106 protein-coding genes are annotated in these 115343 nt (G+C 63.2%); 59 read left to right on the top strand and 47 right to left on the bottom strand.

Annotated features, from left to right (window positions below):
- Positions 1-178: 178 nt before the first annotated feature.
- Both JAB6_RS12510 and JAB6_RS12505 read left to right on the top strand, forming a co-directional pair.
- Positions 179-1516 (top strand): dicarboxylate/amino acid:cation symporter, encoded by a 1338-nt coding sequence (locus JAB6_RS12510; RefSeq protein WP_235194238.1) that lies wholly within the window; start codon positions 179-181, stop codon positions 1514-1516.
- Positions 1517-1752: 236 nt separating this feature from the next.
- Positions 1753-2163, top strand: a complete 411-nt coding sequence (locus JAB6_RS12505; protein WP_070303099.1) for a DoxX family protein — start codon at positions 1753-1755, stop codon at positions 2161-2163.
- A gap of 52 nt (positions 2164-2215) precedes the next feature.
- Here the strand turns inward: JAB6_RS12505 and JAB6_RS12500 are convergent, their stop codons facing one another.
- A complete protein-coding gene (locus JAB6_RS12500) occupies positions 2216-2866 on the bottom strand; it encodes a CoA transferase subunit B (RefSeq protein ID WP_034752390.1) in 651 nt (216 codons plus the stop codon).
- 20 nt (positions 2867-2886) lie between these two features.
- Complete coding sequence (locus tag JAB6_RS12495; protein ID WP_070303098.1) at positions 2887-3588, bottom strand: CoA transferase subunit A; 702 nt, start codon at positions 3586-3588, stop codon at positions 2887-2889.
- A gap of 147 nt (positions 3589-3735) precedes the next feature.
- Here JAB6_RS12495 and JAB6_RS12490 point away from each other — a divergent pair, with 147 nt between their 5' ends.
- Positions 3736-4302: a PAS and helix-turn-helix domain-containing protein gene (locus tag JAB6_RS12490; protein ID WP_034752350.1), complete on the top strand. Its 567-nt coding sequence runs from the start codon at positions 3736-3738 to the stop codon at positions 4300-4302.
- Here JAB6_RS12490 and JAB6_RS12485 read toward each other — a convergent pair.
- Positions 4299-5075, bottom strand: coding sequence for an SDR family oxidoreductase (locus JAB6_RS12485; protein ID WP_034752351.1), 777 nt, complete (start codon positions 5073-5075; stop codon positions 4299-4301). The two genes, JAB6_RS12490 and JAB6_RS12485, sit on opposite strands and share 4 nt — an antisense overlap.
- A gap of 264 nt (positions 5076-5339) precedes the next feature.
- On the opposite strand from JAB6_RS12485, the gene JAB6_RS12480 reads away from it, so the two are divergent.
- Positions 5340-7016, top strand: coding sequence for an electron transfer flavoprotein-ubiquinone oxidoreductase (locus tag JAB6_RS12480; RefSeq protein ID WP_175444538.1), 1677 nt, complete (start codon positions 5340-5342; stop codon positions 7014-7016).
- Positions 7017-7069: 53 nt separating this feature from the next.
- On the opposite strand, the gene JAB6_RS12475 is transcribed toward JAB6_RS12480, so the two are convergent.
- On the bottom strand, positions 7070-7732 hold the full coding sequence (locus JAB6_RS12475) for an acetyltransferase (RefSeq protein WP_070303097.1): 663 nt from the start codon (positions 7730-7732) through the stop codon (positions 7070-7072).
- Positions 7733-8006: 274 nt separating this feature from the next.
- Between JAB6_RS12475 and JAB6_RS12470 the strand changes: the two genes are divergently transcribed.
- The 7 genes from JAB6_RS12470 to JAB6_RS12440 all read left to right on the top strand — a co-directional run bounded on the left by JAB6_RS12470 (position 8007) and on the right by JAB6_RS12440 (position 17445).
- Positions 8007-11216 (top strand): tetratricopeptide repeat protein, encoded by a 3210-nt coding sequence (locus JAB6_RS12470; RefSeq protein WP_175444537.1) that lies wholly within the window; start codon positions 8007-8009, stop codon positions 11214-11216.
- On the top strand, positions 11216-12367 hold the full coding sequence (locus JAB6_RS12465) for a DegT/DnrJ/EryC1/StrS aminotransferase family protein (protein ID WP_175444536.1): 1152 nt from the start codon (positions 11216-11218) through the stop codon (positions 12365-12367). Before JAB6_RS12470 ends, JAB6_RS12465 begins: the two co-directional genes overlap by 1 nt.
- Entirely contained in the window at positions 12367-13095 is a 729-nt protein-coding gene (locus JAB6_RS12460; RefSeq protein WP_070303094.1) for an acetyltransferase, read from the top strand. Before JAB6_RS12465 ends, JAB6_RS12460 begins: the two co-directional genes overlap by 1 nt.
- Before the next feature lie 141 nt (positions 13096-13236).
- Positions 13237-14112: a flagellin gene (locus JAB6_RS12455; RefSeq protein WP_070303093.1), complete on the top strand. Its 876-nt coding sequence runs from the start codon at positions 13237-13239 to the stop codon at positions 14110-14112.
- 242 nt (positions 14113-14354) lie between these two features.
- Positions 14355-15230 carry a flagellin gene (locus JAB6_RS12450; RefSeq protein WP_070303092.1) on the top strand — a complete coding sequence of 292 codons (876 nt, stop codon included), beginning with the start codon at positions 14355-14357 and terminating at the stop codon, positions 15228-15230.
- 181 nt (positions 15231-15411) lie between these two features.
- On the top strand, positions 15412-16287 hold the full coding sequence (locus tag JAB6_RS12445) for a flagellin (protein ID WP_034757885.1): 876 nt from the start codon (positions 15412-15414) through the stop codon (positions 16285-16287).
- Positions 16288-16344: 57 nt separating this feature from the next.
- Complete coding sequence (locus tag JAB6_RS12440) at positions 16345-17445, top strand: hypothetical protein (RefSeq protein WP_070303091.1); 1101 nt, start codon at positions 16345-16347, stop codon at positions 17443-17445.
- A gap of 41 nt (positions 17446-17486) precedes the next feature.
- On the opposite strand, the gene JAB6_RS12435 is transcribed toward JAB6_RS12440, so the two are convergent.
- From JAB6_RS12435 to JAB6_RS12405, 7 genes are read right to left on the bottom strand one after another with little or no spacing between them, the layout of a single operon-like run.
- A complete protein-coding gene (locus JAB6_RS12435; protein ID WP_034757882.1) occupies positions 17487-19574 on the bottom strand; it encodes a flagellar biosynthesis protein FlhA in 2088 nt (695 codons plus the stop codon).
- Positions 19571-20710 carry a flagellar biosynthesis protein FlhB gene (locus tag JAB6_RS12430; RefSeq protein ID WP_034757880.1) on the bottom strand — a complete coding sequence of 380 codons (1140 nt, stop codon included), beginning with the start codon at positions 20708-20710 and terminating at the stop codon, positions 19571-19573. The genes JAB6_RS12435 and JAB6_RS12430 overlap by 4 nt, the downstream gene beginning before the upstream one ends.
- The gene (locus JAB6_RS12425) at positions 20700-21500 is read right to left on the bottom strand and encodes a flagellar biosynthetic protein FliR (protein WP_034757878.1); all 801 of its coding nucleotides are present in this window, start codon (positions 21498-21500) and stop codon (positions 20700-20702) included. The genes JAB6_RS12430 and JAB6_RS12425 overlap by 11 nt, the downstream gene beginning before the upstream one ends.
- 9 nt (positions 21501-21509) lie before the next feature.
- Positions 21510-21782 (bottom strand): flagellar biosynthetic protein FliQ, encoded by a 273-nt coding sequence (locus tag JAB6_RS12420; protein ID WP_034757874.1) that lies wholly within the window; start codon positions 21780-21782, stop codon positions 21510-21512.
- Positions 21783-21785: 3 nt separating this feature from the next.
- On the bottom strand, positions 21786-22556 hold the full coding sequence (fliP, locus tag JAB6_RS12415) for a flagellar type III secretion system pore protein FliP (protein ID WP_070303090.1): 771 nt from the start codon (positions 22554-22556) through the stop codon (positions 21786-21788).
- Positions 22553-22918, bottom strand: a complete 366-nt coding sequence (locus JAB6_RS12410; protein WP_034757866.1) for a FliM/FliN family flagellar motor switch protein — start codon at positions 22916-22918, stop codon at positions 22553-22555. Before JAB6_RS12410 ends, fliP begins: the two co-directional genes overlap by 4 nt.
- A gap of 1 nt (position 22919) precedes the next feature.
- Complete coding sequence (locus JAB6_RS12405; protein ID WP_070303089.1) at positions 22920-23798, bottom strand: FliM/FliN family flagellar motor switch protein; 879 nt, start codon at positions 23796-23798, stop codon at positions 22920-22922.
- Positions 23799-24350: 552 nt separating this feature from the next.
- Here JAB6_RS12405 and JAB6_RS12400 point away from each other — a divergent pair.
- The 17 genes from JAB6_RS12400 (at position 24351) to JAB6_RS12320 (ending at position 38047) form a co-directional block, all read left to right on the top strand.
- The gene (locus JAB6_RS12400) at positions 24351-24689 is read left to right on the top strand and encodes a flagellar hook-basal body complex protein FliE (protein WP_034757853.1); all 339 of its coding nucleotides are present in this window, start codon (positions 24351-24353) and stop codon (positions 24687-24689) included.
- A 60-nt stretch (positions 24690-24749) separates the two neighbouring features.
- Positions 24750-26483: a flagellar basal-body MS-ring/collar protein FliF gene (gene fliF, locus JAB6_RS12395; protein ID WP_139143372.1), complete on the top strand. Its 1734-nt coding sequence runs from the start codon at positions 24750-24752 to the stop codon at positions 26481-26483.
- A complete protein-coding gene (locus JAB6_RS12390) occupies positions 26461-27501 on the top strand; it encodes a flagellar motor switch protein FliG (RefSeq protein ID WP_034757846.1) in 1041 nt (346 codons plus the stop codon). Before fliF ends, JAB6_RS12390 begins: the two co-directional genes overlap by 23 nt.
- Entirely contained in the window at positions 27498-28187 is a 690-nt protein-coding gene (fliH, locus tag JAB6_RS12385; RefSeq protein WP_034757841.1) for a flagellar assembly protein FliH, read from the top strand. Before JAB6_RS12390 ends, fliH begins: the two co-directional genes overlap by 4 nt.
- Positions 28184-29494, top strand: coding sequence for a flagellar protein export ATPase FliI (gene fliI, locus JAB6_RS12380; protein ID WP_034757837.1), 1311 nt, complete (start codon positions 28184-28186; stop codon positions 29492-29494). The genes fliH and fliI overlap by 4 nt, the downstream gene beginning before the upstream one ends.
- Positions 29495-29502: 8 nt before the next feature.
- Positions 29503-29940: a flagellar export protein FliJ gene (locus JAB6_RS12375; protein ID WP_051991901.1), complete on the top strand. Its 438-nt coding sequence runs from the start codon at positions 29503-29505 to the stop codon at positions 29938-29940.
- An 88-nt stretch (positions 29941-30028) separates the two neighbouring features.
- The gene (gene fliD, locus JAB6_RS12370) at positions 30029-31441 is read left to right on the top strand and encodes a flagellar filament capping protein FliD (protein ID WP_034757833.1); all 1413 of its coding nucleotides are present in this window, start codon (positions 30029-30031) and stop codon (positions 31439-31441) included.
- 51 nt (positions 31442-31492) lie between these two features.
- On the top strand, positions 31493-31882 hold the full coding sequence (gene fliS / locus JAB6_RS12365; protein WP_034757830.1) for a flagellar export chaperone FliS: 390 nt from the start codon (positions 31493-31495) through the stop codon (positions 31880-31882).
- 31 nt (positions 31883-31913) lie between these two features.
- The gene (locus tag JAB6_RS12360; protein ID WP_254671605.1) at positions 31914-32192 is read left to right on the top strand and encodes a hypothetical protein; all 279 of its coding nucleotides are present in this window, start codon (positions 31914-31916) and stop codon (positions 32190-32192) included.
- Positions 32189-33352, top strand: coding sequence for a flagellar hook-length control protein FliK (locus JAB6_RS12355; RefSeq protein ID WP_070303088.1), 1164 nt, complete (start codon positions 32189-32191; stop codon positions 33350-33352). The genes JAB6_RS12360 and JAB6_RS12355 overlap by 4 nt, the downstream gene beginning before the upstream one ends.
- Before the next feature lie 11 nt (positions 33353-33363).
- A complete protein-coding gene (locus JAB6_RS12350; protein ID WP_307788883.1) occupies positions 33364-33828 on the top strand; it encodes a flagellar basal body-associated FliL family protein in 465 nt (154 codons plus the stop codon).
- Between the two features lie 33 nt (positions 33829-33861).
- Positions 33862-34605 (top strand): FliA/WhiG family RNA polymerase sigma factor, encoded by a 744-nt coding sequence (locus JAB6_RS12345; RefSeq protein ID WP_046684903.1) that lies wholly within the window; start codon positions 33862-33864, stop codon positions 34603-34605.
- A gap of 56 nt (positions 34606-34661) precedes the next feature.
- Positions 34662-35576 carry a flagellar motor stator protein MotA gene (gene motA / locus JAB6_RS12340; protein WP_034757817.1) on the top strand — a complete coding sequence of 305 codons (915 nt, stop codon included), beginning with the start codon at positions 34662-34664 and terminating at the stop codon, positions 35574-35576.
- Entirely contained in the window at positions 35503-36564 is a 1062-nt protein-coding gene (locus tag JAB6_RS12335) for a flagellar motor protein MotB (RefSeq protein WP_051991897.1), read from the top strand. The genes motA and JAB6_RS12335 overlap by 74 nt, the downstream gene beginning before the upstream one ends.
- 16 nt (positions 36565-36580) lie before the next feature.
- Positions 36581-36871 (top strand): flagellar biosynthesis anti-sigma factor FlgM, encoded by a 291-nt coding sequence (gene flgM, locus JAB6_RS12330; RefSeq protein ID WP_034757812.1) that lies wholly within the window; start codon positions 36581-36583, stop codon positions 36869-36871.
- Positions 36868-37308, top strand: coding sequence for a flagellar export chaperone FlgN (flgN, locus tag JAB6_RS12325; RefSeq protein WP_083292696.1), 441 nt, complete (start codon positions 36868-36870; stop codon positions 37306-37308). The genes flgM and flgN overlap by 4 nt, the downstream gene beginning before the upstream one ends.
- A complete protein-coding gene (locus JAB6_RS12320; protein ID WP_070303087.1) occupies positions 37295-38047 on the top strand; it encodes a glycoside hydrolase family 73 protein in 753 nt (250 codons plus the stop codon). The genes flgN and JAB6_RS12320 overlap by 14 nt, the downstream gene beginning before the upstream one ends.
- Before the next feature lie 5 nt (positions 38048-38052).
- Here the strand turns inward: JAB6_RS12320 and flgA are convergent, their stop codons facing one another.
- A complete protein-coding gene (gene flgA / locus JAB6_RS12315) occupies positions 38053-38673 on the bottom strand; it encodes a flagellar basal body P-ring formation chaperone FlgA (RefSeq protein WP_254671603.1) in 621 nt (206 codons plus the stop codon).
- 281 nt (positions 38674-38954) lie between these two features.
- Here flgA and flgB point away from each other — a divergent pair, with 281 nt between their 5' ends.
- From flgB to JAB6_RS12250, 13 genes are all read left to right on the top strand, one after another.
- Complete coding sequence (flgB, locus tag JAB6_RS12310; protein ID WP_034758109.1) at positions 38955-39317, top strand: flagellar basal body rod protein FlgB; 363 nt, start codon at positions 38955-38957, stop codon at positions 39315-39317.
- Between the two features lie 8 nt (positions 39318-39325).
- Positions 39326-39742 carry a flagellar basal body rod protein FlgC gene (gene flgC, locus JAB6_RS12305; protein WP_034757795.1) on the top strand — a complete coding sequence of 139 codons (417 nt, stop codon included), beginning with the start codon at positions 39326-39328 and terminating at the stop codon, positions 39740-39742.
- A 3-nt stretch (positions 39743-39745) separates the two neighbouring features.
- Complete coding sequence (locus JAB6_RS12300) at positions 39746-40399, top strand: flagellar hook capping FlgD N-terminal domain-containing protein (RefSeq protein WP_034757790.1); 654 nt, start codon at positions 39746-39748, stop codon at positions 40397-40399.
- Between the two features lie 58 nt (positions 40400-40457).
- Entirely contained in the window at positions 40458-41636 is a 1179-nt protein-coding gene (locus tag JAB6_RS12295) for a flagellar hook protein FlgE (protein WP_070303085.1), read from the top strand.
- Between the two features lie 26 nt (positions 41637-41662).
- Positions 41663-42391: a flagellar basal body rod protein FlgF gene (locus JAB6_RS12290; RefSeq protein ID WP_034757782.1), complete on the top strand. Its 729-nt coding sequence runs from the start codon at positions 41663-41665 to the stop codon at positions 42389-42391.
- Between the two features lie 32 nt (positions 42392-42423).
- Complete coding sequence (gene flgG / locus JAB6_RS12285) at positions 42424-43212, top strand: flagellar basal-body rod protein FlgG (protein ID WP_167468652.1); 789 nt, start codon at positions 42424-42426, stop codon at positions 43210-43212.
- Entirely contained in the window at positions 43212-43886 is a 675-nt protein-coding gene (flgH, locus tag JAB6_RS12280; RefSeq protein WP_034757772.1) for a flagellar basal body L-ring protein FlgH, read from the top strand. The genes flgG and flgH overlap by 1 nt, the downstream gene beginning before the upstream one ends.
- Positions 43887-43895: 9 nt before the next feature.
- Complete coding sequence (locus JAB6_RS12275; protein ID WP_034757769.1) at positions 43896-45008, top strand: flagellar basal body P-ring protein FlgI; 1113 nt, start codon at positions 43896-43898, stop codon at positions 45006-45008.
- A complete protein-coding gene (locus JAB6_RS12270; RefSeq protein WP_034757766.1) occupies positions 45008-45400 on the top strand; it encodes a rod-binding protein in 393 nt (130 codons plus the stop codon). Before JAB6_RS12275 ends, JAB6_RS12270 begins: the two co-directional genes overlap by 1 nt.
- An 81-nt stretch (positions 45401-45481) precedes the next feature.
- On the top strand, positions 45482-46843 hold the full coding sequence (gene flgK / locus JAB6_RS12265; protein WP_070303084.1) for a flagellar hook-associated protein FlgK: 1362 nt from the start codon (positions 45482-45484) through the stop codon (positions 46841-46843).
- Between the two features lie 10 nt (positions 46844-46853).
- Positions 46854-47765: a flagellar hook-associated protein FlgL gene (gene flgL, locus JAB6_RS12260; protein ID WP_070303083.1), complete on the top strand. Its 912-nt coding sequence runs from the start codon at positions 46854-46856 to the stop codon at positions 47763-47765.
- Between the two features lie 5 nt (positions 47766-47770).
- Entirely contained in the window at positions 47771-48814 is a 1044-nt protein-coding gene (locus JAB6_RS12255) for a hypothetical protein (protein ID WP_070303082.1), read from the top strand.
- Positions 48815-48964: 150 nt separating this feature from the next.
- Entirely contained in the window at positions 48965-50065 is a 1101-nt protein-coding gene (locus JAB6_RS12250; protein ID WP_070303081.1) for a glycosyltransferase family 9 protein, read from the top strand.
- Here the strand turns inward: JAB6_RS12250 and JAB6_RS12245 are convergent.
- Entirely contained in the window at positions 50050-52224 is a 2175-nt protein-coding gene (locus tag JAB6_RS12245; RefSeq protein ID WP_368072922.1) for a putative bifunctional diguanylate cyclase/phosphodiesterase, read from the bottom strand. The two genes, JAB6_RS12250 and JAB6_RS12245, sit on opposite strands and share 16 nt — an antisense overlap.
- A gap of 108 nt (positions 52225-52332) precedes the next feature.
- Entirely contained in the window at positions 52333-52782 is a 450-nt protein-coding gene (locus JAB6_RS12240) for a hypothetical protein (RefSeq protein WP_070303079.1), read from the bottom strand.
- A 182-nt stretch (positions 52783-52964) separates the two neighbouring features.
- Between JAB6_RS12240 and JAB6_RS12235 the strand changes: the two genes are divergently transcribed.
- A complete protein-coding gene (locus JAB6_RS12235; protein ID WP_070303078.1) occupies positions 52965-53432 on the top strand; it encodes a PACE efflux transporter in 468 nt (155 codons plus the stop codon).
- Here JAB6_RS12235 and JAB6_RS12230 read toward each other — a convergent pair.
- Complete coding sequence (locus JAB6_RS12230; protein ID WP_070303077.1) at positions 53408-54289, bottom strand: LysR family transcriptional regulator; 882 nt, start codon at positions 54287-54289, stop codon at positions 53408-53410. The genes JAB6_RS12235 and JAB6_RS12230 overlap by 25 nt on opposite strands.
- A gap of 82 nt (positions 54290-54371) precedes the next feature.
- On the opposite strand from JAB6_RS12230, the gene JAB6_RS12225 reads away from it, so the two are divergent.
- Entirely contained in the window at positions 54372-54575 is a 204-nt protein-coding gene (locus tag JAB6_RS12225) for a DUF3460 family protein (protein WP_070303076.1), read from the top strand.
- Between the two features lie 132 nt (positions 54576-54707).
- Here JAB6_RS12225 and JAB6_RS12220 read toward each other — a convergent pair whose 3' ends face one another.
- Complete coding sequence (locus JAB6_RS12220) at positions 54708-55424, bottom strand: DUF882 domain-containing protein (protein WP_034757736.1); 717 nt, start codon at positions 55422-55424, stop codon at positions 54708-54710.
- 132 nt (positions 55425-55556) lie between these two features.
- Positions 55557-56393 (bottom strand): EAL domain-containing protein, encoded by an 837-nt coding sequence (locus JAB6_RS12215; RefSeq protein WP_070303075.1) that lies wholly within the window; start codon positions 56391-56393, stop codon positions 55557-55559.
- A gap of 233 nt (positions 56394-56626) precedes the next feature.
- Between JAB6_RS12215 and JAB6_RS12210 the strand changes: the two genes are divergently transcribed.
- Positions 56627-57439 (top strand): class II glutamine amidotransferase, encoded by an 813-nt coding sequence (locus JAB6_RS12210; RefSeq protein ID WP_083292694.1) that lies wholly within the window; start codon positions 56627-56629, stop codon positions 57437-57439.
- A gap of 65 nt (positions 57440-57504) precedes the next feature.
- Here the strand turns inward: JAB6_RS12210 and JAB6_RS12205 are convergent, their stop codons facing one another.
- Positions 57505-58035, bottom strand: a complete 531-nt coding sequence (locus tag JAB6_RS12205) for a GNAT family N-acetyltransferase (RefSeq protein ID WP_034757728.1) — start codon at positions 58033-58035, stop codon at positions 57505-57507.
- A gap of 300 nt (positions 58036-58335) precedes the next feature.
- Between JAB6_RS12205 and JAB6_RS12200 the strand changes: the two genes are divergently transcribed.
- A complete protein-coding gene (locus JAB6_RS12200) occupies positions 58336-59391 on the top strand; it encodes a sulfate ABC transporter substrate-binding protein (protein WP_139143371.1) in 1056 nt (351 codons plus the stop codon).
- Positions 59392-59434: 43 nt separating this feature from the next.
- On the opposite strand, the gene JAB6_RS12195 is transcribed toward JAB6_RS12200, so the two are convergent.
- The gene (locus JAB6_RS12195; protein ID WP_139143370.1) at positions 59435-60580 is read right to left on the bottom strand and encodes a LuxR family transcriptional regulator; all 1146 of its coding nucleotides are present in this window, start codon (positions 60578-60580) and stop codon (positions 59435-59437) included.
- A 140-nt stretch (positions 60581-60720) separates the two neighbouring features.
- Between JAB6_RS12195 and JAB6_RS12190 the strand changes: the two genes are divergently transcribed.
- Both JAB6_RS12190 and JAB6_RS12185 read left to right on the top strand, forming a co-directional pair.
- Positions 60721-61785, top strand: a complete 1065-nt coding sequence (locus JAB6_RS12190) for a hypothetical protein (protein ID WP_070303073.1) — start codon at positions 60721-60723, stop codon at positions 61783-61785.
- Between the two features lie 113 nt (positions 61786-61898).
- A complete protein-coding gene (locus JAB6_RS12185) occupies positions 61899-62117 on the top strand; it encodes a molybdopterin-binding protein (RefSeq protein WP_034757699.1) in 219 nt (72 codons plus the stop codon).
- A 30-nt stretch (positions 62118-62147) separates the two neighbouring features.
- On the opposite strand, the gene JAB6_RS12180 is transcribed toward JAB6_RS12185, so the two are convergent.
- Both JAB6_RS12180 and JAB6_RS12175 read right to left on the bottom strand, forming a co-directional pair.
- On the bottom strand, positions 62148-62897 hold the full coding sequence (locus tag JAB6_RS12180) for a LytTR family DNA-binding domain-containing protein (RefSeq protein WP_034757697.1): 750 nt from the start codon (positions 62895-62897) through the stop codon (positions 62148-62150).
- A complete protein-coding gene (locus JAB6_RS12175; protein ID WP_070303072.1) occupies positions 62894-64153 on the bottom strand; it encodes a sensor histidine kinase in 1260 nt (419 codons plus the stop codon). The genes JAB6_RS12180 and JAB6_RS12175 overlap by 4 nt, the downstream gene beginning before the upstream one ends.
- 416 nt (positions 64154-64569) lie before the next feature.
- Here JAB6_RS12175 and JAB6_RS12170 point away from each other — a divergent pair, with 416 nt between their 5' ends.
- A complete protein-coding gene (locus JAB6_RS12170) occupies positions 64570-65448 on the top strand; it encodes a serine hydrolase (RefSeq protein ID WP_034758101.1) in 879 nt (292 codons plus the stop codon).
- 46 nt (positions 65449-65494) lie between these two features.
- On the opposite strand, the gene JAB6_RS12165 is transcribed toward JAB6_RS12170, so the two are convergent.
- Complete coding sequence (locus tag JAB6_RS12165) at positions 65495-66427, bottom strand: DMT family transporter (protein ID WP_070303071.1); 933 nt, start codon at positions 66425-66427, stop codon at positions 65495-65497.
- Positions 66428-66536: 109 nt separating this feature from the next.
- Here JAB6_RS12165 and JAB6_RS12160 point away from each other — a divergent pair, with 109 nt between their 5' ends.
- On the top strand, positions 66537-67436 hold the full coding sequence (locus tag JAB6_RS12160) for a LysR family transcriptional regulator (RefSeq protein ID WP_034757691.1): 900 nt from the start codon (positions 66537-66539) through the stop codon (positions 67434-67436).
- A 7-nt stretch (positions 67437-67443) separates the two neighbouring features.
- Here the strand turns inward: JAB6_RS12160 and JAB6_RS12155 are convergent, their stop codons facing one another.
- The 16 genes from JAB6_RS12155 to JAB6_RS12080 form a co-directional block, all read right to left on the bottom strand.
- Complete coding sequence (locus tag JAB6_RS12155; protein WP_083292692.1) at positions 67444-69363, bottom strand: methyl-accepting chemotaxis protein; 1920 nt, start codon at positions 69361-69363, stop codon at positions 67444-67446.
- Between the two features lie 150 nt (positions 69364-69513).
- Positions 69514-71487 carry an exodeoxyribonuclease V subunit alpha gene (gene recD, locus JAB6_RS12150; protein WP_070303070.1) on the bottom strand — a complete coding sequence of 658 codons (1974 nt, stop codon included), beginning with the start codon at positions 71485-71487 and terminating at the stop codon, positions 69514-69516.
- Positions 71477-75136 (bottom strand): exodeoxyribonuclease V subunit beta, encoded by a 3660-nt coding sequence (gene recB / locus JAB6_RS12145; protein ID WP_070303069.1) that lies wholly within the window; start codon positions 75134-75136, stop codon positions 71477-71479. Before recB ends, recD begins: the two co-directional genes overlap by 11 nt.
- Entirely contained in the window at positions 75133-78552 is a 3420-nt protein-coding gene (gene recC / locus JAB6_RS12140) for an exodeoxyribonuclease V subunit gamma (RefSeq protein ID WP_070303068.1), read from the bottom strand. Before recC ends, recB begins: the two co-directional genes overlap by 4 nt.
- Positions 78553-78627: 75 nt before the next feature.
- The gene (locus tag JAB6_RS12135) at positions 78628-81675 is read right to left on the bottom strand and encodes a CHASE domain-containing protein (RefSeq protein ID WP_070303067.1); all 3048 of its coding nucleotides are present in this window, start codon (positions 81673-81675) and stop codon (positions 78628-78630) included.
- A 142-nt stretch (positions 81676-81817) separates the two neighbouring features.
- Positions 81818-82597, bottom strand: a complete 780-nt coding sequence (gene cobA, locus JAB6_RS12130) for a uroporphyrinogen-III C-methyltransferase (protein ID WP_070303066.1) — start codon at positions 82595-82597, stop codon at positions 81818-81820.
- 14 nt (positions 82598-82611) lie between these two features.
- Entirely contained in the window at positions 82612-83790 is a 1179-nt protein-coding gene (locus tag JAB6_RS12125) for a CmpA/NrtA family ABC transporter substrate-binding protein (RefSeq protein WP_070303065.1), read from the bottom strand.
- Between the two features lie 157 nt (positions 83791-83947).
- The gene (locus JAB6_RS12120; protein WP_070303064.1) at positions 83948-84586 is read right to left on the bottom strand and encodes an ANTAR domain-containing response regulator; all 639 of its coding nucleotides are present in this window, start codon (positions 84584-84586) and stop codon (positions 83948-83950) included.
- Between the two features lie 74 nt (positions 84587-84660).
- On the bottom strand, positions 84661-86160 hold the full coding sequence (locus tag JAB6_RS12115; protein ID WP_070303063.1) for a CoA-acylating methylmalonate-semialdehyde dehydrogenase: 1500 nt from the start codon (positions 86158-86160) through the stop codon (positions 84661-84663).
- Positions 86161-86174: 14 nt separating this feature from the next.
- Complete coding sequence (gene iolB, locus JAB6_RS12110) at positions 86175-86972, bottom strand: 5-deoxy-glucuronate isomerase (protein ID WP_070303062.1); 798 nt, start codon at positions 86970-86972, stop codon at positions 86175-86177.
- On the bottom strand, positions 86969-87889 hold the full coding sequence (gene iolE, locus JAB6_RS12105) for a myo-inosose-2 dehydratase (protein ID WP_070303061.1): 921 nt from the start codon (positions 87887-87889) through the stop codon (positions 86969-86971). Before iolE ends, iolB begins: the two co-directional genes overlap by 4 nt.
- The gene (gene iolD, locus JAB6_RS12100) at positions 87886-89712 is read right to left on the bottom strand and encodes a 3D-(3,5/4)-trihydroxycyclohexane-1,2-dione acylhydrolase (decyclizing) (protein ID WP_070303060.1); all 1827 of its coding nucleotides are present in this window, start codon (positions 89710-89712) and stop codon (positions 87886-87888) included. Before iolD ends, iolE begins: the two co-directional genes overlap by 4 nt.
- Complete coding sequence (iolC, locus tag JAB6_RS12095) at positions 89709-91655, bottom strand: 5-dehydro-2-deoxygluconokinase (protein WP_070303059.1); 1947 nt, start codon at positions 91653-91655, stop codon at positions 89709-89711. Before iolC ends, iolD begins: the two co-directional genes overlap by 4 nt.
- Positions 91656-91663: 8 nt before the next feature.
- On the bottom strand, positions 91664-92449 hold the full coding sequence (locus JAB6_RS12090; RefSeq protein WP_070303058.1) for an ATP-binding cassette domain-containing protein: 786 nt from the start codon (positions 92447-92449) through the stop codon (positions 91664-91666).
- 3 nt (positions 92450-92452) lie between these two features.
- Complete coding sequence (locus tag JAB6_RS12085; RefSeq protein WP_051991939.1) at positions 92453-93586, bottom strand: ABC transporter permease; 1134 nt, start codon at positions 93584-93586, stop codon at positions 92453-92455.
- Between the two features lie 174 nt (positions 93587-93760).
- Complete coding sequence (locus tag JAB6_RS12080; RefSeq protein WP_223279159.1) at positions 93761-94783, bottom strand: sugar ABC transporter substrate-binding protein; 1023 nt, start codon at positions 94781-94783, stop codon at positions 93761-93763.
- A gap of 275 nt (positions 94784-95058) precedes the next feature.
- Here JAB6_RS12080 and JAB6_RS12075 point away from each other — a divergent pair, with 275 nt between their 5' ends.
- The 3 genes from JAB6_RS12075 to JAB6_RS12065 are packed head-to-tail and all read left to right on the top strand — an operon-like array spanning position 95059 to position 97954.
- Entirely contained in the window at positions 95059-95925 is an 867-nt protein-coding gene (locus tag JAB6_RS12075; RefSeq protein WP_034757651.1) for a MurR/RpiR family transcriptional regulator, read from the top strand.
- Positions 95918-96904 (top strand): inositol 2-dehydrogenase, encoded by a 987-nt coding sequence (gene iolG / locus JAB6_RS12070; RefSeq protein ID WP_083292691.1) that lies wholly within the window; start codon positions 95918-95920, stop codon positions 96902-96904. The genes JAB6_RS12075 and iolG overlap by 8 nt, the downstream gene beginning before the upstream one ends.
- Positions 96905-96931: 27 nt before the next feature.
- Positions 96932-97954 carry a Gfo/Idh/MocA family oxidoreductase gene (locus JAB6_RS12065; RefSeq protein WP_070303056.1) on the top strand — a complete coding sequence of 341 codons (1023 nt, stop codon included), beginning with the start codon at positions 96932-96934 and terminating at the stop codon, positions 97952-97954.
- Positions 97955-97969: 15 nt separating this feature from the next.
- Here the strand turns inward: JAB6_RS12065 and JAB6_RS12060 are convergent, their stop codons facing one another.
- Positions 97970-98305 carry a DNA-binding protein gene (locus JAB6_RS12060; protein WP_070303055.1) on the bottom strand — a complete coding sequence of 112 codons (336 nt, stop codon included), beginning with the start codon at positions 98303-98305 and terminating at the stop codon, positions 97970-97972.
- Positions 98274-98648, bottom strand: a complete 375-nt coding sequence (locus tag JAB6_RS12055; RefSeq protein WP_070303122.1) for a type II toxin-antitoxin system RelE/ParE family toxin — start codon at positions 98646-98648, stop codon at positions 98274-98276. The genes JAB6_RS12060 and JAB6_RS12055 overlap by 32 nt, the downstream gene beginning before the upstream one ends.
- A 252-nt stretch (positions 98649-98900) precedes the next feature.
- Between JAB6_RS12055 and JAB6_RS12050 the strand changes: the two genes are divergently transcribed.
- Complete coding sequence (locus tag JAB6_RS12050; RefSeq protein ID WP_070303121.1) at positions 98901-100121, top strand: hypothetical protein; 1221 nt, start codon at positions 98901-98903, stop codon at positions 100119-100121.
- 12 nt (positions 100122-100133) lie between these two features.
- On the opposite strand, the gene JAB6_RS12045 is transcribed toward JAB6_RS12050, so the two are convergent.
- The 3 genes from JAB6_RS12045 to JAB6_RS12035 are packed head-to-tail and all read right to left on the bottom strand — an operon-like array spanning position 100134 to position 103606.
- The gene (locus JAB6_RS12045; RefSeq protein WP_034757631.1) at positions 100134-101597 is read right to left on the bottom strand and encodes an ATP-binding protein; all 1464 of its coding nucleotides are present in this window, start codon (positions 101595-101597) and stop codon (positions 100134-100136) included.
- Positions 101590-102303 (bottom strand): response regulator, encoded by a 714-nt coding sequence (locus tag JAB6_RS12040; RefSeq protein ID WP_034757625.1) that lies wholly within the window; start codon positions 102301-102303, stop codon positions 101590-101592. The genes JAB6_RS12045 and JAB6_RS12040 overlap by 8 nt, the downstream gene beginning before the upstream one ends.
- Entirely contained in the window at positions 102278-103606 is a 1329-nt protein-coding gene (locus tag JAB6_RS12035) for an ABC transporter substrate-binding protein (RefSeq protein WP_070303054.1), read from the bottom strand. Before JAB6_RS12035 ends, JAB6_RS12040 begins: the two co-directional genes overlap by 26 nt.
- Positions 103607-103960: 354 nt before the next feature.
- Here JAB6_RS12035 and JAB6_RS12030 point away from each other — a divergent pair, with 354 nt between their 5' ends.
- The 6 genes from JAB6_RS12030 (at position 103961) to JAB6_RS12005 (ending at position 110699) form a co-directional block, all read left to right on the top strand.
- The gene (locus tag JAB6_RS12030; protein WP_070303053.1) at positions 103961-105223 is read left to right on the top strand and encodes an ABC transporter substrate-binding protein; all 1263 of its coding nucleotides are present in this window, start codon (positions 103961-103963) and stop codon (positions 105221-105223) included.
- A gap of 114 nt (positions 105224-105337) precedes the next feature.
- Positions 105338-106252, top strand: a complete 915-nt coding sequence (locus tag JAB6_RS12025; RefSeq protein WP_034758088.1) for a carbohydrate ABC transporter permease — start codon at positions 105338-105340, stop codon at positions 106250-106252.
- A gap of 8 nt (positions 106253-106260) precedes the next feature.
- On the top strand, positions 106261-107100 hold the full coding sequence (locus tag JAB6_RS12020) for a carbohydrate ABC transporter permease (RefSeq protein ID WP_046684851.1): 840 nt from the start codon (positions 106261-106263) through the stop codon (positions 107098-107100).
- A 10-nt stretch (positions 107101-107110) separates the two neighbouring features.
- Positions 107111-108244, top strand: a complete 1134-nt coding sequence (locus JAB6_RS12015; RefSeq protein WP_070303052.1) for an ABC transporter ATP-binding protein — start codon at positions 107111-107113, stop codon at positions 108242-108244.
- A 91-nt stretch (positions 108245-108335) separates the two neighbouring features.
- A complete protein-coding gene (locus tag JAB6_RS12010) occupies positions 108336-109571 on the top strand; it encodes a carbohydrate porin (protein WP_070303051.1) in 1236 nt (411 codons plus the stop codon).
- A 99-nt stretch (positions 109572-109670) separates the two neighbouring features.
- Positions 109671-110699, top strand: coding sequence for a ParB/Srx family N-terminal domain-containing protein (locus JAB6_RS12005; RefSeq protein WP_139143369.1), 1029 nt, complete (start codon positions 109671-109673; stop codon positions 110697-110699).
- 69 nt (positions 110700-110768) lie between these two features.
- Here the strand turns inward: JAB6_RS12005 and JAB6_RS12000 are convergent, their stop codons facing one another.
- The 4 genes from JAB6_RS12000 to JAB6_RS11985 all read right to left on the bottom strand — a co-directional run bounded on the left by JAB6_RS12000 (position 110769) and on the right by JAB6_RS11985 (position 115010).
- A complete protein-coding gene (locus JAB6_RS12000) occupies positions 110769-111878 on the bottom strand; it encodes an ABC transporter ATP-binding protein (protein WP_070303050.1) in 1110 nt (369 codons plus the stop codon).
- Positions 111879-111887: 9 nt separating this feature from the next.
- Positions 111888-112763 (bottom strand): carbohydrate ABC transporter permease, encoded by an 876-nt coding sequence (locus JAB6_RS11995; RefSeq protein ID WP_034757607.1) that lies wholly within the window; start codon positions 112761-112763, stop codon positions 111888-111890.
- Positions 112760-113644 (bottom strand): carbohydrate ABC transporter permease, encoded by an 885-nt coding sequence (locus JAB6_RS11990; protein ID WP_010397323.1) that lies wholly within the window; start codon positions 113642-113644, stop codon positions 112760-112762. The genes JAB6_RS11995 and JAB6_RS11990 overlap by 4 nt, the downstream gene beginning before the upstream one ends.
- A 112-nt stretch (positions 113645-113756) precedes the next feature.
- Positions 113757-115010 (bottom strand): ABC transporter substrate-binding protein, encoded by a 1254-nt coding sequence (locus tag JAB6_RS11985; RefSeq protein ID WP_034757604.1) that lies wholly within the window; start codon positions 115008-115010, stop codon positions 113757-113759.
- Between the last annotated feature and the right edge of the window lie 333 nt (positions 115011-115343).

Below are 115343 nucleotides of genomic sequence, written 5' to 3'. Positions count from 1 at the left end.
CGGTTGCCTCGCGCGCGACGCTACGGCAGTGTAGCGCAGCGCGGGCAATGCTCCAAGCGCGCGGCTGAAATGCTGCGCCGCAGCACACTACTGGCACGCTCGCCATGGCGCAATACCCGATATAGCGAAAATGCATATCTGCGGTTATCCACAATTGAGCCGGCCTGGCAATGCGCGGATGATCGCAGCATCAACCCGCAAGAGGAGACCACTCGTGAAAAAACCATTCTATAAAATCCTGTACGTACAGGTGCTGTTCGCCATCGTGGCCGGCGTGCTGCTGGGGGTGTTCTACCCCTCGAACGCCGTCGACATGAAACCGCTGGGTGACGGCTTTATCAAACTGATCAAGATGATCATCGCCCCGGTGATCTTCTGTACCGTGGTCTCCGGCATCGCCGGCATGCAGGACGTCAAGAAAATCGGCCGAGTGGGCGGCAAGGCGCTGCTGTACTTTGAAGTGGTCTCCACCTTCGCGCTGGCCATCGGCTTGCTGGTTGCTAACATCCTCAAACCGGGCGCCGGCTTCAACGCCGATCCGGCCCACCTCGACGCCAAGTCGATCGCGCAATACACGCATGCCGAAGGCATGTCGACCATCGACTTCGTGATGAACATCATCCCGAAGACCTTCGTCGACGCTTTCGCCAAGGGCGACATCCTGCAAGTGCTGCTGATCGCCATCCTGTTCGGCTTTTCGCTGTCCCTGCTGGGCGAGCGCGGCCGTCCGGTCACCAAGCTGATCGACGAACTGTCGCATGCCATCTTCGGCATGGTCAACATCATCATGAAAGTCGCTCCCATCGGCGCGTTCGGTGCGATGGCCTTTACCATCGGTAAATACGGCCTGGCTTCGCTGATTCCGCTGGCTAAACTGATGGGCTCGTTCTACCTGACCTGCTTCCTGTTCGTCTTCGTCGTGCTGGGCCTGATCGCCAAGTACACGGGCTTCTCGATCGGCCGCTTCCTGCTGTACATCAAGGAAGAACTGCTGATCGTGCTCGGTACCAGCTCGTCGGAATCGGCCCTGCCGGCCCTGATGAAAAAACTTGAGCGCCTGGGCTGCTCCAAGCCAGTCGTCGGCCTGGTCGTGCCTACCGGCTACTCGTTCAACCTGGACGGCACCAATATCTACATGACCATGGCCGCCCTGTTCGTGGCGCAAGCGACCAACACGGAACTGACCATCTGGCAGGAACTGACCATCCTGGGCGTGGCGATGCTGACCTCGAAAGGCGCATCCGGCATCACAGGCGCCGGCTTCATCACCCTGGCCGCGACCCTGGCCGTGGTGCCGACGATCCCTGTGGCCGGCATGGCGCTGATCCTGGGCATCGACCGCTTCATGAGCGAATGCCGCGCGCTGACGAATTTCGTCGGCAACGGCGTGGCCACCATCGTCGTGTCGAAATGGGAAAAAGAACTGGACATGGACAAGCTGCATAGCGAGCTGGCCCACCCCACCCACCCGACGGACGACGCGTATGTCGCCCCGGCCGTAAATATCGTCAAGTAAGCCGTACTACTCACCATTGAAAGCCCCGCAGAGCGATCTGCGGGGCTTTTTTCATTGCGCGTGGGATTCTCGCATCATCAACATACAGTAAATCATGCATCAATATTTATTACGATGATCAATGAATGAAAAACTATTACAGTACTGTCACCTGTTCGCCGTCAAGCTCCCGCATAATGACATTGCGTTAATGCAAGCCTGACACCGAACCATCCTCACTTTTGAATGGAGCACGCATGTCCCTCTCGCCCGCCTTTTACGCCACCTGGAGCCCACGCCTGCTGGGCGTGCTGCGCATCATCCTCGGCTTTCTCTTCCTGCAACACGGCACGGCCAAGCTGTTCGGCGCGCCGCACGTGGCCATGTTCGACGGCTTGCAACTGTTTTCCGTGATGGGCGCGGCCGGCGTCATCGAGCTGGTCGGCGGCACCTTGCTGCTGGTGGGCCTGTTCACGCGCCCCGTCGCCTTCATCCTGTCGGGCCAGATGGCGGCCGCCTATTTCATGGCGCACGCGCCGGCCGGTTTCCTGCCGATCCTGAACGGCGGCGAAATGGCCGTGATGTATTGCTTCACTTTCCTGTACTTCGCGGCAGCGGGCGCTGGCGCCTACAGCCTGGACGCATTGCGCGGCAAGGCAAGCGCATAAAAAAGGGCGGACATCGCTGTCCGCCCTGCTTCGATACGACGCTACGCCTGGCTTACACGGCGGAGACGTCCAGTTCCGCGCCCGTGGCCGCCTGCACCTGCTCCTTGGTCACGCCCGGCGCCAGTTCCACCAGCTTCAGACCGTTTTCCGTCACGTCGATCACGCCCAGGTCGCTGATGATGACGTCGACCACGCCCACGCCCGTCAGCGGCAAGTCGCACTGTTTCAGCAGCTTGTGCGACGTCGTGCCATCCTTGGCCGTGGCCACGTGTTCCATCAGCACGACAACGCGCTTGACGCCGGCGACGAGGTCCATCGCGCCGCCCATGCCCTTGACCATCTTGCCTGGGATCATCCAGTTCGCCAGGTCGCCCTTTTCCGACACTTGCATGGCGCCCAGGATGGCCAGGTTGATCTTGCCGCCGCGGATCATGCCAAACGAATCAGCCGAGCTGAAGTAGGCGGCGCCTGGCAAGGCCGTCACCGTCTGCTTGCCGGCGTTGATCAGGTCGGCATCGACTTCGGCTTCCGTGGGAAACGGACCGATGCCCAATAACCCGTTTTCCGACTGCAGGAATACTTCGATGTTGTCCGGCACATAGTTGGCGACCAGGGTCGGCAAGCCGATGCCCAGGTTCACATAAAAGCCATCCTGCAATTCCTTTGCCGCGCGCGCGGCCATTTCATCACGTGTCCAAGCCATAGTAATCTCCGTATTCTGTTTTATGCTTCGGTGCGCACGGTGCGCTGCTCGATGCGTTTTTCCGGGTTCGCGTTGACCACGATGCGGTGCACGAAGATGCTCGGCGTGTGGACCTGGTCCGGGTCGATCTCGCCCACTTCGACCAGTTTTTCCACTTCGACGATGGTGATCTTGCCGGCCATAGCCACGTTCGGGTTGAAATTGCGCGCCGTCTTGCGGTAGACCAAATTGCCGGCGCGGTCGGCCATGTAGGCTTTGACCAGCGCCACGTCGGCCACGAGGCTGCGTTCCATCACGTATTGCTCGCCGTCGAATTCGCGGAGCTCCTTGCCGTCGGCAACGATGGTGCCCACGCCCGTCTTGGTAAAGAAGGCCGGGATGCCGGCGCCGCCGGCGCGCAGTTTTTCGGCCAGGGTGCCTTGCGGCGTGAATTCCAGTTCCAGTTCGCCGGCCAGGTACTGGCGCGCGAATTCCTTGTTTTCACCCACGTAGGAGGCGATCATTTTCTTGATCTGGCGCGTGGTCAACAGCTGGCCCAGGCCGAAGCCGTCCACGCCCGCGTTATTCGAAATGGCGGTCAGGCCCGTCACGCCCGAATCGCGCAAGGCGCCGATCAGGGCTTCGGGAATGCCGCACAGGCCGAAGCCGCCGACGGCGATGGTCTGGCCATCTTGGACGATACCGGCCAGCGCCGAGGCGGCGTCAGGATAAACTTTATTCATGGGTGTCCCTCTATCTTTTGTTAAGCTTTGGTCTTGAGTCCATGACTCAGGCAGCGACTCAGCATAAAATACGCGAGTGGAAAGTACAATACCGTAGAACTACCGGCGCCGTGCCGGCAATCCCCCTGTGAGAGTGATACGTATCAGATGAACGCCGCGTCAGCCATCGACTATGAAAGCATCTTCCTGCACGCGCCCGTGGGCATGTGCATGTCGGAAAACCGTATCATGCGTAGCTGCAACGAAGCGCTGGCGGCCATGTTCGGCTATGCGCGCGCCCAACTGGACGACCAGTCGTTCGAAGTACTCTACCCCACGCACGACGAATTCCTGCGCACCGGTGACCGCATCATTCCCATCATGAACGCCAGGGGACGCTATTCGGACGAGCGCATCATGCGCCGCAGTAATGGAGAATTGTTCTGGTGCCACGTCACGGGCCACGCCATGCTGCCGCAGGAACCGCTGGGGCCGGGCATCTGGACGTTCGAGGATGTCAGCGAGAAACGTCCCGTGACGGCGGAACTGACCCCGCGCGAGCGCGAAATCGCCGCCCTGCTGGTGGAAGGCAAGACCAGCAAGGTCATCGCCCGCCAGATCGACCTCAGCCCCCGCACGGTGGAAATGCACCGCGCCAAGCTGATGCGCAAGTTCGCCGCGTCGACGTCGTCCGAGCTCGTGCACAAGCTGGTGGGACTGCAGCTGCAGCGCTAGAAGGTACTCATGCCACCGTCAGCGGAAATGATGGCGCCGTTGATGAAATGCGAATCCTCGCCCGCCAGCAACAGCAGCAGGCCGTCGAGGTCTTCCGGCTTGCCCGGACGTTTATTCGGCAGCATTTCGATCAGCTTCTTGCCCTGCTCGGTGGCAAAGTAATCTTCATTGATTTCCGTGGAAATGTAGCCGGGGCAGATGGCGTTCGTGTTGATGCCGTATTTGCCCCACTCCACGGCCATGGCGCGCGTCATGTGCACCATGCCCGCCTTGCTCATGCAATACACGCCGATCTGCGGCAACACCTGCAAGCCCGCCATCGAAGCGATATTGATGATGCGGTGCTGTTTCTTCGGGTCGCCCTTGGCGCGCGCGATCATGCGCTTGGCCGTTTGCTGGGCCACGAAGAACGAACCGCGCAGATTGGTGTCCATCACGAACGAGTAATCTTCGGGCGTGACGTCGACCAGGCGTTGCGTGGTAGAGACACCGGAATTATTGACGAGGATATCGATGGGACCCGCTTCCGTTTCCGCATGCGCGATGGCCGACTTGATGCTGGCGAAGTCGGTCACGTCGAGCGACACCACGTGCGCGGCGCCGCCATCGGCTTCGATTTCGGCGCGCAATTCCTTCAGGCGTTCGGTGCGGCGCGACGCCAGCACGACCTGTGCGCCGGCCTGGGCCAGCACTTTCGCAAAGCGCGCGCCGAGGCCGCTCGATGCGCCGGTAATCAGGGCAATCTTGCCCTCGAAATTGACTTCTATGCCCACGAGCTACTCCTGTTTTATTTTAGACAACACTTTACGCCGTGCCTATGGCAATCGGGCAAATTCCCCCGCAGCGCACTCGAGCAAAAGTAAACGCCATCATTACACAAAATGGCCGGATTTAGATTGCGGCGAGGGGCAATGTCACGCAAAATGGCGCCAAAGTTGCAATCCTCGCCAAAAACAAGCACACTCGTGCTTAAATTTCCCCGATGATGCTTTATTCCCTATCCTTGCTACCTAATTGAGTGACTGACAATCGAGACCATGACACAGCCTAATAACTTAGTTGAACAGTACGGACCGCGCGAAACCATGGAGTATGACGTGGTGATCGTCGGCGGTGGCCCCGCAGGCTTGGCCGCGGCGATCCGCCTGAAGCAGCTGGCCGCTGAAAAGAGCCAGGAAGTGTCCGTCTGCGTGCTGGAAAAAGGCGGCGAACTGGGCGCGCATATCCTGTCGGGCGCCATCATGGACCCGAAAGCGCTGACCGAACTGATACCGAACTGGAAAGAACTGGGCGCGCCCCTGAACACGGAAGTGACGGAAGACCGCATCCTGTTCCTGACCGAAACGAAAGCGTATAAAACGCCAGGCTTCGCCGTGCCGGCCTGCTTTGAAAACCACGGCAACTACATCGTCTCGCTGGGCAATGTGGTGCGCTGGATGGGCCAGCAGGCGGAAAACCTGGGCGTGGAAATCTTCCCCGGCTTCCCTGCCGCGGAAATCCTCTACAACGACGACGGCTCCGTCAAAGGCGTGGCGACCGGCAACATGGGCGTCAAGCGCGATGGCGAACCGGGTCCCGACTTCCAGCTGGGCATGGAATTGCACGCCAAGTACACCTTGTTCGCCGAAGGCGCGCGCGGCCACCTGGGCAAGCAATTGATGGCCAAGTATGACTTGAACGCTGGCAAGGATCCCCAGTCGTACGGCATCGGCATCAAGGAATTGTGGGAAATCGATCCGGCCCAGCACAAGCCTGGTCTGGTGATCCACTCGAGCGGCTGGCCGCTGGACACGAAAACCTATGGCGGCTCCTTCCTGTACCACCTGGAAAACAACCAGGTGATGGTGGGCTACGTGGTCGGACTGAACTACGAAAACCCGTATTTGTCGCCGTACGAGGAATTCCAGCGCTACAAGACGCATCCGGAAATCCGCAAGTTCTTCGAAGGCGGCAAGCGTATTTCCTACGGCGCGCGGGCGATCGCGGCCGGCGGCCTGCAATCGTTGCCGAAACTGGTGTTTGCCGGCGGCGCGCTGATCGGCTGCGATGCGGGCTTTTTGAACATGAGCCGCATCAAGGGCAGCCACGCGGCCATCAAGAGCGGCATGCTGGCGGCGGACGCGGCCTTTGGCGCGCTGGGCGAACAGCGCCAGCACGATGAACTGACGAGCTACCCTGTCGCCTTTGAAAAATCCTGGCTGCATGAAGAGCTGCATGTGGCGCGCAACGTCAAGCCATGGCTGTCGAAAGGTTTGTACCTGGGCAGCCTGATGACGGGCATCGACCAGCTGATCTTCCGCGGCAAGGCGCCGTGGACCCTGCACCACTCGCATGGCGACCACGAATGCCTGAAACCGGCGGCCCAGTCGAAAAAGATCGTGTATCCGAAACCCGATGGCAAGCTGACCTTCGACAAGATGTCGTCCGTGTTCATCTCGAACACGAACCACGCGGAAGACCAGCCTATCCACCTGACGTTGAAAAACGCCAGCGTGCCCGTCGACGTCAACCTGGCCACGTACGCGGGACCGGAAGCCCGTTACTGTCCCGCCGGCGTGTACGAGTTCGTGAAGAACGACGACGGCGCCGAACGCCTGCAGATCAATGCGCAGAACTGCGTACACTGTAAAACCTGCGACATCAAGGACCCGACGCAGAACATCGTGTGGGTGACACCGGAAGGCGGCGGCGGGCCGAACTATCCGAATATGTAAGCCGGTCGCCCGGCATGCAGCGGCAGCGCTACCGCGCTGCGGCTGCCGCGAGCTTACAGATACTTGTCGCCAGCCAGGCGGCTGCGTATCGTTTTTGCCGGTGCGCCATAGCTGACGCACAAATCGGCCACGGGCCGCGTCACCACGGCACCGGCGCCGACCACGCAGTGACTGCCTATGCGCATGCGCTGCAGCAGCAAGGCGCCCATGCCCAGGGCGCTGCACGTGCCGATGAAGCAACTGCCGCCTGTCGCAGCGGCAGGCGCCAGGCTGGAAAACGCCTCCATCACGGAATCGTGATCAAGCGAGGCGCGCGTGTTGACGATACAGCCATGCCCGACGTCGCAGCCGGGATTGATCACCGCCCCTGCCATCACCACGCTGCCCGCACCGATGTGCACGGTCCTGGCGACACAGGCCTGCGGATGCACGGCGCTGACGAATGGCAGTTGCGGGCACAATGCCGCCACGCGGGCCGTCACGCTTGCCCGCACGAAGTTGTCGCCGATGGCCACCAGTAATCCTGCCACGGCCAGCTGCTCCACCAGGACCGGTAGATCGGACTCGGCGCCCAGGACGCGATAGCCCGAGGTTTCCTCACCGATCGTCCGGAACGCATCGATCAAGCCGGCGATATGAAAGACCCCCTGGCGTTCGACCACGTCAATGACGACCTTCGCATGGCCCGACGAGCCAATGATTAAAATGTTTTGCATATCCCAGCTGAAAAGTGAACGATATCGGACAGCGACCGCCCGGCAAGGAAGGCGCCAATTCACGGGCATCATACCAGCAGCCCGGCACAAGGCATGCCGCCCATCCGCCTGCAAGGTTTTTAAAACAGCCACTTTTCCCCGCGCTTTGACCAGCCAGCAACACCAAGTTTGCATTGCGACAGCATTCCTGGATAAATTCCACCTGGAAAGTTTCTCAGAAGCACTTTCACCAGTTACAATTCCCTCTGCTAACTATTTCACCTTCCGCCCGCCCATGAACGCAAACGCCCTTCCCGCAGTGCCCCTCGACGCCGAATTGCAGCAGGCAATCACCGAACATCAGGCTGGCCGTTATGCCGAGGCGGAAGAGCTTTACCTGGCGATTTTGCAGGCGCAGCCGTATCACGCCATCGCCAACCACAATATGGGCTTATTGGCAGGACAGGTCGGGCAATACGAGGCCGGCTTGCCGTATCTGCACAAGGCGCTGTCGGTCAACCCCGACGAAGGCCAGTTCTGGCTGTCGTATGCGGATGGTTTGCTCAAGGCCGGCGAACGCGAACAGGCGCTGGAGATCGTCACGTCGGCCATCGCGCGCGGTCTCGACAACGAGCAGTCGCAAGGCTTGCGCAGCCGCATCGAAACGGCGATCGCCGGCACGCCGACAGCGCAGGAAACGCAGCACGTCATTGCGCTGTATCAAGCCGGCCACCATGCCGAACTGGAGGCGGCCAGCCACGCCCTGACGCAGCGCTATCCCGACTCCGATTTTGCCTGGAGCGTGCTGGGCACCGCCCTGCAATTGCAGGGCAAGGATGCGTTCGAGGCCCTGCAAAAAACCACGCAATTGGCACCCAACGATGCCGAAGCGCATGGCAACCTGGGCACCGCATGGCAGGAACGGGGCATGTACGACCAGGCGATCGACAGCTATGCCCGGGCGCTGGAACTGAATCCGGACTTTGTCGAAGCGCATGGCAACCTGGCGGCGGCCCTGCAGGCGCAAGGCAAGCTGGAGCAGGCTGAACAGGCATACCGGCAAGCGCTGGCACTGCGTCCCGATTACGCCAAGGGCCACTTCAATCTCGGCAATACACTGCAAGCGATGCAGCGCAGCGCCGAAGCCATCGCCTGCTATCAAAGCGCGCTGGCCCTGCTACCGGGCGACGCCGACATCTATCTGAATCTGGGCAACGCCCAGCAAGACCTGCAGCAATGGCAAGCGGCCATCGTCAGCTACCGGGCCGTACTGCAATTGGCGCCCCAGACCACGGCGGCGCATGCCAATCTGGCCGCGGCGCTGCATGGAGCCCAAGACTACGCGGGCGCCGTGACCAGCTACCGCCGCGCCATCGCACTGCATCCCGACGACGCCAAACTGCACAACAACCTGGGACGCGCCCTCCAGTCGCTGGAGCAGCCGGAGGAAGCGATCGCCGCGTACGAGCAGGCGATCGCGCTCGATAGCGATTTCACCCAGGCGCTGAGCAATCTGGGATTGCTTCAATGCAAACAGAAGAATTACACGGCGGCCATCGAGTACTGCGCAAGAGTGCTGCGCCTGCAGCCGGACGACGCGCAAGCCTGCGGCCAGCTCGCCATTGCCTACGGCGCCGCCGAAGACCATGACAATGCCTTGAAGTATTTCAAGCTTGCCATCGACCTGGCTCCCGGCAACGCCGCGAACCACAGGCAGCTGGCCGATTACTACAGCACCATCAAGCGCTATCCGCTCGCGGTGGAGGCATACCGCCGCACCCTGGAACTCGATTCCGACGATAGCGAAACGCACAACCACATGGGCGTCGCCCTGCAAGAACTGGAGCAATACGACGCAGCCACCGCCGCCTATGAGTGCGCGCTCGAACTGGAACCGAAAAACATCTCGGCGCTGTGCAACCTGGGCTCGACGCAGCAGGCGCAGAAGCAACTGGAACACGCAAAACAGACTTATCTGGCAGCACTCGCTATCGATCCAGCATTCGAGCGCGCCCACTTCGCACTCGGCAATTGCTACGTGCTCATGAACGAGCAGCTGCTCGCGCTCGAGTGCTACCACAAGACACTGGAAATCAATCCCGACTATCGCGACGCCTACGTCAATATCAGCGCCACTTTCAGCAATATCGGCAGGATAGAAGAAGCGATTGAAACCTGCCGCAAGGGCCTGGCCGTCTGCCCGCTGTGGGAAACCCTGTTCAGCAACTACCTGTTCCTGTTGTCGCATAGCACCGAGATCGATCCCCAGGCGCTCTTTGCCGAGCATCAGCGCTTCAGCGACACCTTTGAAACGCATATCGCCAAAGGACGCGGGGAGCACAGCAACAGCCGCGACCCGCTGCGCACCTTGAAAGTCGGCTTCGTGTCGGGCGACCTGCACAACCATCCGGTGCCGCACTTTCTCATTCCGATACTGGAAAATATCGCCGATGACGCCCAGTTGTCGCTGTATGCCTACCACAACAATCCGTGCAATGACGACATCACGGAGCGCCTGCGGGAAGTCATTCCCCACTGGCGCCAGGTGGAACACCTGTCCGATCCTGACCTGGGCCAGCTGATCCGCGACGATGGCATCGACATCCTGATCGATTTGTCCGGCCACACGGGCAAGAACCGGCTGCTCATGTTTGCCGCCAAGCCGGCCCCTGTCCAGGCCAGCTGGATCGGCTACCCGCTCACGACGGGACTGCAATCGATCGATTACTATCTGGGTGATCAGCACTTCACGCCACCGGACGAATTAGGCGACCAATTCTCCGAGAAACTGCTGCTGCTGCCCGCCTGCGTGCCCTTCCTGCCGTCCAAGCTGGCGCCCAGCGTCCAGCCCGCGCCCGTATTGACCAATGGCCACATCACGTTTGGCAGTTTCAACCGTACCAATAAAATCAATCGCCAGGTCATCGCGCGCTGGGCCAGGGTGCTGCGCGCCGTCCCCGATTCCAAGATGATCGTGGCGGCCATGCCGAAATCGGAAGCGCCGCCGCAACTGGCGGCCTGGTTCGCGGAGGAAGGCATTGCGCCGGAGCGCCTGACCTTCGAAGGACGCACGGGCATGGCCCAATTCATGGCCATCCATCACCGCATCGATATCTGCCTCGACGCCTTCCCGTATTGCGGCAGCACGACAACGCTGCATGCGCTGTGGATGGGCGTGCCCACCCTCACGACAGCAGGCCCGACCATGCCTAGCCGCGCCGGCAACATGATCATGCGCCAGGTCGAACTCGATGACTTTATTGCCACCGACGAAGATGATCTCGTGCGCAAGAGCGTGGCCATGGCGGCCAACCCCATGCTGCTGGGCGCCTACCGCTTCAGCATGCGGCACCGCCTGGAACGCTCGGTCCTGGGCAAACCCAAGCTGATTACGGAAGGCCTGGAAAATGGCTTGCGCATCATCTGGCAACGCTGGTGCGAGGGCTTGCCGCCCATCTCGTTCGAAGCACCCGTGGCCGTACCCAACCCGCCGATCGGATTATGATGAGCGCTCAAAAAAACAAACCCGTGTATGTCACCCAGCCCCTGCTGCCGCCGCTGGAGGATTTCCTGCCGTATCTGGAAACGATCTGGAACAACAAGATCCTGACCAATGGCGGCCCGTTCCACCAGCAACTGGAACAGGCGCTGTGCGACTACCTGGGCGTCAAGCACATCTGCCTGTTCGCCAATGGCACCTTGGCATTGATGACGGCCTTGCAGGCGCTGCGCATCAACGGCGAAGTCATCACGACGCCGTATTCGTTTGTCGCCACCGCTCATTCGCTGCTGTGGAATAACATCAAGCCCGTCTTTGCCGACATCGAGCCGCACAGCCTGAACCTCGACCCGAGCAAAATCGAGGCGGCCATCACGCCGCAGACCACCGCCATCATGCCCGTGCATTGCTACGGCCGGCCATGCGATATCGAAGCCATCGAGAAAATTGCCGACAACTACAACCTGAAGGTGATCTACGATGCCGCGCATGCGTTTGGCGTGCGCCACCGGGGCGGCAGCGTGCTCAATCACGGCGACCTTTCCGTAATCAGCTTTCATGCCACCAAGATCTTCAACACCTTCGAAGGCGGCGCCATCGTCTGCCCCGACGCCAAGACCAAGCAACGGATCGACCACCTGAAAAACTTCGGCTTCGTCGATGAGGTCACGGTCGTTGCCGCCGGCATCAATGGCAAGATGAGCGAAATCAATGCCGCCTTCGGCTTGCTGCAGCTCAAGGGCATCGACGGCGCGCGCCAGAAACGCAAGGCGATCGATGCGCATTACCGCCAGCAACTGGCTGGCATCGATGGCATCACCTGCGTGCAGCAAGGCGATGCCGAGGCCGCCAACAACGCGTATTTCCCCATCCTGGTCGGCCCCGATTATCCGCTGTCGCGCGACGCCCTGTTCCAGCGCCTGCGCGACCAGGAAATCTATGCGCGCCGCTATTTTTACCCGCTCATCAGCGACTTCCCCATGTACCGCGGCATGCCGTCCGCCGCGCACGCGAACCTGCCCGTGGCGCGGCTCGCCTCATCGCAAGTGATCTGCCTGCCCATCTATCCGGATCTGGAGATGGCGACCGTGGACGCCATTATCGCCATGATCGCCGCGCCCGCACTGCAACAAGAAGTGATACGGAACATCGCCTGATGCAAATTTCCACCGAAACCAATTTTTCCGGCGTAGCGGAGAACCATGCCTGGTCGGGCCAATTCACGGTGCTGGGCTACGCGGATGGCGCCATCAGCACCCTGCCCCATCAATTTTTCCGCAACTGGCTGGACCAGGAACCGGAGAACGGCCACTTTTATATTGGGCGCGGCTCCTGTTTCGGCGTCGGTTCGCTGGTGAAATATGACAGCGGACAGCAAAGCCTGTGCGTCGGACGCTATGTAGCCGGTGGCTCGCGCCTGAGTTTCATCCTCAATGGCCAGCATGAAATGCGCACGGTCTCGACCTTCATGCTGTCGATCCTTGGCGGCGGATTGAAAAATACGCCGCCGCCACAGTATGCCGACACGGTGATCAAGAACGATGTGTGGATCGGCGACGAAGTGATGGTGCTGGGCGGCAGCGTGATCGAAAACGGCTGCGTCATCGGCGCGCGCTCGCTGCTGCCGCCGAATTTCCGCTCGGAACCTTATGGCATCTATGTGGGCTCGCCGGCGCGCCTGATCCGCTACCGCTTCACGGAAAAAGTCCGTGCCGCGCTGCTGGAACTGGCCTGGTGGGAAATGCCACTGGAATGGGTACGCAACAATAACGCCATGTTCATGGAAGACCTGTGCGCCGACGAAGCGAAGGCCTTGCTGGTCATCGATATCCTGAAAAGCAGCCGCCGGCAATGGGAAGCGGAACACGGCGGCGCGGTGGATTGAACTTGCGCAGCTTGCCATTCAGGCAAGTAAAAAATTATTTCCGCACGGCATTTAATAAAGTGGAAGCGATGGTCGTCTTGTACTGGTAGGAGCAGATAAACCGTCGCTCCTCACCATAACCACCCAATTAGGAATGACACCATGCTGAGTCTTCACACCAACGCTGCTTCCCTGTCGGCACAAAATTCGATCTCGAATACCCAATCCAAACTGTCGACTTCGATGACGCGCCTGAGCACCGGCTTCCGCATCAACTCGGCAATGGATGACGCTGCCGGCCTGCAAATCGCCACCCGCCTGAAAGCACAAACCAGCGGCATGACCGTTGCGATGAACAACACGCAAAACAGCACCTCGCTGCTGCAAACGGCCGAAGGCGCGTTCGCTGAAGTCACCAACATGCTGGTGCGCATGAAAGACCTGGCAACCCAGGCTTCCGATGCCTCGTCGACCGCAGCCGACAAGACCGCCATGCAAGCTGAATACAATGCATTGGGTCAAGAGCTGTACAACGTGATGACCAACACCACGTTCGGCGGCACCAAGCTGCTGGGCAAAGGTAGCGCTGCTGCCGACGGCACGCTGTCGACGTCGATGACGTTCCAGATCGGTGCAAGCTCGACCGAAAAAATGACTTTCGACGTATCGGGCAACCTGTCGACCTTGAACACTGCCCTGAGCGGCCTGAGCGCGAACTTCTCGAGCGGCGCATCGACCGGCGCGACGGAACTGACCGCTTCCGCCAACGCCACCATCGGCCTGCTGGCTACCGCCATCGACAGCGTCAGCACCGTGCGTTCGGCACTGGGCGCGACGGCTAACCGTCTGGACCACGTCAACACCAACTTGTCGAACATCGCCACCAACACCAAAGCCGCTACCGGCCGCATCATGGACACCGACTTCGCTACCGAAAGCTCGAACATGACGTCGTCGCAAATGCTGCTGCAAGCTGGCACCGCGATGCTGAAACAAAGCAACAGCATGTCCTCGATGGTCATGTCCCTGCTGCAATAATATCGGCCTGCCGCTTGCGGCCAGCTCATCGAAGCCAGACTCCGGTCTGGCTTTTTTTTCGCCTGCGGCTGGCACAAGCATGTCGCAACACCAGCAAAACAGGCCGGCGAAGCAACAAATACCATTTATTTTAAAAAATTTCCTTAAAGCATTTAATTAAGGTGGCGGCACGGTCGTCTTGTACTGATAGGAGCAGATAAACCGTCGCTCCTCACCGTAACCACCCAATTAGGAATGACACCATGCTGAGCCTTCACACCAACGCTGCTTCCCTGTCGGCACAAAATTCGATCTCGAATACCCAATCCAAACTGTCGACTTCGATGACGCGCCTGAGCACCGGCTTCCGTATCAACTCGGCAATGGATGACGCTGCCGGTCTGCAAATCGCCACCCGCCTGAAAGCACAAACCAGCGGCATGACCGTTGCGATGAACAACACGCAAAACAGCACCTCGCTGCTGCAAACGGCTGAAGGCGCTTTCGCTGAAGTCACCAACATGCTGGTGCGCATGAAAGACTTGGCAACCCAGGCTTCCGATGCTTCGTCGACCGGCGCCGACAAGACCGCCATGCAAGCTGAATACAATGCACTGGGTCAAGAGCTGTACAACGTGATGACCAACACCACGTTCGGCGGCACCAAGCTGCTGGGCGACGGCGCAGCTGCCGCCTCCGGCACGCTGTCGACGTCGATGACGTTCCAGATCGGTGCAAGCTCGACGGAAAAAATGAGCTTTGACGTTTCCGGCAACCTGACCGCGCTGAACGCAGCCCTGACCGGCCTGAGCAAAAACTTCTCGTCGGCAGCATCGACGGGCGCAACGGAACTGACCGCCACCGCCAACGCCACCATCGGCCTGCTGGCTACCGCCATCGACAGCGTCAGCACCGTGCGTTCGGCACTGGGCGCGACGGCTAACCGTCTGGACCACGTCAACACCAACTTGTCGAACATCGCCACCAACACCAAAGCCGCTACCGGCCGCATCATGGACACCGACTTCGCTACCGAAAGCTCGAACATGACGTCGTCGCAAATGCTGCTGCAAGCTGGTACCGCGATGCTGAAACAAAGCAACAGCATGTCCTCGATGGTCATGTCCCTGCTGCAATAATATCGACTTGGCCGCTTGCGGCCAGTTCATCGAAGCCAGACTCCGGTCTGGCTTTTTTTTCGTCTGCGGTTCCTGGTCTTTCCGGCATATTGAACTAAATTGCCATCACGTTTAACGATGTTGCCGGCATAGTCGCCTATACAAGGTAGAACACCGAACAATCGTCCACTGGAGCCGCCGCGTGCTGAGCATTCATACCAATACTGCCGCACTGTCAGCCCAGCGGGCCATGGGCTGGGCACAGCAAATGCTGTCGACGTCGATGACGCGCCTCTCCACGGGCTTTCGCATCAACTCGGCCATGGACGACGCGGCCGGCTTGCAGATCGCTACCCGGCTGAGCGCCCAGACCAGCGGCATGGCGGTGGCCATGCGCAACACGCAAAACAGTACTTCCCTGCTGCAGACGGCCGAAGGCGCGTTTGGCGAAGTGACCAGCATGCTCGTGCGCATGAAGGACCTGGCCACCCAGGCAGCTGACGCCTCGTCGAACCAGAAGGACCGCGAGGCCATGCAGGGCGAATACGATGCGCTGGGGGCCGAGCTGTACAACGTGATGACGAATACCCGCTACGGCGGCACTTTATTGCTGGGCAACGGCAGCGCCGGCATGGGTACCCTGTCGCAAGCCCTGACGTTCCAGATCGGCGCCACCGGCAGCGAAACCATGCAGTTCAGCGTGGCGGGCGACATGGGCGCGCTCAACGCGGCACTACAGGCGATCTCCGTCAATTTCGCGCCAGGCGCCACCGCCGGCAGCGAATTTGCCAGCAACAGCAGCGCCAATGGCATGATCGACATGCTGGCGGCGGCCGTCGACAAGGTCGGCAGCGTGCGCTCGGCGCTGGGTGCCACCGCGAACCGGCTCGGACACATCTACAATAACCTGTCCAACATGGTCACCAACACCAAAGCCGCCATCGGCCGCATCATGGATGTCGACTACGCGGCCGAAAGCGCCAACATGACCTCGGCGCAAATGCTGCTGCAAGCAAGCACGGCCATGCTCAAGCAAAGCCAGAGCATGAGCAAGCTGATCCTTTCTTTACTACAATAATTACCGGTAGGACGCGATGGCGGATCGGATGAATATGTATCAGCAGGAAGCAATGGCATGGCGATAGACCGCATTGCATCGGGCAATCCAGTGCCCCTGATTACCCAGCGCTTCGACGTCAGCCCCGCTACGCCGATGGTGCCGGGCGTGGTCCAGCCGCTGGTGCCGATCGGCCCCTATATGGCGCCCGCGCCCGACGCCGGCACCCTGCCCGCCCAGCTGCAGCAGAAGGGACAGGACAGCCTGGCATCCCTCATCAAGCCCAATGCCGATGGTACGGGCGGCGCCCTGCCGCGCGACAGCAGCGCCATGCAGGTCAACCAGCTGTTCTTCACGCGCCAGCTGATATGGCAGCCGCCCGACGCGGCGCAGCTGGCCGCGTCGTGGCGCGTGATGGTGCGCACGTATGGCGAACAATATGCGGCTCTGCAAGAACAGGCGCGCGGCCAGCATGTGCCGGGCAGCCTGTTCATGGCCGAGCAGCAGCCGGCCCTGCTGCGCGAAGGCGCACGTCCGCCGTTGACGGTCGACAGCGAAGCGTGGCGCTTTGCCGTGTATGGCTGGGGCGGCCAGCGCCTGCTGCTGCGCGTGCTGGCCAGCGACGAAGACGAAGATGCAACACCGAGGCGGCGCGGCAAGGTGGCGCTGCGCGTCGAACTGATCATCATCGGCATCGGCCGGGTCGTGATCCAGATGGAACCGTCCGGCGACGGCGTGCTGCTGGAACTGGCCGCCGACGAGGAAGCCGCGCTGCGCCATTTGCGCCTGGCCCTGCCCGAAATCGCCGACGCCGTACGGCGCGCGGGCCTGCGCCTGGTGCTCTGCCGCCTGAACCGCCAGTTGCATGCGCAGCGCGTACACGGCAACTACCCGATGCAGGCGGGGGCCGCCTCGCTGTCGCTGCCCCTGTTCCGCGCCATGGCCGAAGTGGCCCTGCTGCTGACGCAGCCGGAAGCGGAAGTGGCGGCCGATCCCGATGCGCCCCAAGCCCCCGCCGCCGAAGCCGAGGAGGAGCCCGTCATCGTCTCGAAGGAAGTGGCGGCGCCGTTCGGTTACGACTATGGCGACGAGGAAGACACGGCGCCAGGCGCCACCGTGCTGCTGCTGGCCGACGGCCAGGAGCACGAGCTGATGCCGCCCATCGACGAGCAGGATTGACGCGGCATAAAAAAACGGCGCCCGTAGCGCCGTTTTTCATTTTACCCCACCGTGCCGATGATGCTCACTTCGCGGTTTTCCGGGATCTCGTTATACGACAGCACGTGCAGGCCAGGCGCGAACAGGCGCGCATAGCGGGCCAGCAGCGGACGGATCTGCGGCAGCACCAGCAGCAGCGGCGGCGTGGCCTGCTGCTTCATCTGCTCGCGCGCCACCGGCATGTTCACTTGCAGCTGCGACAGCAGATGCGGGTCGATCGGATAGTTGTCCAAAGTCACCTTGCCCGACTGGCGCGCCTGGTTCAGGGAACCAAGCAGCATGTTTTCCAGTTCGCCGCCCAGGTTAAACGCCTGCATTTCCATCTTCTGGCCGAACAGGCCGCTGACGATCTGGCGCCGCAGCGCACAGCGCACTTCGGCCGCCAGCAGAATCGGATCCTTGGTCGTTTCCGAACTGTCGAGCAAGGTGGTGGCGATGGGCACGATATCCTTCAGTGACACATTTTCCGCCAGCAAGACGCGGAACACGCGCAGCAGCTGCGTATGCGTCAGCGCCTTGTCCAGCGCGCCAGCGAGCTTGGGCGACAGGGCCGTCAGGCGCTCCATCATGTTCGACACGTCTTCGTGGCGGAACAGTTCCGGCAAGTATTCGCGCACCATCTTCGACAAGTGCGTGGCGATCACGCTGGGCGCCTCGATGACCTGGTAGCCGAGGCCCAGCGCATGTGCTTTTTCGCCCGGTTCGATCCACGTGACGGGCATGCCGTAGGCCGGTTCGATGCCGGGAATGCCGTCGAGCTGGCCATACACGTTCGGCGACGGGATCGCCATCAGGCGGTCGGCCTGCACTTCCGCCTGCGCCACCACGGTGCCCGACAGCACGATCGCGTACTGCGACGGCTTCAGGGCCAGATCGTCGCGCACACCGATATTCGGCAGCAGCAAACCCATCGATTCGGACAGGCTCTGGCGCACACCCTTGACGCGCTTGTTCAACGGTTCACCCTGGGTCTTATCCACCATGCCGACCAGCTTGTAGCCGAGCATCACCATCAGCGGCTGCACGGCCGGCAATTGCTGCCATTCCAGTTCAGCCGGCTTGTCATCGCGCAAGGCCGCCTCGATGGCCGCCATGCCGGCCGCATCGGGCCCCTTCACGCGCTTGGTCAGGCGCCAGGCAACAAAAGCCAGCACGCCGGCAAAGGTCATGAACATGAACCACGGCATGCCCGGAATCAGGGCCAGCGCCACCATCATGCCGGCCGCGCTGTAGATCACCGTTGGCGAGGTCAGCACCTGGCCTGCCACTTGCTGTTCGAAGTCGCCCGAATCGCTGATACGGGTTACGAGGATGGCGGCCGCGGCCGACAGCAGCAGCGCCGGGATCTGCGCCACCAGGCCATCACCGATGGTCAGCAGCGCGTACTGGCGGAAGGCGTCGCCGAACGACAGGTCGTGCATCAGCGAGCCGATGGCCACGCCGCCGACCATGTTGATGATCAAGATCAAAATACTGGCGACGGCATCGCCACGCACGAACTTCGACGCGCCGTCCATGGCGCCATAGAAATCCGCTTCGGCGGCCACGTCCTTGCGGCGGATCTGGGCTTTTTCCTGATTGATCAGGCCGGCGTTCAGGTCGGCGTCGATCGCCATCTGCTTGCCCGGCAAGGCATCGAGCGTAAAGCGCGCCGACACTTCCGAGATGCGCTCGGCGCCCTTGGTGACGACGGCGAAGTTGATGATCATCAAGATCACGAAGACGACGATACCGACGACGAAGTTACCGCCGATCACCACGTTACCAAACGCCTCGATCACCTTACCGGCCGCATCCGCGCCCGTATGGCCGTGCAGCAACACCACGCGCGTCGACGCCACGTTCAGGGTCAGCCTGAGCATGGTGGTGGCCAGGATCACCGTCGGGAAGACGGAGAAATCGAGCGGCCGCTTGGCCGACACGCTGACGAGGATGACGATCAGTGCCAGCACGATATTGAAAGTGAACAAGATATCGAGCAGCACGGGCGGCAGCGGCAAGATGATCATCGCCAGGATCACCAGCAGGAACAGCGGCGTGGCGAACTTGTGGCGGCGCATTTCGGCAACCAACCGGTTCAGGAAATTCATGAAGGTACTACCTCGCTCAAATGAGATGGCACGACCACCTCGGTGGGAAATGGGGGCTGGGCGGCGCGCTGCCCAGTACGGAATGCTTTCAGCTGCAGTATGTAGTTGAGCACCTGCGACACGGCCTGGTACAGCTGCACGGGAATCTGCTGCTGTACCTGGCTGGTGTTGTAGATGGCGCGCGCCAGCGGCGGCAACTCCAGCGTTTCGATATTGTGTTCCTTCGCCACTTGCCGGATATACAGCGCCATCTCGTCGACGCCCTTGGCAACGACGAACGGCGCCTCGGCGCGGTCCTGGTCATACTTCAATGCGACGGCGTAATGCTCGGGATTGACGATCACCACGTCGGCGTCGGGCACGGTCTTGCGCACGCTGCGCCGGCCGATCTGCTGCTGCAGCTGGCGGATGCGCTGGCGCACTTCGGGCCGCCCCTCGCTGCTTTTATGTTCTTCCTTGACGTCCTGCTTGCTCATGCGCTGGTTGCGGGCAAAGAAAAACGCCTGCGCCGGCACGTCGATGATGGCAAACAGCACGAAGACGGAAATGAGCGCCATCAGGCCGTCGAGCATCAGCGCCGAGCCATCGAGCATGGCCTGCTGCAGGGGCCGGTGTTGCAAATCCACGTACTGCGTCAGGCTGGAGCGGCTCACGTGCACGAGTACCATGCCCAGCACGGCGGCCTTGGCGATCGACAAGCCGAATTCAAAGCCGTGCTTGGGCGACACGAGGCGGCCCAGATTCTTGGCCGGACTCAGGCGCTCCATCTTCGGCGCCCAGTTCTTCGTGCTGATGACCCAGCCGCCAGGGATCAAGGAACCGAGTACAACAAACAAAGGCACGCAGAACAGCGGCACAATCATCTTGATCAGCAAGCCCACCGACGTGGTAAACGCCATCGACATGGCATTTTCCAGCGCGCCCTTGCTGTCGAGCGGCATGAAGGACATGGCGAACAGTTCGCGAAAGCTGACCAGATAACCGGGCAGCAGGTAAATGAAGACCTTCATGCTGATCAGGATGCCCAGCGCCGTCGACAGGTCGCGCGAACGCACCACCTGCCCTTCCTGGCGCGATTTCTTCAGCTTCTGTGCTGAAGCCTTTTCTGTTTTGTCGCCCGTGCTGCTATCCGCCATGGGCCACCCGCATTTGTTCCTGGATCATGTCGAGCACGCGGTTCGTCATGGCGACATAGTGCTCCGGGATAAAGCGCACGATCTGTATCAGCATCAGCAGGCCGAACATGGTGATCATGGAAAAACCCAGCGAAAACAGGTTCAGCGACGGCGCCACCCGGTTCAGGAAGCCAAAGCCCAGCTGCACCACCATGGTGGAAAAGACGATGGGCAAGGCCAGCAGCATGGCGGCGGCGAAGATCCACGCCACGTTATACGCCACCGTCTGCAGCAGCAGCGGCCCGTAGCCCTGTCCCACGGGCCAGGCCGTGAAGCTGGCGCCGATCACGCCCGTCAGCACGAGGTGGCCGTCGATGGCGAAAAACACGATCATGCACATGATGGTGAGCAAACCCGTGATCACGTCCGACGAGGTGCCGTTGAGCGGGTCATTCATGACGGCCATGGAAAAGCCCACCTGGCTCGACACGAGGTAGCCGAGCACCGACATGACGGACATGGCGAAGTGGAAAGCCAGGCCAAGGACGAAGCCGATGATGGCCTGCTCCAGGGTGGCGACGAGGGCGTGCAGGGAAAACGGATCGATCTTCAGCAATTCCTGCGACACGCCAGACGCCTGCATCACGGGCAGCATCAGGATCGCCAGCACCAGCGACAGCAGCACCCGCACAGGAACGGGCACCATCGCGTCGCCGATCACGGGCGAGGCGCTGAGCATGGCCAGGATGCGGCAGAACGGCCACCACACGGCCAGCAGAAACGGCAGCACCTGATTGAAAATCTGATCCATGGCGCGGTGCTATCCGACCAGGGTGGCGGCGCGCTGAAAAATGGACACGCAATAATCCATCAGGTAACCGGCCATCCAGCGTCCGGCCAGGATCAGGGCCAGCAGGGTGACCAGCAGGCGCGGCAGGAAACTCATGGTCTGTTCATTGATCGATGTGGCCGCCTGCACCAGCGCGACCAGCAAGCCCATGAGCAAACCCGGCACGACCAGGATCACCACCAGCAGCATGACGACATGCAATGCTTCGATGATCAGGTCGACGGCGACTTCAGGGGTAAACATCGGTCAATAGCCCTGTATGCTGGTAACTAAGGTGTTGACGGTCAGGGTCCAGCCGTCGACGAGCACGAACAGCAGCAGCTTGAACGGCAGCGAGATGACGAGCGGCGAGAGCATCATCATGCCCATGGCCATCAGCACGGACGCCACCACCAAGTCGATGATGAGGAAGGGGATGAACAGCATGCAGCCGATCTGGAACGCCGTCTTCAGTTCGGACAATACAAACGCGGCCAGCTTGACCGTGAAACTATGGTCCTGCGGACGCATGCTCGACGGTTCGCCGGCCAGGTGCGCGATCTGCGCCAGCGCGGCCTTGCTCGTCTGCGCCAGCATGAAGCGCGAAATGGGCACTTCGGCAATTTTCAAGGCTTCCTGCATGCCGATCTGGTCGCGGTCGTACGGCACGAACGCTTCCTTCCACACCTGGTCGCCGATGGGACGCATGACCAGCAAGGTGAGAATCAGGGCGATGCCGGTGACGATACGGTTGGGCAAGCCCTGCTGCAGGCCGAGGGCCTGGCGCAGCAGCGACAGCACGATGACGAAGCGGGTAAAGCTGGTCATCATCATGACCATCACGGGCAGCAGCCCGAGCAGGGTCATGACGACGAGGATCTGCATCTTCACCGACAGGTCGGTCTTCGCGCCCGGCACCACGCCGGCGAGCAGGTCCTGCGCGCCGGCCGCGCCGCAGCACAGCATCAGAACAGGGACAGCCAGCGCGGCAGCCAGCGCGCCGCGGCGCCGGCTCAAGCCGGGTACCGCCAGCTTCATGCTGTCATCAGGTCGAGATTGAGGCCGTCGAGGTCGATGACTTTCAGGCCATAGTTCTCGCCGGCCACCACCACTTCGGCACGGCCGATCGGTGTGCCGTTGACCTTGATCACCAGCGGTTCGCCGGCCAGCATGTCGAGTTCGATCACGCTTTCCGGGCCGATGGCCATCAACTCTTCCAGCGAGATGCGGGCCGAGCCCACTTCCAGGGTCAGAGTGACGGGAATCTTGCGCATCATTTGCGGAATGTCGCGGCGCGCGCGGGTGCTGGCCACGTCGGAGACGTCGCCCTGGTCGATGATCATGTCATCGCCCAGGTCTTCCAGCAGGGTTTCGCTCTGGTTGGTATCGGTGATATTCATATTATTCGACATCTTCAAATGAGGTTAAACAGAGCTTGCCCTTGTGTTCGGAAACAGCCGCTGTAAATAAACGGGAGTCGTCAAGCATGACGTCGGTACGGCTCAGGCTGACTGGAATCACGTCGCCCACGCGCAGGTCGAACAAGGCGCCCAGCTGCACCTGCTTGCTGACGAGCCGGCCTTCCAGGGTCACTTGCAGGCGCGAAGCGAGCGGGCGTACGCTGCCGCGCAAGGCTTTCTTCGCTTGCGCGCGCTCGGGCAGCAGGCCGCGCAGCACGTCGGCCATCAGGCGCTTGTCCAGCGAGAACCAGAACTGGCCGCTCTGCCCCGCTTCGACGTCGCTGAGCGCCACGGTGACGATCCAGCTGCCGCGTGCCGGGTGCACGCCGGACTGCACGGCGACCTCGGCAGTGGTGTCGATGTCGCTGCTCTTGCCCAGGGTTTGCAGGTTCTTGTGGATGCGGGTGAACAAACTGTGGACCAACTGTTGTCCCAGCACCACAGCGAGGCGCTCTTCCGTTGCCGTCACGCGCACTTGCGCCGGATCGGGCAGCGCGCCCTTGGCGCCGGCACTACCGTAGCGATAGTTCAGCACGCTCAACAGTATCTGCCGTTCGAGCGCAAAGCCCGGCTGGCCGGCCGGCGTGGAAAAACTCAGCCAGCGGTTCACGCTGTCTTCGTTCTCCACGCGCGACAAGGTCACGGCGTCGATCTGGAAATTGCCCCAGTAGCGACGGCTCATCGGCTGGCGCAGGGCCACGGCCAGGTCGTCGCGCAGCTGTGCGCCGAATACATGCAGCAAATGGACAGGACGTCCAAGCAGACAGGAATCGAGGACTTGATGGCGCACAGTTTGATCTGTCTTGGTAATGATTGTCATGTAGTGGTCATGTCGGTATTGCGGTGGCAGAACAAATTATACGGATCGCCCGAAATTAAATACAGCATCATCTTGGCCTTGCCGACAGGTCTGCAAGCAAACGATTGCGCATCGTATCGCATGCTCGATGGCTACGGTGCTGAACAATACATGAAAAAGCCAAATATTGCCATGTATCAATATTCCTTGAGGCAATCCTCTCTTTACTTTATAGTTGCCCCGAGGTAAGCTTATAGCGAGAAAATAGTGATTTGCAGTGCGCCATTCCGCTTACCTGATTCCGGTTTTTATGGCAGTTTCCAGCTCCTCTTATTGCCACCAGAAGAAACTTTTATCAGATAATCATTAGTTGTCATGGCCATGTGAATCATGTCGGCGCAGGTCTGCCGGGTTTGTTTGAATCTGCTGAGCGGATGGTGTGGCAACTGATAAAACTGATGGGCCCAATTGAAATCGGGCCGGGCAAGATGGCATTCGATGTAATGCCTGCCGGAATGGCAAACCAGTAATTTCTGATTGATACGTCACCGCATATTGAAAGTAGAGGGCAAGATGAGCAACGAACTCGCAGGTCTGATCAAGGCCGATCTGGCAGCACTGAGCAATGACGCGCGCGCCCTGGGCGCCAGCATCGCTCCCGCCGCCCAGTTCGGCGCACCGGAACAATCCGGCTTCTCGTTTGCGCAAAGCATGAAAGACGCCATCGGCAAGGTCAACGGCGACGACCGCCTGGCCGCGCAGAAAATGAGCGACGTCGACAGCGGCAAGAGCGACGACATGGTCGGCGCCATGCTGGCCAGCCAGGAAGCGAGCCTGTCCTTCTCCATGTTGATGCAAGTGCGCAACAAGGTCATGGGCGCCGTCGACGAACTCATCAAACTGCCTCTGTAATCTTCACGTCCTGATCCACGCCCAGCCTCCCAGCGAAAGTTACCCCAAGTGATTACCACCATGAAGTCCGCATTTGCGCGCTGGCGCCCTGGCGCCCAGCCCGCCATCCCGCCCGCCCTGCTGAAAAACCTGGTTCCCATCGTCGTGCTGGCCATCGGCATCACCGCCATGGTGACCATGTACGCGTGGCGCGACCAGGCCAACTACAAGCCGGTGTTTGGCGCGCGCGAAAAAGTGGCCGTAACGGACATGATGGCCACCCTGGACGCCGAGCACATCCCCTACCGCTTGCATCCGGACAGCGGCCAGGTGCTGGTGCCCGACGCCATGCTGGGCAAGGTGCGCATGCTGCTCGCCTCGAAAGGCGTGACGGCGCAGCTGCCGGCCGGCCTGGAGCTGATGGACAAGAATGACCCGCTGGGCGTGTCGCAGTTCGTGCAGGACGTGCGCTTCCGCCGCGGCCTGGAAGGCGAGCTGTCGCAAAGCATCATGACGATGGACGCGATCGCTTCGGCGCGCGTCCATCTGTCGATCGCCAAGTCGACCTCGTTCGTCGCCAGCGATGGCGACAAATCGTCGGCCTCCGTCGTCGTGGCGCTGAAACCGGGCCGTACCCTGGCGCCGGAACAGATCGCCGCCGTCATCAACATGGTGGCCGGCAGCGTCGCCAGCCTGGCGCCTACGCGCGTGAGCCTGGTCGACCAGGGCGGCAACCTGCTGTCCTCGCACGTCGACCTGACGGACGGCTTCGACGCTTCGGCCGCCGGCAATGAAGGCGCGAAACGCTTCCAGGATGAGATCCGCCGCAACGTCACGGGCTTGCTGGGTCCCGTCATCGGCGAAGACAACTTCAAGCTCAGCGTGACGGCCGCCGTGAACAACGACCGCGTCGATGAAACGCTGGAAAAATACGGCGAAGCCCCGAAAGTGACGAGCGAGGCGATGCGCGAAGAGCAGGAACGCAACCGCACCGTGGCCGGCATTCCCGGCAGCCTGTCGAACCGTCCGCCAGCGGCCGCCGTGCCGGCACCGGCCGACGCCGCCGGCGCCGCACCGGCCGATGGCGCACCGAAGCCGTCCGACGATGGCACGGCCCGCAAGAACGCCACCACGCGCCAGTACGCGTATGACCGCAGCATCACGCAGATCAAGCGCAGCCGTGGCCGCCTGGAAAAACTCAGCGTGGCCGTCGTCCTCAACAGCGCCGCCGCACCGAATCCGAAAACAGGCTGGACCCCTGCAGAACTGGGCAATATCGAAAAAATGCTGACCAGCGGCCTGGGCATCAACGCCCAGCGCGGCGACAGCCTGAGCCTGACGGCGCTGGCCTTCCCTGCCAAGCCGCCCGTGGCGCAATGGTGGGAAGAGCGCGACACCGTCGTCGATTTCAGCAGCTGGCTGCTGTACGCGCTGGGCGCCGTGCTCGGCTACTTCCTGATCCTGCGTCCGCTGCTGCGCCTGCTGACCTCGCGCCTGGCGCCGCCGCCACTGAAACAGCTCGATCCAGCCCTGGCGCTGGGCGGCAGCCCCGCCGCCGCCAGTGCCAATGGCGCAGCCGTTGCCGCCGCGCCGGCCCTGGGCGTGAACGGCAACCCGCTGGCGCTCGAAGGCGAGGCCGGCGCCGGCAACATGCCGGTCGTACCGCTGCTGGAAAACTATGACTTGCCGCCGCCAGGCTCGGCGGTCGACGTGATGGTCGACCACCTGAAAGTGCTGGCTGAAAAAGAACCCGAGCGTGTCGCCGAAGTCGTCAAACAATGGATGCAGAAAAATGGCCGAACTCAACAACAGTAATCCCTCCGACGGCGCCGAATACGAAAGCGCCAGTCTGACTCCCGTGGAACAGGCCGCCATCGTGCTGCTGAGCATCGGCGAAGAACAGGCCGCCAACGTGCTGCGCTGCCTGTCGCGTGAAGAATTGCTGGAAGTCACGCAAGTGATGTCGCGCATGAGCGGCATCAAGGTCGAATCCGTGAAAACGGCCATGCAGACCTTCTTCGACGACTACCGCCAGCAAAGCGGCGTGCACGGTGCCTCGCGCAGCTACCTGAAGCGCTCGCTGGACATGGCGCTGGGCAGCGATATCGCGAATAGCGTACTGAACAATATTTATGGCGATGCGATCCGCCCCAAAATGGCGCGCCTGCAGTGGGCCTCGCCGAAATGGCTGGCCGAATACATCGTCAACGAGCACGTGCAGATGCAAGCCGTGTTCCTGGCCTTTTTGCCACCCGCGCTGGCCGGCCAGATCCTCGACGCCCTGCCCGTCGAAGGCCGCGACCTGGTCTTGCTGAACCTGGCGCGCCTGGACGAGATCGACCGCGACCTGCTGGTCGAGCTCGACGAACTGGTGGGCCGCTGCCTGGGCACGCTCGACACGCAAAGCACCAGCGTGGAAGGCATCCGCCAGGCGGCCGAGATCCTCAACCGCATGCCGGGCAACCGCGCCGCGCTGGTCGAACTGCTGCGCGCGCACGACCCGGACGTCGTCTCGGAAATCGAACTGAGCATGTACGACTTCCTGATCCTGGCCACGCAGAGCGATGTCACGCTCACGCGCATCCTGGAAGACGTGCCGATGGAACAATGGGCGATCGCCCTCAAGGGCGCGGAACCGTCGATCCGCGACGCCGTGCTGAAAACCATGCCGCGCCGCCAGGCACAGAGCTTCGAAGACATGATGCGCCGTTCCGGCCCCGTGCCGCTGTCGCGTATCGAACAGACGCGCCAGGAAATCATGGCCACCGTCAAGGGCCTCGCCGATGCGGGCGAGATCGAAGTGCAACTGTTTGCAGAAGCGGTGATCGAATGAAACACTTCCGCTCGTATCGTTTCCCGCCGCTGTCGCAATTCATCGCCGCCGGCCAGCGTGCCTCCAACGAGGACACGGATGGCCAGTGGCAGGCGTCCGTCTCGGAAGGTTTCGAGCAGGGCCAGCGCGACGGCTACGAAGTGGGCCTGGTGCAAGGCCAGCAAGACGGCTACGACACCGGACGCAACGATGGCATGGCGCAGGGCCGCGAAGAAGGCCGCAATGAAACCCTGGTGGCGCTGGACCGCCTGGCCCGCCCTGTCGACGCCATCTTGCGCGACCTGAAAAAAGTACGCGCCGACTACCGCGAAGCGCAGCGCAAGGAAGTGGTCGACCTGGTGGCCAAGGTGGCGCGCCAGGTGATCCGCGCGGAACTGGCGCTGCAGCCTGTGCAATTGCTGGCCCTGGTCGACGAGACCCTGGCCTCGATGCCGCCCACGCGCGAGGAAATCGACGTCTTCCTCAATCCGGAAGAATTGAAACGCATCAGCGAACTCGATCCGAAGCGCGCCAAGCGCTGGAACCTGATCGCCGACGCCCGCCTCGACGCGGGCGAATGCCGCATCAAGGCGGGCGACAATGAAGTCGACGCGGGCTGCCATCAGCGCCTGTCGGCCTGCATGGAGCAAGTCAGCAGCCACCTGGCCCTGGCCGCCGAACACGCTGACCACGGCGCGCCTGCATGATCGCCGACACGCTGCGCAGCTTCGAGATCGGCGATATCCCGGTCGCGACACCGACCGGCCGCCTGGTCGGCGCTTCCGGCCTGCTGCTGGAAAGTGCCGGCTGCCGCCTGCACACGGGCCAGCGTTGTCAAATTGAAACTGTGAGCGGCGAGTGGCTCGATGCGCAAGTCGTCGGTTTCCGCGAAAAATTGTCCTACCTGATGCCGTTCAAGAAGGCGACGGGACTGACCACGGGCGCCAGGGTCCTGCCCCTGCCCGACAAGGCCAGCCTGCAGATCGGCCCGTCGTGGCTGGGCCGCATGGTCAATGGCCTCGGCGAGCCGATCGACGACCTGGGCCGCCTCGGTGGCGAACACATCCTGGAAGTGACGCCGCCGAAGGTCAATCCCCTGAAGAAACAACCGGTGGTCGAACCGCTCGACGTGGGCGTACGCGCCATCAACAGCATGCTGACCCTGGGCAAGGGCCAGCGCGTGGGCCTGATGGCCGGTTCCGGCGTGGGCAAGAGCGTGCTGCTCGGCCTGATCACGCGCCAGACGGTGGCCGATGTCGTCGTCGTCGGCCTGATCGGCGAACGGGGCCGCGAAGTGCGCGAATTCGTGGAAAAGTCGCTGGGCGCCGAAGGTCTCAAGAAGGCCGTGCTGGTGATCGCGCCGGCCGATGAATCGCCGCTGATGCGCATCATGGCAACCGAACTGTGCCATTCGATCGCCGCCCATTACCGCGACCAGGGCAAGCACGTGCTGCTGCTGGTCGATTCGCTGACGCGCTATGCGATGGCCTTGCGCGAAGTGGCGCTGGCCCTGGGCGAGCCGCCGGCCACGCGCGGCTATCCGCCGTCCGTCTTCTCGAACCTGCCGCAACTGGTGGAAAGCGCCGGCAATGGCGCCCACCCGGAAGGCAGCATGAGCGCCATCTACACGGTGCTGGCCGAAGGCGACGACCAGCAGGACCCGGTGGTCGACACGGCGCGCGCGATTCTCGACGGCCACATCGTGCTCACGCGCGAACTGGCCGAGCGAGGCCACTACCCCGCCATCGACATCGCCGCCTCGATCAGCCGCTGCATGGCGCAGGTGATCACGCCCACCCACATGCAGGCGTCGCGCGCGCTGAAAGCGTCGATGGCGCGCCATGCGCGCGTGCGCGATCTGATCCCGCTGGGCGCCTACGTGCCCGGCGCCGACCCGATCACCGACCGCGCCGTGCAGCTGCACGCGCCTATCGAAGCGTTCCTGTGCCAGGGCACCAAGGAAGAAGCGCCGATGGCGCCGTGCATCGAACAACTTGAACAGATCATGGGCTAGGAGCATACGTGAGCAACGCGCATACCATCCGCAACCTGACCACCCTGGTCGGCCTGCGCAGCACCGAAGTGGAACGCCTGCAAAGCGAAATGGCGGCGCAGACGGCCGTGCGCGAGCGCTACCAGAAAAACCTGGAGCGCCTGACGGGCCTGTACACGGATAGCGGCCCCAGCGGCGCCCTGCCCCTGGCCCTGTCCGTCAACTGCGGCAACTTCAAGCAAGCCGTCATGCAGATGGCCGACCAGCATCGTACCGACTTGCATTTGCACGAAGCCAACATGGCCGTTTCGCAACGCGCGCTGAATACGGCGTGGGCCAAGCGCGAGGTGCTGGACCAGGTGCTGACACAAAAACAAAAGCATGTTGCAAACGAGCAACAACGTGTCGATGCCAAGCGACAAGACGAACTGGCGACGCAATTCTGGTTCCGCGGACAGGTAAAATGAGTTTGTGTAAGTTTCTTTCAGGAAAACTTCACGAAACGGGAATGGGGGTCGCCTTGTACCGGTATATCCCTTTATTCAGGAGTCTGGCATGGCAAACGTAATTACTGCACCGCAATACGATCCGATCGTCACCGCAAAAAATCTGGCGACCAAGTCGGTAGCGGCGCAACAGGCCGCCCTGGCTGCGCAGACCGCGCTGGCCAGCAATACCTCCAGCGCGCTGGGTAACCTGAAATCGGCCATCTCGGCATTCCAGCTGGCGATGTCGTCCATGACGTCCAGCAAATCCGTGCTGAGCCAGTCCGCCACCTTCAGCAATACCGCGTATGGCACGGGCACGGCCGGCATCAAGGCGGCGCCGGGCAGCTACGCATTCTTTGTGGAACAACTGGCCACGGCCGGCCAGACTTCGTATGGCGGCTTGAGCAACACCATGCCTGCCAACGGCGGCGCCATGACCATCCGCATCGGCGACCCGCTGGCCGCCGTGACCGCCGACAACGCCTTCGACATCGACCTGGCCGCCGCCAACAAGGATGGCGACGCCTATTTGACGCCGCAGGAAATAGCCGCCGCCATCAATGGCAACAGCAAGAATAATGCGCGCGTCACCGCTTCCGTCATCAATATCGGTAACCAGGCGCAACTGGTGCTGACGTCGACGCTCACCGGCGCCGCGAATGCCGTCTCGATCGACACCAGCAGCGTGACGGATTCGGGGCTGCAGACAGCGCTGCAGAGCGACAAGAAAACCCTCGTCGAGCCCAAGGATGCCATCGTCTGGCTGGGCGCCCAAGGCACCGGCACCAAAATCACCCAGGCATCGAATACCTTCACCAACGTGCCCGACGTGAAAATGACGTTCACCAAGGCCATGAGCGCTGGCGAGAGCCCGGTCACCGTGACCGTCGGCACCGATAGCACGGGCACCATCGCCAATGTGCAAGCTTTCGTCGACGCCTACAACAAGCTGAAAAGCGTGATGGATGGCCTGGCCAGTCCCGGCAATCCGGAAAAGAACATCGCCGCCGGCCTCTTTGCCCACGACTCCGGCCTGAACGCCCTGCGCTCGAGCATGGGCGATGCCCTGCGCCTGAGCGTCGATGGTGTATCGCTGGTGGCGTATGGCATTACCGCCCAGCGCGACGGCACGATCAGCCTCAATACCGCCAAGCTGACGGCCAAGCTGGCGGACAATCCTGGCGGCCTGGACAAACTGTTCGGCAATAACAGCCTGTCGGCGCCAGCCGGCGTGCTCGGCGGTCTGGACAAGGTGCTGGGACAGTGGAGCAATGTCACCAAAGGCCAGATCACCCAACGCATGGCAGCGACGGACAAGTTGCAGAAAAGCCTGGCCCAGAGCAGCGAGCGCCTGACCAATCAGTACAACACGGCGTACAACCGCTTCCTGGACCAGTTTTCCCGCCTGCAGGTATTGCAAGAGCAAATGACGCGCAATTCCGACATGTTCGATGCCATGTTCGGCAACGACAAATCCTAAGGCGAGCGTGCCTGCAGCACCGCGCCACGTTAACATAGCGAGAAGATAATAATGTTGAACAATGAAGCTTACGGCAGCTACCACGCCGTCAACCTGGATTCCCAGACCGCCCGCGCCACACCGGTCGAGCTGGTACTGGTGCTGACGGACGGCCTGCTGGAAGAACTGGCGCGCGCGCGCGGGCACATCGTGGGCAAGCGCTACGAGCAAAAGGCCATCAGCCTGGACAAGTGCACGCAAATCATCAACGGTTTGTCGAGCTCGCTCGATTTCGACAATGGCGGCGAAGTGGTCGTCAACCTGGCGCGCCTGTACGACTATTGCGTGGCGCGCCTGTACACGGCCGGCATCAAGCTGGACCCTACCCTGATCGACGAAGTGACGACCTTGATGACGACCATCAAGCGCGGCTGGGTGGGCGTCCAGGCCAACAATGCCTAGGCGCGCGGCGCTGCAGCAGCTGAGCCGGCAATTGAGCGCGGCAGTCGCTCAGCCGGACTGGGATGCGATGGAAAAACTCTCGGCCAGCCTGGCGAAAAACATCCCGCTGCTGGCCGAACGTGGCGCATGGAATGCGCTGGAACAAACAGAATTGTTGCATTTGCGCAAAATTCACGCGCAAGCGGTTAAAATTTGCTCTGAGGAAAAAGAACGCCTGGGTCAACACCTGGGTGCATTACAGGCAAATAAGGAAGGTTGGGTCGCCTACGCCGCGCTCGGCGAATACGACTCGGACGGGAATCAAGCATGATCATGAACTTCAACAAGGCACCGGCCGCTCCGGCACCGGCGGCCCCTGCGGCATCCGCACCAGCACCGGCGCCAGCGCCGTCACAAGCCGCTGCCTTGCCTGGCACGCCGGGCTATGCCGCCAATGGCGCCGCCCCTTCCGCCCTGCCCCTGTTTGCGCAGGTGCTCGATGTGACGGGCGGGGAGACGGCCGACGCCGGCACGCCCGCGCCCGCCAAGGACGGCGATAGCGACAGCCAGACCGACAGCAGCCTGCCAGCCATGGCCGCGCCCGTCATCGGCCTGCCGGTGAGCATGCTGCCGCCGGCGGACGCCGCCGCGGCCGAAGCACGCGCCTACGCGCAGGCGCAAGTACAGACTCAAGCACAGGCACAAGTGCAGGCAAATGTGGCGCAAGCCAACCCTGCGCTCAACATCAGCCTGCATCCGGCGGCGATCACCTTGAACGCGCCGGCAACGGCACCAGCGCCAGGCCGCGACACGCGCGAGCCGCTGGCCGCCGCCAATCCGGCGGCGCCCGCCAAAGGCAGCGCGCCGGCACAGCCGTTCGAATCGCTGCTGCAGCAAAGCGCTCCGGCCACGGCCGTCGCCGCCCCTGCCGTTGCCGCGCGCGAAGGCGAACGTGGCGCCGCGAATGTGGCGCCAGCCACGCCCAACCTGGGCCTGGCGGGCGCGGTCGGCAATACGGCCACGGCGGCCGCGGCCGGCGACACCATCAAGCTCAACGGCCCAGCCCAGCAATGGCAGGAACCGCTGCGCGAAGCGCTGGGCGAACGCCTGCAGACGCAGATCGGCCGCAACAGCGAACACGCGACGATCCGCCTCGACCCGCCCATGCTGGGACGCATTGAAATTTCCATCCGCCACACGGCCGGCACGCTGCAGGTGAACGTCACGGCATCGAACTCGGAGGTGTTGCGCCAATTGCAAGGCATCGGCGAAAACATGCGCAGCGACCTGGCGCAGCGCCAGTACACCGACGTGGCCGTCAATATCAGCGCCACCCCGCGCAGCCCCGCCGCCCAGGCGTTTGCCGAGGGCGACGCGCGCGGCCAGCGTCAACCGGGCCGCCAGCACGATGATGCCGAGCCGGGCCGCGCCCTGTCCGACGGCAGCACTGCCGCCACCACTTACGCCATGCACGAGCGAGAGAGCGCCTGATGAATATGAAAATGAAACTGATAGCCGGCTTTGTCGGCGTGGCCGTGCTGGCCGCTGGCGCGGCTGGCGGCGCCATGTGGTATCTGGCCAAGCCGGTCGCCGGCCATGCCGATGCCGCCGAAGCGAAAGCCCCGCCGCCGCCGGCCACGGGCAAGAAGGCACGCAAGTTCCTCACGCTCGACAAAGTCATCGTGATGCTGCGCCGCGGCCCAGGCGACGGCGAAACGCATTATCTGTCGGCCGACCTGGTGATCGCCACCACCGAGGAAAAGGAAAAACTGACGAAGGACCATTTGCCGCTGATGCGTTCGATCGCCGTCAGCACCCTGTCGAGCTTTCCGCTGGACAAGGCGCAGACCATGACCGTGGAACAATATGCCGAGCAGATCAACAAGGCCTTCAACGTCAGCTACGAGCGCGAACAGATGGAAAAACCGTTCACCGAAGTCATGGTCGGCAAGCTGATCATTGAATAAGCCAACACGCCAGCCGACCTAGTGGGAGATCCCTTGGCCTATGTAGAGCAATACCAGGAAGCGTACGGCGCCGGCGAATATGCCGCCGCCAGCGCTTGCGCGGCCGTGCTCAGCGTTGCTGAAGAGCAACAACATCTGGTGGCGTACTCCCCTTTGGTCAAACGCATCGTGCGCCAGCTCAATTCGCAGGTGTCGGGCGCCATCGACCGCGACGACATGGAACAGATCGGCCTGATGGGCTTGCTCGAAGCCTTGCGCCGCTACGGCGTGCCGGACCAGTCTTTCGGCAGCTATGCCAGCCTGCGCATCCGTGGTGCCATCCTTGACGAACTGCGGCGCCAGGACTGGCGTCCGCGCGCCGTGCGCCAGGAAAGCCACCGCCTGCGCGACAGCGTGCGCGCCCTGACCCGCCGCCTGGGGCGCGAGCCGCTGGACGCGGAAATCATGGCCGCCCTGAAGCTGACGCCGGAAGCCTTCCAGGAATACCAGCTGGCGGAAAACGCCGAGCTGATCGCCAGTTTCGACGAGGTGCTGCAGGAAAGCCTGGGACAGGCCGACAGCGCACCAAGCCCGGAAGAGCAATTGATGGTGCGGCGCAGCCTGGAGCAGGCCTTGCGCGCGCTCGACGAACGCGAGCAGCGCGTGATCCAGATGTATTACGAATTCGAACTGAGCTACAAAGAAATAGCCGCCGTCCTGGACCTGAGCGACGCCCGCGTCTGCCAGCTCAACAAGACGGCGCTGGGCAAGATGAAAGCCATGCTGCAAGACGCATAAGTTTCAGCACTATCCATCAAATTGACGCAGCACAATGACGCAGAAAGGCAGTTGACATGGTAATTATCGGTATCTTAATCGTGATGGGGTGTGTATTCGGAGGCTTCGCCCTGATGGGCGGCACCGTCCACGCGATCTGGCAACCGGTCGAGCTGATCATCATCATCGGCGCCGCCGTCGGCGCCCTGGTGCTGGGCAACCCGAAGCATGTACTCGGTGAAATGCTGCACCAGATGCGCAAGATCGTCACGCACAAGAAGCAAGGCTCGGAATTCCAGCGCCAGTTGCTGCTGCTGATGTATGAACTGCTGCAAACGGCCGCCGGCGGCCTGAAGGCGCTCGACGCCCACGTCGAGGCGCCGCGCGAAAGCGCCCTGTTCCAGCGCTACCCGCTGGTGCTGGAAGAGCCGAAACTGCTGGCCTTCATCGTCGACAACTTCCGCTTGATGGCGATGGGCAAGATCAACGCGCATGAACTCGAAGGCGTGCTGGAGCAGGAACTCGAAGCCATCCACGACGAACTGCTGCAACCGTCGAAGTCCTTGCACAAGATCGCCGAAGCCATGCCCGGTTTCGGTATTCTGGCCGCCGTTCTCGGTATCGTGATGGCCATGAATTCCGTGGCCGACGGCGCCGATGCGGCGGAAATTTCCGAAAAAGTGGGTGCCGCCATGGTCGGTACCTTCATCGGTATTTTCTTCTGCTACGGCGTGCTCGATCCGATGTGCAACATGATGAAACAGCTGGTGGGCGAGGAAGGCTCGACCATGGAATGCGTGAAGGTCGTGCTGGTCACGCACGTGGCGGGCAAGCCCCCCCTGCTGGCCATCGATGCGGGCCGCCGCCTGGTGCAGCTGAACATCAAGCCGAGCTTCGCCCAGCTGGAAAGCTGGATCAATGCGCTGGAAGATGGCGGCGCCGAACAAGAGCAAGGCCAAGGCCGGGGAGGCCGCCGTGCTAAAGCCGCATGAGAAACATGAACAGGCCATCATCAAGCGTGCGGGACGCAAGCACGACGACGATGGCCATGGCGGCGCCTGGAAAGTAGCGTTCGCCGACTTTTGCCTGGCCTTGCTGTCGCTGTTCCTCGTGCTGTGGCTGATGGCCGCGCGCGAGCAGCAGGCGATGAAGGAAATCATGATGGATGCGTCGGCCAGCAGCCGCCAGGGCGAAGGCCAGGGCGTCATGCCGGAACAGAGCGGCGGTCCGCGCGGCAGCCTGATCGAGCGCTTCCCCATGCCCCGCAAGGGTTCGGGCGACACGCGCACGGAAGGCAAGCAGATGCAGGACGGCAAGGCCGGCGCCGCGCCGCAAAACCAGACCAAGGTCAGCTACCAGTCGCCGGAAGACTTGCTGTCGCTGTCGCGCGCGCTCGACAAGCTCAGCGACGAAGCGGGACTGAAGAGCAATTTGCAGTCGGTGATCACGCCGTACGGCTTGCGTGTCATGCTGCATGATACGGACAAGCAAGGCATGTTCGTGCGCGGCAGCGCCGTGCCGACCGACCGCTTCCGCAAGCTGCTGCGCCAGATGGGCCCTGTGTTTGCGCAAATGGAAAACCAGATGCTGATCGTCGGCCACACGGACTCGATGCAATACGCCAATACGGGCTATGAAGGCTTTTCGAACTGGACCCTGTCGGCCAACCGCGCCATGTCGGCGCGCGCGCAATTGTTGATCGGCAGCATGAGTCCGGACAGCGTGCTGCAAGTGGTGGGCATGGCCGACCGCGCGCCGCTGGACGTGAAAAATGCCAGCGCCGGCATCAACCGCCGCATCGAACTGTTAATATTGACGCGTGGCCAGGCAGACAGCATCGCCGCCATGTTCGGCATGGCAGGACAAAAGCCGCAAGGCGACGAATTGCAGGTGGGTGAACCGGACTCCGGTACCCTGCAGCGGCTGCGCGAAAAACTGGGCCTGCCCGCAAAGAAAGATCGGGACGAGCATGCAAATTAAGGGCAAGGGACAACGTATGAAAATCTCCTCCGGCAATACCGGTGCTGCCGTGCGCAGCAGCGCCGTCGCGCCTGCCGAGGCGATCGCCGAGAACGCGGGCGCCGCTGGCGCCATGGGTGGCTCGTCGGCCGGCGCGGAACTGCAATCGGCCGTGCTGCAACCGGCCATGGCCGCCCTGCGTGCCATGCCCGAGATCGACCATGAAAGAGTGGCCATGCTGCGCGATGCGCTGGCCAAGGGTGAATTGCCGTTCGATCCATCGAAACTGGCAGGCTTGATCCAGCGTTTCCACGGCGGTGAATCGTGACCGCGCCGCGCAAGGGCATCACGCGCCAGGAAGCCGTGCGCCGCGTGCTGCTAGGCATGACGGAGGACCGCGCCGGCTATGCGGCACTGCAAACCTTATTGGAAGAGCAATTCCAGGCCACCTTGCACCACCAGAGCGCCCGGCTGACGGCGCTGGCCGACCAGGTCATCGCCGCTGTCGAACCGCTCGATGCGCGCCGCCGCCAGCGGGTCAGCCTCGTCACTGCCCTGCTGGGCCCGCAAGGCGATATGGCGCAATTGTTTGCACTGTTGCAACAAGACGCGCGTACGACCGCCCAGCGCGACTGGGCCGCGCTCGAGCAGATGGTGCTCGAATGCAAACGCCTGAATGCCCGCAACAGCGATTTATTAACAGAGCAGTACAGCATCATGCAGCGCGTGCTGCATGGCGAGGAAGATACGTATGCGCCAGGCTGATTTCCTGACCACCCGCGCCACGACGGCGACGCCATCGACGGCGGCGACAATGGCCGTGCAGAGCAATATGCACGCTACCCCTGCCACGGTGGCCACTGGCAGTTTTGGCAGCGTGTTCAAGCAGGTGCAGGGCGAAGTGACCCGCTTCATCGAACAGGGCGGCGGCAACGCCACCAGCCTGAGCCCGCAAGGACGCGCCTACCTGGAGCAAAGCCAGCCCGTCAATGTGCTGGGCCGCATCAACCAGGGCGGCGAGATCGGCGAGACACAGCAGCAATTCCTCGCCTCGATCAAGCCATGGACGCAAGAAACGGGCGCGCGCCTGGGCGTGGCGCCGGAAATCGTCGCCGCCCACGCGGCGCTGGAATCGGGCTGGGGCCAGCGTCCGCTGCGCCAGGGCACGGGCGCGGACACGAATAATCTGTTCGGCATCAAGGCCGGCGGCAAATGGCAGGGCGACGTGGCCAGCAATGTCACCACCGAATACGAGGCGGGCAGCGGCACGGCCCTGAAGAAAACCGAGCGTTTCCGCAGCTACCCGGACCAGGCCAGCGCCTTCCGCGACTATGCGCAAGTGTTGCTCGACAACCCGCGCTACCGCGCCGCCCTGAACACGGGTGCCGACGCGGGCGCCTTCGCGCAAGGCCTGGCGCGCGGCGGCTATGCCACCGATCCCAACTACGCCGCCAAGCTGACACAGCTGGCGACACGCCTGCAGCGCACGGCCGCCGCAGACTGATCTCCTCAACGGCCGGCAATATCGGCCGGTTCCACCACGCCCGCATCGACCACCCTGGCACGTATCACCGTGCCGCTGGTGGCGTTGCGCACGCGGATCACTTCGCCCAGCGCGCCCGGATCCATCGCTTCGCCTGCCATGCTCACTTCCACCTGCTCCTTGCGCGCCACGATGCTGACCGCACTGCCCCGCTTGATCAGCACGGGCGACGCCAGTTGCCCCTGGCGCAGCACTTCGCCGGCACGCAAGCTGCGCCGGCTTGACAGGCCTATCGCGCCCGGCAAGGCAGAAATACTGTCCGGCACCATCGTCACGTCGCGCCGTGCCAACGTCACGTCGCCCGATTGCAACGGCGTATTGGCCGTGACGGGCACGCTGGTGACGGCCACCTGGGCCGTGATACTGCCGCGCGCCAGCATTTCGTAACGCCAACCGTTGCTTCCAGGACACACCGCGATAAAGCGCATGCGCTGCGCCGAGCGGCTATCCGCCGTCTCCAGCGCGACGGGCGCCGCGCACGCGGGCACGGGGCGCGTGCTTTTCACGACGGTCACCTGAAACTGCGGTTCCAGCAGTCCCGCCGTGGCCGCCTGCTGCGCCAATTGCTCACGCGCCAACTGTTCCACACGTGAAAATATATTGTCGGCTGGCAATTCTGCGCGACCTGCACTACTATATAGGCTGGCCAGGAAAAAGATGCCTGGAAGCAGTATTTGACGACATTGCGCCTTGTTCCACATCACGGAATAGTTCTCAAAGTAAATCATTGCTAACCTTAATCAAAGATACTGAAGCGGCATGACCTTACCATGCGTCAACATGACCTGGCTGGGATTTTACCTCTGCACCACCTGTTTTCTGGCCCGAACCGCAAAAAGCACGATCGAATTCAACACAAAGGATGACCATGGGGATTAATTTCAAGGATGCGCTGGGTGTGCACGCCGATGCACTCGCGCTGCGTGCCGACCGTACGCGCGTGCTGGCGGCCAACATCGCCAATGAAAACACGCCCGGCTTCCAGGCCATGGACATGGATTTCGGCAGCGCCCTGCAGCAGTTGCAGGACAACGAGGCCGGCCTGCTGTCGACCGATGACGATGCCAGCGCCCTGTACCGCGTCCCCTACCACCCCAGCCGCGACGGCAATACCGTCGAAATCGGCGTCGAACAGGCGGCGTTCTCGCAGAATGCCACCGACTTCCAGACCAGCCTCACTTTCGTCAACATGAAACTGAAGGGTCTGTCCAAGGCCATTTCCGGACAATAAGGATCAGCATGAGCTTCCAGGATATTTCCAAGATCGCCGGTTCGGCGATGGCGGCGCAAACCGTGCGCCTCAATACCATCGCCAGCAACCTGGCCAATGCCGATTCCGTTGCCGGTTCCGAAGGCGAAACCTACCGCGCGCGCAAACCCGTGTTTGCGGCCGTGATGGATGGCCCCGGCGCCAGCGGTGCCGGCGGAAGAGTACAGGTGCTCGACGTGGTGCAAAGCGACGAGCCGCTGCGCAAGGTGTACGAACCGGGCCACCCGATGGCCAATGCCGACGGCATGGTGTTCTACCCCAACGTCAACCAGGTAGCCGAGATGACCGACATGATGTCGGCCTCGCGCGCCTTTGAAACCAATGTCGAAGTTCTGGGCCGCATCAAATCGATGCAGCAATCGCTCCTCAAATTAGGTGAAGCATAATCCATGGAAACCAATCTCTTTACAAACAATACCAGTGGCAGCGGCAGCAGCAACAATGCCGTCAAGTCGCAAAGCAATGCCACCCAGGATATGTTCACCAAATTGCTGGTCGCCCAGATCAAGAACCAGGATCCCCTCGCACCGACCGACCCGAGCCAGTTCGTCAATCAATTGACGCAGCAGGCGCAGACGGAAGCGATGCAAAACCTGTCGTCGCTGACCAGCGCCAATGCCAGCGTGCTGCAATCGATGCAAGTACTGGCCCTGGGCGCGCAAGTGGGTTCCGAGGTGATGGTCAACAGTGAAACGGTGCAGCTCGACAAGAGCAAGGTCAGCGGCAGCATCGCGCTGGCCGCCAGCACCACCAAGACCACGGTGACCCTGAAAGGGCTGGACGACAAGGAATACAAGATCGAACTGGGCGCCAAGTCGGCCGGCACGGTGCCGTTCAGCATCGATCCCGTGGCATTGGGCTTGCCCGCCGGTACCTACAGCATGAAGGTCACCACCAGCGGCGCCGAAAAACCGACGGTCGACATTGCAGGCAAGCTTAACAGCGTGCGCCTGTCGTCCGGCGGCAGCATGATACTGAGCGTGTCGAACCTGGGCGAAGTCAACCCTGGCGCGATCACCGGCTTTAACGGCAAGACGGCCTGATCCGCTCGCCCCTTCGTTTCCTGCACACTAATCTCGTCCTTCACTAAAGGAAATCAACATGAGTTTCGACATCGCCCTGTCCGGTATCCAGTCCATCAACCAACAGTTGAACAGCACCAGTAACAATATCGCCAACGCCGGCACCTACGGCTTCAAGAGCAGCCGCGCCAACTTTTCGGCCATGTACGCCGGTTCGCGCGCCACGGGTACGGAAATCGGTTCGATCACGCAAAGCATGTCGCTCAATGGCGGCGTGCTGAACACGGGCCGCGCGCTCGACGCAGCCATCGACGGCCGCGGCTATTTCGTCGCACGCGATGCGCAAAACACCATGAGCTACAGCCGTGTCGGCATCTTCTCGGCCAGCAATGAAGGCAAGCTGATCGATTCGAACGGCCGCCTGGTCCAAGGCTACGCCGCCGTCAAGGGCAGCACCACCCTGGGCACCATGGGTGACATGATCATTCCGACGGGCCAGATTCCCGCCGTGGCGTCGACCAAGCTGGCGTATGCCGCCAACATGTCGTCCGAATGGACCATCAAGGCTGTGCCCTTCAACAAGACCAACGAACTGAGCTACAACAGCGCCAAGACCTCGATCGTCTACGATTCGCTGGGCGCCAAGCACTCGCTGGGCCAGTACTTCGTCAAGACGGCAACGGGCGTGGACGTGCACTACACCTTCGACAACGCCGACGTGACACCGGTGACGAGCATGACCTTCGACACGAATGGCAAGCTGGTGACCGGCACGGCCGCCGCGCCAGCGCTGCCGACGCCGGCTGGCGCCGCGGCACTGGCGATCGCCATCGACTACACGGGCACCACCCAGTACGCTGGCGAAGCGACGACCTCGACCGACCGCGCCGATGGCTATTCCTCGGGCACCTACACGGGCGTGGAACTGGCCGATGACGGCTCCGTCGTGGCGAAATACACGAACGGCCAGAAGCAAAGCATCGGCGTGATCGCCTTGGCCACCTTCCCAGACGAAGGCGCGTTGACGGCCGTCAACGATACCAGCTGGGTCGCCTCGACCACGTCCGGCACCCCCATCTATGACCGCCCGGGCGTCGGCATGGCCGGCAAACTGGTAACGAGCTCGCTGGAACAGTCGAACGTCGACATCACCTCCGAACTGGTAGGCCTGATGACGTCGCAGCGTAACTACCAGGCCAACTCGAAGGTCATCTCGACCGAGAACGCCATGCTGCAATCGCTGATGCAAGCGCTGTAATCCACGATACGCAAAGGTAAAGAGCAATGGATGCGCTGATTTATACCGCCATGAGCGGGGCCGACCGTGCCCTGCGGGCACAGCAGGTACACGCCAACAACCTGGCCAATATCGAGACGGGCGGCTTTCGCGCCAACCTGGAAGTGTCCACTGCCCAGCCGCTGCAAAACGGCTATGGCTACGACGACCGCCACATGACGCAGACGCAGTCGAGCGCCATCGGCACGCGCACGGGCGCCATCAAGGAAACCGGGCGCGAACTCGACGTGGCCGTCACGGGCCCCGGCTTTCTCGCGGTGCAATGGCAAAACGGCGAAGCCTACACGCGCGCCGGCGCCATGGACCTCGATGAAACGGGCGCGCTGACCATCAACGGCCGGCCCGTGCTGGGCGAAGGCGGACCCATCACGATTCCCGAGCACACCAGCCTGTCGATCGGCGGCGATGGCACGATTTCCATCCAGGTGCCGGGCACCGCGCAAATGCAGACCGTCGACAAGCTCAAGCTGGTCAATGCGGAATCGGGCGAGCTGACGAAGAACGAAGCGGGCCTGATCGTGGCGCGCAGCGGCGAAGACTTGCAGGCCGACCCGGCGGTACGCATCCGCGACCGCCACCTGGAAGGCAGCAACGTCTCTGCCGTCGAGGAAATGGTCGCCACCATGAGCCTGAACCGCAGTTTCGAGATGCAGATGAAAATTTTCAAGGCCAGCGACGCGATGACTGAATCCGGCAACCGCCTGCTGGGCGCCTAAGCCCAACGCCAACCAATTACCAGGAGTAAATCATGAATCCAGCAATGTGGATCAGCAAGACCGGCGTGCAGGCACAAGATGCCAAACTGCAAGCCATCGCGAATAACCTGGCCAACGTCAATACCGTTGGCTTCAAGCGCGACCGCGTCGTCTTCGAAGACCTGTTTTACCAGGTCGAGCAGCAGCCGGGCACGCAGCGCGCCGACAATACCCTCTCGCCATCGGGCGTACAGCTGGGTAACGGTACCCACATGGTGGGCACGCAAAAGGTGTTTACCACCGGCAGCCTGCAAACGACGAGCCGCGAATTCGACGTCGCCATCACCGGCAACGGCTTTTTGCAAGTGCTGCGCCCGAACGGCGAAGCGGCCTACACGCGCGCCGGCCAGCTGGGCATCAATGAAAACGGCGTGATGGTCAACGCCCAGGGCTTGCCCCTGGTGCCGCAGATCACCGTGCCGAACAATGCCACGGCGATCACCATCGGCGAAAACGGCATGGTCACGGCCACCGTGCCGGGCAATGTCGCCGGTACCGAACTGGGCCAGTTGAACCTTTCCAGCTTCGTCAACCCGACGGGCCTGCTGGCACTCGGTGAAAACCTGTTCCAGGAAACGGCATCGAGCGGCACGCCGACGGAAGGCCGTCCCGGCGAAGGCGCCCTGGGCAAGCTGAAACAGTTCGCGCTGGAAGGCTCGAACGTGCAGGTGGTCGAAGAGATGGTCGACATGATCGCTGCCCAGCGCACCTATGAAATGAACACCAAGGTGCTGTCGGCCGCCGACAATATGCTGCAATACCTGGCGCAAGCGGCACGCTGATGACAGCCGCAATGAAAGCCACGGCCGCCATGCTGCTGGTGTTGATGGCCGGTTGCGCCAGCCAGCCTATGGCGCCGCTGGCGCCCAGCTTTTCCGATACGCCGCTGCCCGTGGCGCCGCGCAGCGCTGCGCAAGGCGGCGTGAGCGGCGGCGTCTTCAATCCCGACGCGGGCTTGGCCCTGACTTCCGACAGCCGCGCCTTCCGCGTCGGCGACGTCGTCACGGTGGCGCTGCAGGAAACCACGCAGGCCAGCAAGAAGGCCGGCACCTCGTTTAACAAGGGCTCGTCCGTCGGCGTGCAGGCGGCCAACATCCTCGGCAAGACCTTCCCCAAGACGGGCATCGACCTGTCGGCCGACCGCAATTTCGCCGGCGACTCGACCAGCACGCAGCAAAACGCGCTGTCCGGCGCCATCACCGTGATCGTGCAGGAAGTGCTGCCGAACGGCTTGCTGCGCGTGCAAGGCGAGAAAACCCTGACCCTGAACCAGGGCGAGGAATTCGTGCGTCTGCGCGGCTATCTGCGCGCGGCCGATATCGATTCGAACAACCAGGTGTCATCGTTGCGCATCGCCAATGCGCAGATCGCCTATTCCGGCCAGGGCACCCTGGCCGAAGCCAACAAACCAGGCTGGCTGACGCGCTTCTTCGTCGGCCCATGGATGCCGTTTTAAGGTGAGCTCATGAAATTTCGTTCCGCCCTGCCCCTGGCAGCCATGCTCGCTGCGCTGTCCGGCTTTGCCCTGCCCGCCAGCGCCGCGCAAGTGCTGCGCAACCTGGTCAGCATCGAGGGCGTGCGCGACAACCCGCTGGTCGGCTACGGTCTCGTCGTGGGCCTGAACGGCAGCGGCGACACCACCCAGGTAAAATTTTCCAGCCAGTCCGTGGTCAACATGCTCAAGCAGTTCGGCGTGAAGATGCCGGACGGCGCCGAATCGAAAAGCAAGAACGTCGCCACCGTCATGGTCAGCGCCGTGTTTCCCCCAGGATACCGCCGTGGCCAGGCCATCGACGTCACCGTCTCGTCCCTGGGCGATGCGAAAAGCTTGCGCGGCGGCACCTTGTTGCTGACGCAATTGCGCGCGGCCGATAATGAAACGTATGCGCTGGCGCAAGGCAACGTCGTCGTCGGCGGCTTGAACGCCACCGGCAAGAGCGGCTCGTCCGTCACCGTCAACACGCCCACCTCGGGCCGCATTCCGAACGGCGCCAACATCGAGCGCGAAATCCTCAGCGATTTTTCGACCAAGCCGACCGTCACCCTGAACTTGCGCCACCCGCATTTCGAGACGGCCATCAATATCGTCGAAGCCGTCAACCGCCGCTTTGGCGCCGTCGCCACCACGCGCGACGCCACCAGCGTGGAAGTGCTGGCGCCGGAAAACCCGACCCAGCGCGTGGCCTTCATGGCCAAGCTGGAAGCGCTCTCCGTCGATGTCGGCGTCGATACGCCGAAAGTGGTGTTCAATTCGCGCACCGGCACCGTGGTCATCGCCGAAGGCTTGCGCGTAAAAGCGGCCGCCGTCACGCACGGCTCGCTGAAAGTGGTCATTTCCGAAAGCTCGGCAGTGAGCCAGCCGGCGCCGTTCGGCCGCGGCCAGACCACCGTCACGCCGCAATCGAAGGTGTCCGTCGACCAGGGCAACGGCAATATGTTCAAATGGCCGGCCGGCGCCAAGCTGCAGGCCATCATCGACGTCGTCAACAGCCTGGGCGCTTCGCCCGACGACATCATGGCAATTCTGCAAGCCCTGGACCAAGCCGGGGCCATCGAAGGCGAACTGGTGGTTATCTGATGCTTAATATCAACGACAGCAGCAGCGCCCTGCCTTCGGCGCTCGACGACAAGTCCCCTGCCGCCGCCACGCCGGCCGATCCCCGCTATGCGGCCAAGGCCACCGAGGCGGCCGTCAAGTTCGAAGCCTTCTTCATCTCGCACATGCTGCGCCAGATGCGTTCGGGCACGCGCGAGATGGCGGGCGAAGACAGCGTCTTCAAGGATCCCGTCAACAGCGACATGCTGGAAATGGCCGACAATCTGGTGGCCGACAAAATGGCCGGCCAGCGCGCCTTCGGCATCGCCGACGCCATCCTGCGCCAACTGCTGCCGGCGGCCGGCGCCCCCGTGGCAGCCAAAAGCGCCGTCAAGACCGACAATATTGCAGCGCCGCTTAATAAATCCGTCTGAAGCGTCGCCTGTACAAGGTAATATCGATTCAATGCCTGCCCACCCGCACGCGCCACACTCTTCACGAAAGAAACTTGCCCAATGAGCATCATCAGCAATGCATTGTCAGGCAGCATCGCCGCCCAGGCCGCACTCAATGCGGCCAGCCAGAACATCGCCAACCTGCAAACGGCGGGCTACACGCGCCAGGGCGTACTGTTGTCCTCGCTTGGCGCAGGCGTGGGCGTGCGCTCGGCCGGCAATGGCGTGGAAGTGTCGGCCCTGCTGCGCTTTGCCGATGCTTATAAAAGCCAGCAAATGTGGCGCGCCGCGTCCGACCAGGGCGCCCGTTCGCAGACCCAGCCTTATCTGACCCAGCTCGAGCGCGTGATGGGCGACGATGCGTCGAGCATCAGCAATGGCATCGACGGCTTTTTCGCCGCCCTCAACGCCTCGGCCGTCGACCCGACGTCGACGCCGCTGCGCCAGCAGATCGTCACCTCCGCCGACGCCATGGCGCAGCGCTTCAACAGCATCAGCACCGTCATGGGCAACCAGCTGCTGTCGTTGCAGCAGCAACGGGCAGCGATCGTGCCGCAAGCCAATACCGCGCTGGCCAATATCGCCGCGCTGAACCAGCGTATCAGCACCTCCACGGCCGCGGGCACGAATGTGTCGTCGCTGATGGATGCGCGCGACCAGCTGATCGATGGCCTGGCCGCGCAAATGGGCATCGAGGTGCTCGACCAGCCGGACGGGTCGCGCAATGTCTCGCTGAAATCGGGCCAGCCGCTGGTCATCGGCAGCATGGCAGGTACCCTAAGCAGCAATATGACGAACACGGGCGAGCAAACCCTGAGCCTCGATTTCGCCAAGTCCTCGTACAAGCTCGACCCGGTCACCATCGGCGGCCAGATGGGCGGCCTGGGCGAGTTCGAGCAAAATACCCTGAAACCGCTGCAGCAGTCGCTGCAAGACATGGCGACCCAGTTGACCAACAAGGTCAACGCGCAGCTGGCACTGGGAAAAACCATGGCTGGCACGCCGGGCGGTCCCCTGCTGGCCTACGCGAATGGCAAGCTGAGCATTACCCCCGGCTTCAACGCCAAGGACCTGGCCCTGTCGCTGACGGGCCAGGCCGGCGATAGCGGCAACTTGCAAAAATTGATCGAGATCAAGAATCAACCGATCACTGTCAGCTGGGTCGGTTCCGTCCTGATGAGCGACGCGGACACGCAGCTGGTCGGCAAGCTCGGTATCTACAGCCAGCAGAACCAGGCCCTGCTGAAGACGGCCAATACGGTGCGCTCGCAAGCGATCGACGACTGGAAATCCACCAGCGGCGTAAACAAGGACGAAGAAGCGATGAGCCTGGTCGAATTCCAGAATATGTATCAGGCAAACATGAAAGTCATTTCCGTGGCGAATAGCCTGTTTGACGCCACTTTGCAAATGATGGGTTAAGGAGAAGATCATGCGTGTCGCCAGTAGCCAGTACCAATCGCTGATCAATATTTCGCTTCAGCAAAACCAGGAACGCATCAACTTCCTGACCCAGCAGATGTCGTCGGGCCTGCGCATCCAGCTGCCATCGGACGATCCGATCGGCAACGTGCGCATTTCGCGCCTGACGCGCGAGCAAGCCATGGTCACCCAGTACCAGGACAATATCGCCACGGTAAAAGTGCGCCTGCTGAAGAACGAAAACTACCTGTCGAGCATGGTTACCGACATGGGCCAGGCGCGCGACCTGCTGGTGTGGGCCGCCGACGGCAGCAATACGCCCGGCGACTTGAACGCGATGACGCAATCGCTGACAGCCATGCGTGACAGCGTGCTGTACACGGCCAACCTGAAGGACCAGGAAGGCCGCTACATGTTTTCCGGCACCGCCACCGACCAGCCTGCGATCAAATACGACCCGGCGGCAGCCGTCGGTTCGCGCTACAGCTACGTCGGCAATACCGACACGCAGACCGTCGTGGTCGGCAATGGCGTGACGCAGGCGGCCAACGTCGACGTGAAGAACCTGGAAGTGTGGCTCAACAAGATCGACCAGGTCGTCACCACCCTCGGCACACCGGGCGTCAACCCGAACGACCCGGCCGTGCGCGCCATCGTCAACGATGGCCTCGGCGGCACCGACGATGGCATGGATTTGCTCTCCGGCAAGATCGCTATTTTCGGCGGCGCGCAAAACATCCTCACCACGCTGTCGGGCAACCTGTCGAATGTTTCGCTGTCGAACAATTCGGCCCTGCTGGACCTGAAAAAGACCGACATGGGCGCGGCGGCCATCGAACTGACCGGCTACCAGACGGCCTTGCAGGCAACATACAAGGCATACGCCAAGGTGGGCACCCTTTCCCTGTTTGATCTTCTCTGACCATCATGCAAATCGTTCAGACCTCCTCCTCTTCCGGCGTCAATGCCAAAGGCGCCGGCACAGCCCGCGTCGTCGATGACGCATCCGCCGCCATCAACGGCAGCGCCAGTGCGCGCAGCGAGGCGCCAGCGGCGAAGAGGTCGACGGCGAGCCTGCAGCGGGGCCTGAGCAACTGGGATCACCAGCTGCAGGGGGAGATTTCCAACGCGCAGCAAACACTCGACTACCTAGAACGCAGCAGCAGCCAGCTGCAAGCGCTGAAAAGCGAACTGGCAGCCAAGCTGGCCGCGCGCCAGGGTCGCGAAGGGCAAGTCGAGGCAAGAGTACGCCAGTTCAGCAATACCTGGCGCCAGCGCGCCAGCGCCTCGGGCGGCACGCTCGACGCACAGCTCGGCTATACGAGCCCGCAGGCGGCGCAGCAGAACTTCAGCATCCGCGGCCTGACCATGGCCAGCCTGCAGGAAGGCCCGCAGGAAGTGCTGGCGTTTTCCGTCGGCGGCGCGAACCAGGCCTTGCGTTCGGTCAATATCGAACCTGGCCTGAGCGCGAATGAAATCGTCTCGCGCTTCGACCGTGCCTTGATGCCATCAGGCATCGGTGTCAAGCTGGGCGAGAATGGCGAACTGGTGTTCAGCACATCGGAAGCGGCCTGGGCCAACGTGCGCGACAGCCTGTCCGTGCGCGGCAGCGGCATCCGCTACCCGACCGGCCAGATGAGCCGCGTGCGCACGGATGCGGAACCGGCCGCCATCGCCCCGGAAGAATGGAATACGGGCGACGTGGAAGCCCTGCGCGCCACCTTGCAGCAAGTGGTGCAGGCGCTGGCGCAGTTGCAGGCGGCGCGCAGCTCCGTCAGCCTGGCCCTGGCGCAAGCGACGGGACGGGTTGCCCGCGCGCAACCGGTGCAAGTGAACGTCAGCATGGATACCCTGGCGGAAAACTTCACGCAAAAGGCCAGCGAACCTGGCTATGAATCGCTGCTGGCGATCAGCTCGGCATTGGTCGGCATCAGCCGCGAGCGCGTTGTCGCCCTGCTGGGCCTGGAATAACCGCTTCCCGTGCGTGCGCCGCCCTGGCGCACGCGGCAATAAAAGGGGCATGCCCCCTAGCTCAGGACGGTGGAAATCCGTAAGATGCTGCTGTCGCTTGCCGATTCACCACTACGCCGGCGCATTTCGTCATCCACCTCCGGAGTTCCCTTGATAAAAACCGCCGCCCGGCTGATCAGCTACGCCCTGCTGGGAAAATCCGGCAAGCAGCCCCTCGACATCGCCAAGGTGCGCAAGGTGCTGATTTTGCGCAACGACAAGATCGGCGACATGATCGTCACGTCGGCCCTGCTGCGCGAGCTGAAGAAAAACTATCCGCACTGGCAGATCGACGTGGCCGCCAGCAGCGCCAACCGCGATGTCATCGCCGGCAACCCGCATGTGAATGAGATCCTCATCTGGGACAAGCAGCCGCTGCTGCGCGACTTGCGCACTACCATCGCCGACCTGCGCCGGCGCCGCTACGACGTCATCTTCAACCCCTACAACCGCTTTTCGATTCCCTTGCTGCTGCGTATCAAATGGCTCGGTGCGCGCTACCTGACGGGCTTTGCCATTCCCAAGTACGGCACCTCGACGGCGAAGCTGGGCATGTTCGACCATACGGTGCCGTGCGACCGCAGCCGCCACATCCTGCACAGCTTTTTCGCCACGTTCGAGGAGTTTGGCCTGCGCGACATCGATATGCGCTATGAACTGTTCGGCGTGGACGCGCACGCGGCACGGGTCGACGCCGCCTGCGACAGCCTGCTGCGCACGCATGAAGGCTTGTTCTGCCTCAACTTCCAGGGCAGCAATAGGCAACGCACGGTCAGCGTGGCCGATGCACAGCGCTGCTGCGCCGCCCTGGCGGCACGCTATCCGCGCCATGCGCTGCTGGTGATCGCCGCGCCGGGCACCGAGGCGCGCGCCGCCGAGATCGTGCGCGGCGCCGGCCATGCCAACGTGATGAACGCGCCGCCCACCGGCCACATCCTGGAACTGGCGGCCCTGATACGCCGCTGCGACCTGGTGCTGTCGCCCGACACGTCGGTGATCCACATCGCCTCGGCGTATGACAAGAAAATCGTCGGCTACTACATCCGCACCGACAACTACCGCTGGTTTTACCCGGCCAGCCGCCATTACCGCGTCATCCTGGCCCCAGGCCTGACCCTGGCCTCGGTCAGCGATGCCGAGACCCTGGCCGCCGTGGAAGACCTGATGGAAGGCGCCGGCCCGGCGCAGGAGACAGTTCAGGCCGCCGGCTGAGACGCCAGCAGGCGGTCCATCTGCCCCACCGGCAGCGCGCGCGAAAAGAAATACCCCTGCGCATAGTCGCAGCCGGCGGCACGCAGCAGATCGCGCTGCGACGCCGTCTCCACGCCCTCGGCCACGACTTTCAAGCCCAGGCGCTGCGCCAGGGCAATGATCGCTTCGCACAGGCCCTGCCCCGCGCCATCGCCTCCCAGTTCGCCGACCAGCGAGCGGTCGATCTTGAGAAAGTCGATATCGGCCTTCTGGATGCACGCGAGCGACACCTGGCCGCTGCCGAAATCGTCAAGCGCCAGCGCCAGGCCCATGGCGCGGAACTGGCGCAGCCGGTCAACCACCTGGCGCGCTTCGTCGAGCAGCACCGCTTCCGTTGTTTCGATGACGATGGCGCCCGGCGCCAGGCCGTGGCGCGCCAGATGCCCGCCCCAGTCCTGGTACAGCGCGGCGTCGCAGCGAAATTCCACGGCCGACTTGTTGATGCTGATCTGGAACGCGGTGCCATGCTCGTCTTGCCACTGCCGCGCCTGGCGCACAACCTGGCGAAACACCCACTCGCCGATATCGATGATCAGGCCGTTCGCCTCGGCAAAGCCGATGAAATCGGCCGGTGCCAGCAAGCCGCGCAGCGGATGGCGCCAGCGCAGCAGCGCCTCGGCCCGTTCGATGCTGCCATCGCACAGGCGGATGATGGGCTGGTAATGCACTTCGAACTGATCCTGCGCCAGCGCCAGGCGCATCTCGCGCACCGTGCTGCGGCGCAATTCGGCCGCCTGCTGCAATGCCGGTGTGAAATAACTGTAGCCATTGCGCCCCGCACTCTTGGCCGCATACATGGCCTGGTCGGCGTGCCGCAGCAAGGTGTCCGGCGACTCGGCGTCGGCCGGATACAGGGCCACGCCCACGCTGGCCGACACTTGCGCCGTGTCGCCGTCGAGCACGAACGGCAGGGCCAGCGCGGCCGTCAGTTCCTGCAGCACGCGCTCGATGCCGCCCAGCTGTCCCACGCCGGCGAGGATGACGGTGAACTCGTCGCCGCCCAGGCGCGCGACCGTATCGGTAGCGCGCACGCGTTCGCTGATGCGCCGCGCCGCCTGGCGCAGCAGCATGTCGCCCTTCTCGTGGCCGAGGCGGTCATTCACCTGCTTGAAATGGTCGAGGTCGATGAACAGCAGGGCCAGGCAAGCGCCCTCGCGTTTGGCATGGGCCGCCTCGTGCTGCAAGCGGTCGAGAAACATGTGGCGGTTCGGCAAGCCCGTCAGCTGGTCGAAATTGGCTTGCCGCCAGATGCGCTCGGACGCGGCGCGCTGCGCCGTGATGTCGCTGACCAGCGCCAGCGCCCCCAGGTAGGTGCCGCTGGAGTCGAAGATGGGATTGGTGGCCAGGGTGGCCCACAAGGTGCTGCCGTCGCGCCGCAGGAACTTGAATTCGTGGCGCTCGACGATGCCGTCCTGGCGCCGCGCGATGTTGCGCTCGAGGATGGCGCGCCCCTCCTCATCCATGAAGGCCGCCAGCGGCTGGCCCAGCATATCCTCGATCTGGCAATCGAGCATGTGCGCCATCTTCGGATTGACAAAGCTGGTCAGCGCCTGCGCATCGATTTCCCAGATGCCCTCTTCGGCGCTGTGCACGATGCGCCGGAAGCGCTCTTCGCTGCGTTCGAGCGCGGCCAGCTTGCCCTCGGCCTGCTCGAGCACCAGCCGCAGCGCCTGGCCGTTCGGATCGGCGCTGCCCAGCAGGCTGACGGGCAAGCCCGCCTCGCGCACGCCGGGACGCGGCGGGGGCAGCTGCACCTGCAGCTGGATGCGCTCGGGCTCGCTGCTATTGAGCACGCGCTCCACGAACTGTTCGTAATCGCGGCGGAACGCCTCGTGCACAAAAGAACGGAACAGCACGTGGCCGGGACGCCCGCGCGCCAGGCCGAACAGTTCGGCCGCCACCAGGTTGACCTGCAGGATCACGCCATCGAGGCCCAGCACGAAATAGGCGACGGGCGCCAGCAGGTATAAATCGTTGAAATACGCTTGTTCGCGTTCGGCCTTCATCCGTTCCGGACTGAAGACGCCATCGTCAAGCAGGGGCGCGACGTGCCGCGGCACGCCGTCGTGGCCGGGCGGGGAGGAATCCAGAGCAGGTACCGCTTGCGGTGGTGTATCCATGGCTGTCCTTGGCACGGCCGCCCTGAAAAACAGGTGGGTGCAGTAGCGAGACTAGCACGCGCCACGCGCAGTGTCGAGCCATGGATGCCGTTTCTGCAACAGGGCCGCTCAGCGGCCCATGCCCATACGGTGCCGGCGCAAGCCGAAATCATGGCCGACCACCAGCAAGGTGCTGGCCACCAGGCTCGACAGCCCCACGATCAGCTGGATCAGCTTATCGTCGGGCAAGACCCACAAGGACGAGTCCGGCGCCTCGCAGCCCGTGGCCGCGCTGATCAGCGGCGACACCCAGGCCGCGTCCGGCGTCACGTCGAGCACGACGGCGCCGTCGGCGCTCGTCTGCATATAGATATCGCCCCCTTCGGCCAGGGTAAAGCAGATACCCACGCCCGTTTCCGTGGCGCGGATATTGTCCTGCATGCTGCGGTTATGTTCCTCGATCCACACTTCCACGTCGTATGGCGTTTCCAGGTGCTCCCATGGACGGGGACGGAAACGGGGACGTTCTTCCGCGCTAGCGGGGGTATCGGGGATATTGCTGTCTGCTGCGCCTTGCATGCTCGTTGACCTTTTCTGCGGTGATGCGGCGGGACCGGTTGCCCGCCAGCCGCCATTATCCACCGTTCGCGGCGCGCATAGTATTACCCTGCTCAACCAATCAGAAAAACTGACAGCTATCGACTTTAAAGATCAACATACCTGACTTAAAATGGCTGCCATCTCTTCTTTACAGGCTTTACATGCAAGGCATCAAACGCAAAATCGTCTACGTCACCGCCTTTGAAATCATAGGCATGGCCATTTCCACGGCCTGGCTGACCCTGCTTTCGGGCGAATCGCCCACCAGCACGGGACCGCTGGCGATCATGATCACCACCATCGCAGTGATCTGGAACCTGCTCTACAACACGGCGTTCGAATACTGGGAAATCCGCCAGGTATCGCGCACGCGCACGGTCTGGCGCCGCATCCTGCATGCGATCGGCTTCCAGATCACCCTGGTCATCTACCTGATCCCGCTGATCGCCTGGTGGCTCGACATCAGCCTGTGGCAAGCGTTCGTGCTCGATTTCGCGCTGATGCTGATCATCCCGTGCTACAGCTTCATCTTCAACTATTTCTTCGACGGCTTGTTCGGCGTGCCCCTGTCGGCGCAGCAGCCGAAGGAAGAGCCGGCCGACATTCAGGCCGCTTCGCTGAGCAACTGAAGAAAGGACCGCGCCGCCATGCCCAGCGGCCGGTCCTTCATCCACACGAGGTGGATGGGCACGACGAGGCCATTGCCCGTGTTCTTGAATGCCACGCAGCGCACCCGCCCTGCCGCCAGCGAATCCTGGATGGCCGAGGCGGCAAAGTTGCCCCAGCCCAGTCCCGCTTCCACCATCGCCAGCGCCACCGGCAAACTGTCCGTGCGCCAGTAGGACAGCCCCACCACAGGGCGCGCATCGGCCAGGTCGAGTTCGCGGCTGGCCACGATGATCTGGCGCAAGTTCACCAATTCTTCGATATACAGGGGCCGGCCCGCCGCGTCGGGCGGATGCTGGGTGGAGATAATCGCCAGCAAGGCATCGCTGCCCACCAGCTGGAACTGTTCTTCGTGATTGATACGCCCGCCAGCAAAAGCCATGCAGGCGCTGATGCGGCCCCGGTGCAGCATGTCGAGCACATCGTCCTGCGGCGCCGTCAGCACTTCGATGTCGAGCAGCGGATGGCGCTGCGACAGCGCGCGCACGGCGGCCAGGAAGGGCGTATGGTCGAGCTCGGCTGCGATGCCCAGCGAAATGCGGCTTTCCAATCCCTGCGACAATTCCTGCACGTGCAGGTGCAACTGCTTCAACTGCTCGGCGATCAGGCGCGCGTGGGGAAGCAGCGCCATGGCGGCCGGCGTGGGCACGGCTTCGCGCGCGCCCCGGTCGAACAGGGCGATACCCAGTTCCGCCTCGATATTGGCCATCGCCATGCTGACAGCCGATGGCGCACGCCGCAAGGTACGCGCGGCGGCCGAGAACGAACCGCCATCGACGACGGCCAGGAACAGTTCGATGTTGTGGCTGGACAGTTTCATGGGGAATATGGAAAGTGCGGTGGAAAGTGCGGCACTTTTGCGCGCAAGGGCGGTCAAAAGGAAAAACCATGGGAGGACGCGCATGCGCCATCGACTACCGTACCGCCGCAGCGGCTATGTCTCGGACTTTACCCGCTTTATCGACGGCTATCTGCAGACGCACCCGGAAGTACTGGAAAACCAGCGGCGCGGCTGGCGCATCTGGTGGGAGCGCCCCGCCAAGCTGCGCGAACTGGAACTGATCCACGCCGACAGCGTGCCGGAGCCGCCCTACCACTACGACTAAAAACGCCTGACCAAACCTACTGCGCGGTGCGCCTTGCGGCCTGCGATGCTCGCCGTACCTTCGTACGGCTGCGCGTCTCGGCCACAAATCACTACCGCTCGCGACGGTTTTGTCAGGTGTTTAATCTTTCGTTTAACCTTTCCAGACGCGCTGGAGGCCCGTATCCGCATGGATCCAGCCGCCGCGCGGGCCATTGCGGTAATAAAAGCCCACGCCGCCCTGCTTGAAGCTGCGCACGAGCGAACCGAGCACTTCCGCGTTCAGATTCGCCACGCGGATGTCGGCGGCGCGGCCCGAGATGTGCAGCGACTGGCGCGCGGCCGGCACGCCCGCTTCGCGCAGGCGGCTGTTCGACTCGGCCGTGCGGTAGCCCGACAGGATCTCCAGCGGCTGCTCGATGCCGTAGCGGGCCACGAACGCTTGCGTGCCCCACAGGGTTTCCAGCAGTTTCGGGTCGATCGGCGCCGTCTTCTTGCCGTTCACGTCGCGCAGCAAGTGGCACAGTTCCTGGTAAGCCGAATCGATGACTTCGCCATCTTTCCAGTACAGCAGCTTGGCCTTTTCATTGCTGGCCGGGCGCACCACTTCCAGGGTGCGGGGCTTGAGCCAGAATTCCAGGTCCAGCGCCTGCGCGTCGAAGATGTCGGGCGGCGGTTCCATCTCGGTGATGGCCTGGCGCGACTGCGACGTGATCGAGCGGTCGACGCTGGCCAGTTGCGTCGGCTGGGGCGGCACGGCCGTGCGCGGTGCGCGCGGCTTGGCGCTGGCCGAAGCCGAGGCCGGAGCGGCCGTGCGCGAGGCGCAGCCGATGAGAGGAGTGGCTACCAGGCCCAGCGCGGCCAGGCCCATACCGTGATGTAGAAAATTTCTGCGCGATGCCATAGTCAGTCCAATTTAACGATGGGAATACTATAGCGTATTGTGCTGCGAAGAAAAACCCTCAATGCCTATCGTGTCACCCTCATTTTGGTATTGGGTGCCCTATGCGGCGGCCGCGCTGGCCGCCACGTGGCGGCTTGCCTGCGCCAGCGCCGTCAACGGCTTGTCCAATAAATATCCCTGGGCCACGATGGGCAAGCCCGTGATGGCGGCGACCCGCTGCAGCGCGGCCAGCGCCGGCGGCGTGTCGAGGCGCTTGAAAATGACGCGGATCTTCGCCGCATGGCACAGAGTGACGAAGCTGGCGACGGCCTGCTCGTCGCTGAGATTGCCCGCGTCGAGCTTGAACGCATGCGGGTGCAAGCGCTCCAGCATGCCGGTCGCCTCCTGCACGCTGGCCACATTGATGGCCAGGCGGAAACCGTTGCGCCGGTAATTATCGGCCACGTAATTGAGCAGCCAACCCTGGTTAGTCGTGACCGTCGGCAATTGCAGCACGATGCGCTCGATGGGCAAGCCCAGCGCGTCGAGGATGCGCTGGAAAGCGTGGCCGTGATTGCTGCTGACGGCGCTCAGCAGGCGGTCATGCACGTTCAGGTACAGGTCCGACTGCTCCGCTTCGCCCTGGCGGAAGAAATTGATCGCGTGCAGCATGCGGCACAACCGGTCCAGCTCCACGGATTCATCGTCGCTGGCCGCGTGGTCGAGCAAGCGCCACAGCGACAAGCCCTCGTCCGCCTTCGACACGCTGCGCGCCAGCCCTTCGAACGCCACCAGCTTGCCGCTGTCCAGTTCGCGCAGCGGCTGGAAGGCGCTCGTCATGGTGCAATTGAAAAAGCGCCCCAGCGCCCTGCCCTCCCCGTCGAGCCAGACGCTGGTGCCGGCCTGGGTTTGGTGCGACAGGCGGGCCAGGTAATTTTTCAGGACGGGAAATGGCATACGTGCTCCTTCATCGGGCTGCGCCAGCTGCCCTCGTGGGGGAGGACGGCGCCAAAGTGTGCAGAGTAAGGCAGCGCCAAGCAAAGGAGAACGAATGGTTTCGCCATTTGATATGCGCCCAGCACATAAGGATTGCGACGGCCAGCGCATAACGATAGTCGGAAACATTCGTTCCCGCCCCCGGCGCCCGCCTTTACTGTGGACATGTACCGATACCATCAGGAAGGGCCGCCATGTGCCAGTTACTCGCAATGAACAGCAGCAAACCGGCCGCGCTGGGATTTTCCTTTGCCGGCTTTGCCGAGCGGGGCGGACGCACGGACGAGCACCGCGACGGCTGGGGTATCGCTTATCATTCCAGTAGCGGCTGCACTTTGCTGACGGATCACCTGGCCGCCATCGATTCGCCGCTGGCGGCCCAGGTACAGCAGCATCCCATGAAGGCGAAAAACATCGTCGCGCACATCCGCAAGGCTACGCAGGGCCGCATCGCGCCGGAAAACACCCACCCGTTCGCCCGCGAACTGTGGGGCAAGACCTGGTCGTTCGCCCACAATGGCGACTTGAAAACGTGGCGCGCGCCCGCCAATGCGCACTACCGCGCCAGCGGCGACACGGACAGCGAGCAGGCGTTTTGCCACCTGCTGGCCAGCCTGCGCACGCGCTTTCCCGCTGGCGAACCCGCGCGCGCCGACTTGCGCACCGCCATCGCCGAGGTCGCCACGGACATCGCCGCGCACGGCTGCTTCAATTTCATCCTGTCGGACGGCGAGCTGCTGTTTGCCCACTGTTCCACGCATTTGCACTATGTGATACGCGAATACCCGTTTTCCGTAGCGCAACTGATCGACTGCGAGCGCAGCATCGACTTTCGCCAGCACAACCATCTGGACGACCGCATCGCCGTCATCGCCACGCATCCGCTGACGCAAAACGAGGACTGGCTGGCCTTCGCGCCCGGCGAACTGAAACTGTTTGCCGGCGGCACCTTGCTACCGGCAAACGATCGCGCGCAACCAGGCGTGTATATCCAGATCAGTTATTGAGGGGAACTATTCAAAGGAAGGAAAGGCCCGCCGCCGGATGGGCGGGCTGAAGGACAAGCTAGCCGTCAGGCCGAATTGCAGTTGCAAAAGCGCTTGCGCTTGGGATCCCCACTGGCAATGCCTGCGGGATCAATCTGTTTCCAGCAAAAAATCGTTTCCACGCCATATGGCGAACGCACATTGCCCGCCTCGACATAGCCCCGCTTGACGAAAAAGGCCTGGCTGCTGGCAGTGCTGTGCAGCTGCAGGGCCTTGATGCCCCACTCGCGCGCCTGCGCTTCCAGCTGCTCCACCAGCGCCTTGCCCGCGCCGCGGCCTTGCGCCTCGGGCAGCAGGTAGCACAGGGCCAGCTTGCCGGCGCGCGTCAGCAAGCCGACGCCGACCACGGCGCCCGCCTCGACTGCGACCAGCGAAAAATTGGTGGGCGACGCGAACCAGCACGCCACCATCTGCGGTGTTTTATTGCCCAGCCAGGCTTCCAGGATGGCCGGATCGTCCCGATGATCGAGGCTGCAGCATTCGACGATGGAGCGTCGTAATACGTTGCACGCCTCGAAAGCGTCGGTCGATGTTGCAATACGAATTTCAAGACTCATGTACGCTCACAAAATATTCCAGTTGCCGATGCAGGCGGTTTACCCCTGTATCGTGCGATTCGACTATACACCAAGCGGCGCAATCGGGTTTTTTGCCGCACGCCACAGACCGGTTTTGCCTATGGCGCCATGCCTGCAGACTAAGTGCTGGTGCGCGCCTTGCCCACGAATGTTTCCAAAAATCGATATCTGTTTTTTAGCGTAAACGGGAATCAAATCTAAGCATATTACGAAAAATTCGTTTCTTTTCCGGCCGGAATTTTAGACTATGTCTATCTATTCTCACAACAAGAGTTCAACATGACCCATTCCAACGCCGTATTGACCACCGCAGCGACGCTCACCCAACGCTCGCGCCGCTGGTTCCTGGCCAGCGCCCTGGCCGCGTCCGCTGCCGCCATGAGCCTGCCCATGGCGGCCAGCGCCGCCGAACCCGTGGTCTTGCTGAACGCCTCGTACGACGTGATGCGCGAACTGTTCAAGGATGTGAATCCCGCGTTTATTGCTGACTGGAAAGCCAAAACGGGTGAAACCATCACCATTAAGCAATCGCACGGCGGCTCGAGCAAGCAGGCGCGCTCCGTCGCCGATGGCCTGGAAGCGTCAGTCGTGACCATGAACCAGGCCAATGACATCGATATCCTCGTCGACCGCGGCCTCGTGGTGGCCGACTGGGCCAAGAAATTCCCGAACAATGCGGCGCCGTTTTATTCGACCATGGTGTACCTGGTGCGCAAAGGCAACCCGAAACGCGTCAAGGATTGGGACGACCTGGCCAAGCCCGGCATCAAGGTCATCGTGCCGAACCCGAAAACCTCGGGCAATGGCCGCTACACCTACCTGGCGGCATGGGGCTATGCCGTGAAAAAAGGCGGCAGCGAAGCGCAGGCGCGCGACCTCGTTACCAAGCTGTTCAAGAACGTACCCGTGCTGGACGGCGGCGGCCGCGGCGCCACGACCACCTTCACGCAGCGTGAAATCGGCGACGTGCTGGTGACGTTTGAAAATGAAGTACAACTGGTGCGCGCCGAATTCGGCGACAACTTCGAAGTGGTGTATCCAAGCATCTCCATCCTGGCAGAGTCCCCGGTGGCCGTCGTCGACAAGGTCGTCGACCGCCGCGGCATCCGCAAGGAAGCCACGGCCTACCTGCAATACCTGTACTCGGAACCCGGCCAGGAACTGGTCGCCAAGCACTATCTGCGCCCCCGTTCGGCAGCAGTCGCCAAGAAATACGCGGCCAGCTTCAAGCCGATCACGCTGTTCACCATCGATGACGTGTTTGGCGGCTGGAAACAAGCGCAAAAGAAACACTTTGACGATGGCGGCGAGTTCGACAAGATTTATCAGAAGTAATCTTCGCCGAACCAGCACAAAACCGGGACATGTCCCGGTTTTTTTATGGCTGCGCGCCAGCATGCCACTCTAACGCGCTGAACAGGCTGGCGATCTCGCTGCTGCGGTGCGTGCCTGTCTTGGCCAGGATGGCCTGGATCTGGCTGCGTACGGTACTGATGCACACGCCCTGGCGCTGCGCGTACTCGGCTGGCTCCATGCCGTCGGCCAAGGCCAGCGCCAGCGACCACTCCGCGCCCGTCAAGCCGCATGGCCGCTCGGCCGCGCCGGGCCAATGCCGCCGCCCGCTCCTGAACAGTGGCCGCAAGGACAGCATGGCCAGGCTGGCGCCCTCCCCGTCTGCCGGGCCGATACGCACGGGCAGCGGCAGGATGCCGATTTCCAGCGCCGGCCGGCCGTCTGCGTCACTCGCATACAAGGGAGCGGGACGGTGGCACGCCAGTCCGACGCAAGCCTGCCGTACGCGCTGCGCCAGTTGCTGTTGCAGCTGGCTCACGCGCACAGCCACCTTACCGCCATGCAAGGTGATCACGGAGGCGAGCGGCGACGTCGCGGCCAGCAAGCGCTGCGCCGCCAGGTTCATGAAAACCAGCCGCAGGCAGGCATCGGCCAGCAAGATGGCGCGCGGCAAGGCGTCGAGCGCCTCCCAGGCCAGCGCGCCATGCGCCTGGGCTTGCTGCGCCGTATCGCGCAGGCAAAAAACATTCGGCAGATGGTCAAGCACGCGCTGCAGCTGGCCGCGCGTGTTCCCGTCATACGGACCCTGGCCCGCGGCGCGGTGCGCGGACAGGATGGTGAGCGCGCCGTTGTCGCGCACGACGCCGCTGCACGAATAGCGCACGCCCGCGCGCAAATAGAAATCCTGGAAATACTCGCTGCGCGCCACGGCCTGCTCGCTGAAATAATCCTGCATCAGATGCATGCGCCCGGGCGGCCCGCGCGTGAGCACTGCATAGCCGGGATCAAGCGCGTGATAGTAGCGCCGGTAGCCGTCTTCCCAGGCGCTTTGGTCCAGCCCGGTCACATAGCCGCGCGACGGTACCGCGCCCGTTTCCGCCTTCAGGAAACAGCAAGCCACATCGCCGCCCGCCAGCCGGGCGAACGCGCGCATGGCCACGCTCCACTGCAACGGTTCCAATGCCGCCCGGTAAAAGGCGGCGATGACCGGATCGGCGCCGTCTGTATTCACGCCCCCTCCCAATAGCGCCACATCCTTCATATGAAGGATGTGCACGCGCACCAAGGCAGGCACCATGTTGTCAATGGCGGCGGCCTGCGGCGGCGGCGCCAGCCGATCAATGCAAGCATCAACGTTCAAGGAGCGACATCATGCCTACCATACCTACCAGTGTTTCCGACAGGACCGCGCCGGCTCGCCTCACCCCTACCTCCTGGCGCCTGGCCGTGAGCAGCGCCGTAATGCTGTCGCTCTCGGCGTGCGCCAATTTCAACACCATTGATCGTACTACGGCACTACCCAAGCAGGCCACTGCGATACATCTGGATGCGCCGCAACGCCTGGCATATGCCGATGCCGAAGGTGTCATTTGTGCCGAGCCCACCCCTGACGCATTGCAAGCCTATATTTCATCGCTGGGCGCATCCGTCAGCTCCGCCAACAACGCAGCTTCGGTATCGAATGCGTTGCAGGCCAATTCGCAAAGTGTCGGCCTGCATTCGCAATCGATCACCTTGATGCGCGAACATCTGTTCCGTATCTGTGCGTTTGCACAAAACAATTGGCTGTCCGACGGCGATGTCATGATGCTGATGGCACGCTCGCAAGATCTCACACTAGGTGTATTGGCCATCGAACAATTAACCGGTGCGATGATTCCGCGCAAGACAAGCAATATGCCAATGACAGATACGGAGGCCAGCAAACAATTGCAAAGCAAACTCGAACAGGCAAAACTTGACCTCAACGACAAAAAGACAACACTCACGCACTTGAGGGACCCCGCAGCTGAACCAGGCAAAAGTACCGGCGATCAGCATGACAAGGGGGCGCTCCAGGAAGATCAGACAAAGGACGGCAAGAACAGTTCCGCGCCGGCTGATGTCGTTGCCGCGCGAGCGGCTGTGGTATCCGCACAGGAAAAGGTAGCGTCACTGGAGCGGCAAGTCGAAGCGAGCAAGGTGGGGGCCAGGTTTGTGACCGTGGCAGACGAGAACGGCAATCAACTTTCTCCAGAAGCAGCCGAGCATATCTCCAGGGCCACGCAACATATCGTCGACCAGATCTTGCAGAAAAATCATTTGACTGACATGTGCATCAATATGCTCAACCGTTTCAGTCGCAACAAGGATGTGCCCAAAAAATATGAAGACATGATGGAGCGATGCGACCTGGTCCTCAAGAACGCGATAGAGCAGCTACCAGCTGCCTTCTGATGCACACCTTTCCGCATATCGATATGCGCATCGATTCGTGGTCAAAAGCGTGCGCTGGCCGTACTCTGGCCTTGTCGCGCCGCATGGCGTATTACGGGCACAAAGGAAATATCATGGCTATCTCGGAAGTGAATGTACGCAACCAGTTTCGCGGCAAGATCAAGGAAATCATCTTTGGCCCCGTGGTCTCGGAAGTGGACGTGGAAACGCCGCACGGCATCGTCACGTCGGTGATCACCTCGCGCTCGATCAAGGACCTGGACTTGAAGGTGGGCAGCGAAGTCATCGCGCTGGTCAAATCGACGGAAGTGTCGATCGCCAAGATCCAGTAAGCGCCCGGCGTTTGCCTTGCCAGCTAGTCGCTAATCGCGGAACAGATACGTAAACGTGCGGCTGACGGGCAGCTTTTCCGTGCTGCCGCGCACCAGCACCTGCATGCGCTCGGCATCGATGCGTTCAGCCGCCTCGATGGCTTTCACGTTGACCATGGTGCCGCGGTGGATTTGCCAGAACTGTTCCGGATCGAGGCCGCCCAGCAAATCCTTCAATGGCGTGCGCACCAGCGCTTCCGAACCGGCCAGCACGACGCGCGTGTACTTGGTGTCGGCCTGGAAGAACAGCACGTCGTCGATGTCGATCAGGCGGATCTGCTTGCCCACGCTGGCCTTGATCCATTTCAACTTGTCGCGCGGCGGCGCCGGCAAGGCCGCACGCAGCGACTGCAGTAAATTGGCCATGTCGGCAGGCTGGGCGCCGAGCTTGTCGCGCAGCCGGGCCAACGCCCGCTGCAAGCGCTCGGCCTGCACGGGTTTGAGCAGGTAGTCGACGGCGCCCGCGTCGAACGCGTCGACGGCGTACTGGTCGTAGGCCGTGACGAACACCACGTGGGCGCGCTTGCCGATGCGCTCGGCCACTTCCAGGCCCGACAGGCCCGGCATGCGGATGTCGAGAAAGACCACGTCCGGCTCATGCTCGAGGAAACCGTCCCAGGCATCGTTGCCGTTTTCCGCCACCAGCACGACGTGCGCTTCGGGCCAGGCTTGCGCCAGCAGCATTTGCAGGCGCTCGCGCATCAGGGGTTCGTCTTCGGCGATCAGGATGGTGGGATTCATGCGGCAGGGTCTTTCAGGCTCGATGCAATTTTGATGGGCAGCAATATTTCAGCGGTCGCGCCGCCCTCCTCGCCGTCGTGCAGGCTCAGGCTGGCGGACGGATCGGACAGCAATAGCCGGCTGCGCACGTTTTCCAGGCCCAGTCCGCCGCCCTGTGCGCTGTCGGCGCCGCTGGCAGGCAAACCCATGCCCGTATCCTGCACGCGCAGGCGCAGCATGCCGTCCACCCGCAGCGCCGACAGGCGGATCTCGCCGCCGCGCAACGACGGTTCAATACCGTGTTTGATGGCGTTTTCCGCCAGGGTCAGCAAGATCATGCTGGGTATCGTCGCGTGCGCAAACTCGGCCGGCAAGTCCAGCGCATAGCGCAGGCGCGAGCCCATGCGTGCCTGCATCACGCGCAAATACGCAGCCACCATGTCGAACTCGCTTTGCAAGGGCACTTGCTCGCTGCGCATCTCCGCCAGGCTGGCGCGCAGGAAGGCGATCAGGTCGGCCGTCAATGCCGCGGCCTTGCCGGCGCCTTGCGCGCCCTGCTCGGCCAGCTGCTGCACGGCGCCCAGGGTATTGAACAGGAAATGCGGCTCGATCTGCGCGCGCAGCAGGCGCAGCTGCGACTCGCTCAGTTCGCGCGCCAGACGGTCGCGCTCGGCATCCTGCTGCAGTTGCAGGGTCAGCGCTTCGTACTGCCGGTTGCGCCAGGTGGTCACGATCGCCAGCGGCACCATGTAAAACAGGCAAGCCACGAGCAAGGCCGTGCCGCCCACGCGCAGCAAACGCTCGAAGGCCATGTCCATGGAACCGGTATCGCTGAGGCCGGCCATCAGCACGCCAACGGCCACGCCGGCCACGCAGGTCGACACGATCAGCAAGAGTTTCTTGAGCTTGTTGCGCACGGAACTGCGGTAATTGAACCAGACGCCCACCAGGCCCCACGCCAGCGCAAACCCCAGGCCGTTGCTGAAGACCAGGGCCTTGAGCAATTCGAACTTGGCTGGCAGCAGCAAGTGCAGTGCGACGCCGATGGCGCTGAACAACAGCATCAGCTTGAAAGCGGCGATGTAAAAACCGGCGCCGCGGTACTTGAGCAGGAAATCGTGCAACTGCTGGCGCTCGATCGGCGTCAGCTTGACCAGCTTCATGGCGATGTAGCGGCGCATCCGTCCCTGGACCTGCTCCGCCATCTCTGGGTGTTTCAGCACCAGCAGCGATTCCTCATCGACACTGCGGTACCAGTCCGTATATTTTTTTAACACGATGCGTTCTCCGTGGTCTGTGATTCAGGCATGAACGCAGTCTACGGCGCCCCTGTTGCAGGGCATAGCGCGGGGCGACGAAGCACGAAGCGGCAGGCATCAACGACGAAGCGTGCGGCGCCTGCCTGGCCCTCGTCATCAATATTGCTCAAATCATACGAAGTTTCCAAGGTGAAATCAATAATTGCGTAACAATTTTCACTACGGCAAGAATAGCCGTTTTTATTTGCCAAATTGGCCGCAACGCCGCCTGTTACGGGCCTGTACCGTAGACATCGCTTGATCTTTAATGGTATTGTCTAAGCTTGGCAAATATTGCCTCCGAGATACACGCCGCGTCCCCGCGCGACCCCGTTCCGGATTTGCGCGCAGCGCCCACGATGGCGCCCCAAAACTGCTTTTCCACATACAATCCCATGCTCAAAAAAATGTTCGCCGCGGTGCTGATGACGCTTTCGACAGCGGCCATCGCCGTGCCCTTCGGTTCCCAGTCGATACTGGTGGTCGAAGACGGTACAGGCAAAGTCTTGCTTGAAAAAAACTCCAACGTGGTGGTGCCCATCGCCTCGCTGACCAAACTCATGACAGCCATGGTCGTGCTCGACTCCAAGGCGAACATGGAGGAAGAGATCAGCATCGACCGCGAGGACGTCGATACACTGAAGCACAGCACCTCGCGTGTGCCCGTGGGCGCCACCCTGAGCCGCCACGACGTGCTGCAACTGGCGCTGATGTCGTCCGACAACCGCGCCGCCGCCTCGCTGGCGCGCACCTTCCCCGGCGGCCCGACGGCGTTTGCCGTGGCCGTCAACGCCAAGATCAAGGCCCTGGGCATGCGCCAGACCGTGATCGAAGAACCGACGGGCTTGTCGCCGAACAACCAGTCGACGGCGGCCGACCTCGTCAAGATGGCCGTGGCCGCCTCGCGCTACCCGGAAATCAGCCGCATCACCACGGATTCGAAGGACGTCATCCAGATCAAGGGCCGCGACGTGGAATACCACAACACGAACCGCCTGGTGGGCGCCAAGGGCTGGGATATCGGCCTATCGAAAACGGGCTACACGAATGAAGCGGGCCGCTGCCTGATCATGCGCATCAAGTCGGCCGGCAAGTTCGCCACGATGATCCTGCTCAACGCGCGCGCCAATTCCGTGCGCGCCATGGACGCCGTCAACATCCGCCGCATGCTGGCGGCCGAGAACGGCATCGAAGAGCCGAAGGTGATGCGTGCCTCGGTCAGCCGGCATAAAAAAGCGCCGGCGAAGCCGTCGAAGCGCCGCCGCGCCCGTTAAGCACGGCTGAATGCTGGGGTCAGACCCGACGGGTCTGACCCCAGAACTATTTCGCTTGCCGGTTGGTCATGATGACGCCGGCAATCGTTACCGCCCCGCCCACCAGCATCGAGGCAAGCACCGGCTCGCCCAGCAACACCGCCGCCAGCACGATGCCGAACACGGGCACGAGGTTGTTGAACACGGCCGTGCGCGACGGCCCCAGCGCTTTGACGCCCTCGTAATACCAGACAAAGCCGATCACCGTGCCGAACACGCCCAGGTAGCCAATGGCGGCCCACACTTGCCAGCCGAAGCTGTGCCATGGCACGCTCGGAAATTCCACGGCCGCCCCCACCAGCAAAAAGGCCAGGCCCCACATCGATGCATACGTGGTGGCGGCGATCGGCGACAAGCCCTTCAGCGCGACCCGGCCGATCAGGGTATAGGCGGCCCAGCTGGAAATGCCGCAAAACATGAACACTTCGCCCATGCCGATGCCGCCGCCCGTGCCGTGCAGCACGCCGGCAAGGTCGCCGCGCGTGATGACGATCGCCGTGCCGCAGAACGCCAGCATGATGCCCAGCCACTTGAACGATCCGAGCCGTTCGCGGAACAGCATGGCCGAGGCCAGCGCCGTGACGATGGGGTTCAGCGCGACAAATAAAGCCGTGCGCCCCGCCGGCATGCGCGACAGCGCGGCCAGGAAGCACAGGTTGTACAGAAAGATGCCCGTCAGGCCCAGGGCCGCCGTCGTCATCAGCTGCTTGCGGTCCAGGCGCGGCAAGCCCCCTTCCAGTTTCCAGGCCAGCACAAGCAGCAGCAGCACGGCCACGCCGAAACGTCCGCTGGCGGCCGTCATGGGTGGCATCTGCTGCGCCAGCACGCGCCCCGCGATAAAGGTACCGCCCCAGAACAGGGCGACGAAAATCAGTTTCAGGTAGACGAGCGGCGATTGCACGGAAGGCAAGGCGGCGGAAGGTATGGCGGTAGTGCGCATGGAAAGTCCTATGATGTCGCTTGTGCAGCGGATGCTGCAGATATATATTAATACTAATATCAACTCATGAAATAATGAGCGAATACTCATACATCAAAGAAACCACACCATGACCTTCACGCAACTGGAAATTTTTACCTTGGTGGCTGAACTGCACGGCTTTTCCGCCGCCGCCGCACAGCTAGGCATCAGCCAGTCGGCCGTCTCGCATGCCTTGAAGGCGCTGGAAAAGGAGATGGGCGTGGACCTGATCGTGCGCCACCAGGCCTCGGCCGAGCTGACCGACGTGGGCCGCCAGCTGCTGGTGCGCGCGCGCGAAATCCTCGGGCTATCCGAAGCCATGCGCCAGGAAGCGGCCGACGTGCTGGGCCAGCGCCAGGGCAGCCTGCGCATCGGCTCATTCGGCCCGACGTCGTCCTTGAATCTGCTGCCGGCCATCACGGCGCAATTCCGCCTGCGCTATCCGGGCATCGACCTGCGCATCGACGAAGGCGCCGACCATGAAGTGGTGCAGTGGATACGCGAGCGGCGGGTCGACGTGGGCTTCGTCGTGCTGCCCGACGAACGTTTCGATACGGCGCCGCTGGTGGAAGACCAGATGATGGCGCTGGTGCCGCGCAGCCATGCGCTGTCCAGCGAAACGTCCATCACCCTGGCCCAATTGTGCGAAGGGCCGTTCATCATGTCCGAGGCGGGCTGCGCCTGCCTGATCGAGCCGCTGTTCGCCAACGCGGGCCTGCAGCCGCAGGTGCCCTACCGCATCAGCCAGGTGATCACCATTCTCGACATGGTCAGCCGCGGCGACGGCCTGTCCATCGTCGCCGAACTGGCCCTGCCCCAGCGGCTGCGCGAGCAGTATCCGGAGCTGGTCGCCCTGCCCTTGAATCCCCCCGTCAGCCGCAAGGTGGGCCTGGCCGTGCGCGACCGGCGTCAGAACACGCCGGCCACCAACGCTTTTTTCGACGTGGCGAAACAGATGGCGCCGACCCTGGCGCCACGGCGCGCTTGAACGCTACTTAGAAAGTTTCCCACTCCTCGCTGCGTTCGGGCTTGGCGACGGGCGCCGTTGATGGACGGCTGGCGATGCGCGGTGCGATGGCTGCCCGCACCACCGGTTTGACAGGCGCCGGCGCCTGCCCTTCATCGAGCTTGAACACGCCCACCACCTGCGCCAGGGTACTGGCCTGGTCTTGCAGGCTTTCCGCTGCGGCCGCCGCCTCTTCCACCAGGGCCGCGTTCTGCTGCGTCACCTGGTCCATCTGCGCAATCGCCTGGTTCACCTGTTCGATGCCCGAGCTTTGCTCGACGCTGGCAGCCGTGATCTCGCCCATGATGTCGGTGACGCGGCGCACGCTGTCGACGATTTCCTGCATCGTCGCGCCCGCCTCGTCGACGAGGCGCGCGCCCGAATCGACCTTGCTCACCGAATCGTCGATCAGCAGCTTGATTTCCTTCGCTGCGCCAGCCGATCTTTGAGCCAGATTACGCACTTCCGTCGCCACCACGGCAAAGCCCCGTCCCTGCTCGCCCGCGCGTGCCGCTTCCACGGCCGCATTGAGCGCGAGGATATTCGTCTGGAAGGCGATGCCGTCGATGACGCTGATGATGTCGACGATCTTCTTCGACGAATCGTTGATCGAGGCCATGGTATCGACCACCTGCGCCACCACTTGGCCGCCCTTGCTGGCCACGCCGGACGCCGATTGCGCCATCTGGTTGGCCTGGCGCGCATTGTCGGCATTTTGCTTGACGGTGCTGGTCAGCTCCTCCATCGAGGCGGCCGTCTCTTCCAGCGAACTCGCTTGCTGCTCCGTGCGCGACGACAGGTCCTGGTTGCCGGCGGCGATTTCCGACGACGATACCTTGACCGACTCGCTGGCCGTGCGGATTTTCACGAGCACGGCGGCGATCTTGTCGATGAAGCGGTTGAAGGCGCCGGCGATCTGCGCCAGTTCGTCCACGCCGGAAGCGTCGAGGCGGAGAGTCAGGTCGCCCTCGCCCGAGGCGATATCGTCGAGCGCGTCACGCACCAGTTCCAGGCGCTTGAGCATCTTGAACACCAGCAGCGACAGCAGCAGCGCGGCCAGCCCGGTCAGCAGCGCGGCCGTGACGGTGGCCGTCGTCAGCATCGTCTGCAAGGCTTGCATGGCTTCCTGCTGGTCGAGCACCACGGCCAGCAGCCAGTCGGTGCCGGCCACGCGCGTGACGTACAGCTTGCCGTCGCGCTCGTTCAATCGCACGGCCTCGCTCGTGCGCGCGCTTTCCAGCCGGTTGACCTGTGCGGCCGACAGCGACGCATCGAGTTTCGCCACCGGCTGCAGGCTAAGGTCCTTGTTCGCGTGGGCGATGATGGTGCCGCTCTGGTCGACGAGGAAGGCAAAGCTGTGCGGCGTCGGCTTGATCGCCACCACGTTGGCAATCACGGTATCGAGCAGCACGTCCGCGCCCGCCACGCCCACCAATGCCTCCTTCGGCCCGACGGGCGCCGTGAACGACACCACGAGCTTGTGGCTGGCCGCGTCCACGTACGGCGGCGTGAGCATCGGCACGCCCGCCTTGACGGTGTCCGTATACCAGGCGCGCGCCGTGGGGTCGAAATCGGCCGGGCGGCCCGGATGGGTAAACACGGAACGCTTGTCCGCGTAGCCGATGAACACTTCCGCAAAATCGCCAGCCTTTTCCGCGATCTCGAAGGCGCGCAGCGGATCGGGCGTCTCGGCCGACATGACGACGGACGCCATGACCTTTTTCTTGCCATCGACCCATTGCGCCAGCACGGCCGACTGGCTTTGCAGCAGCTGCTGCATCTGCTGGTCCGACGACGCCAGCATGCTGCTGCGTGTGGTGACGTAATTGGCGACCGACAAGGCCAGCATGGACAATACGACGATGGCCACGCAGATGAGCACCAGCCGCGTGCGAAGGGAAGACAACATGATGGACTCCTCGTTTCGATTTGAGTGACGAGAAACAGTGCTCTGCACCACTTTCTCTATGAAAGCATTTTCACACAAAAATCGGAACAATTATCATCAATATTCGGAATACAACACATATATTTCCATGTGGAAACCTGTCAAACCCTATCAGCCGATCAGCCCTCTCAAGCCGCTGGCCCGCTGCGTACGGCGCAGAATCGCGTCGAACAGCACGGCCTGCGTGGGCGAGACGAGGGTAAAGAAGTCGCGCGCGCGCGTGATGCCCGTGTAGACCAGTTCGCGCGCCAGCATGGCGCCGCCCTCCTGCGGCAGCACCAGCACCGTGTGGCGGAATTCCGAACCCTGCGATTTATGCACCGTCATGGCGAACGCCGTCTCCACGTGGCGCAAGCGCGTGGCCAGCACGCTGCGCACGTTCTCGCCTTCCAGGAAGTACACGCGCAATGATCCGGGCCGCGCCGGATCGCGCAGGGTCAAGCCGATGTCGCCATTGAACACGCCCGTACCGTAATCGTTACGCGTGACCATCACGGGACGGCCCACATACCATTCGCTGCGGCGTATCAAGCCTTCCTTTTCCAGGCGCAGCTCAATGGCCGTGTTCAAGCCGGCCACGCCCCACTCGCCCTCGCGCACGGCGCACAGGATGCGGAACGACTCAAACGCATGCAGCACGGCGCGCACCCAGTCGTCATGCTGCGCGTACGCCGCTTCGCCCGCATTCACCAGTGCCAGGTAGGGCTGGTAGCCGCCCGGCGCGTCCGCGCGGCCACGCAAGGCCAGGCGCAGCACCTCGTCCGGCTGCGCGCTCACGCTCCACGCCAGCTGGCCGCCGCTGTCGCCGGCAAAACACGCTTTGGCAAGATCGGGCCTGCCGCCATTCACGGCCAAGGCCAGCTCGCCGATCGGACCGCTGAAACGGTGGCTGTGGCGCAGCATCACCGTCTGCTGCGCCAGCGCGCCAGCGGCCCCCGCGAAGTCGGGCGGAATGGCCACGCCGCTGGCCGCCTGCGCATACGCGATGGTAGCCGGCGTGTAGCCGCCCGCCTGCGCGTCGTGGCACAAGTCGCCCAGCACGGCACCCGCTTCCACGGACGCCAGCTGGTCCTTGTCGCCGAGCAGGATCAATATCGCCGTGGGTGGCAAGGCGTCGAGCACGGACGCCATCATCTCCAGGTGCACCATCGACGCTTCATCGACGATCAGCACGTCGACGTCGAGCGGATTGCCCGCGTGGTGGGCAAAGGCGCGCGTATCGGGCCGCGCGCCCAGCAAACTATGCAGGGTGCGCGCCGCGCCCATGCGCCGCGCCAGTTCCAGCAGGGGCAGCGCATCGCCCGCCTTGGCCGCCAGCCCCTCCAAAGCCTTGTCGATCGACTGTTTCAGCCGCGCGGCCGCCTTGCCGGTCGGCGCGGCCAGCGCGATGCGCAGCTGCTCCGGCTGCGGCGAAACGGCAAACAGCAAGGTCAGCAAACTGGCTACCGTGTAGGTCTTGCCAGTTCCAGGACCGCCCGTGATGATCGCCACCTTGCCGCGCAGCGCGATGGCGCATGCCACTTTTTGCCAGTCCGGCCCACCGTCCTGCGTGGGCTGGTCGAACAGGATATCGAGCCATAGCCGCACCTGCGCCAGCGGCGGATTCGTCAAATCCTGCGCGCGCGCAGCGATTTTTTCGCCCACCAGGCTTTCATCGCGCCAGTAGCGGCGCAAATACAGGCGGTCGCCATCGAGCACCAGCGGCTGGCGCACGTCAGCCGCGCCCACCGTCCACACCTGCGGCGCGCCGGCCAGCAGCGCGCGCCAGCCCTCGACGCTGTCCGGCAACGGACCGGAAACGGCCAGCACGCCATGCCACAGCTCTTCGCTCCAGCCCAGCAGCTGCGACGGTTCGCTGGCCAGCTCAAACAGCATCAGACAGCTGTGCCCCCGCCCTTCCAGCTCGGACAGCACGACGCAGGCCACGGCCACGGCGGACGCATTCGGTGCGTTGTCGTCCAGCGTGCCGATGAAGCGGGCAAACGCGGCGCTCAGGCGGCGAAGGTGCCCCGCCTCGGCAACGCCGTCGATATGGCTGAACAAGGCATCCATCTGCAGGGTATCCAACTGCGCGTTATGCTGCATGGTGTTCCGTTTCTTCTAACAGTTGATCGAGGCCGTCCAACAGTTCCAGTTGCGGCGCCAGCCAGTAGCAGCCATGCGTGTCCGCATTCGCTATGCCGCGCAAAAACAGGAAGATGGCGCCGCCCAGGTGCTCGGCCGGGTCGTAGGCGTCGCCCAAACGGCTTTTCAGCAACCGGTGCAAGGCCAGCATGTAGATGGCGCCCTGGATATCGTAGCGGTGCTGCGCCATGCCGGCCGCCAGCGCCTGCGTGTGGTAGGCCGCGTCGTTGGCGCCCAGCGCATTCGACTTGTAGTCGAGCACCCAGTAGCGGCCATCCCGTTCGATGACCAGGTCGGCAAAACCTTTCAGCATGCCGTGCAGCTGGCGCCGCGGCAGCACGGGACGCGGTGCGCCGTCGAGCAGCAAACGCGTGCACAGCTGGTCGAGCGCCGCCGTGGACAAATGCTCGCTGGGGAACCAGAACTCCATCTCGGACAGGGTGCTATCCAACTGCGACAGCGATGCATCGAGCAGCGGCAGCGGCGTGATGGCGATTTCCCTGAGCCAGGCGATGGCGTCGTCCTGGCGGTGGCCCCAGCCCGAGCGCTCGCAGCGCGCGGCGAGGCGGGTGTCGAAGTTGTCATCGTGGACGCTGTCAAAACCTTCGCTGCCCATCCACTCGAGCTGCTCGTGCAGGAAATTGCCGGGAACGGAGCCGCGCGGAAAACGGTGCCAGGGCGCGTCGCCCATGTGCGTCGGCGTGACCACGGCGACAGCCGTGCCATCTTCCAGCAAGGTTTCTTCCAGCGCCCGCTGCGGCACGTGCGCGGCCGCCACGGCGCCGATCTGGCGCGTCAGCGACGTGAAGCTGCCCACCGACCAGTCACGCTCGAATTCGCCCGTGAACACGGGCGCGGGACGCAACTCGGGACGCCGCTCCACCCGGTCCAGCACCGTGCAGGCGTCGGGCTGCCCCAGCGCGCTGACATAGATGGCGTCGCAATCGCCCGCCACCTGCTGCCAGCGCAACAGCAGCTGGTCGAACGGCAACTTGTCGCCGCCCGTCAGCAGGTAGCCGAGCGCCGATTCGTGCAAGGTGTTCTCGCCCGCCTTGCGCGCCGCCTGGGCGGCCACGCCCAGCCACAGGAAGTGGCGCGCCCGCGTCAGGGCCACGTACAGCAGGCGCAAGTCTTCCTCGATGCGCGCTTCTTCCACAAACGCCATGGCCTCGTCGGACAAGGACAGGTCGAGGCGGCGTTCGCCATCGTCGCCTGCATACTCGAAGAAGCTGCGGTTGCGTTTATCCACCTTGCGCGCCGTGACGGCGAACGGCAGATACACGAGCGGATATTCGAGCCCCTTGGACTTGTGCACGGTGATGACCTTCACCAGCTCCGCATCGCTTTCCAGGCGCAGCACGCGCTCGTCGCCGTTTTCGCCTTCGCCGGCGATCTGTTCGGCCAGCCAGCGTATCAGCGCCTGCTCGCCATCGAGCTGGCGGCTGGCCGATTGCAGCAATTCGGCCAGGTGCAGCAGATTCGTCAAGCGCCGCTCGCCGCCCGTCTGCTGCAGCAGCATGGCCGGCAGCTGCAATTCGTGGATGAAACGGCGCAGCATGGCCAGCACGCCCTGGCGCTGCCAGATCAGGTGCAGAGCCTTCAGTTGCTCGACCCGGCGTTCCCATTCCAGCTCATCGCTCGACAGGCGCGCCAGCTCGCCCAGCGACAGGCCGATCGTGCGCGTGGCAAACGCGGCGCGCGCCAGTCCTCCGTCGAGCGGGTTGGCCAGCGCCGCCAGCCAGCGCAGCACGTCCTGCGCTTCCTCGCTGTCGATGACGGAATCCTTGTCGGACAGGTAGACGCTGGCGACCCGGCGGCGCGCCAGCGCGCGGCGGATGGCGGCCGCCTCCTTGCGGTCGCGCACAAGGATGGCGACATCGGCCGGCTGCAGGCGCACAAAACCATCGGGGCCCGTAAAACCGGCCTGCGGGTCGCCCAGCATGGCAACGATATGTTCGGCGCAGTGCTGTGCGAAATACTCGCGGTAGCTGTCACCGCGCAGCGCTTCATCGCTGGCGCAGGCGGCCAGCAGAGCCGGCAGCGGACCGCTGGCGTTCACCAGGTATTCGGCGCGGCCCTTGGCGTCGACGGCCTCGAACGGCAGCGGATTCTCGCCCCCTTTACGGTAGCGGAAGGCGCCGGCAGGCACCTCGTCGCGCTCCGCGTGCAGGAACAGCTGGTTGACGGCCGCCACCAGCGGGGCCGTCGAACGGTAGTTGGTGCCCAGCTGGTAGTGGCGTCCCGTGGTCGCGCGGCGCGCCGCCAGGTAGCTCTGGATGTCGGCGCCGCGAAAGCCGTAGATCGACTGCTTCGGGTCGCCGATCAGGAACAGGCCCAGAGCCGGATCGTTGTCGGCGATCCGGTACAGCAGGTTGAAAATCTGGTACTGGGCGGGCGCCGTATCCTGGAATTCATCGACCATGGCCAGCGGATACTGGTCGATGATGCGCTGGCGCAGGGCCGCGCCATTCTCGCCGGCCAGCGCGTCGTGCAGGCGCTGCAGCATGTCGGCAAAGCCGAACTGGCGCGACTGGCGTTTTAACTGATCCATGCGCCGCGCGATGGCCGCCGCCGCATGCAAGTGCAGCTTGTGCGCCAGCGGCGTGATACCCGCCAGGGCGATCCCCAGTGCCTCCGTATGCTCGAAGCATTCGGGCACCTGCGCCGTGAAACTCTTGGCAAACGCATCCTCGATGCCGAACGGCGTCAAGCGTTCCCACGCCTTGGCCGTGATGGCGGGCAGCAGCAACAGCGGATCTTGCGCCCATTTGCGCAAGCCGTCGAACCACTTCGCCAGGTTCTCCGGCTTCATCTTGACGCCATTAAAACACTTGGGATTGGCGGCGCGGTGGTCATTGATCCACATCGCCATCTGGTCCACGCGCTCGACCCAGCCCGCCTTCAGGGTGGCCAGCTGCGCGGCCAGCGCCCGCTGTTCGCGCGCGATCAACGCCGACAACGGCTCTTCGTCGGCCATGCGCATGATGTCCGAGCGGCGCGCCAGCTCGCGCGCGCCCTTCTTCAGGGCGCCGACGTCGGGCCAGCAGGCCAGCAGCACGTCAAGCGCCTGCGGCGGCAAAGGGTAGACTTGCTGGCGCCAGTAATCGTGTGCCGCATCCTCGAACAAGGCTTGCTCGTCGCTGACCAGTTCCTCGTCGAACAGGCTGCCGCTGTCGAACGCATGCTCGCGCAGCATGCGCTGGCACCAGGCGTCGATGGTGAAAATGGCCGCTTCATCCATCGTCTCGGCGGCCAGCATCAGCCGGTACGCGGCCTTTTGCCGCTCGCTCTCGTCCGGATAGGATTCGAGCAAGGCGTCGAGAAACGGGTCGCTGCCGCCGGATTCGTGGCGAAAATAAGCGGCCGCCTCGATCAGGCGCTCGCGCACGCGGTTCGACAATTCGCGCGTGGCGGCGCGGGTAAACGTCATCACGAGGATGTCAGCCGGCAGCAGCGGCCGCGTAAAGCGGCTGTCGCCGTCGCCATGCCCCAGCACGAGACGCACGTACAGCGCGGCGATGGTCCAGGTTTTACCCGTACCGGCCGACGCTTCGATCAGGCGCGAGCCGTGCAGCGGAAACGCCAGGGGGTTGAGCAGATGGCTCGTCATTGTTCTTCTCCCGCGCCTTCATCGGGCGCGCTGATCGGGTCGATCGTGATGTGTTCCTGCAGCCAGTCGGCCAGCGGGCCATACAGCTCGCGCGTACAGTCTTCCCACGCTTCCTCCGCAGCCAGCGCGGAAAACTCGGGCCACAGGCGCGCCAGACACAGTTCCGCGCGCTCGCCAGTCATGTCGAAGCCGCCGTCATACACGGCGCGCGGGTCGCCCTGCCGCACCAGCGCCAGCCCCGTCTTGCACGCCGTCGGCAGCGGATGGTTCATGCCTTCGCGCCACAGCGCCAGCAAGGTGGCCAGCGCGTCGCGCGACGTGGCCGGATCGAGCGGCGCCATGCTGACGATGGCGTCGCGCGCCACCAGGTAGCCGGTGACGGGAAAGCCGAGGGCGGCGGCGGCCAGCTGGCGCAGCCACATCAGCATCAGCTTGTCGCCACGCGCCAGACCGTTCTTGTCCGTCACCTTCGAGGAAATCTGCATCAGCCAGGCCGTGTCCTGCCCGTTGCTGCACAATTTGTCGAGCCAGTCGTCGATCTGCACTTCGCCAAACGGCAGGTTGATGGCGCGCTTGTCGGCCGCGTACGGGAACGAGGCGCGCAAGGACAGCCATGCGCTGCGCACGGGCACGAGCGCCTCGACCAGCTGCGCCTGCACTTGCCGGCCAATCAGGCCGATCGGCAGCACGCCTTCGCGCGCCAGCTTTTCCGCGCGCGCTTCCAGGCTGGCGCGCACGTCGTCCAACGCTTCCACGGCACCGCCGTCGTCCAGCATGGTGTCTTCCAGCAGATAGCGCTCGAGCGCATTCAGGCCGAACGGTTCTTCATCCTCGCCCAGCATGGCCGCATCGGCGAAATGCACGCTCAAGCGGCGGCGGAAAAAGTATTTGACGGGCTGGCGCAAGAAGCTGGCCAGCTCGCCCAGTTTCAAACGCGTGCCCGGATCGAGCTCGTAAGGGCCCAGCGCCAGTTCCCCGGACTGCGCCTCCACATCGGCATGCGCGACGCGCCATTCGCGCGCGTACGTCAGCAAGCCATCGGCTTCGAAATAGCGGCGGCTGAACGGCTGCAGCGCGTGCTCGGTGGTCAGCGAGACCAGGTGCCGGTCCAGCGACCAGCCGGCGGCCAGGTAATCGCGCAGCTGCGACACGAGCACGGACGGCGGCTGCTCGGAATTGTCGCGCACATTGCGCCCCACCCAGCTCACATACAGTTTGTCGCGCGCGGCCAGCAAGGCTTCGAGCATCAGGTAGCGGTCATCGTCGCGGCGCGAGCGGTCGCCCGGACGCGCCATGCCGGGCAGCGCCAGCAAGTCGAAATCGGCCTTTTGCGCGCGGCGCGGGAAGTCGCCATCGTTCATGCCCAGCAGGCACACGACGCGGAACGGCACGGCGCGCATCGGCATCAGGGTGCAAAACGTCACGCCGCCGGAGACGAATTGATGGTTCAGGGTCGGCTCGTCCAGCGCGCCCAACCACGCCACGCGCAGCACGGACAACGGCACCGGCTCGACAAAGCCCGCATGCTCGCACGTTTCCAGCCAGCCCTGCAAGGCGCCTTCCAGCTGCGCCAGGGTCAGGCGGTCGCCCTCGTCGTCGGCGTCAAAGAAGGCAGTCAGCAGCGCGCGCGCCTGCACGCCCCACTCGGCTGGCGTGCGCGCGTCGGCCAGCACGGTGCGCCAGTGCAGCAGCGCCTCGACCAGCTGCGCCAGCGAGCCCGCCAGCGCCGCATCGAGGCCGCCCACTTCCGCATACGGTTCGATGCCGCCAAAGCTGGCGCCACCGCCGCTGGCATAGCCGAGCAGCATGCGCCGCACGCCGAAGATCCACGCATTCTGCTCGCCGGCCGCGCCCAGACCCAGGCCGCTGCGGTGATGCTGGTCCAGGCCCCAGCGCACGCCCGCCCCTTCGATCCAGGCGCCCAGGGTGACCAGGTCGTCCGGCTGCAGGCCAAAGCGGGTGGCCAGCGCGGGCACGTCGAGCAGGTCGCGCACTTCGCTCTGGCGGCAGCGCTGCTGCGGCAACTGCAGCAGCCACTCGAGCGCGACGAGCAGCGGGTTGACGCTGCGGTCCTTCACGTCGCCGATCTCGAACGGGATGAAACGCTCGTCGTTGCGCCGGTACTGGCCGAAGACGGCGTGGATGGCGGCCGTGAAGGTATCGATGTCGGGCACCATCACCACCACGTCGCGCGGACGCAAACCCGTTTCGGCGCTGTGCGCGAACATGGCCAGCAGCTGGTCGTGCAGCACTTCCACTTCGCGCTGCACGCTGTGCGCCACGTGAAATTCGATCGAGCGGTCGCCGGCATCGGGCGGCGTTTGCTCATGCTCGGCCAGCGGACGCAGTTCACGGATGGCCACCTGCACCTGCTGCAGCAGGGTCTCGCCCGTTTCCTCGCCAAACAGGTCGATGCGCAGGCTGTCGTCGCGCCCCTCGGCTTGCGCGTGTTCGTCGAATTCGTCGAGCATGCGGATGAAATCGCGCCCTTGCCTGCCCCAGCTGGCCAGCAGCGGGTGGCTGTGAGCATGCAGTTCTTCCAGCGGAATCCCGGCCAGGTCGGTACCGTTGCGCTGGCGCTGGCGCTTATTTTCCGCGCGCAGCAAGTCGCGCCCGTCGATGATGTCGCCCCAGTAGAACTGGCACGGATTGGGTACGGCCAGCACCACCTGCGTGTGGCGCGCCAGCGCGGCCAGCGCCTGCAAGGTCTGGTACGGCAAGGCCGACACGCCAAACAGCACGACCCTGCGCGGCAGCTTGCCTACCGGCGTATCGCCGGCGGCGATCGCCGCCAGGAAGGCGTCGTGGATGTCGGCGCGGCCCGTGTCGCGCTCGAAATCCTCGACATCGGCCGCCACGGCGCGCCACAACTGCGCCTGCCAGCGCTGGTCTTCCTTCAGAACGATGGAGTCGCCGCGCGCCGTGCGCAACTGGTCGCGCCCGGCCGCCCAATCGGCCAGCCAGTCGGCGCGGTAGACCTGGTACTGGTCGAACAGGTCGGCCAGGCGCTCGGCCAGCTGCAGCCGGCGTTCGCAATCGCCATCGGCCAGGAAGTAGCGCAGCGGCGCGAACACGGGGTCGGCCAGCAACGACGGCAACAGGCGCATCAAACGCCACGTCAGCGGGGACTTGTCGAACGGCGACACGCGCGGCACTCTGTCGCGCCCCAGCATGCCCCGGTAGCTTTCCCACAGCAGGCGCGCCGGCAGCGCGATGCGCGTGGCGGCGCATACGCCCATCTCCTCGGCCAGGGCGATCTTCAGCCATTCGGCCACGCCGTTCGACTGCACCAGGAAGATGTCCGTTTCCAGCGGCGCCAGCGGATGCTGGCGCAGCCACTGGAAGACGGCGGCGCGCAGCTGTTCCAGCTGGTTGCCGTGCAGGATGAGGAGGCCGGGCGTGACGGGTGTATGCATGCTGATCCGATGGGTTGCCGCGCCTCCGGCCCGGTGGCCGGAGACGTCAAACGCCTATTATCGCCGCTGCTTGCGTCAGGGGGTGTCGCTGGCGGCAAATTCCACTGAAATTTGTTCCGCCACCTGCGCCAGCGCCGGTCCCAGGGCTGTCAGCAAGACGCGCGCCTGCTGCAGGTCGCCGCCCACGCGCAAGCCTTCGATCGACGTGCACAGGCCCGCAAAGGCATGGGCGCCCACGGCCAGCGCCGACGATTTGCTGCGGTGGCCCAGGTCGGCCAGGCGCCCCAGGTCTTCCAGTGCCATGGCCTGCTCCATTTCGGCGATGCCGTCGCGTGCCGTGTCGAGAAACAGCTGGGTGTATTTGCGCATCTTCACGGCGTCATTGCTGAACGTGAGGGCCAGGGTGGCCAGGTCGAGGATCGCCGTGTCGCGCAATTCCGGCGCGGCGGCCGATGACGGTGCTGCCGGCGCCGCCGCCAGCCTGTCGCTTGCACGCATGCGGCCGATGTTGCCGATGTTGCCGATGCCGCCGCGCAGACGGAACCATTTCGCCAGCAGGTGAAACAGCAGATTCGGGGCGATCGGCTTGGTCACGAATTCATCCATGCCCGCCTCCAGGCAGCGGGCGCGGTCTTCGCTGCCCGCGTTGGCCGTCATGGCGATCACCAGCAGGCCAGTGAGTTTGGGGTCGGCGCGGATGCGGCGCGTCGTCTCGAAGCCATCCATCTCCGGCATCTGCACGTCCATCAGCACGCAGTCGTAGCGCTGGCGGGCCAGCAATTCCAGCGCTTCGCGGCCATTGCTGGCGACGCAGACCGTGGCGCCGGCGTCTTCCAGCAATTCGCAGCCCACCTGCTGGCTGAAGACGTTATCTTCGACCAGCAGGATGGATGCACCGCGTATCACGCCCAACACTTCCGGCTCGACTTCGGCGATGCGCTCGTCGGACGCCTGCGCGCTTTTCTCCAGCCGCGCCGTGAACCAAAAGGTGCTGCCCAGGCCCGGCTGGCTGTACACGCCCACCTTGCCGCCCATGAGCTCCACCAGCTGCTTGCTGATCACCAGTCCCAGGCCGCTGCCGCCATACTTGCGCGTGGTCGACGGGTCGGCCTGGTGGAAGGAGCGGAACAGCTGCGCCACCTCTTCCTGGTTCATGCCGATGCCCCGGTCCTGCACTTCGAAGCGCAGCATGGCATGGCTGCCGCGCTCCTCGGACTGGCGCACGCGCACGAAGATGCTGCCATTGTCGGAGAACTTGATGGCGTTGCTGGTCAGGTTCAGCAAGACCTGCTCCAGGCGCAGCGGGTCGCCGCGCCAGCGCTGCGGCAGCTCCGGCGCGATATCGAACTGCAGCGCCAGGCCCTTGACGGCGGCGGCGTCGCCCAGCTGGCTGGCGATGTTCGCCAGCAGGGTGTCGAGACGGAAGTCCAGCACCTCGAGTTCCAGCTTGCCCGCCTCGATCTTGGAAAAATCGAGGATATCGTTGATCAGGCCCAGCAAATGCTGGCCCGAATGATAGATTTTTTGCAAATAGTCGCGCTGGCGCGCGTCGGCCACGGATTTCAGCGCCAGGTGCGCCATGCCGATGATGCTGTTCATCGGCGTGCGGATTTCATGGCTCATGTTCGACAGGAAGTCGCTCTTGGCCTGGCTGGCCGCGTCGGCCTGCTCTTTCAGGCGGTGCAGTTCCGTCACGTCGGTGGACAGGCCGATCAGGCCCGTGACGGGACCGGGCAAGCCCAGCGGCACCTTCACGCTCCACAGGTGATGCACCTGCCCTTGCGCATCGACGAAGCGCTCCTCGCCGACGAACTTGGCGCCGCTGTCGAACACCTGGCGCTCGGTCAGCTGCGCGGCGGCGGCCGCATCGCCCAGCATCAACTCGCCATCCTGGCGGCCGATCAGCTGCTCCACCGGACGGCCCAGGATGGTGGCCGTGCGCGCATTCACGTAGCGGTAGCGCAGGTCGGCATCCTTCATGTAGACGTAGGCATCGACGCTGTCGAGCACCGTATCGAGCAGGGTGCGCTGCGCCACCGCGTTGCGGCGCGAGCGGTACAAGGTAAAGATGTAGCCATAGATGAGCAGGGTGCCGGCCACGCCGACGCCCAGCGCCAGCCATGGAAAGTAGCGGTCGAAGGGGCTGTACAGCTCCGCCTTGCGCACGCGGAAATGGGCTTTCCACAGCCCCCCCTGGTAGGCGACGGGCAGCACCCGGTCGAAATAACCGGCATCGCTGCCCGGTTGCGGCGGCGCCGCCGCCAGGTCGCCGTCATCGTTGAACAGCAGGCGGTCCTGCGGCGTGATGGACAGGGCCCCGCTGGCCGGCAAAGGACCGGCCGCGCTGTACAGGGTCAGGTGCAGCGGTTCCAGGGCGCTGCGTTCGAGCGCGCTGTGCACCAGCCGCGCCACGCCAAAGCCGATGCCGACGGAACCCTGGTAGGCGGCGCGGCGCTCGGCCACGCTGCCCTGCGGCATGCCATTGCGGTACACGGGCAGGCGCATGCCCAGGCCCACATGCGCGGGCGGCCCCTTGATCATGATCACCTGCCCCGACGCACTGACCTTGCCGCTGTCGCGCGCTTGCGCCAGCGACTGCGCCACCAGCGGGTTGGCGCCGATATCGACGCCCATGCGTTCGGCCAGCAGGGAATCGGGTTCCAGGTAGGTGAGCACCGTGTATTCCGGCCGCTCCCCCGCAGGCCGGATGGTGAAGGCAGGATAGCCGCGCGGCGCCAGGCTGGTGTCTTTGCGCACGGACTCGATGAAGGCGGCGCGCTGCGCCGATGGCACGGCCGCCGCATAGTTGACCGATTCGATGGCCGGGAACTGGCGCACGATATCGAGGCCGGCCACGTAATCGTGGAACTGGCGCCGCGTCAGGTGCTCGCTGGTGCGGAACAGGGCTTCGAGGCCCCGCAGCAGGTCGGAATAGCTTTTTACGCGCGTGATCAGGCTGTGCTGGGCACTATGCGTGAGATTGTCGAAACGCTGTTCGGCGTCGTCATTGACCGTGCGCGCCGCGCCCGCATACAAGGCGCCGCCCACCGCCAGGGCCAGCAGCAGGCCACCCGCCCATATCCTGATACCTGATCCCGCCCCGCCCTTGCTCAAAGTGTGCATTGTCGATCGCTTATTCCGGTTTCCTCGAATGGACGGCGCTGCGGCCGCCCAGCAAGTACGAGGATACTATCAAAGCTCATGCCCGACGCGCTTGTGGAAGAAAAAAAGCGCGTACGATGGTTGCACTGGAAACACCGGGTGCTTAAGCTTCCCGCAGTGCCCCGGCCAGCAAGGCGCCGACGCCATGGTCATCCCAGGCATCGGCGCAGCGCACCACGTCGCCCACGACGATGATGCTGGGACTGCCCAGGCCGCTGGCCAGCAGATCGTCCGGCAAGCGCTGCAAAGTGCTCAGCAACTGGCGCTGGGCGGCCAGGCTGGCCGATTGCACCACGGCCACGGGCGTGCCGGGCGCCATGCCGCCGGCCAGCAAGCCGGCCTGGATGGCGGCCACCCTGGCCACGCCCATGTAGATGACGAGCGTCAAGCCGCTTTGCGCCAGGGCCGACCAGTTCGGCTCGGACACGGCATCCTTGCCGTGGCCCGTGACGAAGATGGCGCCCTGGCTCCAGCCACGGTGCGTGAGCGGCACACCGATGGACGATGGCGCGGCCAGGCCGCTGCTGATGCCGGGAATTACTTCGACGGGCACGCCATGGCTGCGCAGGTAGGCGCGCTCTTCGCCGCCCCGTCCGAACAGATACGGGTCGCCCCCCTTCAGGCGCACCACATGCAGCCCCGCGCGCGCTTCGGCCAGCATCAAGCGTTCGATGAACGCTTGCGGCGTGGAAGCGCAGCCGCCCCGCTTGCCCACTTCGACCACGCGCACGCCGTGTGCCGCATGCGCGAGGATGGCCGGGTTGACGAGGTCGTCGATCAGCACCACGTCGGCCCGCGCGATGGCCTTCACGGCCTTGAGGGTCAGCAGGTCCGGGTCGCCGGGACCGGCGCCGACCAGGGTCACGCTACCACATTGCGCCATGATGAACTCTCCAATCAGAAAAAGTGGCCGATGGCAAACGATGCCGCGTACGCTTCCGGCGCGCTGCCGTCCCACACGACGCCGTCGCACAGGGTCGAGCTGCGCATCGGGGATTTGGGTACGGGCGTAGCCGTCATTTCCGCCGCCTGGCGGTACAGGTCGATGCGGTTGACCTGGCGCGCCACGGCCAGGTAATCGGGTTCGTCGCGCAGCAAGCCCCAGCGCCGGTGCTGGGTCATGAACCACATGCCGTCCGACAAATACGGGAAATTGACGGCGCCATCGCCGTAAAACTTCAAGCCGTGCGCCTCGTCCCAGGTCTTGCCCAGGCCATCCTGGTAATGGCCGAGGATGCGCGGCGCCAGGATTTCCTGCGGCGTATGCAGGTAAGCGGGCTCGGCCAGGGTGGCCGCCATGGCCAGCCGGTTGGTGTCGCTGGCGTCGATCCAGCGCCCCGCCTCGAGCACGGCGGCGATCAAGGCGCGGCAGCTGTTCGGATGCTGCTGCGCAAACGCGGCGCTGGTGCCCAGCACCTTGCCCGGATGGTCGGGCCAGATGGCGCCGCTGGTGGTGGCCGTCACGCCCACGCCATCGACGATGGCCTTGTAGCCCCATGGTTCGCCGGCGCAAAAGCCATCCATCTGGCCAGCGCGCAAGGCGGCCACCATCTGCGACGGCGGCACCGTCATCACGCGCGCGTCGCGCAGCGGATCGATGCCGTGCGCGGCCAGCCAGTATTGCAGCAGCATCGCGTGGTTGCCGGTCGGGAAAGTATGCGCAAACGCAAATGGCCGCGCCGCGCCGCGCATGTGCCGCGCCAGCGATGGTCCATCGTGGGCGCCCTCGCGCGCCAGCGCCGCCGACAAGGTCACGGCCTGGCCGCTGTGATTGAGGTTCATCAGCACGGCCATGTCGTGCTGTTGCCCGCCGATGCCCATCTGCACACCATACACGAGACCGTACAGCACGTGGGCAGCGTCGAGTTCGCCGCTGTTCAATTTGTCACGCACGCCGGCCCACGACATCTCCCGGCTCAGTTCGAGCTTGATGCCGTATTTTTCATCGAGACCCAGTTTTGACGCCATCACCAGCGAGGCGCAATCGGTCAGCGGCAGGTAGCCGATGCGTATCGTCTGTTTTTCCGGATGCATGGAGCGCATCGCGTGGGCACTCGTGCCCGCTTGCTGTGTCATACCATTCCTTGCTGATAAGTACTGTTTTGCCGCGCCGACATGGGCAAGGCCATAGCCATCCAGCAGCAAGGACCGTGCCTGTGCATGCCCGGTCCCAGGCAGGTGAAAATGCACCGGAATGGTGCACTGCACCAGCATGTGTCAGGAAATGCGCGCTTCATCCCAGCAAGTCCTCCACGTCGAGGATACGCTGGGCAATGTCCGCCAGTTTGAGTTTCTTGTTCATCGCCATGCTGCGCAAGCGCTGGTAAGCCTGGTCTTCCGTCAAGCCGTGATGCGTCATCAACAGACCCTTGGCCCGTTCGATTACCTTGCGCTCGAGCAGCTTGTGCCGCGTGTCGAGCAATTCGGCGCGCAGTTTTTCTTCCTGGCGAAAGCGCGCCAGGGCCACATTGAGCACGGGCAAGATGCGCTCGGCATGCAGGCCGGCCACGATATACGCGGACACGCCGGCCGCCATGGCCGCATCGATGCTGGCCGTGGCGCCGTCTTCGGTAAACAGGACGATGGGGCGGCGCTCGTCGCGCGTGGCGATGACGATGTGCTCGAGCACGTCGCGCGCGTCCGATTCAGCATCGATGATGATGAGGTCAGGCTGCAGTTGCGCGATGCGCTCGGGGAGGTAGAGGTCGGCTGGCAGCGAGGCGACGATATCGAAGCCCGATTCCAGCAAGCCGATGCGCAAGGCATTGCCGCGCTGCACCTGGGCAGCCAAGGCCGCATTCTCGTGCACGCCGTGCTCGACAATGGTGTTGACGACAACGATGCGCAAAGGCTGGGTACGGCTGGACGTCATGGGAGCGATCTGCAATGGCTAAACACAACCATTGCAGTAAGCAAGAAGCGAACCAGCCGGGTTTGCTTGGTGCTTTACTTGAGGGTCGGCATGGCAAACTCAGCGCCGGCTGCCGTCGATGCGGGCCAGCGTTGGGTCACGGCCTTCTGTTTCGTATAGAAACGCACGGATTCGGGGCCATGCGCGTGGTGGTCGCCAAACAGGCTGCGCTTCCAGCCGCCGAAGCTGTGGAAGGCCATCGGCACGGGAATCGGCACGTTCACCCCGACCATCCCCACCTGCACCCTGTGCGTGTACTCGCGCGCCGTGTTGCCGTCGCGCGTGTAGATGGCCGTGCCATTGCCGTACTCATGCGCGTTGACCAGGTCCAGCGCCGTCGTAAAGTCCGGCACGCGCACGATGCACAGCACGGGCCCGAAGATTTCTTCCTTGTAGATCGTCATGTCCGGCGTGACATGGTCGAACAGGCTGCCGCCGAGGAAGAACCCTTGCTCGTGGCCGGGCAGCACGAAACCGCGCCCGTCGGCCACCAGCTTGGCGCCCTCTTCCACACCCTTGGCGATGTAGCCGGCGATCTTGTCCTTGTGTACTTGCGTGACAACCGGGCCCATCTCGGCCGACAGATCCATGCCCGGCGTGATTTTCAGGGCAGCAATACGCGGCACCAGCGCGTCGACCAGCTGGTCCGCCACATTGCCCACCGCGACGACGACGGAAATGGCCATGCAGCGCTCGCCGGCCGAGCCAAACGCCGCGCCCATCAGCGCGTCGACCGTCTGCGGGATGTCCGCGTCGGGCATGACGACCATGTGGTTCTTCGCGCCACCCAGGGCCTGCACGCGCTTGCCCTGCGCACAGCCGGTCGCATAGATATATTCGGCAATCGGCGTGGAACCGACGAAACTGACGGCGCGCACGTCCGGGTGGTGCAATAACCCATCCACGGCTTCCTTGTCACCCTGCACCACATTGAAGACGCCATCGGGCAAGCCCGCGTCCGTCAACAGTTGCGCCAGCAGCAGGCTGGCCGACGGGTCGCGCTCCGACGGTTTCAGCACGAACGTATTGCCGCAGGCAATGGCCATCGGGAACATCCACATGGGCACCATCACGGGAAAGTTGAATGGCGTGATGCCGACGCACACACCGAGCGCCTGGCGGATCGACCACGCATCGATGCCGCCGGCCACCTGTTCCGAGTATTCTCCCTTCATCATTTGCGGGATGCCGCAGGCAAACTCCACCACTTCGATGCCGCGCGTCACTTCCCCTTTGGCATCCGTAAATACTTTGCCGTGCTCCGCCGTGATCAGGGCGGCCAGTTGGTCGGAGTGCTCTTCCAGCAATTCCTTGAACTTGAACATGACCCGGGCGCGACGCAGCGGCGAGGTTTGCGACCAAGCGGGAAACGCCGCGTGGGCTGCCGCCACGGCCGCGTTCAGTTCGGAAGGCGTGGCCAGCGCCACTTTCGCCGTCACGGCGCCGGTGGCGGGATTGAAGACGTCGCTCGTGCGCTCTGAACGCGAAGCCATCGGGTTGCCACCAATAAAGTGGCCAATCATCGGGGTTGTCATTGTCTTGTCCTAGGTTATTTCGTCATCAGCCAGTCATGGGCCGGGTCGTTCTTGAAATGCCAGACCCGCTTGGGGCCAGCCATCACGTTCAGGTAATAGCCGTCGTAGCCATACGGCACGGTCACGGGGTGGTAGCCCCTGGGCACCATTACCACGTCGTGGTTTTCCACGGCCATGGCTTCATCAATGGAACGGTCGTCTGTGTAGACCCGTTGGTAGGCAAAGCCCTGCTCGGGATTGAGGCGGTGGTAATACGTTTCTTCCAGTGAGCTTTCCAGCGGCACATTGTCGCTGTCGTGTTTATGCGGCGGATAGCTGGACGAGTGGCCGGACGGCGTGACCACCTCGACCACCAGCAAACCATCGGCCTCGGCCGTCTGCGGCAGGATGTCGCACACATAGCGGGTATTCGCGCCCTTGCCGCGCACGGAGCGCGTCATGGTGGCGGGGTCGATCAGGCGCGCCGGACGGTGGGTCGTGGCGGGCGCGCTGCAAAGTCCGACCTCGGCATTGCTCACTGCCGTGATGTTGACCGTTGTATCCAGCGGGACATACACGGCATACGGCGAGCGGTCCTCAAAGACGCTTTGGCGGTGACCGATCTCGCGCCACTGCTGTTCACCGGCCTGTACGGTCACCGTACCCGTCAGCACGACGATGCACAGCTCGCGCTTGCCCGTGTCCAGGCTCAGCGATTCGCCCGCCTGAAGCCGGTGCGCGGCGAAACCGACATGCGTCCAGCCGGCCGACTCGGGCGTGACTTCAACGATCTTGCCGCCGGCCTTGTTCGCTTTGACTAATAGCGGACTCATGCCGCCTCCCGGCCCAGGCGCGGGATGGCCTCGACGAGCTTAGCCAGGTAGTCATGGCCCATCTTCGCGTATTCGTAGCTGGGGGCCACGGCCGGATCCTGCTCCGCCTCCACCACGAGCCAGCCTTCGTAGCCGTGCAGATATAAACGCGTGAGGATGGCCGGAAAATCGATGCTGCCGTCGCCGGGCACGCTGAAAGCGCCATTGATCACGGCCTGCAAAAAACTCCAGTGGCCGTTGCGGGCCAGTTTCACGACGTTGGGGCGCACGTCCTTGCAATGCACGTGGCAAATCCTGTCGATATGCTTGTTGAGCACCGCCAGCGCATCGCCGCCGGCGAACGTGATGTGGCCCGTGTCGAACAGCAAGCCGACCTCGGCTCCCGTCAAAGCCATCAACTGGTCCACATCGGCCGGCGTTTCCACGTAGGCGCCCATGTGGTGGTGGTAGGCCAGGCGCACGCCGTGCGCGAGCAGATGGGCGGCAAAGGCCGTCAATTTGTTGGCGTAGTCCTGCCATTGCTGCTGCGACTGGAAACGCGGGCGTTTATACAGCGGGCGCGCTTCGCCCTGGATGGCGTCGGCCACTTCGCCGTAGACCATGACGGTGGCGCCGCTGTCGGCCAGCAAGCGCAAATGCGGGCCGACGGAAGCGATCTCGTCTTCGACCGAGCGGTGCGCCAGGCGTCCCGAATACCAGCCGGAAACGCACGCCAGGCCATACTTGCCCAGCACCGCGTTCAGAGCCGGGGCATCTTTCGGAAACTTGTTGCCCAGCTCAAAACCCACGTAGCCGATCTCGGCGCCCTCTTTCAACGCCGTTTCCAAAGGCGTTTCACCGCCCAGGCTCGGTAAATCGTCGTTCATCCACGAGATCGGGTTGATGCCGATCTTTACATTCCATGTCGGTGCGTTCATTGTTGTTGTCCTTGGCGGTCAATTTCATAACGGGCGCGGGCGGCTTGCACGGCTGGCTGCGTGGAGACCTCGGGCACGGCCACTTCCCACCAGCAACCGCCCTCTTCGGTCGTGCGCGTGTCGTCCGTATCGATGCAAATCAAATAGGTGCGTGGCGCGGCGCGAGCGCGCAGCATGGCCTGTTCCAGCTCGGCGATATTGGCCACGTGCTCGGACAGCGCGCCCAGCGATTGCGCATGCAGGGCAAAGTCGATATGCGGTGCGCTGTCGGGCAACATATTGTTGAACGAAGGGTTGCCGCAGGCCTGCTGCAGGCGGTTGATGCAGCCATAACCGCGGTTGTCGAGCACGACGATGATAAGTTTTTTATCGAGCATGACGGAGGTGGCGATTTCCGAATTCATCATCAGATAGCTGCCATCGCCCACCATGACGATGACCTCGGCATCGGGTTTGGCCATCTTGACGCCGAGGCCACCGGCGATCTCGTAACCCATGCACGAGTAGCCGTATTCCATGTGGTAGCCGCCCGGCGTCGACGTGCGCCACAGTTTATGCAGCTCGGCCGGCAAGGTGCCCGCCGCGCAGACGACAATATCGTTGCTGGTCGAGTCCGCTGAAGAACGTTGCACGGCGCCGATGACTTCGCCGTCGTACGGCAAGCCGGCCACATCGCGCCGGCCCGTGATGCTTTTGACCGTCTCGCGCCACGCGTTCCCTGCCTGTTGTGCCCGGTCCATCCACTGGCCCGCGCTATTCCAGCTGCCCAGCAGCCGCGACAGGCCTTGCAAACCGAGTGTCGCGTCCGCCTGCAAGCCCAGGCCCCGGCGTTTCAGCGCATCAAAACTGTTGACGTTCAGGCTCACCAGTTGCGCCTGCGCAAACAGGGAGTTCGAACCCGTCGTGAAATCCTGCAGGCGCGTGCCGATGGCCAGCACCACGTCCGCGTCCGCCGCCAGGCTGTTGGCCGCAGGCGAGCCCGTCACGCCGATGGCGCCCAGCTGCAGCGGATGGTTCCATGGCAAAGAACTTTTACCGGCCTGGGTTTCCGCCACGGGAATGCCATGGCGCTCGGCAAACGCCTGCAAGGCGGCGCTGGCCTTGCCATACAGCACGCCGCCACCGGCGACGATCAGCGGCTGCTTCGCGTTTTTCAACAACGCTGCCGCCTCTTCCAGTTCCTGCTCGACAGGCGGCAAGGAGCGGAAACGCACGATGCGCGGTTCAAAGAAATCCACGGGATAGTCATACGCCATCGTCTGCACGTCTTGCGGCAAAGACAAGGTGACGGGACCGCAAGCGGCCGGGTCCGTCAAGGCGGCAATGGCGCGCGGCAAGGCCGTCAGTAGCTGTTCCGGATACACGATGCGGTCGAAATAGCGCGACAGCGGCTTGAACGCATCGTTCACCGACACGCTGCCATCCGTGCCGTCTTCCAGCTGCTGCAGTACCGGATCCGGCGCGCGCGAGACGAAGACGTCGCCGGGCAGCAAGAGCACGGGCAGGCGGTTCACGTGGGCCAGCGCGGCGGCCGTCAACAAGTTGGTCGCGCCCGGGCCGATGGAACTGGTCACGGCCATCATGCGCCGGCGCATGTGGGCTTTGGCATAGGCGATGGCCGAGTGCGCCATCGCCTGTTCGTTATGGGCGCGGTAGGTCGGGAAGCTGTCGCGGTACTGGTACAGCGCCTCGCCCAGGCCCGCCACGTTGCCGTGGCCGAAGATGGCAAAGGCGCCGCCGAACAAAGGTTCGCCCCCCTCCACCCGCAAGGCGGCCAGGTAGCGTACCAGGGCTTGGGCCATGGTCAAACGAATCGTACTCATGCTGCACGCTCCAGACGGTTGCGTGTACGCTGCCACAGGGAAATGAGCTGTTCGAAGTTGGCGCGCACGGCGGCGATCAGGCCGGCATCGTCAAGTTCGCCGGCCAGCCAGCGGCGGCTCGGTTCCTGGAAGATAGTGCGGCCCACCATGAAACCGCGGCACGTCGTACTGGCGCTGGCTTGCTCGAAACTGTCGGCCAGGGCGGCAATCGGCGCGTTCAAACCCAGCAGGACGACGCCACGGCAGTACGGATCGCGCTCGTGCACGAGGGCATCGATGGCTTGCCATTGCTGGGCTGACATGCTTTCCAGCTTCCACCATTCGGGATAAATACCGAGGTTGTACAGGCGCTTGACGGCGCGTAACACCGTGTCGTCGCTGTGCGGCAACGCTTCCGACGGTATGACTTCGAGCAACAGTTCGTGACCGCTCACTTGCGCCGCGTCGTACAGGGCCTTGATTTGCGCTTCCTGTTCCAGCCGGTTTTCCACGGCGTCGTCAGGGTGCAATTGCACCAGGCACTTGATCACGTGTTCCTTGGGCCAGCTGAGCAGGTGGGAGCCGATGGAACGGCCCCAGTCGAATTGCAGCGGGTTCGATCCCGGCAATTCCACGGGACGGCCTATCCACCAGCCGCGCCCGGTCGCATCGTTGAGGGCATCGACGCCATAGCGGCCATCGATCAGCACGCCCGTCTTGCCGGCCAGCTGCAAGGCCGTTTCCGTCTGCGCCACGGCTTGCACCATCAATTGCTTCAAGGCCGCAATGGCGGACTCGGGCGCGCCCGTCTGTTGCGCCAGCTCAAAGAATTGCGTGCGGTGGTCAAAGGCAAACACGCACAACTCATCCCACTCCTTGCGCGCCACCGTCGTGCGGTGCAGGCGCGACAAGGTGGCGTCCTGGTCCGGCTGCGTCAGTTTGGCCGCATTGGCGAGGAAATAGTCGAGCTCGACGGGCGACGGCATGGCCGGCGCGCAGCCGTGGCGCGACACGACGAGGGCGCCGCAGCCATTCGCGTAGCGGCAGCACGCTTCGTAATCCTCGCCGCGCAGCCAGCCTTTCAGGAAGCCCGACAGAAACGCGTCGCCCGCGCCCAGCACATTGAGCACTTCCACGCGCACGCCACGGTAGTTATATGCATCATCGAGGCTGTGCGGCACCACATTGTCGATGACGGCGCTGCCCAGAGGGCCCCGCTTGACAACGAGGGTGGCCAGGGTGGCGGCCCGCACGGCGCGCAAGCTGGCCATGATATCCGCGCCGCCGCCGGCGATCATGAATTCTTCTTCCGTGCCGACGATCAAGTCGAATTGCGGCAGGATGCTTTGCAGATGTTTCGTCACGCCTTCGTTCGAAACGAAACGCGTTTCGCCATCGGCCTTGCCCGACAAACCCCACAGCACGGGCCGGTAATCGATGTCGAGCACGGTACGCACGTTGTTGGCGCGGGCCAGCTGCAATGCCTGCGTGCTGATGGCGTGCATGGCAGCCGTGGAGAAATGCGTGCCGGTGATCAACAGCGCCTTGGTCGAGGCAATGAAAGCCGCATCCACCGACGATGCGTCGATGGCCATGTCGGCGCAATTTTCACGATAGAAAATCAGGGGAAACGTGTTCTTGTCCTTGATGCCCAGCATGACCAAAGCCGTGAGGCGGTCGCGGTCGATGCCCACGTGGCTGACGTCGCAGCCCTCCTTCGACAGGGTGTCGGTGAGGAAACGGCCCATGTGGTCGTCGCCCACCTTCGACAGCATGGCGGACTTCAAGCCCAGCCGAGCCGTGCCGAAGGCGATGTTCGCCGACGAGCCGCCCAGGTACTTGGCGAAGCTCGTCGCGTCTTCCAGCGGGCTGCCGATCTGCTGCGCGTACAGGTCCACGGCCAGGCGGCCCAGGCAGATCACGTCCAGCGCCCGGCCCTGGGCAAATTGTGTGGAATTATTCATGGCTATCCTTAAATCGTGACACCGTCGAGTTCACTCATCAGCGTTTGCATTTCCGCGCCGCCCGCCATCATGTCCAGCAAGGCTTCCTTGCTCACCGTATCCTTGGTGAAGGTGCCCAGCGACTTGCCCCGGTTCAACAACGTGAACGAGTCGCCCACCGGATACGCATGGTGCACATTGTGCGTGATAAAGATTACGGAAATGCCCCGCTCGCGCGCCTTGTAAATCAGTTTCAACACATTGAACGACTGTTTTACGCCCAGGGCTGCCGTCGGCTCGTCGAGGATCAGCACCCTGGCGCCGAAGTGGATGGCGCGGGCGATGGCCAGGCACTGCTTTTCGCCGCCCGACATGGTGCCGATGGCCTGGTGCGGGTCGCGCACCATGATGCCCATCTCGGCCAGCTTGTCGCGCGCCGTCTCGGCCGCATAGTCGATATCCATCACGGGCACCAGTCCCAGCAGCTTTTTCATCGGCTCGCGCCCCATGAAGAAATTGCGCGCCACGGACAGCAGCGGCACCAGCGCCAGATCCTGGTAGACGGTGGCCACGCCCATGTCCAGCGCTTCGCTGGGCGAATTGAAGACGACGGGCTTGCCATCTACCAGGTATTGGCCGTCGGTGGGCTTGTGCACGCCGGCCAGGGTCTTGATCAACGTCGACTTGCCGGCGCCGTTGTCGCCCAGCAAACAGTGGACTTCGCCTTCCTTCAGGCGCATGGTGATGTTTTGCAGGGCCAGCACGGAGCCGAAGCGCTTGCTGACATTTTCCAGGGCAAGAATATGCTCGCTCATGATTTATCTCGCTTCCGTGACGCGTGAGCGTACAAAGTTATTGAACAGCACCGCGATCAGCAGCATCACGCCGAGAAACACGCGGAACCAGTCCGAATTGATGTTGGTATAAGTGATGCCGATCTGCACCACACCGAAGATCAGCGCGCCGAAGCAGGCGCCGACGACGGAACCGTAGCCGCCCGTCAGCAAGGCGCCGCCGATGACGGCCGCGATGATGGCTTCGAATTCCTTTTGCATGCCCCGGTCGGCGGCGGCCGACCCCACGTCGCATACTTGCAAGGTGGCAAACAGGCAGGCGCAGAAGGCCGTGAAGACGAACAGCGAAATTTTCACTTTGCGCACCGGCACGCCCACATTCTTGGCCGCGTTGGCGTCGCCGCCCACGGCGAACATCCAGTTGCCGAAGCGGGTACGCGACAACACGAACGCGGCACCGGCAGCCAGCACCAGCCACCAGGCGATGACTTTCGGAATGCCTTTCACCAGCGGCGAGCCGTCGTCGAGCACGGCGATCCAGCCATGCGCGCCCATCCACTGGAACAGGCCAGTGGCCACATTGCCGTGGAACAGCAGGCTGGCCAGCCAGTCCTGCGCCGCCAGGTCGCCCACGCCGCTGACGATGGTGCGGTTGGCGAACATGATCGACAGGGCCAAGGTCAGGCCGCGCAGGATGAACAGGAATGCCAGGGTAACGATGAACGATGGCAGGCGCGTCTTGATGACGATGTAGCCGTTGAGCCAGCCCAGCGCCATGGAACCGGCGAAGGCGAAAATAATGGCGGCCCACAGTGGCCAGTGGAAATAGATGGTCGGGATGGCGATCATCATGCCGGCAAAGCCGATCATGGAGCCGATCGACAGGTCGAATTCACCGGCGATCATCAGCAGGCAGGCACCGATGGCGATGATGCCCAGGTAGGACGCCACTTGCATCCAGTTGACGACGCCATCGAGGTTGAACATGCCGGAATCGCCGGCCGTGATGACGAAGAAGGCAAACACGAGCACCGCGCCGGAAATCGAGGCGAACTCGGGGCGGCCAAAAAACCGTTTGACCCAGCTGGTCGTGCCCACGCGCTCGTCGGCGGCGGCAACTGGCTTGCTGGCGGCGCCGGGAGGCGGAGGAGGATTCATGCCGGGGCTAGCCAGGCTGGTTTTGAGCGCAGTCATACGATGTCCTTTCAGTGATACTTGTTACCAATTTCAATTACTTTCCTGCCAGCATCGCTGGCGCCAGGCGTGCTCCTCCCATTCGCCGCCCGCAGGTAGCGGTGCGGCGCTGGGCAAACCCGGTGGCGACTGTGTGGATTAGCGGTATTGGCCCGCGTATTTTTCGACCTTGGAAATGTTTTCCTTGGTCACGAAACCGGGGCCGGAGCTGATATGGCGTGGGCCGTAGATCGGGGTCAGGCCGTATTCCGCCAGGCGTGCCTGGTATTTCGGATTGGCGATCAGGATCTCCTTGACCTTGGCCAGGTCAGTGATCTTTTGCTGTTTCATGATGGCCATCACGGCGACAGGAATGTAGCCTTGCAGATAGGGCTGCTGGTCGATGGCGAACTGGATGCTGCCATCCTTGATGCCCTTGGCGATTTCTTCCGACAAGTCGAAGCTGGCGAAGTACATCTTGCCTTTCAAGCCCAGCTTCTCGACGGCGCGCATGGCGGCCGGCGCCGAATCCGGTCCCAGCGCCAGCACGGCCTGGGTCTTCGGATTGCTGCGCAGATAAGCGCTGACCTTGCTTTCGATGACGCCAGGGTCGACGCCATTGGTGTCGAGCGTGGACGATTTGAAGTCGACGCCGAGCGCATCGGCAAAACCGCGGCAGCGTTCGAACGACGACGCATTCATCGCATAGTGATTCACGCACACGAACGACTTGATGCCCGCTTCCTTGGCGCGCTTGCCGGCGCCCAGGCCCGCGTCATATTCGGGCTGGCCCACGTGCATGATGGCTTTCAACTGTTCGCTTTGCGCGATGGTGCCCGAATTGATGGTCACGAGCATGATTTTCTTGGCCACTACCGTACCCAGCGGTTTTTGCAGCACGCTGAAGTCGGCGATGTCGGCGATCAAGCCATCATAGTTGCGCGCGGCCGACTGCTCGATCAGGCGCGCCATGTCGGCCAGGTCGCCATTGGGCGGATTGCGGTAGTCGACGGACACGTTGAAGTCTTCACCGGCTTGCTTGATGGCGTTCTTGATGGTGTTCCACCAGGAATCGGAGTCCGGCGCGTGGCTGACCATGACGAATTTCTCGCCGGCAGCATGGCTGGCGCCCGTGCTCAAACCCAGGCTCAGGCCCAGGCTGGCGATGGCCAGGCACTTCATCAAACCCTTGCTTTTATTGCTATGCATGAATGTCTCCTAGACGGATTAATTTTTATAGTTGCGAGCTTTTATGAAGGGTGTCACCGGCCTGGCCTTGCGGCACACGAACCGATGCACTGCGCACAGCTTAGGCCACAAAAAAGACAAATGCAATAAAATTTTCAAAATAAATTTAAATAGAAATTCGTTTCTATTTTCAAGATTCCCTCCTATAATTCTCGCCAGAACCAGCCGCACGGAGACAGCGGCCCAGCAAGTACACCAAGGAAAAAATCATGGCAGCCACCGCCCCCATCGAACAACTGATGCAGCACATTGCCGCCGAGTACGACAACCTGTCGCGCCAGTTGAAAGTCATCGCCCAGTACATTGAAAAGCACCGGGCCAGCCTGATGCTCGAACGCATCAGCGACATCGCCGCCGCCTGCGACGTGCAGCCGTCCGCCATCGTGCGTTTCGCGCAGCGCTTTGGCTACACGGGCTTTTCCGAAATGCAAGACGTGTTCCGCCAGGCTTATACGGACCAGGCCGGCGCCACGCCCGACTACCAGCAGCGCATCCGCAAGCTGATCTCCACGCGCGACGCCGCCCTGAGCGCAGGCGACCTGACGCGCGAATTCGTCGGCGCCAGCCGCGCCGGTCTCGACGACCTGGCGGCCGGACTCGACGACGCGCAGCTGGAAGCGGCCGTCAACCTGCTGCTGAAAGCGGAAAATATCTATGTGATCGGCGTGCGCCGGTCCTTTCCGATCGCCTCCTACATCGCCTATGCGCTCGAACACACGGACAAGCGCGTGCACCTGATTAGCGGACTGGGCGGCATGCACCGCGAACAGATGCGCAGCGTGCGCGAACGCGATGTGGCGATCGCCATCAGTTTCTCGCCTTACGGCAAGGAAACCCAGCAGTGCATCAAGGCGGCGCAAGACAAAGGCGCCAAGGTCCTTGTGATTACCGACAGCAAGCTGGCCCCGCTCGCGCGGGCCGCCGACGCGCTGCTCACCGTCACCGAGGGCAGCGCCTTCGCCTTCCGCTCGCTGACCAGCACCATCTGCCTGTGCCAGGCGCTGTTCATCGCGCTGGCCTACAAATTAGAGCTCGACATCGAAGAAATCCACACCCCAGGAGAACATGATGATTGAAGTAGCGTTGTTCGGCGCCGGACGCATCGGCAAAATCCACGCGGCCAACCTGGCTGCCCAACCCGGCGTGCAGTTCAAGTACGTGGTTGACGTCAACCAGGAAGCGGCCGCCGCGCTGGCCGGCCTGCATGGCGGCAGCAGCGCCACGGTTGAGGCGGCATTGGCCGACCCGGCCATCAAGGCCGTCGTCATTGCCTCGAGCACGGACACGCACGCGGACCTGATCCTGCGCTCGGCCGCCGCCGGCAAGGCCATCTTTTGCGAAAAACCCGTCGACCTGACCATCGACCGGGCGCGCGCCTGCGCCGCCGCCGTCAAGGAAGCCAAGGTGCTGTGCATGCTGGGTTTCCAGCGCCGCTACGATCCCACTTTCAATGCCGTCAAGACACGCATTGAAGCGGGCGAGATCGGCACGCCGGAGTTACTCATCGTCACCAGCCGCGACCCGGGTCCGCCACCGGTCAGCTACATCAAGGTCTCGGGCGGCATCTTCAAGGATATGCTGATCCACGATTTCGACATCTTCCGCTGGATACTCGACGATGAAGCCGTCAGCGTGCACGCCACGGGCAGCTGCCTCGTCGATCCGGCCATCGGCGTAGCGGGCGACCTGGACACGGCCGTCGTCACCATCCGCACGGCCAAGGGACGCTTGTGCCAGATCAATGCCTCGCGCCGCGCTGCCTACGGCTATGACCAGCGTTTTGAGGTGCTGGGCAGCGCCGGCATGCTGCAGGCGGGCAACCACAAGCCGACGGAAGTGACGGCCTATGGTTCGGTGAACGTCAGCGTCGACAGGCCGGAAGATTTCTTCCTGGAACGTTATCGCGTGGCCTACGCGCAGGAAATGGCGCACTTCTTTGACGCCCTCACCCACGGCACGCCGCTGCGCACGACCGTCCACGATGGCTTGAAGGCGCTGGAACTGGCCGAGGCGGCGACGCTGTCGTGGCGCGAACAGCGTGTGGTCACTTTATAAACAAGAATAAAAATATCTGGAGACACCATGTCATCCCCAACATTAAAAGTCGGCATCGTCGGCCTGGGCCGGCTGGGCCAGCGCCACGCCATCAACCTGGCGCAGCGCGTGCCGAATGCCGAAGTCGTGGCCGCCTGCAGTCCCGTGCCAGCCGAACTGGACTGGGCCGCCAGCCAGCTCGGCATCACGACCGGCTATGCCGATTACGACGCCCTGCTGGCCCACCCGGGCCTGGACGCCGTCTTTCTCGTCACGCCCACCTCGCTGCATGCGGACCAGATCATCGCCGCCCTGCGCGCCGGCAAGCACGTGTTTTGCGAAAAACCGCTGTCGCTGGACCTGGCCGACTGCCTGAAGGTGGAAGCGGAAGCGGCGCGCCACCCGCAGCTGACGATCATGATCGGCTTCGTGCGCCGTTTTGACGCCAGCTACCATGACGCGCAGCAAAAGATCGCCCAGGGCCTCATCGGCAAGCCGTATCTGGTGCGCTCGCAAACCTGCGACCAGAACGACCCCAGCGGCGCCTTCATGCGCTTCGCCCCCACCAGCGGCGGCATCTTCCTCGATTGCAGCGTGCACGATATCGACCTGGCGCGCTGGCTGCTGGGCAACCCCGCACCCAAGCGCGTGTATGCGAGCGGCACCAACGCCATCCACACGGGCTTGCAGGCGTTCGGCGACGTCGACAACGGGCTGGCAACGGTCGAATTTTCCGATGGCAGCATGGCCAGCTTCATGGCCTCGCGCACCATGGCGCATGGCCATGAAACCCTGACGGAAGTGTTCGGCACGGGCGGCCGCCTGGCCGTGGGCAGCAATCCACGTCTGAACAGGGTGGAAATTTCGGATGCGCATGGCGTGCGCAATGAGTGCACGCCAGACTTCTATGCCCGCTTCGCCGACGCCTTCTTGATCGAGGCGCAGGAGTTTACGGATGCGGCACTGGGCCGGCGCACCTTGTCGCTGACCTTGCACGACGCAACAGAGGCGACGCGCATCGGCTTGGCCATGACGCAAGCGATGCGCGAGGCACGGCCCGTGGAGTTTTAAACCCAGGGCGGGGACTCAGGCAGCCGGTGCGGAAAATGGACGTTCGGGCTGCCTGGGTTCCACGGCCAGGCGCAAGCCCATGGCATCGAGGATGGCCGTCAAGGTACTCAGGGAGGGATTGCCATCGGGCGACAGGGTGCGGTACAGCTGGGTAGGGTTGAGCTTAGCCGCCTGCGCCACGGCGGGCACGCCGCCAAAGGCGCGCGTCAGCTGGCGCAGCACGGCCAGCAGTTCGCCGTGGTCGCCATCGACGAGGATATTGTTGATCAGTTCAAGGGCGAAGGCGGGATCGTCGCGGTACAGTTCAGCCATCGCTTCGTCATGCGAGCGGTCTCTTGCTGGTTTGTTCATGACCTGTTTCACGTCCTCTTTCATGTCCTCTCTCCTTCCAGTCGTGCCAGCAGGCACAGGCGTATTCGATGTCTTTCGACTGCGTGCGCTTGTCTCCGCCACACAGCAATAAAATAATCTGGCCCTCGTCGATGGCATAGTAAATACGGTAACCAGGCCCCACGTCGATGCGCAATTCCCACACGCCGTCGTGGCAAAATTTATGATCGCCAAAATTACCGGGCATCATACGCAGCACGCGTCGCACGATAGCCACCCTGGCCGTATTGTCGCGCTGCCGCTTCAGCCATTCTGTATATAAATCCCTGCCCGATGATGTCAGGTAGTGCCGGATCTCGTACATCATATTCGTCCATAAACGAAGAAAAATCAAGAGGAAAATCACGTGTACACATAAAAAAGAAGACCACGCCATCTTGCTACCAAACCCGCACGCGCAGGCCACGAACGCCGGGTTCACTGAGCTATATCAAGATGCATTTTTCTAATTGTTATAGAGAAATGAGGCCGCCCGTCCGTGCTCCGTATCCGTGCCTCGCTCCAGCCTGTTGCGCTATACAATAAGCGCCTGCCCAACCGCAAAAACCAGGCCACCATGACGAACAACGACAGCAACTCTCCTACTCTCGCCGACGTGGCCGAACGCTACGTCAGGCTGGTCCTGGCCATGGGCCAGCACGATGCCTCGTATGTGGATGCCTATTACGGCCCGCCCGCATGGCAACAGGAAGCGGTGGAACAGCAACTGGGTTTAAGCGATATCCAGGCCGCGACGGACAAAGCGCTGGCCCTGCTGGCCGGTGAAACTGGCCTGCGCGCCCTCAACCTGCGCAAGCAGCTGCAAGCCGTCATGGCGCGCGCGGAGATGCTGCAGGGATCGCGCCTCGATTTCGATACGGAAAGCGCGCGCCTGTACGACGCCGTCTCGCCCCATCACAGCCGCGCATACTATGCAACACTGGTGGCGCAGATCGACGCGCTGCTGCCTGGCGACGGCACGGTCAGCGACAGGGTCAACGCCTTGCGCGCACAGCTCATCATTCCCGCCGACAAGCTGCACGCCGTCATGGATGCGGCCATCCGCGCGGGACGCGAGCGCACCTTGTGCTACATCGCCCTGCCCGAAGGCGAAGATTTCATATTGGAATTTGTCACCGACAAGCCGTGGAGCGGCTACAACTGGTACAAGGGCAACTACCAGAGCGTGATCCAGATCAATACGGACTTGCCCGTGTACATCGATCGCGCCGTCGATCTCGGCTGCCACGAAGCGTATCCGGGCCACCACGTCTACAACGTGCTGCTCGAGCGCGACCTGGTGCGAGGCAAGGGCTGGATGGAGTACTGCATCTATCCGCTGTATTCGCCGCAATCGTTGATCGCCGAAGGCACAGCCAATTACGGCATCGAACTGAGTTTTACGGATGAAGAACGGCTGGCTTTCGAACAACAGGTGCTGTACCCGCTGGCCGGCCTCGACCCGGCGCTGGCGCCCCGCTATGCGCAACTCAACGCGCTGCTGGCCAAACTCGGTTATGCCGACAACGACATCGCGCGCCGATACCTGGAAGGCAGCCTGACGCGCGAAGAGGCGCTGGAATGGCTGGTCAACGTGCGCCTGTACCCGGCCGAGAAATCCGCGCAGCGCCTGCAGTTCTATGACGCCATGGGTGCGTACGTCATCAATTACAACCTGGGCCAGGACATGGCGAAAGCCTATGTCGAACGCCAGGGCGCGACGCGCGCCGAGCACTGGGCCGCCTTCCGCGACCTGATGTCCTCGCCGCGCGTGCCCAGCGCACTGCTGGCCGGGTGAAGCTGACGTCGCTTACTGGGCCGGCAGACGGATGGTCGCTTCCAGGCCGCCATCGCGGTGGTTGGCCAGGGTCAGCTCGCCGCCGTGAGCCTGGACGATGCTGCGCGCGATACCGAGCCCCAATCCCATGCCATGCGCGTTTTGCTCGCGGCCATGTTCCAGGCGCACATAGGGCTGGAACAGGCTGGCGAACGCCTCTTCGGCCACGCCGGGGCCGTCATCGCGGATGCGGATGACCACGTTGGCGCCCTCGCGGCACGCCGAAAGGTGGGCGGTCTTGCCGTAAAACAGGGCATTGTCGAGCAAGTTGCCGATGGCGCGCTTCAAGGCCAGGGGCTTGGCCTTCACGCTCAGGTCCGTTTCCACGTAATGCACTTCATGGCCGGCCAGCTGTGTCCCCCGCACCATGCGCTGCAGCAAGGGGTCCAGGCGCACCTCGGTGGCGTTTTCATGGATATCGCTATCCTTCACGCATTGCAGCGCACCCTTGACCATCATGTCCAGCTCATCGAGGTCATCGTGGAATTCGTTGCGCTGCACGTCGTCGTCGAGCAATTCCGTACGCAATTTCAGACGCGTGATGGGCGTGCGCAAGTCGTGCGAAATCGAGACGAACAGCCGTTCGCGGTCTTCCAGGTAGCGCTGGATGCGTTCGCGCATGCCGCTGAAGGCGCGCGCCGTCTGCACGAACTCGCGGCTGCCCGTCTGCGGCAGGGGCGGCGGCGTCTCGCCACGGCCAAACGCTTCGGCCGCGTCCGACAGGGCCGCCAGCGGCCGTGTGGTCCAGCGTACGACGAGGATCGACAGCAGCAGCACGGCCGCCAGCGACAACGCTTGCAGCAATACCCGGTCGAGTGTCCATGGATTACTGCTTTGCAAGAAATACGGGTTAGGCATCAGTGCCGCCAGGTACAGCCAGTTGCCCGGCTCAAGCTCGGCCTGGATCACGAGGACGGGCGCGGGATTCGGTTTCAGCAGCAAGATGTGCTGCACCCAGTTTTCCGGCAAGTCGCCGATGTGCGCGCCGCTGTCGGCCACCACCAGGTCGCTCGGCCAGGCGAAGCCCACGCGGTAGCCGGCCAGCTGCGGCAAGTCGCTCTTCAGCGCCGCACCCACCGTGGCCACCACCGTATCGGCCAGCGCGTGCGGAGCAATTTCGCGGATGGCCAGCGGCCCCTGGTTGACGTTGACAAAGAAGCGCGTGCCGCCCATCTCGCGAAATTGCTGGATCAGGATGGGGCGGTAGTTGGCCGGCAGGCTGAGGAAGAAACGGATGGTGCTGGCGGCGCTGCGGGCCAGGTGCTGCGACGCCATGCGCGCCTCCACGGCCGAGTCGCGGCGCAGCTGCGTGGCCCAGATCAGGTTGCCCACCAGTTGCGTGGCCAGCACGCCGGCCACCATCACCACGGACAGGCGGCCCAGCAGCGATGGCGGCAGCAGGCGCTCGAGCAGCCGGCGCGCACCCCGCTCAGGCATGCCCACTGCTCACGTCGGCCGAGAACACATAACCGGCCCCGCGCACCGTCTTGATCAGCATGGGCTGCTTGCCATCGTCCTTCAGGCGCAACCGCAGCCGGCTCACCTGCACATCGAGCGAGCGGTCGAGCGGCCCCGCGTCGCGCCCCCGCGTCTGTTCGCACAGCACGCTGCGGTCGAGGATATCGCCCGGATGCTCGACAAAGTAGCGCAGCAGCTGGAAATCGAGACCCGTCAGCTGCAGCGCTTCGCCGTCGGCATCCGTCACCGTGCGCTCGAGCGTATCGAGCGTGAAACCGACGAAGCGGTAATAGCGGGGCGGCGCGGCCGCGTCGATGCCCGTGCGGCGGTGGATGGCCTTGATGCGCGCCAGCAATTCGCGCGGACTGTAGGGCTTGGCAATGTAGTCGTCGGCGCCCAGTTCCAGCCCCACCACCCGGTCCGTCTCGTCGGAGCTGGCCGTCAGCATGATGATGGGCACGTTCGAGCGGGCGCGCACCACCTTGCACAGGGCAAAGCCATCCGTGTCGGGCAGCATCACGTCGAGGATCACCAGCGACAGGCTGTCGACGTGGCGGTGGAATTCGGCCAGGAAGGTGGCGCCATCGTGCGCCAGGCCCACCTCGTACTGGTTCTTTTCCAGGTAGGCCTTCAATAGCATGCGGGTCTTTTGATCGTCGTCAACGACGAGGATTTTGCGTGACATGGTCTCGTCCTTTTTTATTCAGCGCTTGCAACATGCTGCCGATGCGGCGTTGCGCGTCGGCCGCGCTGATCGTCTCATCGAGGAAATAGCGGTGCACTTCGGCGATGATGGCATCCTTGCTGGTTTCATCGGTGGCCATGCGGTGCACGAGGCTGGGCGCCTGGAACGCGGCGCCGCGCGCGAATGCCTGCGCCGAGGCGCGCCCACAGCTGTCCAGGCGCGACAGGTCGGCCTGGCGCAAGGCGGGAATCGAGCCCTTCACCTGGCTGTATTCGAGCTGCACGGGCAGCGAAGCGACCACCTGCGCCAGCTTTTCCTGTGCGCCCTGGTGCGTGTAGTCGGAGGCGAACATGGCCAGCGTATCGATGCTGTACAGGTGGTAGTCGCCCGTGTCGGGCGCGGCGGCGCAGCCGAACGCCTCGTCCGTGGCGCGGCCCCAGGCGTTCAGCTCGCCCTTGACCCAGTCGCCCATGATGTACATGGCCGCCTCGCCGTCGCCCACCTGGCGCGCCATTTCGGGCCAGCCCTGCTCGCGCAGCGGCGTGCCCATCCATTGTTTCAGCGATCTCAAGCGCTGCAAGGCGTGGCGCAGGCGCGGGTCCGCATACGCCTCGGCTTTCTTGTCGACAAACAGGGCGCGGTAATACGCGGGCCCCGATTCGGCCAGCACCAGCGTTTCAAACAAGGTCGCCACCTGCCACGCTTCGCTGCTTTGCGCCAGCGGCGTGATGCCGGCCTGGCGCAGCTTGCCCGCCACGCGCTCGAAGTCGCTCCAGCTGCGCGGCGCGGCCAGGCCCAGGCGCTGGAAGATCTTGCGGTTGTAAAACAGGGTATTGATGCGGTGGATGCCGGCCGGCACGCCCATCGTATGGCCGCGGTTTTGCAGCAAGCCCCATACGGTGGGATACATGGTGGCGCGCCAGTTGTTGCTGGCGGCGACGCTGTCGAGCTGCAGCAGCAGACCCAGGTCGCTCCACTCGCCCAGGGTATAGCCGATCAGCTGCATGACTTCCGGCGATTTGCCGGCCAGCACGCGGCTCTTCAAGACCTTGCCCGCGCCGACGCCCGCGCCGCCCGCGATGGCCGCATCGCGCCATTCGACGCCTTCCTGCGCCAGACGCGCCACCAGCACGTCGGCGGCGCGGCGTTCGCCGGCCGAGGTCCACCAGTGCAGCACCTGCAGCGCTTCGGCCCGCGCCGGCACGCTGCTGCACAGGAAGGCAAGCAGCGCCAGCGCCGCCACGCCGCGACGGCGGGCGGCCCCGGCATGGCGGTCGGCGGTGCTGTGCGGCGGCGTCTTCAATCCTGTCCCCTTGTTCTTGTCGCGACAAACTATAGCCCAACTACAAACAGCAGGTTGGTAATTTAGTCCCCTGATTTGTAAAGAAACGTGAGCTTTTGTTGCGCTACCTTGCGCACCGCACAAGGAGCCCCACGCGCCCGACGCCCCGCGCGGCGCGCCACGGCAGCGGACATCGGTAAGGAAAGGTAAGCAAGCACCCCCGCGCATTTCAACATTTTTCTTTTAAATCAACGAGATAAGAAATAATCGTCGGCACAATGCCAGACGCTGGCGTCACATTCCCCCCGATGCTACTGTCCGCCAACTGCAGCGTAACAGGCAGCCAAACAAGACCAACACCAACAAGGAGACGACATGCAACTGCATGCAAAAGGCGGCGCGGCCGCGCGCAACACATTGCTGGCCCTGCTGCTGGCCAGCGGCACGGCACAGGCGGGCACGCTCACCATCGAAAGCTGGCGCGTGGATGACAAGACCCTGTGGGAAACGGTGCTCATTCCCGCCTTCCAGAAAAAACATCCTGGCATCGAGATCAAGTTCTCGCCCACCGCCCCCACCGAATACGATTCCACCCTGAACGCGCGCCTGAGCGGCGGCACGGCCGGCGACTTGCTGGCCTGCCGACCGTTCGACGTCTCGCTGGCCTTGTACAAGCGGGGCCAGCTGGAAAAGCTCGACGGCAAGGCCGGCATGGACAACTTCCCCGCCTCGGCCAAGGTGGCGTGGCAGACGGACGATGGCAAGGACACCTTCTGCATGCCGATCGCGTCCGTCATGCATGGCTTCCTGTACAACAAGAAAATCTTCCGTGAACTGAAACTGCAACCGCCCGCCACGGAAGAGGAATTCTTCAAGGTGCTGGAAACGGTCAGGAAGAGCGGCAAATATGCGCCCTTGGCCCTGGGCACGGCCGACCAGTGGGAAGCGAACCAGGTGGTGTTTACCAGCATCGGCGCCAATTACTGGAAGGGTGAAGAGGGCCGCAAGGCGCTGATCGCCGGCAAGGCCAAATTTACCGACCCGCAATTCGTCGCCGCCTGGGAATATGAAGCACGGCTGGGCAGCTACCTGTCCAAGGGCGCCAGCGCGCAAAGCTATGGCGACAGCCAGAACCAGTTTGCGCTGGGCAAGGCCGCCATCTACCCGTCCGGCTCATGGGACATCGCCTACTTCAAGCAAGACCCGGAACTGGAACTGGGCGCCTTCAACCCGCCCGTGCGCAAGGCCGGCGACAAGTGCTACATCTCGGACCACACGGACATCGGCATGAGCGTCAACAAGAAGTCGAAGAACAAGGAAGACGCCTACAAATTCCTCGCCTGGCTCGGTTCGCAGGAATTCGCCGACATCTACACCAACAAGGTGACGGGATTCTTCTCGCTGTCGAACCATTTGATCTCCATCAAGGATCCGCTGGCCAAGCAAATGAACGGCTGGCGTGCCAGTTGCGCCTCGACCATCCGCCTGAACGCGCAAATCCTCAACCGTGGCGAGCCGAGCATGGAAAACGAGCTGTGGAACGTCAACGCCCAGGTCTTGAACGGCAAACTGGCGCCGAAGGACGCGGCGCGCCAGATCCAGTCCGGCTTTGCCAAGTGGTACAAGCCGCAACAGTAATCACCACGTCTACCCTCCCCGAGCAACCGGCCTGAGCAGTGCGATGCGGCAGCCGGTGGCACGGTTTTGCCGGCGGCCCCGCCGCCGGTGCTTTTCTTCGTCTGGAGTTTCGCCGTGAAAAAAGCTTTCCCATGGCACGTCCTCGTGTTCCTGGCCCCGGCGCTGGTCATTTACTCGCTGTTCAGCGCCCTGCCCCTGGCCGATACCCTGCGCCTGGGCCTGTACACGACCGATGAGAGCGGCCAGCACCATTTTGCCGGCCTGGCCAACTACGCCACCATCCTGTTCGACCCGCAATGGTCGCAAAGTTTCTGGAATGCGATGTGGAACAACTGCAAGTTTTTCCTCATCCACATGCTGCTGCAAAACCCCATCGGCCTGCTGCTGGCCACCCTCTTCAGCCTCAAGGGTTTGAAGGGCGAGCGCAGCTACCGTACCCTGATCTTCCTGCCGACCCTGCTGTCCGTCGTCATCATCGGCTTCATCTGGCAGCTGATCTTGTCGCCGCTGTGGGGCGTGGGCCAGTCGCTGATGGATGGCGTCGGCATCGGCAGTTACTTTGCGCCATGGCTGGGCCAGGAATCGACGGCCCTGCTGACCATCGCCCTCATTTCCGTTTGGCAATATATCGGCATCCCCATGATGCTGATCTATGCCGCCCTGCTGGCCGTGCCCGAGGAAATCATCGAGGCGGCCCACGCGGAAGGGGCCAGCGCCATGCGCATCTTCTGGCAAATCAAGCTGCCGCTGATCTGGCCCACCCTGGGGCTGGTGACTATCCTCACCTTTGTCGCCAACTTCAATGCCTTCGACCTCGTGTATTCCGTGAAAGGCGCGCTGGCGGGGCCGAACTACGCCACCGACATCCTCGGCACCTTCTTTTACCGCACCTTCTTCGGTTACCAGGCCCAGCTGGGCAGCCCCACCATGGGCGCCGCCGTGGCCACCATGATGTTCCTCGTGATCCTCGTGGGCGTGGGCGTGTATTTCTTTTTCGTGCAGCGCAAGCTGACACGCTACGAACTGTAAGGGCCGCCATGCGCAACGTTTCCACCCGCCCCCTGGGCCGCGCCGCCGTGCATGCGATCCTGGCCGGCTACACCATCATCGCCCTGTTTCCCATCGTCTTGATCCTGATCAACTCAGTCAAGACGCGGGCCGCCATCTTCGACAATCCGCTGGCCTTGCCCACGCCCTCGACCTTTTCGCTCGTGGGCTTTCACAAGGTGCTGGCCAATTCGGACTTCCTGCTGTACTTCGGCAACAGCCTGTTCGTCACCCTGCTGTCGCTGCTGCTGATCGTGCTGTTCGGCGCAATGGCGGCCTGGGCCTTGTCCGAATACACGTTTACGGGCAACCGCCTGCTGACCCTGTACCTGGCGCTGGGCATCATGATCCCCATCCGCCTGGGCACGGTCTCCATCCTGGAACTGGTGGTGCGGCTCGACCTGATCAACACCCTGACGGCGCTGGTGCTCGTGTACACGGCGCAGGGCCTGCCGCTGGCCGTGATGATCCTGTCCGAATTCGTGCGCCAGGTGCCGCGCGAACTGAAGGATGCGGCGCGCTGCGACGGCGTGGGCGAATTCGCCATCTTCTTCCAGGTGATCCTGCCCCTGATCCGCCCCGCCATCGCCACGGTGGCCGTGTTCACCATGATTCCGGCCTGGAACGACCTGTGGTTCCCGCTGATCCTGGCGCCATCGGACCGTACCAAGACCGTCACCCTGGGCGTGCAGCAATTCATCGGGCAATACGTGACGGACTGGAACTCCGTGCTGGCGGCGCTGTCGCTGGCCGTCATTCCCGTACTCGTCATGTACGTCATTTTCTCTCGTCAACTGATCCGCGGCCTGACGTCCGGCGCGGTCAAATAATAGGTGCGCCATGGCCCATGTAAGCCTGCAACAACTGACCAAATCCTACGACGGCCGCCACAATGTGCTGGCCGGCATCGACCTCGACATCCGCGACGGTGAATTCGTCGTGCTGGTGGGCCCTTCCGGCTGCGGCAAATCGACCTTGCTGCGCATGCTGTGCGGCCTGGAAAGCATTTCGCAAGGCACCTTGTCCATCGGCGGCAAGGTTGTCAACGACTTGCCGCCGGCCGAACGGGGCATCGCCATGGTCTTCCAGAGCTATGCGCTGTATCCGCACATGAGCGTGTACCGCAACATGGCGTTCGGCCTGAAGATCGCCGGCGCCAGCAAGGACGCCATCGCCCAGCGCGTGCGCCACGCGGCCGCCATTCTGAAGATCGACCACCTGCTGGAACGCCTGCCGCGCGAACTGTCGGGCGGCCAGCGCCAGCGGGTGGCCATCGGCCGTGCCATCGTGCGCGAACCGCAGCTGTTCCTGTTCGACGAGCCGCTGTCGAACCTCGACGCGGCCCTGCGCGTGCAGACGCGGCTGGAAATTGCCAAGCTGCACCGCCAGTTGAACGCCACCATCGTGTATGTGACGCACGACCAAGTCGAGGCGATGACCCTGGGCGACAAGATCGTCGTCATGCATGGCGGCCATATCCAGCAGGCGGGCACGCCTTTGGAACTGTACCAGCAGCCGGCGAACCGCTTCGTGGCCGGCTTCATCGGTGCACCGATGATGAATTTCTTCGAAGGCAAGGTCGTCGCCGCACAGGACGATGGCGTGCGCGTGGCGCTGGCCAGCGGCCAGGAAATCACGGCCCTCGTCGACCCGGCCGGCCTGCATGCAGGCGACGCCGTCACGGTGGGCCTGCGGGCCGAACACATCCTCGAAAACGGCGACGGCAGCGCCCGCTTCCAGGGCGTCGTCAGCCTGGTGGAACACCTGGGCGAAGCCAACTTCATTTACCTGGCGCTGGACAACGGCCAGGAACTGGTGATACGCGGCGACGGCAACAACCGCGTGCCGCTGGGCCAGCCATTCACGGTCTCGGCCGCCAGCAGCGCCTTCCATTTGTTCGACGCGCAAGGCGTGGCGCGCACGCGGCGCCAGCCCGGCAACCTGATTTCATCGAAACAGATATTGGCCGCCTGAGCCTTTCTGCCCAGGCAGTTCCCCGATTGGATCGGCAGCGATCCGGTACGACGTGCCCAAGCACGCATTTTGATAACGACAAGGAGACTCCATGCAACACCCGATGAAGACCTCGCTGGCGCTGGCCTGCGCCATGCTGCTGGCCTGCGGCGCCGCCCACGCCAGCGATGCCGAAGGCGAATACCACGGCTACTTCCGCGCCGGCCTCGGCTCGAGCACGGACAGCCGCGGCCCGCAAAGCTGCTACGGCCTGGGCGGCAATACCATGCGCTACCGGCTCGGCAACGAATGCGACACCTATGGCGAATTCGAATACCAGAAGGAAATGGCCAAGTCGCCCAACGGCGTCAGCTTCGTCGGCCATATCATGGTGGCCGCCTATACGCCCAGCTCCGCCGTCAGCGATTCGGACCTGAGCATGTCGAAGATGTACGTGGAAGCGAAAAACATCGAAATCCTCAACGGCGGCACGGCCTGGATCGGCAAGCGCTACTACATGCGTCCCGACATCCACATGCTGGACTTGCAATACATCAATATGAACGGCACGGGCGGCGGCATCGACCAGTACAAGCTGGGACCGGGCCGCATCAGCTATGGTTTCTTCAAGGATAACGACAAGCCCGGCAACTCGGCCATCCGGCAAAACCTCGTCTACCAGGGCATCCCCATCAACCAGGATGGCACGCTGGAAGTGCTGACCACCCTGATCACGCCCGACAAGAAGGACAGCACCTCGCACAGCGGCTGGCAAGCCACCGTGCTGCACAAGCAGGATAAGGTATGGGGCGGCGCCAACACCTTCGGCATCCAGTACGGCGTCGGGCCGGGCACGGGCGCGGGCGGCCAGTGCTGCGACCGCATGGGCACGACGGGTTCGATCCGCAACGGCAGCGACGTCACGCGCTTGCGCATCTTCAATTCGCTGTGGATACAGCCGACGCCGGAATGGAGCGCGGAAATGATCGCCATCGTGCAGCGCGACAAATCCGACGCCACGGGCGGCAGCTCGACCTGGACCACCCTGGGCGTGCGCCCCGTGTATGCCGTCAACGACAACTTCAAGCTGCAGTTCGAACTGGGCACGGACCGCGTGACCTCGCCCACGGGCGGCGCCGCGCAGCGCCTGACCAAGCTGACCTTTGCGCCCACCCTGACGGCGGGCAAGGGTTACTGGTCGCGCCCCGAGCTGCGCGCCTTTGTCACGTACGGCAAATGGAACGACGCCGCCACGGCCGCCGTCAACAAGGCCAATGAATCGGGCCCCGTGTATGGCAATGCCACCAGCGGCACCTCGTTCGGCCTGCAAGTGGAGACGTGGTTTTAAGAAGCTGTCTTGATATGGCGCAGTGCATGCGCCTGTCGGACTGCGCGAAATCGCGTGCCGCGCTATGCTGCACGCGATACCGCTCACTTCGGAGGCCGCATGCACGCCGCATTCCCCCGGGCCGCCGCCGCGCTGGCCCTCGTTTTCGCCAGCATGGCATGGGCCCGCGACGCCGCCGTCGCGCCGGCTCCGGTCCTCAGCGCGCGCCAGCAGGCGCTGATGGCCACCGTCGTGGGCAGCGCCGCCCATCCGCGCATGCTGCAGGTACGCCTCGATGAACTGCATCCGACCCAGCCGGCCATCGGCTACGACCAGGTGTATTACAAGCTGGGACGCTATGCGGCCGAAGAAAAACACATCGCCGACATCGCCAAGCCGAAGAAATTCGCCGACCTGTGCGAAGCCAATGGCCAGGGCGACGTCTTGCCCAACACGGCCAATGTGCCCGGCGCCACGCTCAGCGCACCGCCGGCCGGCTACCGCTGCAAGGCGGCCGTAGGCAGCCGTCCGGACGACATGAAGACCGTCGTCATCGGCCCGCGCGGCATCGTGTATCTGACCGATGGCCACCACACGTTTTCCACATTTTGGGAGGCCGACGGCGGGCGCAATCGTCAAATGAAAGTCTGGGTCAAGGTCAGCGACAATTTCAGCGCGCTGGGCGAAGCGGCGTTCTGGACCCGCATGCGCGAGGAAAACAAGGTGTGGCTGAAAAATGGCCGCCACCAGGCCATCACGCCGCGGCAGCTGCCGTCCGCCATCGGCCTGCAGTCCCTGGGCGACGACCCGTACCGCTCGCTCGTCTACTTTACGCGCGGGATCGGCTACGAGCCGCCGGAGCACGCCACGGAATTTCTCGAGTTTTACTGGGCCGGCTGGCTGCGCCGCATGCCGGCGCTGGACCTGGCGCGCGTCGACCTGCGCGATCCCACCGCGTATGCCAATGCGGTCCTGCTGGCCGCGCAGGCAATGGTGGCGCTGCAACCGGACGATATCGTCAGCGGCGGCAAGAGCGCGCGCGAGCTGGGTGCCCTGCGGGAAGTCAACCGGGAAGCGTTCGATGAACTGATCGACGACAAGGGCAAGCTGCGCCACGCCATCGCCTATAAAAAATCGCTGGCGCAATAGACGGCGGCGTAAACGACAACGGCCCGCCTGTCATGCGACAAGCGGGCCGTTTTCTATTGCAGGTGCTGCTTAGGCGATGCGTTCGCCGTTGGCCGGATCGAACAGGGCCGCTTTCGACAGGTTGAACGACAACTGCATGGTCTGCCCCGGCAGCACGGCTTCGCGCGGGTGCGTGCGGCAAGTCACGGCCGCGCCGTTCAAACGCGTCGTCAGCAAGGTGTCGGGACCGGTTGGCTCGACGAGGTCGATCAAACAACCGAGTTCCTGGCCCACGTCGCCGTGTGCGCTGCTCATGTCCGTGATCTGCTCCGGACGCACGCCCAGGATCACGTCGCGGCCCGCATAGCTGCGCAGCTTGTCGGCGGCAAACGGCAAGGCCAGGCGCAAGCTCTTGCCTGCGTTCTCGATGGCGACAAACACCTCGTTGCCTTCGATGACAGGCTTGACGGTGATGAAGTTCATCGACGGCGAGCCGATGAAGCCGGCCACGAACAGGTTGGCCGGATTGTCGTAGATTTCCTGCGGCGTGCCCAGTTGCTGCACCACCCCATCCTTCATGACGGCGATCAGGTCGCCCATCGTCATCGCCTCGATCTGGTCATGCGTGACGTAGACGATGGTGGCTTTCAGGCGCTGGTGCAGCAGCTTGATCTCGGCGCGCATTTCCACGCGCAGCTTGGCGTCCAGGTTCGACAGCGGTTCGTCGAACAGGAACAGCGACGGCTTGCGCGAAATGGCGCGGCCCATGGCGACCCTCTGGCGCTGGCCACCCGACAACTGCGCCGGACGGCGATCCAGCAAGTGCGTGATCTGCAGGGTTTCAGCGACGCGGGCGACGATTTCCTCCTGCTCCGCCTTCGGCACCTTCTTGACGTTCAAACCGAACGCGATGTTTTCGCGCACCGTCATCGACGGGTACAGCGCGTAGGACTGGAACACCATGGCGATGTCGCGATCCTTCGGCGGCAAGTCGTTGACGACCTTGCCGTCGATGAGGATTTCACCGGACGTGACGCTTTCCAGGCCGGCCACCATATTGAGCAAGGTCGACTTGCCGGAGCCGGAGCCGCCGACGAGGATCAGGAACTGGCCATCCTTGATCTCGATGTCGATGCCCTTGAGGACTTCGACGCCATTCGTGTACACCTTGCGGATGCTGCGTATCGATAAACTGGACATATTCTTTCCTTAACCTTTGACTGCGCCTGCGGTCAGACCGCGCACAAAATAACGGCCTGCGACCAGATAGACCAGCAGGGTCGGCAGCGCGGCAATCACCGCGGCGGCCATGTTGACGTTGTATTCCTTCACACCCGTGGACGTGTTGACCAGGTTGTTCAAGCCCACCGTGATCGGCTGCGAATCGCCACTGGCGAAGACGATACCGAACAGGAAGTCGTTCCAGATCTGCGTGAACTGCCAGATGATGCAGACGACGAAAATCGGACCCGAAATCGGCAGCACGATCTTGCGGAAGATCAGGAAGAAACCGGCGCCGTCGATGCGCGCCGCCTTGATCAGTTCTTCCGGCACCCCGATGTAGTAGTTACGGAAGAACAGGGTCGTGAACGCCGTGCCATACACCACGTGCACGAAGACGAGCCCCGTGGTGGTATTGGCCAGGCCGAATTCGCCCAGCAAGCGCGCCATCGGCAGGATCACCACCTGGAACGGAATGAAGCAGCCCACCAGCAAGGCGGCAAACAGGATTTCCGAACCACGGAAGCGCCAGTGCGCGAACACATAGCCGTTGAAGGCGCCCAGGAAGGTCGAGATCAGCACGGCGGGAATGACCATCTTGATCGAGTTCCAGAAGAACGGCTGCATGCCGTCGCAGGTGACGCCCGTGCAGGCCGAAGACCAGGCCTTGGACCAGGAATCGAATTGCCACACGTGCGGCAAGGCCAGCAGGTTGCCGCTGCGGATCTCGTCGAGCGACTTGAACGACGTCGACAAGGTCACGTACAGGGGCACGATGTAGTACACCGCGAACAAAATCAGCAGCAGGTATAACACCACCCGTCCCAGGGTGAGTTTGTTGTTACGTGTAGGAGTGTGTGTCATCTCATCGCCTTTGCGCTGCGCGTTTCCAGGTACATCAGCGGCACGAGCACGGCCACGATGGTGGCCAGCATCATCATTGCCGATGCCGAGCCCAGGCCCAGCTGGCCGCGGGTGAAGGAAAACTGGTACATGAAGATGGCCGGCACGGACGACGAGTTGCCAGGTCCGCCAGCCGTCAGTGCGATGACCAGGTCGAAGCTCTTGATGGCGATATGCGCGAGGATCAGCAGCACGCTGAAGAATACGGGACGCATGGCGGGAATCACGATGCGCCAGTAGATCGTCGGCAAGGACGCGCCATCGACTTGCGCCGCCTTGATGATCTCGTCATCGATGCCGCGCAGGCCGGCCAGGAACAGGGCCATGACAAAGCCCGACGACTGCCATACGCCGGCGATCACCACCGTGTAGATGGCCATGTCGGAGTTCACCAGCCAGTCGAAGGTAAACGACGTCCAACCCCAGTCGTGCATGACCTTTTCCAGGCCCAGACTGGGATTGAGCATCCATTTCCAGGCCGTGCCGGTGACGATGAAGGACAGCGCCATCGGATACAGGTAGATGGCGCGCAGCGCGCCTTCGGCGCGGATTTTCTGGTCCAGCAGGATGGCCAGGAACAGGCCGATGGCGATGCTGCAACCGATGAACAGGACACCGAAGATGCCGAGGTTCTTGAGCGAGGTCCACCAGCGCTCGTTGTCGAACAGCTCGACGTATTGCACCAGGCCGGCGAACTCGTAGTTCGGCATCAGCCGCGATTCGGTCAGCGACAGCCAACCGGTCAAAAAGATAAAACCATAGACGAATACCAAGCTGGCGATGAGCGTGGGGCCCAACACCATCTGCGGTATCCATCGGTCGAATTGCTTGCGTATGGACATAGGAGAGCCGTAGAGAGAACTGCGTGTGGCGCCGGCCTGGTCGAAGCCAGGGCGGACGCCTGCGATGCATGCAATGCAGCGGGCGCCGGCGAGCGTGCCGGCGCCGTCGTGATTACTTCACTTTTGCCGCTTTGGCCAAAGCTGCAACCGCGTCTTTCGAGCTCATGTTGGTGTTCATGAACTTGGCGATGACGTCGGTCACGGCGCCTTGCGTGGCCGATGGCAGCGCCATGCCGTGGGCGAACGATGGCACCAGGCCGCCGGACTTGTTGGTGGCGTCCATGTCTTCCATCGATTTCAGGGCGCAGGCGTCAAACTTGTCCTTCGAAACGCCGGAACGCACAGGAATCGAACCCTTGTTCAGGTTGAAGATCGACTGGAACTTCGGATTCATGATGGCGTTGGCCAGGGCGATCTGCCCTTTCTTCGCATTCGCATCCTTTTGCGTGAACATGGCAAACGAATCGATGTTGAAGGTGTAGGCCTTGTCCGTGCCAGGAGCGGCCACGCACAGGTAGTCCTTGCCCGGCACCTTGCCAGCGGCCGTGAACTCGCCCTTGGCCCAGTCGCCCATGAACTGGAAGCCGGCCTTGTTGTTGATGACCATGGCGGTCGCCAGATTCCAGTCGCGGCCAGCCGCATCCTTGTCGATGTAGGTCTTCACCTTGCCCAGGGTGTCGAACACTTTGAGCATGGTCGGGCCGGTCAACTCCTTCTGGTCCAGCTTGAGGATGGCTTTCTTGTAGAACTCCGTGCCGCCCACGCCCAGCGCGACGGATTCAAACACGGTGGCGTCTTGCCAAGGCTGGCCGCCGTGAGCGATCGCGATGCCGCCCGACTTCTTGATCTTCTCGGCCGCGTCGAAGAACGCATCCCAGGTCGTCGGGGTGGTGGCCACGCCGGCTTTTTTCAGCACTTCCGGATTGACCCACATCCAGTTGACGCGGTGGACGTTGACGGGAGCGGCAACGTAGTGGCCCTTGTATTTCATGATGTCGGCGACGACTTTCGGCAGCACGGCATCCCATTTGCCTGGAATGGCGGCATCATCGATATTGGCCAGCACGCCTTCAGCGCCCCATTCCTGGATCGATGGGCCCTTGATCTGGGCGGCTGTCGGCGGGTTGCCGGAAATGACGCGGGTTTTCAGCGCGGTCGCGGCGTTTTCGCCAGCGCCGCCAGCCACGGCGAAGTCTTTCCAGCCGAAGCCGCTTTCTTTCACGATTTGCTGCAACTGGCCCACGGACTTCGCTTCGCCGCCGGAGGTCCAGTAGTGCAACACTTCCACGTCGGTCGCAAAGGCGCTGCCAGCGAATGCCAGGGTGGTCAATGCGGCCAGTTGGGTAATCTTGAATTTCAGTTTCATCTCCACATTCCTTTTTTGATCAAGCTTTTAGGGGGCTTCGGCATACGGGGGCCGAAAAAGGTGAAATCTGCGCCTGTACCGGCGCTCTTGTGCTCAGACCCGCTTGCAAACGGGCATCATCTTGGTGTAAAGACGGCGCCGTGATCCATGACATGACTACATTGCATTTATATCACGGGACGGCGCCAAAAACGCATCCGCGAAGGATGCGCCAGGTTGAACTTGACTTACAACGCCTGCAAACTTAGAACCAGGTTTCTACCTGGAAACCGTAGGAAGTGCCGCTGGTATTGTTGTTATAGATCGGGCCGCCGTTGTTCGACGCATTGACCG

The sequence above is a fragment of the Janthinobacterium sp. HH104 genome, assembly GCF_001758715.1.
GTDB lineage: Bacteria > Pseudomonadota > Gammaproteobacteria > Burkholderiales > Burkholderiaceae_D > Janthinobacterium > Janthinobacterium aestuarii.
Note: the sequence above shows the minus strand (reverse complement) of the source record. Positions and strands in the feature narration are given on the sequence as shown.

What these genes read in the sequence shown, in the direction of transcription:
- JAB6_RS12510 (WP_235194238.1), top strand. Translation starts at nt 179, where the DNA reads ATGATCGCAGCATCAACCCGCAAGAGGAGACCACTCGTGAAAAAACCA.
- JAB6_RS12505 (WP_070303099.1), top strand. Translation starts at nt 1,753, where the DNA reads ATGTCCCTCTCGCCCGCCTTTTACGCCACCTGGAGCCCACGCCTGCTG.
- JAB6_RS12500 (WP_034752390.1), bottom strand. Translation starts at nt 2,866, where the DNA reads ATGGCTTGGACACGTGATGAAATGGCCGCGCGCGCGGCAAAGGAATTG.
- JAB6_RS12495 (WP_070303098.1), bottom strand. Translation starts at nt 3,588, where the DNA reads ATGAATAAAGTTTATCCTGACGCCGCCTCGGCGCTGGCCGGTATCGTC.
- JAB6_RS12490 (WP_034752350.1), top strand. Translation starts at nt 3,736, where the DNA reads ATGAACGCCGCGTCAGCCATCGACTATGAAAGCATCTTCCTGCACGCG.
- JAB6_RS12480 (WP_175444538.1), top strand. Translation starts at nt 5,340, where the DNA reads ATGACACAGCCTAATAACTTAGTTGAACAGTACGGACCGCGCGAAACC.
- JAB6_RS12475 (WP_070303097.1), bottom strand. Translation starts at nt 7,732, where the DNA reads ATGCAAAACATTTTAATCATTGGCTCGTCGGGCCATGCGAAGGTCGTC.
- JAB6_RS12470 (WP_175444537.1), top strand. Translation starts at nt 8,007, where the DNA reads ATGAACGCAAACGCCCTTCCCGCAGTGCCCCTCGACGCCGAATTGCAG.
- JAB6_RS12465 (WP_175444536.1), top strand. Translation starts at nt 11,216, where the DNA reads ATGAGCGCTCAAAAAAACAAACCCGTGTATGTCACCCAGCCCCTGCTG.
- JAB6_RS12460 (WP_070303094.1), top strand. Translation starts at nt 12,367, where the DNA reads ATGCAAATTTCCACCGAAACCAATTTTTCCGGCGTAGCGGAGAACCAT.
- JAB6_RS12455 (WP_070303093.1), top strand. Translation starts at nt 13,237, where the DNA reads ATGCTGAGTCTTCACACCAACGCTGCTTCCCTGTCGGCACAAAATTCG.
- JAB6_RS12450 (WP_070303092.1), top strand. Translation starts at nt 14,355, where the DNA reads ATGCTGAGCCTTCACACCAACGCTGCTTCCCTGTCGGCACAAAATTCG.
- JAB6_RS12440 (WP_070303091.1), top strand. Translation starts at nt 16,345, where the DNA reads ATGGCGATAGACCGCATTGCATCGGGCAATCCAGTGCCCCTGATTACC.
- JAB6_RS12435 (WP_034757882.1), bottom strand. Translation starts at nt 19,574, where the DNA reads ATGAATTTCCTGAACCGGTTGGTTGCCGAAATGCGCCGCCACAAGTTC.
- JAB6_RS12430 (WP_034757880.1), bottom strand. Translation starts at nt 20,710, where the DNA reads ATGGCGGATAGCAGCACGGGCGACAAAACAGAAAAGGCTTCAGCACAG.
- JAB6_RS12425 (WP_034757878.1), bottom strand. Translation starts at nt 21,500, where the DNA reads ATGGATCAGATTTTCAATCAGGTGCTGCCGTTTCTGCTGGCCGTGTGG.
- JAB6_RS12420 (WP_034757874.1), bottom strand. Translation starts at nt 21,782, where the DNA reads ATGTTTACCCCTGAAGTCGCCGTCGACCTGATCATCGAAGCATTGCAT.
- fliP (WP_070303090.1), bottom strand. Translation starts at nt 22,556, where the DNA reads ATGAAGCTGGCGGTACCCGGCTTGAGCCGGCGCCGCGGCGCGCTGGCT.
- JAB6_RS12410 (WP_034757866.1), bottom strand. Translation starts at nt 22,918, where the DNA reads ATGAATATCACCGATACCAACCAGAGCGAAACCCTGCTGGAAGACCTG.
- JAB6_RS12405 (WP_070303089.1), bottom strand. Translation starts at nt 23,798, where the DNA reads ATGACAATCATTACCAAGACAGATCAAACTGTGCGCCATCAAGTCCTC.
- JAB6_RS12400 (WP_034757853.1), top strand. Translation starts at nt 24,351, where the DNA reads ATGAGCAACGAACTCGCAGGTCTGATCAAGGCCGATCTGGCAGCACTG.
- fliF (WP_139143372.1), top strand. Translation starts at nt 24,750, where the DNA reads ATGAAGTCCGCATTTGCGCGCTGGCGCCCTGGCGCCCAGCCCGCCATC.
- JAB6_RS12390 (WP_034757846.1), top strand. Translation starts at nt 26,461, where the DNA reads ATGGCCGAACTCAACAACAGTAATCCCTCCGACGGCGCCGAATACGAA.
- fliH (WP_034757841.1), top strand. Translation starts at nt 27,498, where the DNA reads ATGAAACACTTCCGCTCGTATCGTTTCCCGCCGCTGTCGCAATTCATC.
- fliI (WP_034757837.1), top strand. Translation starts at nt 28,184, where the DNA reads ATGATCGCCGACACGCTGCGCAGCTTCGAGATCGGCGATATCCCGGTC.
- fliD (WP_034757833.1), top strand. Translation starts at nt 30,029, where the DNA reads ATGGCAAACGTAATTACTGCACCGCAATACGATCCGATCGTCACCGCA.
- fliS (WP_034757830.1), top strand. Translation starts at nt 31,493, where the DNA reads ATGTTGAACAATGAAGCTTACGGCAGCTACCACGCCGTCAACCTGGAT.
- JAB6_RS12355 (WP_070303088.1), top strand. Translation starts at nt 32,189, where the DNA reads ATGATCATGAACTTCAACAAGGCACCGGCCGCTCCGGCACCGGCGGCC.
- JAB6_RS12350 (WP_307788883.1), top strand. Translation starts at nt 33,364, where the DNA reads ATGAAACTGATAGCCGGCTTTGTCGGCGTGGCCGTGCTGGCCGCTGGC.
- motA (WP_034757817.1), top strand. Translation starts at nt 34,662, where the DNA reads ATGGTAATTATCGGTATCTTAATCGTGATGGGGTGTGTATTCGGAGGC.
- JAB6_RS12335 (WP_051991897.1), top strand. Translation starts at nt 35,503, where the DNA reads ATGCGCTGGAAGATGGCGGCGCCGAACAAGAGCAAGGCCAAGGCCGGG.
- flgM (WP_034757812.1), top strand. Translation starts at nt 36,581, where the DNA reads ATGAAAATCTCCTCCGGCAATACCGGTGCTGCCGTGCGCAGCAGCGCC.
- JAB6_RS12320 (WP_070303087.1), top strand. Translation starts at nt 37,295, where the DNA reads ATGCGCCAGGCTGATTTCCTGACCACCCGCGCCACGACGGCGACGCCA.
- flgB (WP_034758109.1), top strand. Translation starts at nt 38,955, where the DNA reads ATGGGGATTAATTTCAAGGATGCGCTGGGTGTGCACGCCGATGCACTC.
- flgC (WP_034757795.1), top strand. Translation starts at nt 39,326, where the DNA reads ATGAGCTTCCAGGATATTTCCAAGATCGCCGGTTCGGCGATGGCGGCG.
- JAB6_RS12300 (WP_034757790.1), top strand. Translation starts at nt 39,746, where the DNA reads ATGGAAACCAATCTCTTTACAAACAATACCAGTGGCAGCGGCAGCAGC.
- JAB6_RS12295 (WP_070303085.1), top strand. Translation starts at nt 40,458, where the DNA reads ATGAGTTTCGACATCGCCCTGTCCGGTATCCAGTCCATCAACCAACAG.
- JAB6_RS12290 (WP_034757782.1), top strand. Translation starts at nt 41,663, where the DNA reads ATGGATGCGCTGATTTATACCGCCATGAGCGGGGCCGACCGTGCCCTG.
- flgG (WP_167468652.1), top strand. Translation starts at nt 42,424, where the DNA reads ATGAATCCAGCAATGTGGATCAGCAAGACCGGCGTGCAGGCACAAGAT.
- flgH (WP_034757772.1), top strand. Translation starts at nt 43,212, where the DNA reads ATGACAGCCGCAATGAAAGCCACGGCCGCCATGCTGCTGGTGTTGATG.
- JAB6_RS12275 (WP_034757769.1), top strand. Translation starts at nt 43,896, where the DNA reads ATGAAATTTCGTTCCGCCCTGCCCCTGGCAGCCATGCTCGCTGCGCTG.
- JAB6_RS12270 (WP_034757766.1), top strand. Translation starts at nt 45,008, where the DNA reads ATGCTTAATATCAACGACAGCAGCAGCGCCCTGCCTTCGGCGCTCGAC.
- flgK (WP_070303084.1), top strand. Translation starts at nt 45,482, where the DNA reads ATGAGCATCATCAGCAATGCATTGTCAGGCAGCATCGCCGCCCAGGCC.
- flgL (WP_070303083.1), top strand. Translation starts at nt 46,854, where the DNA reads ATGCGTGTCGCCAGTAGCCAGTACCAATCGCTGATCAATATTTCGCTT.
- JAB6_RS12255 (WP_070303082.1), top strand. Translation starts at nt 47,771, where the DNA reads ATGCAAATCGTTCAGACCTCCTCCTCTTCCGGCGTCAATGCCAAAGGC.
- JAB6_RS12245 (WP_368072922.1), bottom strand. Translation starts at nt 52,224, where the DNA reads ATGGATACACCACCGCAAGCGGTACCTGCTCTGGATTCCTCCCCGCCC.
- JAB6_RS12240 (WP_070303079.1), bottom strand. Translation starts at nt 52,782, where the DNA reads ATGCAAGGCGCAGCAGACAGCAATATCCCCGATACCCCCGCTAGCGCG.
- JAB6_RS12235 (WP_070303078.1), top strand. Translation starts at nt 52,965, where the DNA reads ATGCAAGGCATCAAACGCAAAATCGTCTACGTCACCGCCTTTGAAATC.
- JAB6_RS12230 (WP_070303077.1), bottom strand. Translation starts at nt 54,289, where the DNA reads ATGAAACTGTCCAGCCACAACATCGAACTGTTCCTGGCCGTCGTCGAT.
- JAB6_RS12225 (WP_070303076.1), top strand. Translation starts at nt 54,372, where the DNA reads ATGCGCCATCGACTACCGTACCGCCGCAGCGGCTATGTCTCGGACTTT.
- JAB6_RS12220 (WP_034757736.1), bottom strand. Translation starts at nt 55,424, where the DNA reads ATGGGCCTGGCCGCGCTGGGCCTGGTAGCCACTCCTCTCATCGGCTGC.
- JAB6_RS12215 (WP_070303075.1), bottom strand. Translation starts at nt 56,393, where the DNA reads ATGCCATTTCCCGTCCTGAAAAATTACCTGGCCCGCCTGTCGCACCAA.
- JAB6_RS12210 (WP_083292694.1), top strand. Translation starts at nt 56,627, where the DNA reads ATGTGCCAGTTACTCGCAATGAACAGCAGCAAACCGGCCGCGCTGGGA.
- JAB6_RS12205 (WP_034757728.1), bottom strand. Translation starts at nt 58,035, where the DNA reads ATGAGTCTTGAAATTCGTATTGCAACATCGACCGACGCTTTCGAGGCG.
- JAB6_RS12200 (WP_139143371.1), top strand. Translation starts at nt 58,336, where the DNA reads ATGACCCATTCCAACGCCGTATTGACCACCGCAGCGACGCTCACCCAA.
- JAB6_RS12190 (WP_070303073.1), top strand. Translation starts at nt 60,721, where the DNA reads ATGCCTACCATACCTACCAGTGTTTCCGACAGGACCGCGCCGGCTCGC.
- JAB6_RS12185 (WP_034757699.1), top strand. Translation starts at nt 61,899, where the DNA reads ATGGCTATCTCGGAAGTGAATGTACGCAACCAGTTTCGCGGCAAGATC.
- JAB6_RS12180 (WP_034757697.1), bottom strand. Translation starts at nt 62,897, where the DNA reads ATGAATCCCACCATCCTGATCGCCGAAGACGAACCCCTGATGCGCGAG.
- JAB6_RS12170 (WP_034758101.1), top strand. Translation starts at nt 64,570, where the DNA reads ATGCTCAAAAAAATGTTCGCCGCGGTGCTGATGACGCTTTCGACAGCG.
- JAB6_RS12165 (WP_070303071.1), bottom strand. Translation starts at nt 66,427, where the DNA reads ATGCGCACTACCGCCATACCTTCCGCCGCCTTGCCTTCCGTGCAATCG.
- JAB6_RS12160 (WP_034757691.1), top strand. Translation starts at nt 66,537, where the DNA reads ATGACCTTCACGCAACTGGAAATTTTTACCTTGGTGGCTGAACTGCAC.
- JAB6_RS12155 (WP_083292692.1), bottom strand. Translation starts at nt 69,363, where the DNA reads ATGTTGTCTTCCCTTCGCACGCGGCTGGTGCTCATCTGCGTGGCCATC.
- recD (WP_070303070.1), bottom strand. Translation starts at nt 71,487, where the DNA reads ATGCAGCATAACGCGCAGTTGGATACCCTGCAGATGGATGCCTTGTTC.
- recB (WP_070303069.1), bottom strand. Translation starts at nt 75,136, where the DNA reads ATGACGAGCCATCTGCTCAACCCCCTGGCGTTTCCGCTGCACGGCTCG.
- recC (WP_070303068.1), bottom strand. Translation starts at nt 78,552, where the DNA reads ATGCATACACCCGTCACGCCCGGCCTCCTCATCCTGCACGGCAACCAG.
- JAB6_RS12135 (WP_070303067.1), bottom strand. Translation starts at nt 81,675, where the DNA reads ATGCACACTTTGAGCAAGGGCGGGGCGGGATCAGGTATCAGGATATGG.
- cobA (WP_070303066.1), bottom strand. Translation starts at nt 82,597, where the DNA reads ATGGCGCAATGTGGTAGCGTGACCCTGGTCGGCGCCGGTCCCGGCGAC.
- JAB6_RS12125 (WP_070303065.1), bottom strand. Translation starts at nt 83,790, where the DNA reads ATGACACAGCAAGCGGGCACGAGTGCCCACGCGATGCGCTCCATGCAT.
- JAB6_RS12120 (WP_070303064.1), bottom strand. Translation starts at nt 84,586, where the DNA reads ATGACGTCCAGCCGTACCCAGCCTTTGCGCATCGTTGTCGTCAACACC.
- JAB6_RS12115 (WP_070303063.1), bottom strand. Translation starts at nt 86,160, where the DNA reads ATGACAACCCCGATGATTGGCCACTTTATTGGTGGCAACCCGATGGCT.
- iolB (WP_070303062.1), bottom strand. Translation starts at nt 86,972, where the DNA reads ATGAGTCCGCTATTAGTCAAAGCGAACAAGGCCGGCGGCAAGATCGTT.
- iolE (WP_070303061.1), bottom strand. Translation starts at nt 87,889, where the DNA reads ATGAACGCACCGACATGGAATGTAAAGATCGGCATCAACCCGATCTCG.
- iolD (WP_070303060.1), bottom strand. Translation starts at nt 89,712, where the DNA reads ATGAGTACGATTCGTTTGACCATGGCCCAAGCCCTGGTACGCTACCTG.
- iolC (WP_070303059.1), bottom strand. Translation starts at nt 91,655, where the DNA reads ATGAATAATTCCACACAATTTGCCCAGGGCCGGGCGCTGGACGTGATC.
- JAB6_RS12090 (WP_070303058.1), bottom strand. Translation starts at nt 92,449, where the DNA reads ATGAGCGAGCATATTCTTGCCCTGGAAAATGTCAGCAAGCGCTTCGGC.
- JAB6_RS12085 (WP_051991939.1), bottom strand. Translation starts at nt 93,586, where the DNA reads ATGAATCCTCCTCCGCCTCCCGGCGCCGCCAGCAAGCCAGTTGCCGCC.
- JAB6_RS12080 (WP_223279159.1), bottom strand. Translation starts at nt 94,783, where the DNA reads ATGAAGTGCCTGGCCATCGCCAGCCTGGGCCTGAGCCTGGGTTTGAGC.
- JAB6_RS12075 (WP_034757651.1), top strand. Translation starts at nt 95,059, where the DNA reads ATGGCAGCCACCGCCCCCATCGAACAACTGATGCAGCACATTGCCGCC.
- iolG (WP_083292691.1), top strand. Translation starts at nt 95,918, where the DNA reads ATGATTGAAGTAGCGTTGTTCGGCGCCGGACGCATCGGCAAAATCCAC.
- JAB6_RS12065 (WP_070303056.1), top strand. Translation starts at nt 96,932, where the DNA reads ATGTCATCCCCAACATTAAAAGTCGGCATCGTCGGCCTGGGCCGGCTG.
- JAB6_RS12060 (WP_070303055.1), bottom strand. Translation starts at nt 98,305, where the DNA reads ATGAACAAACCAGCAAGAGACCGCTCGCATGACGAAGCGATGGCTGAA.
- JAB6_RS12055 (WP_070303122.1), bottom strand. Translation starts at nt 98,648, where the DNA reads ATGTACGAGATCCGGCACTACCTGACATCATCGGGCAGGGATTTATAT.
- JAB6_RS12050 (WP_070303121.1), top strand. Translation starts at nt 98,901, where the DNA reads ATGACGAACAACGACAGCAACTCTCCTACTCTCGCCGACGTGGCCGAA.
- JAB6_RS12045 (WP_034757631.1), bottom strand. Translation starts at nt 101,597, where the DNA reads ATGCCTGAGCGGGGTGCGCGCCGGCTGCTCGAGCGCCTGCTGCCGCCA.
- JAB6_RS12040 (WP_034757625.1), bottom strand. Translation starts at nt 102,303, where the DNA reads ATGTCACGCAAAATCCTCGTCGTTGACGACGATCAAAAGACCCGCATG.
- JAB6_RS12030 (WP_070303053.1), top strand. Translation starts at nt 103,961, where the DNA reads ATGCAACTGCATGCAAAAGGCGGCGCGGCCGCGCGCAACACATTGCTG.
- JAB6_RS12020 (WP_046684851.1), top strand. Translation starts at nt 106,261, where the DNA reads ATGCGCAACGTTTCCACCCGCCCCCTGGGCCGCGCCGCCGTGCATGCG.
- JAB6_RS12015 (WP_070303052.1), top strand. Translation starts at nt 107,111, where the DNA reads ATGGCCCATGTAAGCCTGCAACAACTGACCAAATCCTACGACGGCCGC.
- JAB6_RS12010 (WP_070303051.1), top strand. Translation starts at nt 108,336, where the DNA reads ATGCAACACCCGATGAAGACCTCGCTGGCGCTGGCCTGCGCCATGCTG.
- JAB6_RS12005 (WP_139143369.1), top strand. Translation starts at nt 109,671, where the DNA reads ATGCACGCCGCATTCCCCCGGGCCGCCGCCGCGCTGGCCCTCGTTTTC.
- JAB6_RS12000 (WP_070303050.1), bottom strand. Translation starts at nt 111,878, where the DNA reads ATGTCCAGTTTATCGATACGCAGCATCCGCAAGGTGTACACGAATGGC.
- JAB6_RS11995 (WP_034757607.1), bottom strand. Translation starts at nt 112,763, where the DNA reads ATGACACACACTCCTACACGTAACAACAAACTCACCCTGGGACGGGTG.
- JAB6_RS11990 (WP_010397323.1), bottom strand. Translation starts at nt 113,644, where the DNA reads ATGTCCATACGCAAGCAATTCGACCGATGGATACCGCAGATGGTGTTG.
- JAB6_RS11985 (WP_034757604.1), bottom strand. Translation starts at nt 115,010, where the DNA reads ATGAAACTGAAATTCAAGATTACCCAACTGGCCGCATTGACCACCCTG.